The sequence below is a fragment of the Shewanella sp. A32 genome (assembly GCF_029167175.1).
In the GTDB taxonomy this organism is placed as follows: domain Bacteria; phylum Pseudomonadota; class Gammaproteobacteria; order Enterobacterales; family Shewanellaceae; genus Shewanella; species Shewanella yunxiaonensis.
Genome location: NZ_JARFTS010000007.1, coordinates 1 through 115,343 on the forward strand (window position 1 = coordinate 1; position 115,343 = coordinate 115,343).

93 protein-coding genes and 2 tRNA genes (1 of these 95 running past the window's edge) are annotated in these 115,343 nt (G+C 50.2%); 41 read left to right on the plus strand and 54 right to left on the minus strand.

Annotated features, from left to right (window positions below; genetic code table 11):
• Positions 1 to 2 precede the first annotated feature (2 nt).
• Positions 3 to 75, minus strand: a tRNA-Gly gene (locus tag PY479_RS07275).
• Positions 76 to 179: 104 nt separating this feature from the next.
• On the minus strand, positions 180 to 725 hold the full coding sequence (orn, locus tag PY479_RS07280; protein ID WP_212594426.1) for an oligoribonuclease: 546 nt from the start codon (positions 723 to 725) through the stop codon (positions 180 to 182).
• Positions 726 to 820: 95 nt separating this feature from the next.
• Here orn and rsgA point away from each other — a divergent pair, with 95 nt between their 5' ends.
• Genes rsgA through PY479_RS07295 form a run of 3 tightly spaced genes read left to right on the plus strand, consistent with a single transcriptional unit; the run spans position 821 to position 3,557 of the window.
• Entirely contained in the window at positions 821 to 1,882 is a 1,062-nt protein-coding gene (rsgA, locus tag PY479_RS07285; RefSeq protein WP_212594427.1) for a small ribosomal subunit biogenesis GTPase RsgA, read from the plus strand.
• Between the two features lie 25 nt (positions 1,883 to 1,907).
• Positions 1,908 to 2,783, plus strand: a complete 876-nt coding sequence (asd, locus tag PY479_RS07290; protein WP_212594428.1) for an archaetidylserine decarboxylase — start codon at positions 1,908 to 1,910, stop codon at positions 2,781 to 2,783.
• 51 nt (positions 2,784 to 2,834) lie between these two features.
• The gene (locus PY479_RS07295) at positions 2,835 to 3,557 is read left to right on the plus strand and encodes a glycerophosphodiester phosphodiesterase (protein ID WP_212594429.1); all 723 of its coding nucleotides are present in this window, start codon (positions 2,835 to 2,837) and stop codon (positions 3,555 to 3,557) included.
• A gap of 2 nt (positions 3,558 to 3,559) precedes the next feature.
• On the opposite strand, the gene PY479_RS07300 is transcribed toward PY479_RS07295, so the two are convergent.
• Entirely contained in the window at positions 3,560 to 3,892 is a 333-nt protein-coding gene (locus PY479_RS07300) for a DUF3392 domain-containing protein (protein ID WP_212594430.1), read from the minus strand.
• A gap of 50 nt (positions 3,893 to 3,942) precedes the next feature.
• On the opposite strand from PY479_RS07300, the gene PY479_RS07305 reads away from it, so the two are divergent.
• Positions 3,943 to 4,869 (plus strand): D-2-hydroxyacid dehydrogenase, encoded by a 927-nt coding sequence (locus PY479_RS07305; protein ID WP_275483359.1) that lies wholly within the window; start codon positions 3,943 to 3,945, stop codon positions 4,867 to 4,869.
• A 208-nt stretch (positions 4,870 to 5,077) separates the two neighbouring features.
• Positions 5,078 to 5,269 carry a bacterioferritin-associated ferredoxin gene (locus PY479_RS07310; protein WP_212594432.1) on the plus strand — a complete coding sequence of 64 codons (192 nt, stop codon included), beginning with the start codon at positions 5,078 to 5,080 and terminating at the stop codon, positions 5,267 to 5,269.
• 51 nt (positions 5,270 to 5,320) lie between these two features.
• Here the strand turns inward: PY479_RS07310 and parC are convergent, their stop codons facing one another.
• The 7 genes from parC to nudF are packed head-to-tail and all read right to left on the minus strand — an operon-like array spanning position 5,321 to position 13,268.
• Positions 5,321 to 7,621, minus strand: coding sequence for a DNA topoisomerase IV subunit A (parC, locus tag PY479_RS07315; RefSeq protein WP_212594433.1), 2,301 nt, complete (start codon positions 7,619 to 7,621; stop codon positions 5,321 to 5,323).
• A 29-nt stretch (positions 7,622 to 7,650) separates the two neighbouring features.
• The gene (locus tag PY479_RS07320; RefSeq protein WP_228730354.1) at positions 7,651 to 8,790 is read right to left on the minus strand and encodes a PQQ-dependent sugar dehydrogenase; all 1,140 of its coding nucleotides are present in this window, start codon (positions 8,788 to 8,790) and stop codon (positions 7,651 to 7,653) included.
• 38 nt (positions 8,791 to 8,828) lie between these two features.
• The gene (parE, locus tag PY479_RS07325) at positions 8,829 to 10,715 is read right to left on the minus strand and encodes a DNA topoisomerase IV subunit B (protein WP_275483360.1); all 1,887 of its coding nucleotides are present in this window, start codon (positions 10,713 to 10,715) and stop codon (positions 8,829 to 8,831) included.
• A gap of 52 nt (positions 10,716 to 10,767) precedes the next feature.
• The gene (locus tag PY479_RS07330; protein ID WP_212594435.1) at positions 10,768 to 11,343 is read right to left on the minus strand and encodes a YqiA/YcfP family alpha/beta fold hydrolase; all 576 of its coding nucleotides are present in this window, start codon (positions 11,341 to 11,343) and stop codon (positions 10,768 to 10,770) included.
• Between the two features lie 34 nt (positions 11,344 to 11,377).
• On the minus strand, positions 11,378 to 12,217 hold the full coding sequence (gene cpdA / locus PY479_RS07335) for a 3',5'-cyclic-AMP phosphodiesterase (RefSeq protein ID WP_212594436.1): 840 nt from the start codon (positions 12,215 to 12,217) through the stop codon (positions 11,378 to 11,380).
• A gap of 15 nt (positions 12,218 to 12,232) precedes the next feature.
• Positions 12,233 to 12,661, minus strand: coding sequence for a DUF1249 domain-containing protein (locus PY479_RS07340; RefSeq protein WP_275483361.1), 429 nt, complete (start codon positions 12,659 to 12,661; stop codon positions 12,233 to 12,235).
• Positions 12,642 to 13,268, minus strand: a complete 627-nt coding sequence (gene nudF / locus PY479_RS07345) for an ADP-ribose diphosphatase (protein ID WP_212594438.1) — start codon at positions 13,266 to 13,268, stop codon at positions 12,642 to 12,644. The genes PY479_RS07340 and nudF overlap by 20 nt, the downstream gene beginning before the upstream one ends.
• Before the next feature lie 250 nt (positions 13,269 to 13,518).
• Between nudF and tolC the strand changes: the two genes are divergently transcribed.
• Complete coding sequence (gene tolC, locus PY479_RS07350) at positions 13,519 to 14,841, plus strand: outer membrane channel protein TolC (protein WP_212594439.1); 1,323 nt, start codon at positions 13,519 to 13,521, stop codon at positions 14,839 to 14,841.
• Positions 14,842 to 14,902: 61 nt separating this feature from the next.
• Here tolC and PY479_RS07355 read toward each other — a convergent pair whose 3' ends face one another.
• Entirely contained in the window at positions 14,903 to 15,640 is a 738-nt protein-coding gene (locus PY479_RS07355; protein ID WP_275483362.1) for a TIGR04219 family outer membrane beta-barrel protein, read from the minus strand.
• A gap of 3 nt (positions 15,641 to 15,643) precedes the next feature.
• A complete protein-coding gene (locus PY479_RS07360; RefSeq protein ID WP_212594441.1) occupies positions 15,644 to 16,615 on the minus strand; it encodes a DUF2333 family protein in 972 nt (323 codons plus the stop codon).
• 171 nt (positions 16,616 to 16,786) lie between these two features.
• Between PY479_RS07360 and PY479_RS07365 the strand changes: the two genes are divergently transcribed.
• Positions 16,787 to 17,524: an enoyl-CoA hydratase gene (locus tag PY479_RS07365; RefSeq protein ID WP_212594442.1), complete on the plus strand. Its 738-nt coding sequence runs from the start codon at positions 16,787 to 16,789 to the stop codon at positions 17,522 to 17,524.
• A 47-nt stretch (positions 17,525 to 17,571) separates the two neighbouring features.
• Here the strand turns inward: PY479_RS07365 and PY479_RS07370 are convergent, their stop codons facing one another.
• The 4 genes from PY479_RS07370 to dusA form a co-directional block, all read right to left on the minus strand.
• Entirely contained in the window at positions 17,572 to 17,931 is a 360-nt protein-coding gene (locus PY479_RS07370; RefSeq protein ID WP_275483363.1) for a hypothetical protein, read from the minus strand.
• Positions 17,932 to 17,933: 2 nt separating this feature from the next.
• Complete coding sequence (locus PY479_RS07375; protein ID WP_212594444.1) at positions 17,934 to 18,125, minus strand: PspC domain-containing protein; 192 nt, start codon at positions 18,123 to 18,125, stop codon at positions 17,934 to 17,936.
• A gap of 31 nt (positions 18,126 to 18,156) precedes the next feature.
• Positions 18,157 to 18,465, minus strand: a complete 309-nt coding sequence (locus PY479_RS07380; RefSeq protein ID WP_275483364.1) for a hypothetical protein — start codon at positions 18,463 to 18,465, stop codon at positions 18,157 to 18,159.
• 211 nt (positions 18,466 to 18,676) lie between these two features.
• Positions 18,677 to 19,678 carry a tRNA dihydrouridine(20/20a) synthase DusA gene (gene dusA, locus PY479_RS07385; RefSeq protein ID WP_275483365.1) on the minus strand — a complete coding sequence of 334 codons (1,002 nt, stop codon included), beginning with the start codon at positions 19,676 to 19,678 and terminating at the stop codon, positions 18,677 to 18,679.
• A 218-nt stretch (positions 19,679 to 19,896) separates the two neighbouring features.
• Here dusA and PY479_RS07390 point away from each other — a divergent pair, with 218 nt between their 5' ends.
• Positions 19,897 to 20,616, plus strand: coding sequence for a hypothetical protein (locus PY479_RS07390; RefSeq protein ID WP_275483366.1), 720 nt, complete (start codon positions 19,897 to 19,899; stop codon positions 20,614 to 20,616).
• 425 nt (positions 20,617 to 21,041) lie between these two features.
• Here the strand turns inward: PY479_RS07390 and PY479_RS07395 are convergent, their stop codons facing one another.
• Complete coding sequence (locus tag PY479_RS07395) at positions 21,042 to 24,257, minus strand: TonB-dependent receptor (RefSeq protein WP_275483367.1); 3,216 nt, start codon at positions 24,255 to 24,257, stop codon at positions 21,042 to 21,044.
• Between the two features lie 313 nt (positions 24,258 to 24,570).
• Here PY479_RS07395 and PY479_RS07400 point away from each other — a divergent pair, with 313 nt between their 5' ends.
• Positions 24,571 to 25,713, plus strand: coding sequence for an endonuclease/exonuclease/phosphatase family protein (locus tag PY479_RS07400; RefSeq protein WP_275483368.1), 1,143 nt, complete (start codon positions 24,571 to 24,573; stop codon positions 25,711 to 25,713).
• Between the two features lie 69 nt (positions 25,714 to 25,782).
• Here the strand turns inward: PY479_RS07400 and PY479_RS07405 are convergent, their stop codons facing one another.
• Positions 25,783 to 26,583 (minus strand): 5'-nucleotidase, lipoprotein e(P4) family, encoded by an 801-nt coding sequence (locus PY479_RS07405; RefSeq protein ID WP_212594448.1) that lies wholly within the window; start codon positions 26,581 to 26,583, stop codon positions 25,783 to 25,785.
• A 32-nt stretch (positions 26,584 to 26,615) separates the two neighbouring features.
• Entirely contained in the window at positions 26,616 to 27,848 is a 1,233-nt protein-coding gene (locus tag PY479_RS07410) for an ectonucleotide pyrophosphatase/phosphodiesterase (RefSeq protein ID WP_275483369.1), read from the minus strand.
• A 283-nt stretch (positions 27,849 to 28,131) separates the two neighbouring features.
• Here PY479_RS07410 and PY479_RS07415 point away from each other — a divergent pair, with 283 nt between their 5' ends.
• Positions 28,132 to 28,566, plus strand: a complete 435-nt coding sequence (locus PY479_RS07415) for an HNH endonuclease (RefSeq protein ID WP_275483370.1) — start codon at positions 28,132 to 28,134, stop codon at positions 28,564 to 28,566.
• 155 nt (positions 28,567 to 28,721) lie between these two features.
• A complete protein-coding gene (locus PY479_RS07420) occupies positions 28,722 to 30,281 on the plus strand; it encodes an oligopeptide:H+ symporter (protein ID WP_275483371.1) in 1,560 nt (519 codons plus the stop codon).
• 69 nt (positions 30,282 to 30,350) lie between these two features.
• Here PY479_RS07420 and PY479_RS07425 read toward each other — a convergent pair whose 3' ends face one another.
• Complete coding sequence (locus tag PY479_RS07425; RefSeq protein WP_212594452.1) at positions 30,351 to 31,052, minus strand: amidotransferase; 702 nt, start codon at positions 31,050 to 31,052, stop codon at positions 30,351 to 30,353.
• A 16-nt stretch (positions 31,053 to 31,068) separates the two neighbouring features.
• A complete protein-coding gene (locus tag PY479_RS07430) occupies positions 31,069 to 31,860 on the minus strand; it encodes an SDR family oxidoreductase (protein ID WP_275483372.1) in 792 nt (263 codons plus the stop codon).
• 173 nt (positions 31,861 to 32,033) lie between these two features.
• On the opposite strand from PY479_RS07430, the gene ampC reads away from it, so the two are divergent.
• Positions 32,034 to 33,212, plus strand: a complete 1,179-nt coding sequence (ampC, locus tag PY479_RS07435; RefSeq protein WP_275483373.1) for a class C beta-lactamase — start codon at positions 32,034 to 32,036, stop codon at positions 33,210 to 33,212.
• 97 nt (positions 33,213 to 33,309) lie between these two features.
• Here the strand turns inward: ampC and oadA are convergent, their stop codons facing one another.
• Positions 33,310 to 35,115 (minus strand): sodium-extruding oxaloacetate decarboxylase subunit alpha, encoded by a 1,806-nt coding sequence (gene oadA, locus PY479_RS07440; RefSeq protein WP_275483374.1) that lies wholly within the window; start codon positions 35,113 to 35,115, stop codon positions 33,310 to 33,312.
• A gap of 46 nt (positions 35,116 to 35,161) precedes the next feature.
• Complete coding sequence (locus tag PY479_RS07445) at positions 35,162 to 36,577, minus strand: acetyl-CoA carboxylase biotin carboxylase subunit (RefSeq protein ID WP_212594456.1); 1,416 nt, start codon at positions 36,575 to 36,577, stop codon at positions 35,162 to 35,164.
• A 130-nt stretch (positions 36,578 to 36,707) separates the two neighbouring features.
• On the opposite strand from PY479_RS07445, the gene PY479_RS07450 reads away from it, so the two are divergent.
• Positions 36,708 to 37,655, plus strand: a complete 948-nt coding sequence (locus PY479_RS07450) for a LysR family transcriptional regulator (RefSeq protein WP_275483375.1) — start codon at positions 36,708 to 36,710, stop codon at positions 37,653 to 37,655.
• Positions 37,656 to 37,670: 15 nt separating this feature from the next.
• On the opposite strand, the gene PY479_RS07455 is transcribed toward PY479_RS07450, so the two are convergent.
• From PY479_RS07455 to PY479_RS07485, 7 genes are all read right to left on the minus strand, one after another.
• Complete coding sequence (locus tag PY479_RS07455) at positions 37,671 to 38,159, minus strand: GNAT family protein (RefSeq protein WP_275483376.1); 489 nt, start codon at positions 38,157 to 38,159, stop codon at positions 37,671 to 37,673.
• A 58-nt stretch (positions 38,160 to 38,217) separates the two neighbouring features.
• Entirely contained in the window at positions 38,218 to 39,621 is a 1,404-nt protein-coding gene (locus tag PY479_RS07460; protein WP_275483377.1) for an efflux transporter outer membrane subunit, read from the minus strand.
• Between the two features lie 4 nt (positions 39,622 to 39,625).
• Positions 39,626 to 42,754, minus strand: coding sequence for an efflux RND transporter permease subunit (locus tag PY479_RS07465; RefSeq protein WP_275483378.1), 3,129 nt, complete (start codon positions 42,752 to 42,754; stop codon positions 39,626 to 39,628).
• Positions 42,754 to 45,891, minus strand: coding sequence for a multidrug efflux RND transporter permease subunit (locus PY479_RS07470; RefSeq protein WP_275483379.1), 3,138 nt, complete (start codon positions 45,889 to 45,891; stop codon positions 42,754 to 42,756). The genes PY479_RS07465 and PY479_RS07470 overlap by 1 nt, the downstream gene beginning before the upstream one ends.
• Positions 45,888 to 47,114 (minus strand): MdtA/MuxA family multidrug efflux RND transporter periplasmic adaptor subunit, encoded by a 1,227-nt coding sequence (locus PY479_RS07475; protein WP_212594461.1) that lies wholly within the window; start codon positions 47,112 to 47,114, stop codon positions 45,888 to 45,890. The genes PY479_RS07470 and PY479_RS07475 overlap by 4 nt, the downstream gene beginning before the upstream one ends.
• A 580-nt stretch (positions 47,115 to 47,694) precedes the next feature.
• Positions 47,695 to 50,085: a DUF2309 domain-containing protein gene (locus PY479_RS07480; protein WP_275483380.1), complete on the minus strand. Its 2,391-nt coding sequence runs from the start codon at positions 50,083 to 50,085 to the stop codon at positions 47,695 to 47,697.
• An 11-nt stretch (positions 50,086 to 50,096) separates the two neighbouring features.
• Positions 50,097 to 51,467 (minus strand): NADH-quinone oxidoreductase subunit L, encoded by a 1,371-nt coding sequence (locus PY479_RS07485; RefSeq protein ID WP_212594463.1) that lies wholly within the window; start codon positions 51,465 to 51,467, stop codon positions 50,097 to 50,099.
• 108 nt (positions 51,468 to 51,575) lie between these two features.
• On the opposite strand from PY479_RS07485, the gene PY479_RS07490 reads away from it, so the two are divergent.
• Positions 51,576 to 52,451 carry a LysR family transcriptional regulator gene (locus PY479_RS07490; RefSeq protein WP_275483381.1) on the plus strand — a complete coding sequence of 292 codons (876 nt, stop codon included), beginning with the start codon at positions 51,576 to 51,578 and terminating at the stop codon, positions 52,449 to 52,451.
• Positions 52,452 to 52,597: 146 nt separating this feature from the next.
• Complete coding sequence (locus PY479_RS07495; protein WP_275483382.1) at positions 52,598 to 53,113, plus strand: hypothetical protein; 516 nt, start codon at positions 52,598 to 52,600, stop codon at positions 53,111 to 53,113.
• A gap of 194 nt (positions 53,114 to 53,307) precedes the next feature.
• Here PY479_RS07495 and PY479_RS07500 read toward each other — a convergent pair whose 3' ends face one another.
• Complete coding sequence (locus tag PY479_RS07500; RefSeq protein ID WP_275483383.1) at positions 53,308 to 54,771, minus strand: PLP-dependent aminotransferase family protein; 1,464 nt, start codon at positions 54,769 to 54,771, stop codon at positions 53,308 to 53,310.
• A gap of 197 nt (positions 54,772 to 54,968) precedes the next feature.
• Between PY479_RS07500 and PY479_RS07505 the strand changes: the two genes are divergently transcribed.
• From PY479_RS07505 to pcp, 6 genes are all read left to right on the plus strand, one after another.
• Entirely contained in the window at positions 54,969 to 57,353 is a 2,385-nt protein-coding gene (locus PY479_RS07505) for a TonB-dependent receptor (protein WP_212594467.1), read from the plus strand.
• 104 nt (positions 57,354 to 57,457) lie between these two features.
• Positions 57,458 to 59,212 (plus strand): ABC transporter ATP-binding protein/permease, encoded by a 1,755-nt coding sequence (locus tag PY479_RS07510; RefSeq protein ID WP_275483384.1) that lies wholly within the window; start codon positions 57,458 to 57,460, stop codon positions 59,210 to 59,212.
• Complete coding sequence (locus PY479_RS07515; protein ID WP_275483385.1) at positions 59,193 to 60,443, plus strand: thioredoxin domain-containing protein; 1,251 nt, start codon at positions 59,193 to 59,195, stop codon at positions 60,441 to 60,443. Before PY479_RS07510 ends, PY479_RS07515 begins: the two co-directional genes overlap by 20 nt.
• Positions 60,444 to 60,467: 24 nt before the next feature.
• Positions 60,468 to 61,805, plus strand: coding sequence for a metallopeptidase TldD-related protein (locus PY479_RS07520; protein ID WP_212594470.1), 1,338 nt, complete (start codon positions 60,468 to 60,470; stop codon positions 61,803 to 61,805).
• Between the two features lie 10 nt (positions 61,806 to 61,815).
• The gene (tldD, locus tag PY479_RS07525) at positions 61,816 to 63,264 is read left to right on the plus strand and encodes a metalloprotease TldD (RefSeq protein ID WP_275483386.1); all 1,449 of its coding nucleotides are present in this window, start codon (positions 61,816 to 61,818) and stop codon (positions 63,262 to 63,264) included.
• A 22-nt stretch (positions 63,265 to 63,286) separates the two neighbouring features.
• A complete protein-coding gene (gene pcp / locus PY479_RS07530) occupies positions 63,287 to 63,928 on the plus strand; it encodes a pyroglutamyl-peptidase I (RefSeq protein ID WP_275483387.1) in 642 nt (213 codons plus the stop codon).
• A gap of 226 nt (positions 63,929 to 64,154) precedes the next feature.
• On the opposite strand, the gene groL is transcribed toward pcp, so the two are convergent.
• Together groL and PY479_RS07540 are read right to left on the minus strand one after the other, a co-directional pair.
• On the minus strand, positions 64,155 to 65,795 hold the full coding sequence (gene groL / locus PY479_RS07535) for a chaperonin GroEL (protein WP_275483388.1): 1,641 nt from the start codon (positions 65,793 to 65,795) through the stop codon (positions 64,155 to 64,157).
• A gap of 55 nt (positions 65,796 to 65,850) precedes the next feature.
• Entirely contained in the window at positions 65,851 to 66,141 is a 291-nt protein-coding gene (locus tag PY479_RS07540; protein WP_133039343.1) for a co-chaperone GroES, read from the minus strand.
• Positions 66,142 to 66,405: 264 nt separating this feature from the next.
• Here PY479_RS07540 and PY479_RS07545 point away from each other — a divergent pair, with 264 nt between their 5' ends.
• Positions 66,406 to 67,788, plus strand: a complete 1,383-nt coding sequence (locus PY479_RS07545) for an MATE family efflux transporter (RefSeq protein WP_275483389.1) — start codon at positions 66,406 to 66,408, stop codon at positions 67,786 to 67,788.
• 69 nt (positions 67,789 to 67,857) lie between these two features.
• On the opposite strand, the gene PY479_RS07550 is transcribed toward PY479_RS07545, so the two are convergent.
• On the minus strand, positions 67,858 to 68,382 hold the full coding sequence (locus PY479_RS07550) for an FxsA family protein (protein WP_275483390.1): 525 nt from the start codon (positions 68,380 to 68,382) through the stop codon (positions 67,858 to 67,860).
• A gap of 190 nt (positions 68,383 to 68,572) precedes the next feature.
• Here PY479_RS07550 and cutA point away from each other — a divergent pair, with 190 nt between their 5' ends.
• The 6 genes from cutA to PY479_RS07580 all read left to right on the plus strand — a co-directional run bounded on the left by cutA (position 68,573) and on the right by PY479_RS07580 (position 75,219).
• Positions 68,573 to 68,905: a divalent-cation tolerance protein CutA gene (gene cutA / locus PY479_RS07555; protein WP_228730357.1), complete on the plus strand. Its 333-nt coding sequence runs from the start codon at positions 68,573 to 68,575 to the stop codon at positions 68,903 to 68,905.
• Complete coding sequence (locus PY479_RS07560) at positions 68,902 to 70,719, plus strand: protein-disulfide reductase DsbD (protein WP_275483391.1); 1,818 nt, start codon at positions 68,902 to 68,904, stop codon at positions 70,717 to 70,719. Before cutA ends, PY479_RS07560 begins: the two co-directional genes overlap by 4 nt.
• Before the next feature lie 115 nt (positions 70,720 to 70,834).
• Positions 70,835 to 72,457 (plus strand): cation:proton antiporter family protein, encoded by a 1,623-nt coding sequence (locus PY479_RS07565; RefSeq protein WP_212594477.1) that lies wholly within the window; start codon positions 70,835 to 70,837, stop codon positions 72,455 to 72,457.
• Between the two features lie 131 nt (positions 72,458 to 72,588).
• Positions 72,589 to 73,743 carry a galactokinase gene (galK, locus tag PY479_RS07570; protein WP_275483392.1) on the plus strand — a complete coding sequence of 385 codons (1,155 nt, stop codon included), beginning with the start codon at positions 72,589 to 72,591 and terminating at the stop codon, positions 73,741 to 73,743.
• A 49-nt stretch (positions 73,744 to 73,792) separates the two neighbouring features.
• A complete protein-coding gene (locus PY479_RS07575; RefSeq protein ID WP_212594479.1) occupies positions 73,793 to 74,821 on the plus strand; it encodes an aldose epimerase family protein in 1,029 nt (342 codons plus the stop codon).
• 2 nt (positions 74,822 to 74,823) lie between these two features.
• Positions 74,824 to 75,219, plus strand: coding sequence for a DUF2391 family protein (locus PY479_RS07580; RefSeq protein WP_275483393.1), 396 nt, complete (start codon positions 74,824 to 74,826; stop codon positions 75,217 to 75,219).
• A gap of 11 nt (positions 75,220 to 75,230) precedes the next feature.
• On the opposite strand, the gene PY479_RS07585 is transcribed toward PY479_RS07580, so the two are convergent.
• From PY479_RS07585 to fdhD, 3 genes are all read right to left on the minus strand, one after another.
• Complete coding sequence (locus tag PY479_RS07585) at positions 75,231 to 75,665, minus strand: hypothetical protein (protein ID WP_212594481.1); 435 nt, start codon at positions 75,663 to 75,665, stop codon at positions 75,231 to 75,233.
• A 332-nt stretch (positions 75,666 to 75,997) separates the two neighbouring features.
• Positions 75,998 to 76,975: an NAD(P)H-quinone oxidoreductase gene (locus PY479_RS07590; RefSeq protein WP_275483394.1), complete on the minus strand. Its 978-nt coding sequence runs from the start codon at positions 76,973 to 76,975 to the stop codon at positions 75,998 to 76,000.
• 205 nt (positions 76,976 to 77,180) lie between these two features.
• Complete coding sequence (gene fdhD, locus PY479_RS07595) at positions 77,181 to 78,017, minus strand: formate dehydrogenase accessory sulfurtransferase FdhD (protein ID WP_212594483.1); 837 nt, start codon at positions 78,015 to 78,017, stop codon at positions 77,181 to 77,183.
• Positions 78,018 to 78,155: 138 nt separating this feature from the next.
• On the opposite strand from fdhD, the gene PY479_RS07600 reads away from it, so the two are divergent.
• The 4 genes from PY479_RS07600 (at position 78,156) to PY479_RS07615 (ending at position 79,407) form a co-directional block, all read left to right on the plus strand.
• A tRNA-Sec gene (locus PY479_RS07600) sits at positions 78,156 to 78,250 on the plus strand.
• 162 nt (positions 78,251 to 78,412) lie between these two features.
• Positions 78,413 to 78,607, plus strand: a complete 195-nt coding sequence (locus PY479_RS07605; protein WP_275483395.1) for a hypothetical protein — start codon at positions 78,413 to 78,415, stop codon at positions 78,605 to 78,607.
• Positions 78,608 to 78,997: 390 nt separating this feature from the next.
• Positions 78,998 to 79,231, plus strand: a complete 234-nt coding sequence (locus tag PY479_RS07610; RefSeq protein ID WP_275483396.1) for a hypothetical protein — start codon at positions 78,998 to 79,000, stop codon at positions 79,229 to 79,231.
• Positions 79,232 to 79,233: 2 nt separating this feature from the next.
• Entirely contained in the window at positions 79,234 to 79,407 is a 174-nt protein-coding gene (locus PY479_RS07615; RefSeq protein WP_275483397.1) for a hypothetical protein, read from the plus strand.
• Positions 79,408 to 80,124: 717 nt separating this feature from the next.
• Here PY479_RS07615 and selA read toward each other — a convergent pair.
• From selA to PY479_RS07640, 5 genes are all read right to left on the minus strand, one after another.
• Entirely contained in the window at positions 80,125 to 81,546 is a 1,422-nt protein-coding gene (gene selA / locus PY479_RS07620) for an L-seryl-tRNA(Sec) selenium transferase (protein WP_275483398.1), read from the minus strand.
• Positions 81,547 to 81,890: 344 nt separating this feature from the next.
• The gene (locus PY479_RS07625) at positions 81,891 to 84,161 is read right to left on the minus strand and encodes a S9 family peptidase (protein ID WP_275483440.1); all 2,271 of its coding nucleotides are present in this window, start codon (positions 84,159 to 84,161) and stop codon (positions 81,891 to 81,893) included.
• 160 nt (positions 84,162 to 84,321) lie between these two features.
• Complete coding sequence (locus PY479_RS07630; protein WP_212594486.1) at positions 84,322 to 85,827, minus strand: DHA2 family efflux MFS transporter permease subunit; 1,506 nt, start codon at positions 85,825 to 85,827, stop codon at positions 84,322 to 84,324.
• Positions 85,828 to 85,830: 3 nt separating this feature from the next.
• On the minus strand, positions 85,831 to 87,048 hold the full coding sequence (locus PY479_RS07635) for an efflux RND transporter periplasmic adaptor subunit (protein ID WP_275483399.1): 1,218 nt from the start codon (positions 87,046 to 87,048) through the stop codon (positions 85,831 to 85,833).
• 33 nt (positions 87,049 to 87,081) lie between these two features.
• Positions 87,082 to 87,549 (minus strand): MarR family transcriptional regulator, encoded by a 468-nt coding sequence (locus tag PY479_RS07640; RefSeq protein WP_275483400.1) that lies wholly within the window; start codon positions 87,547 to 87,549, stop codon positions 87,082 to 87,084.
• A 198-nt stretch (positions 87,550 to 87,747) separates the two neighbouring features.
• On the opposite strand from PY479_RS07640, the gene yegD reads away from it, so the two are divergent.
• The gene (gene yegD, locus PY479_RS07645; protein ID WP_275483401.1) at positions 87,748 to 89,100 is read left to right on the plus strand and encodes a molecular chaperone; all 1,353 of its coding nucleotides are present in this window, start codon (positions 87,748 to 87,750) and stop codon (positions 89,098 to 89,100) included.
• On the opposite strand, the gene PY479_RS07650 is transcribed toward yegD, so the two are convergent.
• Positions 89,101 to 89,790, minus strand: a complete 690-nt coding sequence (locus PY479_RS07650; RefSeq protein ID WP_275483402.1) for a 2'-5' RNA ligase family protein — start codon at positions 89,788 to 89,790, stop codon at positions 89,101 to 89,103.
• 207 nt (positions 89,791 to 89,997) lie between these two features.
• Here PY479_RS07650 and PY479_RS07655 point away from each other — a divergent pair, with 207 nt between their 5' ends.
• Entirely contained in the window at positions 89,998 to 92,742 is a 2,745-nt protein-coding gene (locus tag PY479_RS07655) for a M14 family metallopeptidase (RefSeq protein WP_275483403.1), read from the plus strand.
• Between the two features lie 666 nt (positions 92,743 to 93,408).
• On the opposite strand, the gene PY479_RS07660 is transcribed toward PY479_RS07655, so the two are convergent.
• The 5 genes from PY479_RS07660 to PY479_RS07680 form a co-directional block, all read right to left on the minus strand.
• Positions 93,409 to 93,867, minus strand: a complete 459-nt coding sequence (locus PY479_RS07660) for a hypothetical protein (RefSeq protein WP_275483404.1) — start codon at positions 93,865 to 93,867, stop codon at positions 93,409 to 93,411.
• Positions 93,868 to 93,979: 112 nt separating this feature from the next.
• Entirely contained in the window at positions 93,980 to 94,216 is a 237-nt protein-coding gene (locus PY479_RS07665) for a hypothetical protein (RefSeq protein WP_275483405.1), read from the minus strand.
• Between the two features lie 487 nt (positions 94,217 to 94,703).
• Entirely contained in the window at positions 94,704 to 95,351 is a 648-nt protein-coding gene (gene ssb, locus PY479_RS07670) for a single-stranded DNA-binding protein (RefSeq protein ID WP_212594525.1), read from the minus strand.
• 36 nt (positions 95,352 to 95,387) lie between these two features.
• Positions 95,388 to 96,755 carry an MFS transporter gene (locus PY479_RS07675; RefSeq protein WP_212594526.1) on the minus strand — a complete coding sequence of 456 codons (1,368 nt, stop codon included), beginning with the start codon at positions 96,753 to 96,755 and terminating at the stop codon, positions 95,388 to 95,390.
• 261 nt (positions 96,756 to 97,016) lie between these two features.
• Positions 97,017 to 98,132, minus strand: coding sequence for an NADH:flavin oxidoreductase/NADH oxidase (locus PY479_RS07680; RefSeq protein ID WP_275483406.1), 1,116 nt, complete (start codon positions 98,130 to 98,132; stop codon positions 97,017 to 97,019).
• Positions 98,133 to 98,240: 108 nt separating this feature from the next.
• Between PY479_RS07680 and PY479_RS07685 the strand changes: the two genes are divergently transcribed.
• The 3 genes from PY479_RS07685 to PY479_RS07695 all read left to right on the plus strand — a co-directional run bounded on the left by PY479_RS07685 (position 98,241) and on the right by PY479_RS07695 (position 104,251).
• Complete coding sequence (locus PY479_RS07685; protein ID WP_275483407.1) at positions 98,241 to 99,137, plus strand: LysR family transcriptional regulator; 897 nt, start codon at positions 98,241 to 98,243, stop codon at positions 99,135 to 99,137.
• Positions 99,138 to 99,280: 143 nt separating this feature from the next.
• Positions 99,281 to 102,106, plus strand: a complete 2,826-nt coding sequence (uvrA, locus tag PY479_RS07690; protein WP_275483408.1) for an excinuclease ABC subunit UvrA — start codon at positions 99,281 to 99,283, stop codon at positions 102,104 to 102,106.
• Positions 102,107 to 102,406: 300 nt separating this feature from the next.
• Positions 102,407 to 104,251 carry a DEAD/DEAH box helicase gene (locus PY479_RS07695; RefSeq protein WP_275483409.1) on the plus strand — a complete coding sequence of 615 codons (1,845 nt, stop codon included), beginning with the start codon at positions 102,407 to 102,409 and terminating at the stop codon, positions 104,249 to 104,251.
• A gap of 66 nt (positions 104,252 to 104,317) precedes the next feature.
• Here the strand turns inward: PY479_RS07695 and PY479_RS07700 are convergent, their stop codons facing one another.
• Genes PY479_RS07700 through slyA form a run of 3 tightly spaced genes read right to left on the minus strand, consistent with a single transcriptional unit; the run spans position 104,318 to position 106,900 of the window.
• Positions 104,318 to 105,346, minus strand: coding sequence for a DUF2955 domain-containing protein (locus tag PY479_RS07700; RefSeq protein WP_212594531.1), 1,029 nt, complete (start codon positions 105,344 to 105,346; stop codon positions 104,318 to 104,320).
• Between the two features lie 8 nt (positions 105,347 to 105,354).
• Positions 105,355 to 106,413, minus strand: a complete 1,059-nt coding sequence (locus PY479_RS07705) for an HlyD family secretion protein (RefSeq protein WP_275483410.1) — start codon at positions 106,411 to 106,413, stop codon at positions 105,355 to 105,357.
• A 25-nt stretch (positions 106,414 to 106,438) separates the two neighbouring features.
• On the minus strand, positions 106,439 to 106,900 hold the full coding sequence (slyA, locus tag PY479_RS07710) for a transcriptional regulator SlyA (RefSeq protein ID WP_212596681.1): 462 nt from the start codon (positions 106,898 to 106,900) through the stop codon (positions 106,439 to 106,441).
• A 269-nt stretch (positions 106,901 to 107,169) separates the two neighbouring features.
• On the opposite strand from slyA, the gene PY479_RS07715 reads away from it, so the two are divergent.
• Complete coding sequence (locus PY479_RS07715; RefSeq protein WP_275483441.1) at positions 107,170 to 109,029, plus strand: methyl-accepting chemotaxis protein; 1,860 nt, start codon at positions 107,170 to 107,172, stop codon at positions 109,027 to 109,029.
• Between the two features lie 59 nt (positions 109,030 to 109,088).
• On the opposite strand, the gene metF is transcribed toward PY479_RS07715, so the two are convergent.
• Entirely contained in the window at positions 109,089 to 109,991 is a 903-nt protein-coding gene (gene metF / locus PY479_RS07720) for a methylenetetrahydrofolate reductase (protein ID WP_212594533.1), read from the minus strand.
• Positions 109,992 to 110,306: 315 nt separating this feature from the next.
• Between metF and PY479_RS07725 the strand changes: the two genes are divergently transcribed.
• The gene (locus PY479_RS07725) at positions 110,307 to 110,711 is read left to right on the plus strand and encodes a GNAT family N-acetyltransferase (protein ID WP_275483411.1); all 405 of its coding nucleotides are present in this window, start codon (positions 110,307 to 110,309) and stop codon (positions 110,709 to 110,711) included.
• A gap of 110 nt (positions 110,712 to 110,821) precedes the next feature.
• The gene (locus tag PY479_RS07730; protein WP_275483412.1) at positions 110,822 to 111,307 is read left to right on the plus strand and encodes an HAD family hydrolase; all 486 of its coding nucleotides are present in this window, start codon (positions 110,822 to 110,824) and stop codon (positions 111,305 to 111,307) included.
• A 116-nt stretch (positions 111,308 to 111,423) separates the two neighbouring features.
• On the opposite strand, the gene PY479_RS07735 is transcribed toward PY479_RS07730, so the two are convergent.
• Both PY479_RS07735 and metB read right to left on the minus strand, forming a co-directional pair.
• Positions 111,424 to 113,817, minus strand: coding sequence for a bifunctional aspartate kinase/homoserine dehydrogenase II (locus tag PY479_RS07735; RefSeq protein ID WP_212594536.1), 2,394 nt, complete (start codon positions 113,815 to 113,817; stop codon positions 111,424 to 111,426).
• Positions 113,818 to 113,835: 18 nt separating this feature from the next.
• Positions 113,836 to 114,996 carry a cystathionine gamma-synthase gene (gene metB / locus PY479_RS07740; RefSeq protein WP_275483413.1) on the minus strand — a complete coding sequence of 387 codons (1,161 nt, stop codon included), beginning with the start codon at positions 114,994 to 114,996 and terminating at the stop codon, positions 113,836 to 113,838.
• 215 nt (positions 114,997 to 115,211) lie between these two features.
• Between metB and metJ the strand changes: the two genes are divergently transcribed.
• On the plus strand, positions 115,212 to 115,343 hold the 5' end (the start) of the coding sequence (gene metJ, locus PY479_RS07745; RefSeq protein WP_212594538.1) for a met regulon transcriptional regulator MetJ. It continues 183 nt past the right edge of the window; the window shows 132 of its 315 coding nt (coding positions 1-132); it begins with the start codon at positions 115,212 to 115,214; its stop codon lies off the right edge, out of view.

A 115,343-nucleotide genomic window follows, 5' to 3' on the forward strand; every position in this document is an offset into this window, starting at 1 on the left:
GGAGCGACATACCGGGTTCGAACCGGTGACCTATACCTTGGCAAGGTATCGCTCTACCAACTGAGCTAATGTCGCACCGTATTCCTGCTAGCGTTATCAACCAGCGGGAAGGTGAGGCCGCATTATAGGCAAATTTCTAACCCCTGCAACCCCCCTGACAACAATTATCTGCCAAACGGTCAAATTTTAAATACCCGCTGCCGATAAAACTTCAGCTCGGCAATAGACTCCTGAATATCCTGCAATGCCTGATGCGTATTTTGCTTGTTAAAATCCTTCATGATTTCCGGTTGCCAGCGCCGCACTAATTCCTTGATTGTGCTCACATCTATGTTTCGATAATGGAAATACTCTTCCAGCTCTCGCATGTACTTGTTCAGAAACCGTCGGTCCTGGCCAATGCTATTACCGCACATAGGCGATGCCCCTTTCGGCACATAATTTTGTAAAAACGCAATGGTTTCTCGTATGGCATCCTGCTCACTGTATTGACTGGCTTTCACCCGCGCAATCAGACCGGACGCCCCATGATGCTGTTGATTCCAATCATCCATCGCAGCCAACACCGCATCAGTTTGATGGATAGCAATCACTGGCCCTTCACCAACAACATTCAACTCTTTATCTGTCACCAGTGTCGCAATTTCAATTATCCGGTCAGTTTCCGGTTCCAGACCGGTCATTTCCAAATCTATCCAAATCAGGTTTTCTGCATTGGCTGCCATAGTGCGCCCTTCTCCTAACCGCCATATTCAGGCTTTTTTATTCAAGACCGTGTATCATACTGCTTTTTAACAGTTCCCAACAAACCAAGGTATCCGTGAGCAAAAAGAAACTGACCCACGGCCAATTGCGCCGCATGAAAGCAAATCACGAAAAACGATTGCAACGCGGTAACAATACTGAAGAATCCGCCACTGAATTTCAGGACAGCCTGCTAGGGCCAGAACAGGAAGGCACTGTCATCTCCCGTTTTGGTCAACACGCTGATGTGGAAACAACTGGCGGAGAACTGATCCGCTGCAACTTGCGTCGAACCATCGGCAGCCTGGTTTGTGGCGATAAAGTAGTGATGCGACCGGCGACGGACCCAAGCCATACGATTGCCGGAGTCGTCGAAGCCGTACATCCTCGACGCTCGACACTTACCCGACCAGATCTCTATGATGGAGTGAAAGTCGTCGCCGCCAATATTGACCAGATCCTGATTGTATCATCCGTAGTGCCGGTATTTTCCACGCAGATTATTGATCGTTATCTGGTCGCCGCAGAAGACTGTGGGATTCCACCTGTTATTGTCCTGAACAAAATCGATCTGCTGACCGAAGAGATGGCCACCGAAATCGACCAAGCGTTAGTACGTTATCGGGCAATTGGCTATCAGGTCTATGAAGTCAGCAGTCGCACCGGTGCCGGGATTGAAGAGTTGCAGTCGTTGCTGGATGACAAAGTCAGTATTTTTACCGGCCAATCAGGGGTGGGCAAATCCTCGTTGATTAACTGTGTGCTGCCAGATGCCCAGTTGCTCATAGGTGATGTGTCGGATAATTCCGGTCTGGGACAACACACCACCACGGCCTCAAGGTTACTGCATCTGCCATCCGGGGGCGATTTAATTGATTCTCCTGGCGTCAGGGAATTTGCACTGTGGCATCTGACAGCTGAACGCGTGAGCTGGTGCTTTGTCGAATTTAGAGATCACTTGGGTGGCTGTAAATTTCGTGACTGCAAACATCTTGATGACCCAGGTTGCCGATTGCGAGAAGCGGTCGAGCAAGGCAAAATTGCCCGGGATCGCTTTAACAATTATCACCGAATTATTGCCAGTCTCAGTGAACAGCGCCATGCGCGCCAGTTCAGGGCCGGCGTCGATGATTTTTAAACTTCGTTAACAAGGAATTCAAATATTGGACAAGCTGAAGATTGCACTGCAATATCTGTTGCCCAAACACTTGCTCTCAAGAGCAGTCGGCAAACTGGCGGCAGCAGAAGCTGGCAAACTGACAACCGTGGCTATCCGTTGGTTTATCAAACACTATGGCATTAATATGGCAGAAGCTCAGCAGCCAGAAGCCGAAGACTACCGTAGTTTTAATGCCTTCTTTACGCGCGCATTGAAATCTGGCGTTCGTCCACTCTGCGAAGACCCACAGCAACTGGCGCATCCGGTTGATGGGACTGTCAGTCAGTGTGGCGCAATTGTTGATGGTCGAATTATTCAAGCCAAAGGACATGATTACAGTGCGTTAGCATTACTCGGTGGCAAGCAGGATGTCGCTGACCGTTTTTATGATGGTGACTTCGCCACGATATATCTTGCGCCCAAGGATTATCACCGGATCCACATGCCGTTTGATGGCGTATTGTCAAAAATGATTTATGTCCCGGGGGAGCTGTTTTCGGTAAATCCACTGACGGCGCGCAATGTCCCAGGATTGTTTGCACGCAATGAACGAGTAGTCGCCATTTTTGAAACGGCTATCGGACCAATGGCCATGGTGCTGGTAGGTGCCACGATTGTTGCCAGTATTGAGACTGTCTGGGCCGGAACCGTAACGCCACCTACGGGTAAAAAGGTGTTTGTCTGGGACTATGACGTTCAGGGTGATGAAGCGATAAAACTCGCCAAAGGCCAGGAAATGGGACGCTTTAAGCTTGGCAGTACTGTGGTATTGTTATTTGCTAAAGATGCACTCGCTGCATTTGCCGATGGTGTGGCACCCGAAGCAGTCACCCGAATGGGAGCACCTTTTGCAAACATTACGGATCTGACTGAAATCTAATCGGATTTATGGCTGAATCAATTTTGCCGCTGTTGTTGTGAGAAACTGATTATGTTGGTATTTGCGCATCGAGGTGCCAGCGGTTATGCGCCGGAAAACACGATAAAAGCCATGCTGCTGGCGCTGGAATTAGGCGCGGATGCAGTAGAGTTAGATGTTCACAGTGTGGAAGGTGAGTTGCTGGTATTTCATGACCGGCAACTGGCCCATAAAAGCAGTGGTAGTGGTCTGATCCACCGTAAGAGTTTACAGGAAGTTGCCGAATTACGGGTGGGCGGTGAGGTTATTCCCACACTGCGACAAGTGTTGCAGGCGCTTGATCATAGATTGCAGGTGAATATCGAACTGAAAGGCATTGGTTGTGTTGCGCCATTTCTCAAACAATATCCAAGCTATCTGAGTGAGTTGGGCTATCAACCTGAACAGCTACTGATCTCCTCCTTCAACCATCCCTATCTCAGACAAGTGAAGCAGCAGTTTGGGCAAGCGCATGTTGCCCCATTACTTGCCAGTATTCCGGAAGATTTAGCCGCCTGCGCCAGTACATTGGACGCAGTAGCCTTGCATCTGGACATCAACTTTATTAGTCATCAATTGCTGGCCGATGCCCATCAGCGTGGCTTAAAGGTTCATGTCTACACCGTCGACGATATTGATGATATCCGTGCGCTAAAACAGTTAGGTGTGGATGGCATTTTCAGTAATTTCCCGGATAAAGCGCGGCAGGTGCTGGCGGAGCCCTCCACCCGAGATTACAGCGATTGGTTTGAGTAAACTCAGCTTTGATTATTTCGCTGAGCCCAGCTGCCGACCAAAATGAAAGTGATCGTCACCAGTAAAAACATCCACATCGCCGGCATATGTGCTAATTGCCTAGCTAGCCACGGGCTGACGGTGACTATTAACATGCCATAACCAAAGGCATTGACGACGATAAAAATCAACGTCCGGACCACGAAATTGCGGGCGCCCAACTGACGTCGTAACCAACGGTTAACGTCGGCACCGAACACCAGTACAATGCAGGCAACCATGGCAGTGGCAATTTCACTGAGCCAAGGATGTAACATGCTGCCGAATTTGGTCAGATATTCAACAAGATAATGCATTTATTAACAGCGAGTTGTGGCAGATAACTGTCAGCATATAGGTATCGGATATGGTTCACAAGTTACTATTACTTACCCGGGAAAATCATCGTTATCTGCCGTTGCTAGAACAACTGGTACTCCCCGAGTTACAGCTTGTGGATGATTCGCCTGCGGCGATTGCAGAGGCAGATATCTGGCTGGCAGAACCCGCGCTAGCACTGCCATTATTGCCGCATGCCCATCAGTTACAGTGGCTGCAATCCACCTTTGCCGGCGTTGATAAATTGTTAGGGCCTAAGCGCCGTAGTGATTACCAACTCACAAACATTAAGGGAATTTTTGGCCCATTAATGAGTGAATATATCTTTGGCTATCTGTTGGCTCACTGCCGCCAGCAACAGCTTTATCGGCAGCAACAGCAGCAGCAATTGTGGCAACCAGGTAACTATCAGAGCCTGCAAGGGCAACAAATATTGCTGCTTGGCACCGGCTCTATCGGTAGCCATGTGGCGGCCACCGCCAAACATTTTGGCATGCATACTGTTGGCATGAACCTGAGCGGCAAGCAGCCAGCCGCATTTGATCGAATTATCACCAACCAACAACTCAATGATGCTTTGCCGCAAGCCGATGTAGTTGTCAACACCCTGCCTGCATCGCCAGCCAGTACTGACATTCTTGATGCTGAGCGACTGCGTTATCTCAAACAGGGGGCCATACTATTTAATGTCGGACGCGGCAGTGCAATCGATCTGGAAGCGCTGACACAACTACTTTCAGAACGCTCGGATATCACAGCGATACTGGACGTATTTCCTCAAGAACCGTTGCCACCACATCAGCGCTTATGGCAGATGTCCAACGCGATTATTACCCCACATATTTCCGCACCCAGTTTTCCGCAGCAAGTGGTAGAAATTTTCGCTGACAACTATTCACGCTGGCGTCAGCAGTCCCCCTTGCAGTATCAGATTGATTTCAAGCGTGGCTACTGACATCTGCTGATGTTTGTCAATCTTGCCAAAGGTGACATCCTTCAGTTAGCGCCTGAAATTAATTATATGATTTCATTAAAATTCAGGCTTACGAACAGCTACCAACTGTGATCCAGACTAAAAATTAGTCAATTATTATTGTTATTGAGAACTATTTTTATTTATAATAACTACAGTATTAATGCGTAGGTTCTGGAGTTCAGCAGTTATGTACGTTTGTCTGTGTCACGCAATTACGGATACCCAGATCAGACAGGCCGTCAGCCAAGGAGATACCAGTCTTAAAGAGGTTCGCCAGCGTCTAGGCGTGGGCGATCAGTGCGGTAAATGTACCCGCATGGCAATGCAGATCATTCAGCAACAGTTGGATGTGGAACCTAATTATTACGAAGTTGCTTAATTGCACTAGTGCCCATAAAAAGCCGCTGTGACAGCGGCTTTTTAATCTTAATTAAACGTCACTATCATCGGTGGTGACGTTACTCTCATCTGGTAACGAATCCTGGCTTACCTCGACGCTATCGACTCGTTGTAATCCTCGTGGCAACTTCGCACCACGACGACCGCGTTCACCACGATAATATTCCAGATCACTGCTCTTCAGTGTCAGCTTCCGCTTGCCAGCCCAAAGCGTCACACTGCTACCGCTGGGCACCAGATACAGGTGCGTCAGTAACTCCTCACGCAGTTTGGCACGCTCTGATGGAATGCCGATAATCTTGTTACCTTTGCCCTTAGACAATTGCGGTAACGCATCTACGGAAAACAGCAACATACGGCCTTCGTTGGTGATCGCCAAAATCGAATAATCTACGCCTTTGTCCAAGCGTTGTGGCGTTAAGACTTTCGCATTTGATGGCAAGCTCAATAGCGCTTTACCGGCTTTATTGCGCGATACCATCTCTTTGAATTCACAGATAAAGCCATAACCAGCATCACTCGCCAGCAGAAACTTGTTGTCATCATCACCTAACAACACATGTTCCATCGTCTCACCCGGCACCAGGTTAAAACGTGTAGTGATAGGTTCGCCCTGACTTCGCGCCGATGGCAGAGTATGGGTCTCCGTAGAAAATGCCCGGCCAGAGCCGTCAATGAACACACTGGGTTGATTGCTCCGTCCCATTGCGGCACATAAGAAGCTATCTCCTGCTTTATAAGACAAGCCCTCGGCATCAATATCATGACCTTTGGCACAGCGTACCCAGCCTTTTTCAGAAAGGACCACGGTTACCGGCTCGGTCGGTACCAGTTCCTGTTCTGACAGCGCTTTGGACTCTGCGCGCACCACCAATGGTGAACGGCGATCATCACCATAAGTGTCGGCATCAGCCTGTAACTCTTTTTTGATGAGCGTCTTCAAGCGCCGTTCTGAGCTCAGTAATAGCTGCAGTTGTTCGCGTTCTTTTTCCAGCTCGTCTTGTTCACCACGGATTTTCATCTCTTCCAGTTTGGCTAAATGACGCAGTTTCAATTCCAGGATCGCTTCTGCCTGCTTATCACTCAAACTGAAACGACGCATCAGTTCCGCTTTAGGCTCATCGTTGAAACGGATAATCTCAATCACTTCATCAATATTGAGGAAGGCAATCATCAATGCTTCAAGAATATGTAAGCGAGACAATACCTTGTCTAAGCGGAACTCAAGCCGACGACGTACGGTAGTGGTACGAAAACTCAGCCACTCGGTCAGTAATTGTTTAAGTCCCTTAACTTGTGGTCGCCCATCTAAGCCCAGTACGTTGAGGTTGACCCGATAACCTTTTTCCAAATCGGTGGTGGCAAACAGGTGCGCCATCAATTGAGCACAATCGACCCGGTTTGAGCGTGGGACAATGACCAGTCGTACCGGATTTTCATGGTCAGACTCATCGCGTAAATCTGTCACCATTGGCAACTTTTTCGCCTGCATCTGTGCCGCGATCTGTTCCAGAATTTTGCTGGAGCTGGACTGATGCGGCAGCGCAGTGACAACAATTTCGCCATCTTCCACGCTATAAACAGCACGAGCTTTGATAGTGCCGCGACCGGATTCATAGATTTTGCCAATTTCATCCGGCGGGGTAATGATTTCAGCTTCTGTTGGATAATCAGGTCCTGGCACAAACTCCATCAACCGTGGTAAATCCGCGCCAGGATTGTCCAGTAACTCAATACAGGCGTGAGCCAGCTCCCGCGCATTATGCGGTGGAATATCGGTTGCCATCCCCACCGCAATCCCCGTGATGCCATTGAGCAGGATATGCGGTAACCGCGCTGGCATTACCAGTGGTTCTTTTAAGGTGCCATCGAAGTTAGTGCCCCAGTCAACCGTTCCCTGCCCCAGTTCACTCAATAACACTTCGGAGAATCGTGACAAACGTGCTTCGGTATAACGCATGGCAGCGAATGACTTCGGATCATCTGGCGCCCCCCAGTTACCCTGTCCATCCACCAGTGGATAGCGATACGTAAATGGTTGTGCCATCAGTACCATCGCTTCATAACAAGCGCTGTCGCCATGCGGATGATATTTACCCAGCACGTCACCTACAGTACGCGCGGATTTTTTGTATTTAGCAGCAGCGGACAGTCCAAGTTCGCTCATCGCATAGATGATGCGCCGCTGTACCGGCTTCAGGCCATCGCCGATATGCGGCAATGCCCGGTCCATGATGACATACATGGAATAATTGAGATAAGCATCTTCGGTGAAACGCCGGAGTGGGATCTGTTCCACACCATCCATACTCAGGGCCAGAGGATCACTCATGATTGTCTTCCTGTGCCGGGTTATGATTGTTATTCATCAGCTTCATCTGCATCATTGCCTTTATAAAACAGGCGATAAATGTTGCCTTTCAAATCGTCAGAGATATATACGGAGCCATCCGGTGCCATCGCCAATGAGTAGGGACGCGCCATCGGAAATTCACCGTCAAGGAAACTCAATAGTGTTGAACGGCTGACGACTTTATCACCGTCCATTTTTAATAAAACGACCTGGTAGCCCACCTTGCTGGAGCGGTTCCACGAACCATTCTCAGCCACCAGCATCTGATTATGATATTCGGCTGGAAACTGGTTACCGATATAAAACAACAAGCCCATTGGTGCAACATGGGCAGGCAATTCAAACACTGGCGGCTCTACCGTTAGGTTTTTCGGCTTTTCGTAGGCGGGTTCTTTTATATCTTTGCCATGGATATAGGGAAAACCAAAGTGCTCTCCGGGTCTATCGATGCGGTTAATTTCATCTGGTGGGATGTTATCCCCCATCCAATCACGGCTACTATCGGCAAACCACAGCTTGCCATTCACTGGATTCCAGTCAAAACCGACCACCTGACGGATGCCCGTGGCAATTTGTTGTGACTCACCAGAGTCAAGATCGATCGCGATGATACTGCCAAACGGCGCAATAGGTTCGCAGACATTACACGGTGCACTTATCGAAACGTATAACCGACCATCGGGGCCGAATTTTATACCGCGGATACTTTTGTTACCCTTACCTGGTAGTCGGTCATAGACTTCCCTTGGGCGACTGGGCCGCTTTAGGCGTTGTTCGATGTTATTGAATACAACAATACGATCTTCCAGCGCAGCGTAGAGATCCCCATTATGAAATGCTAACGCTTCCGGATAATCCAGATCTTTAGCGACCAGATAACGTCGGTCGACTCGGCCATCATTATTGCTGTCAACCAATGCGGTAATGGTGCCACTCTTACGGGAGCCCACAAACAGCGTGCCCTGATCGCCAACCACGATCTGCTTTGCATCACCTAATTCGGTAGCATACAGAGATACGCCAAACCCCTTAGTTACCATAATCACAACAGACTGCGCTGCATTGGCAGTCCCGCAACTCAAGGCGGTTCCCAGCAGTAACAAACCTGCACCGGCGTTCCTGCCGATTCTGTTACAGAAATTCATCATAACCTTGCCTTTGCTCTTATTTTCAGGCATTTGCGACATCAAAACTCGGCCAGATCTCCCTTAGTTTCCAGCCAAGATTTGCGATCCCCGGCTCGCTTTTTGGATAACAGCATATCCATCAATGCCACAGTTTCATCGGCATCATCAATGGTCATCTGCACCAAGCGGCGGGTGTTAGGATCCATGGTGGTTTCCCTGAGCTGCAGAGGGTTCATCTCACCCAGCCCTTTAAATCGGGTCACTTGCACTTTGCCTTTTTTGTTATCTGCCGCAATGCGGCTGAGGATGCTTTGTTTTTCTTCTTCATCCAGTGCGTAATACACCTCTTTGCCAATATCTATACGGAAAAGCGGTGGCATCGCAATGTAGATATGTCCTTGTTCTACTAACACTTTAAAATGCTTTAGGAATAATGCGCAGAGCAGCGTAGCAATATGCAGTCCATCCGAGTCGGCATCCGCTAGCACGCAAATTTTGCCATAGCGCAACTCTGAAATGTCATCACTATCGGGATCACAACCGATAGCGACTGAAATATCGTGTACTTCCTGTGAACCTAGCACCTGAGAACCATCGACTTCCCATGTATTCAGGATCTTACCGCGCAGCGGCATAATGGCTTGAAACTCTTTATCACGCGCCTGCTTGGCACTACCGCCCGCAGAATCCCCTTCCACCAAAAACAGCTCAGTGCGGCCATTATCCTGACTGGTACAATCGGTCAATTTACCCGGGAGTGCTGGCCCAGCGGTCACTTTTTTACGGGCAATTTTCTTCGCCGACTTTAACCGTTTCTGTGCATTATTGATGCACATCTCGGCCAACAGTTCAGCTTGGTCAGTATGGCTGTTCAGCCATAGGCTGAACGCATCACGCACGATACCGGACACGAAAGCGGCACATTGCCGACTGGAGAGTTTCTCCTTGGTCTGTCCAGCAAACTGTGGGTCCTGCATTTTCACAGACAGCACGAATGAGGCTTTGTCCCAGATATCTTCCGGGCTCAATTTAATGCCACGCGGGATCAGATTGCGGAATTCACAAAACTCGCGCATGGATTCCAATAACCCTTGGCGAAACCCGTTAACGTGAGTTCCGCCCAGCGGCGTAGGGATCAGGTTAACGTAACTTTCGTTAAGGCACTCACCACCTTCGGGTAACCATGTAATGGCCCAGTCGGCGGCTTCAATTTTTGTACTGAGGCTGCCAACAAATGGCTCTTCCGGCAAGGTGACCGAATCTTTGATTGAATCCTTAATGTAATCGGTCAGACCGGCTTCGTAGAACCATTCCAGCTCTTCACCCGACTGTTTATTGACAAACCGAATGCGTAAGCCCGGACACAGCACTGCTTTAGCCCGTAGCAAATGGGTCAGCCTGCTGATGGAATAGTTAGCAGAATCAAAATATTGTGGTTCTGGCCAGAACTGTACACGTGTACCGGTATTACGACGCCCACAGCTGCCGGTAACATGTAACGCTTCAACACAATTGCCATGCTCAAAGGCAATATCATAGACCTGACCGTCACGGCGAACTGTCACTTCAACCCGTTTGGATAACGCATTGACCACCGAAATCCCAACACCGTGCAAGCCACCGGAAAATTGGTAGTTTTTATTCGAGAATTTACCACCGGCGTGCAGTTTGGTGAGGATCAGTTCAACCCCAGGAATGCCTTCTTCCGGGTGAATATCCACTGGCATTCCACGGCCATCATCTATGACTTCCAGCGAGTTATCGGGATACAAAATCACGTCAATTTTACTGGCAAAGCCAGCCAACGCTTCATCGACGCTGTTGTCGATCACTTCCTGTCCCAAATGGTTGGGACGGGTGGTATCCGTGTACATACCGGGACGGCGTTTTACCGGATCAAGTCCGTTGAGAACTTCAATGGCGTCGGAGGTATATTGATTTGTCATAGCGCGTACTTTTTATTTTTTGAGGCCATCGTGGGCCGCACATATCTGATTGTCAAGGTAAGCAAAGAAATCGGCTCACCGTATCCAGTTTATCGCCATAGCCCACAAAGCTGTGATTACCACCGGCCTCAAGCAGCATCTCACAACAATGGTATTTAGCCAATGCCTGACGATAATCCAGTACTTCATCGGCAGTTTGTAACAGTACCAAAAAACGATCAGGGTTGAGAATGACTGGCGTATCAAATTGCCGCAACTGTTGTTGGTGCTCGGGCAGTAATTCATAATGTTCCCCGGTGTAGGGGTTAACTTGTGGACCAAGATAATCTTCAAACAATTCATAGGGTTTTACTGCTGGATTTACCAGCACTGCCCGCCCACCATAATGTTGTACTAGCCAACTGGCGAAATAGCCTCCAAGTGACGAACCGATAAAACACAGTTTTTCGCCATCAGCCAACGCCTGTTCAGTAATCTGTTGCAGCAAGTCCATCGCGGCCTGTGGCGACGAAGGCAATTGCGGCACTATCATCTTGGTTTCTGGAAAATGCGTCTTGATATAGGCTTGGGTAACCGTGGCTTTATCGGAAAATGGAGAGCTGTTAAAACCATGAATGTAGAGCAGCATAGATCCTCGCAACAGCGGCTACTCTGGGGATAAATCAGTAACCACTCGCCTGAATGTCGGGAGCGAAACGTTCTCCCGGAATACGGTACACATTGGTCAGCATGCTACCATCCGGTCGCAGCTCCAGCAAACGATAGCCCGGTTGCACGGAATCCAGGGCGAAATAAGGGGATTGTGGCTTAAACTGAATGCAGGTTGATGGCGTGGCCATTAATGCAATATTGTGGTGTTCACCAGGATAGAGACTATCCAGTTGCTGATGCACATGTCCCCACAACATCCCTTTTACTTGTGGCAACTTTGCCATCTGCGCCAGAAATTGATCACCATTATCCATCCAATGCTGATCTAACCAGGCACAATTAACTTTTATCGGGTTATGGTGCATCACCAGCAATGCGTGACGTTCAGGCTCAGCGGCTATGGCGCTCTGAATAATGGCAAATTCTTCATCACTCAGGTGCCCCCCCGGACGACCGCGAACCGTCGAGTCCAGCATAATTATCTGCCAATTTCCCGCCAGCACCCGCCGTTGACCAAAGATTTGCTTTCCCTGCATATGCAGGCTCATGATCCGTGGGTCGTCGTGATTTCCCGGCAGGTAATGGCACGGGAGATTCAATGGCTCAATGGCTTTGACGAAGTTGTGATACGACTCACCGGAAAAATCCTGGCTGAGATCACCTGTGGCTAACAAAATATCGGCGGGATAACTGAGGGCTTCGATGGTATTGAGTACGGCTTCAAAACTGCTGGCCGTGTTGACTCCCAACAGATGCCCGTCAGGATCGGCAAACAGATGAGGATCGGTAATCTGCACTAAGCGTACGCAATGATCCTTTGGGATACGATAAGTGATAGCCTCTTTCAGCACATTGATTACCCAATACTATGACTGACAAACAAGGCGCGCACGACAGTCGATTTTCAACAACTCCTCCAGAAAGGCGTTAACCTGATATTTTTCATTCCGATGATGCATATGCAGGTTCGGATAATCATACACCGCCTGTAATCGGGAAATCTGTTGACTGCTTAACACTTCTGCTAATTTAGCATCATGATAGACTCTCACCGTCACACAAGGAACCGGCACTACGCCATCCTGCCCCATCGGACGGGCAATACTAACCACTTGAGTATAAGGCGTATTTTCAAGAATACTGACCTCCAGGCAACCGAAGCTGCCCTCGACTTGCCACTGCTCACCAGTGGCACAAGACTCCGGCAACCAGCGCACGATATGGGCATAATTCCGACCACATAATGCGAGAAATCGGCTGACATCAGGTTGGTATTTATCTTTTGCTTTCTGCATCCCTAGCCATCAATTGTTGGTAGTTAAGTTGTAACCATTGCAGACCCAAAGCGGTCGACACGTTGTCGATGCGGCCATCAGTTGTCATTTCATAGGCTTGTTGGCGTGGTAACACCACAACCCGGATATCTTCATGTTCGGCAGCAAGCCCGTGGATTCCGCCAGCGACACTGGCATCTACTGCCGCCCAATAAAAGTAAAATCGTTCCGTACTGCCGCCGGGACTCGACAGATAACTGCTGATGGCATGCAGACTGCGCGCGGTAAGACCGCTTTCTTCCATCAACTCTCGCCGCGCCACTTGCTCAGGTGTCTCATCACTGTCGATCATACCGGCCACAAGTTCCAGCAACCACGGAGAATCACTGGTCATTACTGCCGGAAAACGTAATTGCTCGATTAACACTACCTGATCCAAGACGGGATCATAGGGCAGTACCACAACGGCATGACCACGCTCGAAAATTTCGCGACGCACCTCACCACTCCAGCCACCAGCAAACAAACGATGACGGAAGCGGTATTCTTCCATAGAAAAGAAGCCAGAATAAAGTGTTCTTTTGCCTAAAATCTCAATATCGTTCTTGGAGAATTTTTCAGGTTTCATTTTCGTCCCATCTCTGCCATAACTGAGCTCCAGCTTACCGCGAGGTTTTCGTCACAATTAAGCGGCATCATTAATTAATAAAATCTGTTACACTTCGGAGTTGACTGGAAATCAGATGGTTTTTAGTATTTCGGCCAACAAGTTTTGCTGTATCGGGAAGCGTCGGGAAGCGCAAACCGCCTTTTTAAGGCATTAACAGTCTAACGAAGTTAAACCACCTTTACAGGGTGTTTGTCTATAAGGACAGCTAATGAAATTCAAGATCCGCACTTTATGCGCGGCGTTAACGCTCGCTGCTTCAGCTCATGCTGCTCACGCCGACGATTTGCTTCAGATTTACCAGCAAGCTCTCAAGAGTGACCCTGTCGTTCTGCAGGCCAAAGCACAACGTGATCAGCTTTATGAAGCGATTGAGGTCAATCGCGCCTCATTGCTGCCAACAATTAGTGGGCAGATTGGCTATAGCAAAGCCTGGAATAGCTATAGTGGCAACAGTCGCGGTCTTACTGGCACCTTGTCCCTCAGTCAGAGTATCTACGATCATTCTGTTTGGGTGGGATTGTCTCTGGCAGAGAAAACTGCCGCGCAGGCCGATGCTGACTATGCCGCTTCTTTGCAGAGTCTGATCATCCGCGTCACTTCCGCCTATTTTGACGTGTTGTCAGCCAAAGATACCTATGAGTATCAAATCGCTGAGCGCACCGCTATTGAACGCCAGTTAGAGCAGACCAAACAGCGTTTTGCCGTCGGCTTAACCGCAATTACCGATGTGCATGAAGCTCAGGCGCAGTACGATCTGGCCAATGCGGCGGTGATTACCGCTCAGAATAGCCTGACAAACAGCTATGAGGCATTACGCGAAATCACAGGGGTTGATCATACCGATCTTAAGGTACTGGATACTGACCGTTTCTCGGCCTCAATGCCGACGCCGGCGACTCCTCAGCAATGGCAAAATCTGGCAGAACAAAATAGTCTGTCGCTGTTGAGTTATCGTTTAGGTAAAGATATCGCCAAAGAAACCATTACCTACTATAAAGCCGGACATTACCCATCGTTAAGTTTGGATGCTGGATACACCAAGGCCTACGATGCCCAGACTTATGGAAATGATATTCCCGACTATGACAACAAAAGTGTCGGCATCACCATGAGTGTTCCTATCTTTGAAGGTTTCAAAGTAACCTCTCAGGTAAAACAGGCACAATATGCTTACGTTCAGGCCAATCAGTTACTGGAACAGAACTACCGTCTGGTTGTGAAAAATATTCGCAGCGACTTCAACAACGTCAACGCGTCTATTAGTTCTATCAAAGCCTATGAGCAGTCAGTTGTTTCTTCTGAAAGTGCACTGAAAGCCACTCAGGCAGGGTTTGAAGTGGGTACGCGTACCATTGTTGATGTGCTCAATAGCACCTACAACTTGTATAATTCCAAACGTCAGTTATCTGATGCGCGCTACAGCTATATCAACTCCATTCTGGCATTGAAACAAGCTGCCGGTACGCTGACCGAAGATGATGTGATGGCCATTAATAAGGGGCTGACGGCCGATAATCGTCAGCAGCCTTAAGCGCTCGCACACATAAAAAAACCGCCGTTTGGCGGTTTTTTTATGCCGTTTACCAATTAACTTAGAAAACTAATTCAACACCGGCGAACACGCCATCAAATTTCATATTGGCAGTCACACCATCAAAGTCATCCACATCAAATTTGAAGTTACGGTAACCGGCATGGATACGGGTGTCTAAAGCAACACCATCAAACTGCCAGCCCAGACCGACCTGATAATCATAAACACTCGACTCATCGATGCCGGCCAGAACATCTGCGTATGCAAACAGACCGGTTCCGGGCACGCCCAGTTCCGCATTGGCATACCCCATAAACACCCCTTTAGTTAACTCAATGGTGGTTGACTTACTGGCCTGATAAACCCGAAACGAACCATCAAACTTCTTATATGCAGCACCAACATCCAGAGACAAAATATCGTTATCTAGCAGTTCATAGTAACCAATGAAATCCGTATTACCGAGATCGATATTGGCATTGGTATCACCATTAAAAGTGAGCCCGGAAAACGACATACTGTCAGCAGACAAACTGCCATCTTCTTCCAGATGGTTTTCGCGGATCTTTAAATTCGGCAAAAACGGGATCGGATGCTCCAGATTCAACCACAAGCTATAACGCGATGAAGAATCGTAGCCAAATTCCTGTTGCGCCTGTCCCTTCTCAGCAAAGGTACCGCTGGCGTCAGCATTCCAGAAATCACCACCGACTTTAAACCCCAGAACTGTGGCTGCCTGCGCGGATACCGCTGTCATAGAGGACAGCACGATCATAGCCATTAATGTTTTTTTCATTCCTTAACCTTGTGATAGTAGATTGGTTAAATCAATTACCGCCGCATTTGCGCGGGATACGTAATTGGCCATTACCAGTGAATGATTGGCCACAAATCCGAAACCTGAGCCGTTGAGAATAATCGGGCTCCACACGGTTTGCTGAGTCGATTCCAACTCACGGATAATCTGTCTCAAGCTAACTTCAGCATTTTTCTTCTTCAACACATCAGCGAAGTCCACTTGAATGGCTTTCATAAAATTCAGTAGCGCCCAGGTAGAGCCACGGGCTTCGTAAAACACATCATCGATCTGCCACCAGCTGGTTTTAACCTCGATACTGGAGTGAGAGGGTGTTGATTGCCGAGCGGCACTATCACCTGCCAAATCAGTATTTAAACGCTCCTGACCGACGCTGGCTGACAATTGCTGTGACAAACTGCCCAGGCGCTTTTGCACCTCTTTCAACCATTCATTGAGGTTATCCGCCCGAGCATAAAACTGTGCGTCATTATTCTGCGGGTCCGCCATTCTAGCGCGATACAGTTTCAGCAGTTTAACCGCATCGCGGTATTCACTTTCAGCACTCGGCACTAACCAGCTGGTATGGTCGATATTGAGCTTAGAATGGGCTTCGAGCAGGTCTTTATCAGCGGTTGATTGGGATTGGGAACGGCTGAATTCTTTACGCATCACTAGCGCCAGATCGCGGATCTGTTCCAAAGCGCCGAATTCAAAGGCCGGCATATTATCCATCATGACCGATGGCGGCATCACATCGTTTGATAACCAGCCACCCGGTTTATCGAGTAAGGTATCAATGGTGTCGATCAGCGCGGTTGTGGTTGCATAACCAATCACTGGCTGCCCCTTACTGTCATTCAGCATCTGCGGTTCCAGCACATCTGGCTCAACGCTCCACCAGACACTTATCGCGTACAAGATGACGGCTACCAATGCCACCACGCCGGTGGCATATTTCCATTTTGCTTGCATCCTTTGCTTTCTCCTTTTGGTGGCACAAGGGTATTGCGGGATAACGCAATAATGGCCCCGGAATGTGCATGACCAGTCAACACCCTTATAATATAACTCAAACAACTGTTTGAATCTGGCATTGCTTGTCTTACACTGCCAATCAGACACACCAATATTGGGGCTGATAGCATGACCACAATTCAGGTTCACGACACGCAGGGAGTACGGGTACTTAAATTCAATCGCCCGGACAAACGTAACGCCATTGACCTCGCTATGTACCGGCAGCTCACAGAATACCTGATCCAAGGTGACGCCGACAACGGCATCCACGCATTCCTGTTATGTGGTAGCCATGATTGTTTCACTTCAGGTAACGATGTGGCGGAATTTCTGCAACATCCTGATCTTGGACCAGAACATCCAGCCGTTCGTTTCCTTTATTGTCTGACAGAACTAAAAAAACCGCTAGTTGCCGCGGTCAGCGGTGTAGCGGTCGGGATCGGTACGACTTTGCTGCTACATTGTGATTTGGTATACGCCGACGAAACCGCACGTTTTAAAATGCCTTTTGTCGATTTGGCACTGGTTCCTGAAGCTGGGGCCAGCCTGTTATTACCGCGCCTGGTCGGTTATCAAAAAGCCGCTGAACTGCTGTTGTTGGGCGAGACATTTGATGCCACCGTCGCAAGCCATTATGGGTTGGTGAATCGAGTCTGTAGTGCTACGGAACTGTATGAATTTGCACTTAATCAGACGTGCGCTATTGCAGCCAAATCGCCTCTGGCAGTGCAACAAACTAAAGCGCTAATGCGCGTCGGAAAGCAATCACTGCAACAACAGATGCAGCTGGAACTAAGTTACTTTGCCGATCGACTTCAGAGTCCGCAAGCACGGGAAATCTTCTTAAAATTCCTGCAGCGTTAGCTATCCACAGGACTGACTTGGCAATTCTTGGTAAAAAAACCGTCAAGTCAGTCCTGTAACTCATTTTGCAAAGTTTTACCGACACCCCAAATCACGAGGAATAGCAATAGCACCGGCCATAATAAGGAGAAGCCACTTAGCAGCATTACTATGGCCGCGCCACTACAGGCAACGACGACTAAAGCCATCATGCTGAATGCTGCCGTCACCCATAACAACATCATTAGCCCTGTCAGTCCGGCCAACAACAAACTCCATATCCCATCGTCGAGCCAGAAAAATTCTGAAGGATGAGCTAATAGCATGACACCACTGTGCCCCACGGTAATCGCAACAATGATCAGGAGTCCGACAAATGCCCATACCAGTATTTGCGGTCGCCGTCGATAACGTCGATATTTCAACATAATTACGCCCTTAATTTAGGATAAAACACGCTACCGACGACGTAGAGACCAACACCCCACAGTGGTGATAGTAAGGTCATCACCACCCAGCTAAGCCGCAGCCAGAATACAGACCATCCAAGATCACTGGCTAACTGCCCACAAAGACCACCCAACCACTTGCTGGGATTACGCATACGTTGTTCCAATTTCATTCGTTACTCCGAAAGCCGTCTCTGTTGATCATTACTTGCCGCTGTTAACCTCAGCGACCGCCACAGTGTTCACCGGAGTTTCAGCGATGGCATCAGTGGTTTCCTGCACCAGTTCACTGGATACTGCCGCAATGCTGGTACTCAAATCACGTTGCAAAGACGCCATGATTTCAGCCTTAGCACTGTGCAACATCTCCTGAGCCTGAACCGCCAACGTGGTGCTTACGGCAGTTAATACGGAATTACGATTCGGCAGCGTGTCATCTGCCATGGCGGTGCCACACAACAAGCTTCCTGCCAAGATAGCACTTACTGCAAATGTAGAAGTTAAGCGTTTCATGATTGTCATCCTTTTCCAGTTAAGCTGAATTGTTTCAGCGTTCGCAAAGGATAATTCAAGCTGTGTGCCAACTTGATAATTAACAGATAACAATATGTTTATTAACAGTTTTATTTTTAATATATAACTAAAAATAACAGCTGAAGATGAGGAAAAAGAAGAGAATGGCGAAAATTACCAGATTTGTAGCATTTTTCGCCAAATTTTGCCTTTAACGTTGATAAACACTATCTCTGGCAGCCAATAGGACTTCGATGCCAGCGTCAGGTTTATGTGCGTTTTCACTAAGATAGCGGCGCCAACTGCGTCCGCCCGCCACGCCCTGATAAAGTCCGGTGAGGTGTCGGGTGATATGGTTAAGGCGACCGCCAGACTGCAAATGCTGTGCAACATAAGGCAATATCGCATCCACAACTTCATCACGGCTCAACGGCGTTTTGTTACTCGCAAACAGTCGTTGATCAACTTCCGCTAACAGATAGGGATTCTGATAGGCTTCGCGTCCGACCATGACACCATCGAGATGCTGCAGATGTTCAGTCACATCGTCCCAGCTTTTTACACCGCCATTAATACTGATATTTAATGCTGGAAAATCGCACTTGAGCTGATACACACGCGGATAATCCAGCGGTGGAATTTCCCGGTTTTCTTTCGGACTCAGCCCCTGCAACCAGGCTTTGCGGGCATGGATGATAAAAGTATCACAGCCCGCGTCGCTGACCTGACCAATAAAATCGGTGAGAAATTGATAGGAATCCTGTTCATCGATCCCGATGCGGGTTTTCACCGTCACCGGAATGCTGACCTGTTGCCGCATCGCTTGCACACATTCAGCCACCAGCAATGGTTCGGCCATCAAACAGGCACCAAAACGACCATTCTGCACTCGGTCAGAGGGACAACCAACGTTGAGATTCACCTCATCATAGCCCCGTTCTTCGGCAATACGCGCGCATTGTGCCAGCGCTTGTGGATCGCTGCCACCTAACTGCAACGCCAACGGATGTTCGGCTTCGTTATATGCCAGGTAATCCCCCTTACCGAACAGGATGGCACCAGTGGTGACCATTTCGGTATACAACAGGGCTTGCGACGACATCAGCCGGGCAAAATATCGATAGTGCCGGTCAGTCCAATCCAGCATCGGGGCAACCGAAAAACGACGATGATTCGCCAATTCCGCTACTGTTTTAGCCGAGTAATCTGTCACTTATCAAAGTTCCTCAAATACCTGGTGTCATTACTACTTTCATTGTAAGGTGCCGTACACTGCTCTATAAAATGAATAGACTTTATAGGACATAGTCTCGGTTCAGCGATCGAACCGGTTCGTCAGGCAGGGGCGCGATTATACACAGGTAGCACAAAATAATCAGCCGTTGCCGATAGCAGCCGTAATGTGGCGCCAGCGCTAGCTCGGGAGTAAACATGCAGGATAAGCGAGCAATACAAGTTAGTATTATTGTGTTTATTACCATTGCAGTCGTATTGGTGCTGTACTTTACCTCGACACCAAGCAAGGACAATTTCCGCCCGGCAACGCCTAAAGCAACTAACAGCCAGCCAATACTGCCGGTTGCTCAACGGCCTCCCGCCACAGATTTAAATCGTAGCTGGCCAAGCCAAATCGCAGCCCTTGCCAGGCGTGCCATGTCTTATGAAGTATTAAGTTCAAAGCTTGATAGCAGCTCTGGTCGGCCACAGCTGCGGGTCGTGATCACCTCTGGTTACGCTAATAGCTATGAACAGTACCTGGGTACCGCAATTAAGGTGGCACGCACTATGGCGATCAACCGTAATGCAACTGTGGTACATGTAATTCTGGAACCCAACGGCAACCTGTCCGGTAAAGGCTACCAGCTGGCAGATGTGGTGTTATATACCGACGGTAAAGGCGACGATGGTAAAACCTTTAATGGGGTGTATTGGCAAGCATCTGCAGTGCAAGTCCCTTATTCACCGCAACAGTTGCAAGTTGCCAGTCTGTGGTTCCAGCATCAAAATGAATACTTAGCTGCAGATGGTAAAATTGATGAAACAGCGCTCACTCGCTATATCGCCGCACAGCTACATATTCCAGAGCTCGCCGTGCAATTACCTCAGCCTAAGCGAATTCCCCTGAAAGCCGATAATCAATTAGCCGATTGAGTTAACCGATCGGCAATGGCGGCATAAGTGGCGGGTTACCGAGGCTTCAGCAATACAACTTTCTTGATCCATAGCGATCGACAGGATCCGCGTTACGGCGAGTACCTGCACGCCAGCGAACTCGGCTTACCCTTTAGCGGAGAGGATTTTTGGCAAAGAAGACCCAATTCTGGTGCTGGATATTGCCAGCGGTAAGCTGGTACCGGTAGGCAAGTGCAATAAAGCACGGCTAGAAGTGAACGAGGTCCATTCCAATGAGGCTAAACGTCGTCTAGTGAAGTAGTGGCGATTCACAGTGACTCAGCGGCAAGACAGGGATTACCGACCAAAATCGAGCGAGTCACTTTATAATTTTCGAAAAACTTAACTCATAAAAAAAAGCCCGGCGAATAAATGCCGGGCTTTTTCAGATTCAAGCAACTGAATTAGAAGGTGTATTTAACACCGACTTTCAGGTACCAAACTGAGTCTTCTGTATGAAGCTGATAAGTACTTACAGGATCATCTTTCGAACCAATAATGGAACGAGAGTTTGGACTGTATACCAAGACGCCATTTGCATCCCAAGTCGCATTCGCAAATTCTTTATTGTAATTACTGGAGCCAGACAAATCATACTGATGTCCCCAATCTTTGTTCAACAAATTTGCCAAGTTTTGGATGGTAAAATACAAAACACCTTTGTGATCTTTCATAAATCCAGGAATTTCCTGTGAGAAAGACAAATCCAAAGTTGTTACCCACGGTTTAGTACTAGCGTTTTTAGGAACATAACTACCGGCATATTTTTCAAGACCAGCTGGTTTCACATATTGATCCATAAATGTTTGATAATCTAAACCACCGGCATATGTAACATTTGGATCATCTGCACCTGATGGGATGTATGGAGTATAGGCATTATAACCAGAGATGTAATACTCATCACCTAGGCTCTGATCATGATAGGTTCCCATTAACCAACCGTATGGTTGACCAGAACGACGTTCAAAGAACAGATCTACCCGGGTATCGTAACCCGCAACGAATTGATGGGTATAACCGAGGTTAACTTTAAAGCTATGCTTTATTTCATAGTTACCTGTTCCCATATAATCCACATTACGGTTAACAACCACATCATACTTATAATTAGATGCTGCCTGGGAACTAGTACCAGTGTTACCTTCATTAATATCTTGATGTGTATAGGACGCAGTTAAATTAACACCGCTATCCCATTTTTTGCTCAGGCTTGTCGTAATGATATTTGAATGTCCATCTTTATCAGCATTAGTCATCAAAATATCATAGTGATTAGGAAAGGTCTCATCCACTGGCTGATATATGATTCTGCCATCAGCAGTGTAGTTTCCACTAGGTTCACGATTCAAATCTCGCCAAGCTAAAGAGTCTTGTTTCTGAGTATGAATATACTGTGCAGACCAAGTCCAGGCATCACCAAAGTAAGGAATATCAAACTGATAATCATAACCAACACTGTAACGCCATTCTGATGGTAACTTGAAGTTAGGATCAATAGCATCAGTCTCACCATCTGGACTTTTTGCAGCGAGTTGATCTTTCATACTCTGCGGCACAGCAAGAGAGGTTGCATCAGTTATCGTTTGTGTCAGAGTATCGACATTAATACCATTATTACTAAAAGAGTTAGCTATCCATACATTAGGCTGTCCACCAGAGAACCGGCCAACACCAGCATGAACAGTCAGAGCATCTGTGGCATACCAAGTCAGCCCTGCACGTGGTAACCAAATATCTTTACCATCAAGATTTTCCTGGTTAGAGAAACCATAACGGTCATAAAATTTTTGGTTAAATTCAGGGGTATCATTAGCAAAAATACGCTCATAGCGCACACCATAATTTACATCAATAGTGTCAGTCAGCGCCCAGTTGTCTTGAATGTAAGTTGCATAAGTTCCCATAACGAGAGCAGCAGCACCATCATCAGGGTTATTAGTAATAGCGTTTTTATAGTAAAGACTACCGGTGCCAGCAGCAAACTCTTCAATACTATTAAAGGTCCATTTACCCAATGATGGGTTAACAAACAGGTTAAATACATCTAAGCGCTCATACTGAACACCAAAGCCTAATTTATGGTCAGCAAGCAGATATGATGCATCAAAATTCGCTCGCCAGGTTTTTGTTTTTAAATAGTTAGAGTGACGATATTCGTCAGGACCAAAAACAAGGTAATCACCATTTACAGGATTACCTTTAGCATTTAGCGATGGATCATTATCAATATTAATTTCACCGAAATCGCTGGCAACGGTACCCGATATCGACTCAACATCTTTATAAGACACAGCAAATTCAGTAGTAAAGTCTGAAGTCCAGTCTGAATAGAGATGAAATGCATACGACTTCATGTTTTGCTGATAATCATACCAATCACTGGTCAAATTTAGCGATGATGCACCTGTACTCATTGCATTAATAGAGTTACTTTCATCACTGCTGTAAGTAAAAGATGCGCGATGAATATCGTTAATATTCCAGTCTAACTTAACCAGAATCTTTTCGTCTTTTTCCTTGGGATTGCCCTGCCAATCACCAATATCATCGATACCATAACGGTCTTTAGCAATCTGCCTTACTTGTTCTAATTGAGCTTCTGTAAAACCCGTACTTTTAGCTGCTCCAGAACCGGCTGGACCGTACTCTGAAACTATCGGCTGATCAAATTTTTCATAGTTAGCAAAAAAGAACAGTTTGTCCTTGATCAAAGGGCCACCGACATGGACTCCCCATGTATCACTTTTTACACCTTGGACATCCTTGCTAACCGTACTATACGAACCATCATCATTTTTTTCATAGGCATCGTAGTCACCGGCCCAGCTATCAGATGTCTTTTCATAGAACAAACCGCCATGAAATTCATTGGTACCGGATTTAGTTACTGCATTAACACGAGCACCGCTAAAACCACCGTATTTAGCATCAAATGGATTAGCATCAATTGAAATTTGGTCGATTGCATCAAGAGATACAGGTGAGCGTTGGGTCGGATAGCCATTACCGTTAAGACCAAAGTCATCATTTAGACCTACGCCGTCAACGTTGATACCGTTAAAGCGAGGGTTAGCCCCTGCAACGGTAAATTCGTTATTTGCACCACCTAATGAAGTTGCCAAAGGATTCTGGCGCAAAATATCCTTCATATCACGGTTAAAGGAAGGAGAATTCTGGATAGCATCACTGCCAAAAGTGCTGCTACTGCCTGCATTAGATGAATACGCAACCTGGTTGCCAGTCACGGTAATGCGTTCTACATTCTGCGAAGCAGTCAGCTGTTCATTAAAACGGTAGGTCTGACCCAATTGCAGATAGATGTCTTCCTTAACAGCATCCTGGTAAACATCAGAATCCACAATCACTTCATAAGGGCCACCAACACGCAAACCTGAGGCACTGAATGTACCGGTTTCGTTAGTGGTGACTTCAGTCACTGTGCCAGAAGGTTGGTGAATAAGTGTGATTTTAGTGTTTGGCGCTGGTTTGCCATCTGGACCAGTGATAACACCACGCATAGAAGACGTAGTATCAGCAGCAAAGGCCATTGTAGACGCACCGAGAGCCAATGCCATGGCGAGGGCCAGACGGCTTTTGGTAAATCCCTGAATCATCATTTGATCCCCTGAGTTTTATTATTTGATGTTTGTTACATAAACCTTTAATTTCGTAATCAAACCGCTGACCAGTTTCAATGTCCTTAAATGTCCGTAAAACTTGGTCAGCGGATGCGTTTTATACCACAGACGCATTACACTTTTGTTTAACACACCCACAACAAACAAACAATTGTTTATTTTTTAGCCGGCAAATTAACGTTACGCCTATTTCTGCAACAAAATGCCTTTCGAGGAGCGCATGAATTGTCACCCCATTAATGTGTTCAAAAATATCTGTCTGTTTTATATGTTTTTTCAAGGAGGAATGGCGATGGCAGGCGATTTGAACACCCTTAAAGTTGCCACATTTAATGTCAGTATGGAGGGGGGCAATTATCTTGCTAAAGGGCAGAAAATACCGACGCCAGGCGCATTAAATACTTTGTTACAAATTAATGACAATGCGCAGATCTGCAACATCGCTGAGATCCTGCAGCGAGTGCGTCCAGATATCGTTTTACTCAATGAATTTGACTATATCCCCGACCCGAAGCAAGGCGTAGAAGCCTTTATCAAACGTTATCTGCATCAGCCACATCAAGGTGCGGCCGCCATTGACTACCCCTATTATTACCTGGCGCCGGTAAACACCGGTGAACCATCACCATTCGATCTGGATCATGATGGAGTAGCGTCCGGCAAAGGTGCCGATGCCTGGGGTTTCGGCTGGTATCCAGGCCAATATGGCATGGTATTACTGTCACGCTATCCAATAGATAGTGCCAACGTCAGGACCTTCCAGATGTTGAAATGGTCGGCCATGCCAGGCGCACAACGTCCAGTCGATCCGACAACGGGTCAATACTGGTATAACGAAGAACAATGGCGAGCATTACGTTTATCCTCCAAATCGCATTGGGACATACCGGTGAATGTAAATGGCCAGTGGCTGCACATCTTAGCCGCCCATCCAACGCCACCAGTTTTTGATGGTCCTGAAGATCGTAATGGCCATAGAAATCATGATGAAATCCGCTTATGGGCAGATTATCTGACCGGTGGCGAGACGGCGGATTATATCGTTGACGATCATGGTCATCAGCGCTCATTGCCTGATGATGTGCGGTTTGTGCTGTTAGGCGATATGAACTCGGCGCCATATAAAACGGCCGAACAAAGTGGTGCAGTGCGTCAGCTATTGGACCACCCGAGAGTTAATGGCAGCTTTGAGCCACAAAGTGACGGGGGGGCAGAATATGTCCCAGGAGTAACCGCCGCCAAATACTACACCGCATCTTGGAAGGAACGAGCCGACTACGTCTTACCCTCAAAACAGGGCTTTAAGGTGATTGATGGTGGTGTATTCTGGCCGACTAAAGTCGATCCGTTATTCCGTCTAGTAGCAAACCGCAGTGCATCATCAGATCACCGACTGGTTTGGCTCACATTGAAAATAACCCCCACCGCAAAGTGATTAGCACACTTTAAACAAAACCCCGGCGCTTTGCCGGGGTTTTGTTTGTACCTTACTTCAATGGTGAGCTTACTGCCCATTCCACGGTTTCAAACTGTCGTTACGCAATTGAGCTTTCTGCTGTTCGCTCAATTGATAATAGCCTTTACCCAAACCGGGCTCCCAATCACCATAGGAAGGATTTGGCAGCAAAATAAAGTGTCGGCCAAACTGTTGCTGATGGGCATCTACGGCGGCATTACGGTCAGCATTCAATTTGTGATAAGTATTTAATTCCGGGAAATCATTCAGATTATCCCCCAGAAACAGCACAACCTTATAACCATCCGCCTCAATCGATTGCATCCGTGGCGCTTTATCAGAAGTGTCCTTTTTCAGCCGCAGGGTGAAATCACTGACATTCGGAAAACCATCCTTGATCAGATTAGCTTTAGTGGCTGCAAAAGTGCGATCTGAGCGATTTGATACGTAAAACATGGTGCCACCATTGTCAGTCACATATTTGGCAAAAGCCACAGCGCCATGCAAAGCCGGGGTCTGTACAGCATTGACCCAGTTATCCCAACTGCTTGAAGCAAACGGTTGCTGGTGTTGGATCTGCCAAGCCGCATACGGAGAGTTGTCCAGCATGGTTTCATCCAGATCGACCATCACCGCCAATTTCCCTTTCTGGGTCGCTTTAGCCGCATCAAATGCCATCTGCGCTGTATTGTATGCCTGGTAACATAATGCTCGGTATTCCCCAGCATTCTGCATCCACAGGACAGACTGGGTATTCTGGGTAACTAACTCACTAGTTTCAGGTGTTGTCTTAGCAAAGGAGGTGGCCGCAACGAATACCAGCGGCAGTACGGAGATCAATGCTTTCATCAGTTCCTCATATCTCTATCTTTCAAAAATAGTTACTGGTTCAATGCCGGCAGTAACGGGGTAATAGTGCCATCGACAGGATGGGTAATCGGTAAACCTAAAATATGCGCCACCAGTGGATAGACACTGACATTATCAAAGGCAGGTAACATAACCCCCTGCTTAAATGCTGGCCCTTCAGCAACAAATAATGCGCCCATATCTTTGATGTAGCTGTAGCCATGATTACCACCGCCATGACGTTCAGCCAGTGGTTTGGCAGTGAAATAGCTAGGGGCATCAACTTCGAGAATAATGTCCGCCACGCGGGGACTATCGGTGTAATGGCGAGCTTGCAAATAGTCTTCGGTCAACACCCGATAATGACCATTAGCCACCTGCTTCAGCTGTTGCCTTAACGCACTGATATCCGGCTGAGTTACTGCTGGTTTAGCGTAAAGCAGTAACCGAGTCGAAGCATTGACAACCTGAAACTTTTGTTCGTCAATGGACAATTGCCGATAATCAAAGGCTTTTTGGTTATCAATAGCGGTCATGCCATGATCTGCCAGCACGATAAGATTTACCGGATAATCAAGCTGCTTAATACCAGCGCGCAAGCGGCCGATCAGTGTGTCAACTTTGGCAACGGCTTGTGCAACTTGTCCTGAGTCAGGACCAAAATCATGGCCCATCGTATCCACTAATGAGAAATATCCCGCGATAAAGTGAGGACGAGCGGCTGGCGGTAATTTGAGCCAGTCAATAATCTGGTCGATTCGCGCCTGATAGTCCGACTTTTGCGAATAGTGATAGTAATAAGAGGGTGTCATACCATTGATTCTGGCATCAGACTCTGGCCAAAAATAGGTGGCAGCTTTAACCCCATTTATCTCGGCTAAGTTCCACAAAGGGATCCCTGACAACCAGGTGGAATCCTCTTTTCCCATCCCCATCTTGTAGCACTGCTGACGCTCTTTATCACAAAAACGGTTATCAACAATGCCGTGATGCACCGGGTACAAGCCGGTGATCAAGGTCAGATGATTAGGAAAAGTCTTAGTTGGATATGCCGGACGCAACTGTTCGGCTCGGACACCATTGGCAGCAATCGCCGCCAGATTTGTCGCATGATATTTTTCAATGTAATCCCAGCGGAATCCATCGAGCGACATCATAACCACCGTGGGTTCTGCCATATTCGGAGTGGCCGCAGCAGCGGAAAAAGCCACGGATAGCAATGCTACCGATAAAAATCCCCACAGGGATATCACATGTTTTTTCATATTGATTAACTGATTATCAGAACGATAGGTCAATTTGAGCGAACAGTATAACGGCAAACGATGACAGAAATGAGCCTTTTAATTGTCATAAAACGTGTCATCGGAAGATGAGGCAATTTGTCATCATGCAGCCACAAGATCATTGTTGATTTCTGAAAGCAACCCAGAATCGGACACGCTGTAACAACGATAAATGCTTAGGCTGCTATGCTGATAGCGATTTCGCGCTAAGACGCAGCATGTTATGTTGATGTTCAGAGACGTTTATCAACAGGGAGTGTAAATGCAGCTTACCCTTCAGGTCACCTATCGTATCGGTGATAGTCACCGCAGCCGCCATTATCAAAGCGAAGAAAGCGCTAAACGTAGCATCTATAAATGGCTGCTGAAAAATCAGCAGCACGCAGATATCAGTGCCAGTTATTTCTCTGCGGCATCAGGCTATCAAGCGTTTCAGGATATAGAACAACTCAGCGACTACGCCCCCAAACCTTCAACCAACTTTTATCTGTCGCGAGCGTGGCAAGATTTACGTTACCAAGTATTGAATAGCCGCGAACACCGCTGTGCTTTGTGCCATCGCAGCGCTGCCGAACACGGCATTGCTGTGGAAGTGGATCATATTCTGCCACGCTCCCGTTATCCGGATCTGGCACTGGATATCAATAACCTGCAGATCCTTTGTTATGAATGTAATCGCGGTAAGCGAGATAAATAGCGCATTACCTTATGCTCAACCGTTTTCATTTAATTTTCAGAAACTCTGGTTATAAAAGCCGTTTGCATTGATGCCTCGGCCCATCGAGCAGATGAGCGATTCCGGGTGGACTGGGTATCACCTGTCTCTCACTAACTATAACGACAAGGATAACCATGGCATCGACTTCCACTGGAAGCTGGCCGCGCCAGATCCCGTTTATCATTGCCAGTGAAGCCTGTGAGCGCTTCAGTTTTTACGGCATGCGCAATATTCTCACCCCTTTTCTGATGACGGCCTTGCTGCTGTCAGTACCAGAAGAACTGCGCCAGGGGGAAGCCAAAAACGTATTTCACTCATTTGTTATTGGCGTGTATTTCTTCCCGTTGTTAGGCGGTTGGATCGCCGACCGTTTCTTTGGAAAATACCATACGATCCTGTGGCTGAGTATTGTTTATGTCATCGGTCACGCCTGCCTCGCCATTTTTGAAACCAGCAAAACCGGCTTTTATTCCGGGTTGTTTTTAATTGCCCTGGGCTCCGGCGGTATTAAACCCTTGGTGTCGTCATTCATGGGCGATCAATTTGATCAAAATAACAAGTCATTGGCACAAAAGGCCTTCGACATGTTTTATTTCACCATTAACTTTGGTTCGTTTTTCGCCTCGTTATCGATGCCATTGATCCTGAAATTCTGGGGACCATCAGTGGCGTTCGGCATCCCCGGGGTACTGATGTTTATTGCCACCGTGTTCTTCTGGTATGCGCGTAAGCGTTATGTCCATATTGAACCGGACGCCCATGATCCCCACGGCTTTTTGCCAGTGATCAAAAGCGCCATCCTGACGCCACAGCCGGGACAGACCAATAAAGGTCTGTGGTTGAGCATCATCGGCATACTGCTGGCATTATTCGCGTTAAGCCAATTTACCGTGCTCGGATTGGTTACCAGCTTGTGTCTGGCGCTGGTGCTGCTGATGGGATTTGTTGGCGTAGGGGCCTCAATGCAACTGCAACGGGCACGGCAACATCATCCCGCAGAATCGGTTGATGGTGTAAAAGCCGTATTTCGGATTCTGATCCTGTTTGCGCTAGTAACGCCCTTTTGGTCACTGTTTGATCAGAAGGCCTCGACCTGGATCTTACAGGCCAACAATATGGCGAAACCGGAGTGGTTCGAACCGGCGATGATGCAAGCGCTAAACCCGCTATTGGTAATGCTGTTTATCCCGTTTAACAATTTCGTACTGTATCCACTCCTGCACCGCGCCGGATTGCAATTAAACGCCCTGCGTAAAATGGGCGCCGGTATTGCGTTTTCTGGTGTATCTTGGATTGTCATCGGCACCATTCAATTAGCGATGGATGGTGGCAACGTGATGTCGATTACCTGGCAGGTACTGCCCTACGCGTTGCTCACCTTTGGAGAAGTTCTGGTATCAGCCACCGGACTGGAATTCGCTTACAGTCAGGCACCGAAATCGATGAAAGGCAGCATCATGAGTTTCTGGACACTGTCGGTAACCGTCGGCAACCTGTGGGTATTGCTTGCCAACGCCAGCGTCAAAAGCGATGCCGTCACTGCCAAGATTGCAGAAACCGGTATCAGTGTTACCGCCTTTCAGATGTTTTTCTTCGCCGGATTTGCGCTGCTGGCAGCACTGATTTTTGCCCTGTATGCCCGTTCTTATACCATGCAGGATCATTATCGTAGCGCCGAACTGCAGCAAGCCTGAACAGCAAAAACTAACCGACAACATCGACAAAATAGGTCAGCATCGTGCTGACCTTTTTGCTGTTAGCACTCAAGCAAGAATAAAATCTGCCATCACCGCAGCAATTGCCAGCCCATCATGTGGCTGCTGATAGCTGATCAGTGCCTGTGCAGTTTTTTGCTCACCAATATCGACCCGCCGTTTTTCCAACAGTGCTTTACCATACTCGGGTACAAATTCCGGATGCCCCTGAAAGGTGAGGACCAAATCGCCAATATTAAATGCCGCGATTGGGCAAAAATCGTTACTCGCCAGTAAGGTTGCGCCTTCAGGCAATTGCGTGACCTGATCGCGATGGCTGCAGATGAGTTTGAAATCATTGGTGTTTGCATGCAGCCATTGCGGCCGATGGCACCACTGATAGTCCATTACCCCGACACCCCAGCCATTTTCTGCTCGTTGAGCCTTGCCACCCAAGGCATGCGCCAGCAGTTGATGACCGAAACAGATCCCCAACAGCTTTTGTCCTGCGGCATAACGGCTTCGCAAATAGTCCGACAAGGTATTAATCCACGGCAATTCGCTATAGGCATCGGCTTTCGACCCCGTAACCAGCATGGCATCAAACACCTCTGGTTCTTGGGGGTAAATGCCCTCAATCACACTGAAAATTTCACTTTCGACGGCAATGCCAGCGCTGGCGAACATCTGCTGAAACATCGACCCATAACCATGATATTGTTGCAAAAATTCTGGATGTAGCACGTCTGTTTGCAATATTGCAAGTTTCACAATAAACCCCTAAAAATTACCACACTGTTTTTATCTTGCCGCCATCCACGGCCAAAGTGACCCCCGTGATATAACTGGCCGCTGGCGACAATAAAAATGCCGCAGCATTTGCAAATTCTTGCGGCTCTCCATAGCGACGCATCGGCAGTTCTGCTTCCTGTTGCTGCCTCACTTCGTCGGCTGAGATATTCAGGACTTGTGCGCGCTTTATATTGAGCCCGGTAAGGCGATCGGTATTGATAAGGCCCGGCATCATGTTGTTGAAGCGAATATTGTCCGCCGCGTACTGCTGTGACAGGCTTTTCAGCAGTGAGGTTACGCCGGAGCGCATCACGTTGGATAGCAACAGAATATCAATCGGTTCTTTCACCGAGGATGAAGTCACCGCCACCACCGAACCGCCCCCCAAAGATTTCATGGAGGGCAACACACCACGAATTAGCCGCACCGCACTCATTAGTGTCAGCTCGAAAGCTGCCCGCCAATCATCGTCACTAAACTGTTCAAATTGTCCAGGAGGTGGCCCGCCCGCATTCACTACCAATCCCGATACCGGCCCGAAATCTTCCAGCGTGGCGTGCACCCAGGCATCAATGCTTGCAACATCCTTGGCATCAAAACTGTAGCCTTTAACCCGCGCCCCCGTTTGCGCGGCAATCTGCTCTGCGGCAGCGGCGATCGCTACGGGATCACGACTGGCTATAGAGACGTTAGCCCCCTCCCGCGCACACTGCAGTGCAATGGCGTAGCCTATTCCCTTACTGGCCGCAGCGACCATCATGGTCTTGCCCTGTAATGCTAAATCCATCTATGAATCTCCTGTGTTTCAGGTTATTCGCAGACACTATCACGAACGCTGATGGTTGCGAAGCTGCGCTAACGCTCTACCGTTTAAATGCAACTTTGCGCTGACAACAGGAGTTTGTACTATGAGATTTCGACACTCACGGCCGCTTACCGCTTCTGACAAGGGAACTATCGATGAAACGCGCCACTTTGCTGTCAGCACTGATGCTCTCTCTGCTTTTCACCAGCGTCAGTATTTCTGCGGCTGCCACAACCCAGCCAATTGACGCGATTAAACCGGTGGTCGACGCACAAGCTGCATGGTTGATGAACCAATACCAAATCCCCGGAATGGCTTTTGGCTTGACGGTTAACGGGATGGTGCATTATTTCAGCTATGGTTTAGCCGACCAACAAAGTAACACACCGGTGACTGAAAATACCTTGTTTGAATTGGGTTCGGTGAGCAAGACCTTTGCCGCTACACTCGCCTGTTATGCCGAGCAACAGGGGCGGCTATGGTTCAACGATAAAGTGTCCCGTTATTTGCCAGAACTCAGTGGCAGTGTAATTGGCAATACTAAGCTCATCGACCTGGCGACGTATACTGCCGGTGGGCTACCACTGCAATTCCCCGACACCGTGACCAATCAGCAACAGATGCTGGCTTACTTCCATGACTGGCAACCCATATTCCCGGCAGCAACCCAAAGACAATATTCCAACCCTAGTATCGGACTTTTTGGTTATATCAGCGCCTTGAGTTTACACGCGGATTACCGACAGTTGGTTGCGCAGCATATTTTTAAAAACGTTGGCATGACAAACAGTTACATCGACGTTCCTAAAGATAAAATGGCGCAGTACGCCTATGGTTACAACGCCGAAGGTAAGGCAGTAAGAGTCAACCCAGGAGTGCTTGATGCTGAAGCGTATGGCATCAAATCTACCAGTGCGGATATGGTGCGTTATATTCAGGCCAACATGGGAGAACTCTCTCTGGCTCACGAAATCCAGACGGCACTCAATAACACTAAGACAGGTTACTACCGGGCCAGCTCGCTCATCCAGGGGCTAGCATGGGAGCTTTATCCCTATCCAGTGACATTGCAGACATTGCTGCAAGGAAATGCCGCAGAAACCATACTACAACCGCACCCAATAACCCCATTGTCGCCCTCTTTACAATCTCAGCAAGTGTGGGTGAATAAAACCGGTTCAACCGGCGGCTTTGGTGCTTATGTTGCGTTTATTCCCAGCCAACACGCCGGCATAGTGATCCTAGCCAACAAATACTACCCCAACACCGCGCGGGTTAATGCGGCATACCAAATCCTCACAGCCGCTATGCGACCGCTACCACAAGGCCAATAACAGAAAGGCACCATCTCGCTAAATAACGGGATAGTGCCTTCATAAAGCTGTTGTGACTCACAGACACTGACCCTATTGCTTGTCAGTGCCGTGCAAACTAGCCGACGATTTCGACCAGTACTTCACCAGGATTGATGCGATCGCCCTTCTTCACATAGATAGCTTTCACTTCACCGGCAACTGGCGCAGTCACTTCAGATTCCATCTTCATTGCTTCAGTGACCAGCAATGCCTGCCCGACAGTAACATGATCACCGACCTTCACCAGCACGTCCACAATGTTGCCTGGCATAGTGGTGGTGACATCACCCGGACCACTCGCCTGCTTACGCTTACCATTGTCAGCCACCAGCTCGTTTAATGGTTCAAAGACGACTTCTTCAGGGAATCCATCAATCGACATATAGAAATGACGCTTGCTGGCACTCTTAATGCCTACACCGGTGATATCGATATGGTAGGTTTCGCCATGCACATCGATAACAAATTCGGTCGGAATTCCTTCAGTCTGTGGTACAGCACCGGCAGCGGTGTTGGTAATCGGCAGTAATGGTTCGGGCTCCAATGTGCCTTCAGCACGTTCCAGCAGGAACTTACGGCCAATTTCCGGGAACATGGCAAAGGTCAGCACATCTTCCTCAGAGGTGGCCAACGAACCCACGTCCGCCCGCAGTCCTTCTAACTCGGGTTTCAACAGATCTGCAGGGCGAACATCGATGATCTCTTCCTTGCCAATGGCTCGCTGTTGCAGCTCTTTATTGATGGCACTCGGTGCTTTACCGTAACGCCCCTGCAGATACAGTTTCACTTCATTGGTGATGGTCTTGTAACGCTCACCAGCCAACACGTTAAATACCGCCTGGGTACCTACAATCTGTGAGGTTGGTGTCACCAGTGGAGGAAAGCCTAAGTCTTCACGGACTTTGGGGATCTCAGCAAACACTTCATTGATCCGATCCAATGCCCCCTGCTCTTTCAACTGGTTTGCCAAGTTAGACATCATGCCACCTGGGACCTGATTGACCTGCACGCGGGTATCAACGCCAGTGTATACGCTTTCAAACTGATGGTATTTCTTACGCACTTCATAGAAGTAGCTGCTGATTTCCTGCAACGCTACCAGATCCAAGCCTGTGTCGTATTCAGTGCCGCGCAATGCTGCCACCATCGATTCTGTGCCGGGATGACTGGTGCCCCACGCCATACTGCCGATAGCGGTATCAATATTATCAGCGCCGTTTTCAATCGCTTTCAGCTGACACATTGCTGCCACACCAGCAGTATCATGAGAGTGCACGAATACCGGCAGATCGAAATTGTCTTTCAGGGCTTTGACCAATTCGCCGGTCGCATATGGGGTCAACAAGCCCGCCATATCCTTCACCGCGATGGAATCGATACCCAATGCCACCATCTCACGCGCCTGTTGCACAAACTTCTCAGTGGTGTGCACTGGACTGGTGGTGTAACAGATAGTGCCCTGTGCATGTTTACCAGACAGCTTCACCGCTTCAATGGCGGTCTTCAGGTTACGCACGTCGTTCATGGCATCAAATACGCGGAAAACATCAATGCCGTTTTCAGCGGAGTGTTTGACGAACGCCGCCACTACGTCGTCACTGTAATGACGATAGCCCAGCAGGTTCTGACCTCGCAGTAACATCTGCAAACGGGTGTTAGGTAATGCTTTACGCAACTGACGAAGACGCTCCCACGGGTCTTCCTTCAAAAACCGCAAACATGCGTCAAAGGTTGCGCCACCCCAGACTTCCAGCGACCAGAAGCCCACCTTATCCAGTTTCGGGCAGATCGGCAGCATATCTTCGGTTCGCATCCGAGTCGCCAGCAGAGACTGGTGGGCATCACGCAGCGCGGTTTCGGTAACAGTGATTTTCTTGCTCATGTGTTCTTCTTCCTGAGCCGACAGCCTAACTGTCGGCAATCATCAGTTATAAGCCGGCATTCGCTGCAATCGCTGCCGCAATTGCTAACGCCAGTTGTTCCGGACGACGTTTTTCTGAGTAATCCATCAGTTCCGGATGCTCCTCCACAAAACTGGTATTAAATTGACCAGTGCGGAATTCCGGATTACGTAGGATCTGCGAATAGTAAGGCGCGGTGGTTTTCACCCCTTGCACCCGCATGTCATCCAGCGCCCGCAAGCTGCGGTCCAGTGCGTCTTCCCAGTTAAGCGCCCACACCACCAATTTCAGACACATAGAGTCGTAATACGGTGGAATGACATAACCGGTATAAATCGCAGTATCAGTGCGCACACCAGGGCCGCCCGGTGCGTAGTAACGGGTAATACGACCGAAGGATGGGAAAAAATTATTTTTGGGATCTTCCGCGTTAATACGGAACTGCAGCGCAAAGCCGCGATGGCGGATATCTTCCTGCTTCACTGACAGTGGCAAGCCAGACGCAATGCGGATCTGCTCGCGCACAATATCAATACCAGTGATCTGCTCAGTAATGGTGTGCTCCACCTGTACCCGAGTGTTCATCTCCATAAAGTAGATTTCATCACCGGACAGCAGAAATTCTACGGTACCTGCGTTCTCGTAGTTCACTGCCTGCGCCGCACGTACCGCCATTTTTCCGATATAAGCGCGTTGTTCCGGTGTCAGCTGAGTACTGGGCGCAATTTCGATCAACTTCTGGTTCCGGCGCTGAATTGAACAGTCACGCTCAAACAGGTGCACGGTATTGCCTAAGCTATCTGCCAGGATCTGCGCTTCAATATGCTTAGGGTTGATAATGCACTTTTCCAGAAATACTTCAGCGGAACCAAAGGCTTTAGTCGCTTCAGAAATCACGCGCGGAAACTGCTGCGTGAGTTCTTCACTACTGTTACAGCGGCGGATCCCACGTCCACCGCCACCAGAAGTGGCTTTTAACATCACCGGATACCCGATGCGTTCTGCTTCTTGCAAAGCTTCTGCGAGATCTTTCAGGTTACCTTCAGTACCAGGTGTGCAGGGGACACCCGCCGCCATCATGGTACGACGTGCCTCAGTTTTATCGCCCATACGCCGGATAATTTCTGCATCTGGACCGATAAACTTAACACCATGTTCAGCACACAACTCTGCCAGTTGCGGATTTTCAGACAGAAAACCATAACCGGGATGCAATGCGTCACAGCCCGCTTCCACTGCCAAACTCACCAGACGTTGCGGACTCAGATAACCTGCTAAAGGATCGTCGCCCAAACTATACGCTTCATCAGCACGCTTCACATGCAACGCATGACGATCAGCATCGGAATACACGGCCACCGAACGGATACCCATTTCTGCACAAGCCCGGATGATGCGCACGGCAATTTCACCCCGGTTGGCAATTAGGATTTTTTTAATCACAAATAGTGACCTCATTCATTATTAACTTGGATGATCCATGGACGATAAACCGTACTTCCATTTCTGAAATAATTAAAATTAATATTTATTTGGTTTACTATAAGGAATAAGTTATCTATTGAGAAAAATCGTGAGAAATTCCTACATGAGGATCACTTTGCGGCAGCTGCAAGTGTTCCGTACCGTCTGTGAACAACTTTCTTACAGCCGCACCGCAGACCTGCTGGGGCTCACGCAACCCGCGGTAAGTCAGCAAATACGCTTGCTGGAAGAACTCGTTGAAGAACCCTTGTTTGAGTATATTGGCAAAAAGTTATATCTCACTGATGCCGCAGAACATTTGTTTCGTACAACGAACGATATTTTTCAGCGATTGGACGAGCTGGATATGCAATTGTCGGAGTTACGCGGCACCTTGAAAGGCAATCTGCGGATTGCTGCCGAATCCAGCGCTAAATATTTATTGCCCCATATTCTCGCGAGCTTTCAGCAACGTCACCCGGATATCCACTCAACCTTGAATGTGTTCAACCGTTCACAGCTGTTGAAGCGGATGAATGAAAACCGCGATGATTTAGTGATCATGACTAACGTACCGGAAGAGTTATCGCTGGAATTTATGCCGTTCCTGAAAAACCCGATTATTGCGGTAGCCAATCCGCGTCACCCACTGGCGGAGCAACCGGGCCCCCTCTCGCTTGATGCGCTCCCCGCTTATACGCTGCTCAGCCGCGAAAATGGCTCCGGTACGCGCAAAGCATGTGAAGAGTTTTTCCAACAAAAACGCATTCATTTCAACCACATCATGGAATTTAATTCGCATGAAGCACAACGTGAAGGGGTTATTGCCGGTCTTGGCATTGCCTTTGTGCCAAGACACTGTGTGTACCGGGAATTGCAGGATGGCTCCATCATCGAACTGCCCATTAAAGCCATGCCATTGTTACGCAGCTGGTGTTTAGTGCATCCACGCGGCAAGAAACTGTCACCGGTAGCGCAGGCATTAGAGGATTTCATTCGTGAAGAACGACAAGTGATCCGCGCCATTGCCGAGAAATTTGGGGTTAACCGGCCATAACGGCAAATCCATCGGCTAACTGGCGGTTTTCTGAAAAGCCATCCGCGGCGTGCCATCGCGCACATAGATGATGCCGCAATACTGGTAGCCGTTTTTGTCAATCACCCGCCGCATCGGCGCGTTATTCTCATGGGTATCGATACGCATGTTGCCGGTCTGCGCAAAACACCACTCCAGGCAATAGGTGGCGATACCCTTTTTGTTACTACGCACCGCAATCCGATGCAGCACGCCATAGGGCAGATCGTTGAGCCATTCACCGCCATCAAGGTGCTGATAAGTAGGCTCCTGTTCCACCGCAAAATAAAAGGTGGCGACAGTTTCCCCATCATCCAGACACAGGTAACAGTGACCTTTTGTGATACCTGCAGCAATCAACTCTCGCTGCGGATAACCATCAGCCCACTGTCCACCGTTCCCTGTTACGACCATAAACGCTTTAGCGTGTTCATAAATCGCCATAATGGTATCGAGATCGGCCATGGTCGCTTTGGTTATCTGCACTGAAGCTCCTTACATTTTTACCACACTACAATTATCAGCAACGGCGGTATTTGTCCGCTTATTCTGTTGCTGGCAACTGTTGCACATCCCAACCGCCACCGAGGGCGGCGATCAGTTTTACGCTGGTGAGCAATTGAGTGCCAACCAGCGACAACAGATTCTGCTGTGAATTGAGACTGGTGGCCTCGGTGGTTGCCGCATTCAGATAGCTGATCATCCCGGCCTGATACTGATTCATGGTGACTTTAGCCGATTCCATGGCGGCATCCGTTGCCAGCTTTTGTGCGACCATCTGCTTCTGCAGCGCGGCGGTTTCCGCCAGATAATCTTCAACTTCGGCAAAAGCTGACAACACGGTCTGACGATAGCTCGCCACCGAGGCGTCATAAGCCGCGCGGGCGTTATCGACTTCAGCGCTGTTGCGACCAAAATCCAGTACGGAGCCGCTTAATTCTGGGCCAATAGACCAGACACGCGATGGCAAGCTGAAAAGATCCGACCACGTACTGCTTTGGTAACCACCTGTCGCCGATAACGTCAGATCTGGATAATACCCCGCGATCGCAACACCAATTGCCGCATTCGCTGAGGCGACACTGCGTTCCGCGGCAGCAATATCAGGACGTCGTTGTAATAACGCCGACGGGATGCTGCCAGGCACCTGTGGCAGATGATAGCTCAGTGGTGCCGGGTCAATTTTAAAGGTTGATGGCACTTTACCCACCAATACCGCAATGGCATGTTCATACTGCGCACGTTGCCAGGTGAGGTCGTATTCCGAAGCTTCGACACTGTGCAGCTGATTACGAGCCTGCGCCACATCCGCTTTGGATGACATCCCCGCTTTATACTGATTTTCGACAACGGTCAGATACTTACTGTAGATTTTGATGTTGGTATCGTACATCTCGATACGTGCATCCAAGATCCGTAACTGGAAGTAGTTCTGCGCTAACTCTGACTGCGCACTTAACAAGGCATTGGCTAAATCGGCGGCACTGGCTTGCGCCGATGCGGTTTGCTCTTCGCGAGTACGACGCAGTTTACCCCAGAGATCCAACTCCCAACTGGCACTGCCGCTCACCTTCATGCTATTGGCAACCGCCGCCGAACTGCCGGAACGGGTAACCGAAGTGCCCAGATCAAGCTGTGGATACAGATCCGCCCCCGCGGCCTTCGCCATCGCCTTAGCTTGCGCATATTGCGCTGCATATTGCGCAACATTCTGGTTATTGATAGCGACCTGTTGTAGCAAGGATGACAATTGCGGGTCCTGATACACCGCCCACCATTCACCCTTTTGCTGTTGATCCTGTGGCTGCGATTGGCTCCAGCCCTGGGCTTCTTTGTATTGCAGGCTAGTTGGCGCCTCTGGACGTTGATAATCAGGGCCGACAGCGCATCCTGACAGCAATAACAGTGCGGCGCTAACGCCAGTTAATGTGAATTTTTTTACTATCATCAACTTATTCACCTAAGTGCATGGGCTCACGGGTGCCGTTGTCACGGCGAATAATACGGTGCCACAAGCGGCGGGAGGCCTGACTCATGCGATCCATGTACAGATACACCACCGGGGTAGTGTACAGTGTCAGGATCTGGCTGATCACCAGACCGCCACAAATTGCAATCCCTAATGGACGCCGTAAATCGGCATCACCACCACTGTCCAGCGCCATCGGCAGGGCGCCGAAAAATGCCGCCAGAGAGGTCATTAAAATGGGGCGGAAGCGCTTGATACAGGCTTCAAAAATCGCCTCCTCAGCCGTCAAGCCTTTGGAGCGTTGGGCATCCAGGGCAAAGTCAATCATCATGATCGCGTTTTTCTTCACGATGCCGATCAACAATAAAATACCGATCAGCGCAACCACGGTTAATGGGGTACTGGTCAGCTGCATCAGGATCAGCGCCCCAATCCCCGCAGACGGCAAGGTCGACAGAATGGTCAGTGGCTGTACATAGCTCTCGTACAACATCCCAAGCACGATATACACCGCCACCAGTGCCGCCAGGATCAGCAACGGAATATTGCTGATGAAGCTCTGTGCCATCTGGGCATTACCGGCATAACTGGCAGCCACGGTTGTTGGCAGCGCAATTTTCTGCAGCGCCGTTTGAATGGCCTGTTGCGCCTGCGCCAGGGTATAGCCGTCATTGGTATTAAATGCGATGGTCACGGTAGCCGAATGTCCCTGGTGCGCCACCGCTAATGGTGCGTTACCGCTGACAACGTGGGTAAAAGCACTGATAGGGATGACATCACCGCTGCTATTCACGATGTGCATATTTTGCAGCACTTCAGAATCGCCGGTGTAATCCTTGGTAAGGCCCATCACCACATAATATTGATTCAGCGATTGGTATAAGGTGGCAACCTGACGTTGGCTAAAGGAGTTGTTCAGCAACATGTCGAGATCTCTCACCGAGATCCCTTGCTGTTTCGCAGCATCACGGTCAATCACTAACCGCACTTCCTGCCCACCCACTTTTAAGTCAGAATCGACCCCGCTTAATTCTGGCAAGGCCGACAGCGCATCCTGTACTTTGGGCGCCCAGATTTCCAGCAGATCCAGATCATCCGCCTGCAAGCTAAGCTGATAGCTGGCATCAGCGCTGCGGCCACCAAAACGCAAATCACTAGCTGCGCGCAGGAAAAGCCGTCCGTCAGCATATTGCAACGCCTTTTGATACAAGCGATTAGCCACTTCTGAGGCACTGGCGGTACGCTCTGAGTACGGTTTCAGTCTGATGAAGAAACGTGCTTCGTTACGTGAGCCATGACGGCCACTACCAATAGAGCCCATCACGCTGGCAACTGCTGGGTCGGACTGGATCATCTCGGAGTATTTTTTCAGCCGTGGTTTCATCATCGCAAAGGATGTGCTTTGATCGGAACGCAAGCTGCCAAAAATAATCCCGGTATCCTGGGTGGGAAAAAAGCCCTTCTGCACCACGGCATACAGGTAGAAGTTAAACATGATGGTAATTAACAAACTCAGCAACGTCAGCCGTCGATGTTTCAGGACAAAGTGCAGCGATGTCTGGTATCCCCGATGCATTGCGGCCAAAAATCTTTCAATGGCGCGATAGAGACGGTTGGGCGTCGAAGACAGGGTTTGCCGACGTAAAATGCGGGAACACAGCATCGGTGTCAGCGTCAGCGACACCAGCATGGAGATCAGCAATGACACGGTCAGTGTCACGGCAAACTCGCGGAACAAGCGACCGACGATGCCCCCCATCAGCAGCAGCGGAATAAACACCGCCACCAGCGACAAGGTCATCGACAACACGGTAAAACCGACCTCTTTAGAACCACGCAGCGCCGCACGCACCGGCCCATATCCCGCTTCAAGATGCCGGGAAACGTTCTCCAGCACAACAATAGCGTCATCGACTACAAAGCCGGTGGCCACAATCAGTGCCATCAGCGACAGGTTATCCAGGCTATAGCCCAGCAGATACATCACCGCAAAGGTACCGATAATCGAGATCGGCAATGCCAGTGCCGGGATCAACAAGGCGCGGCCGTTACGCAAAAAGACAAACACCACCGCAATCACCAGACACACGGCAATGATCAGCGTATTTTCCGTTTCATGCAGCGATGATCGAATGGTGGGCGAGCGATCCATCGACACCACCAGCTGAGTCTGTTCTGGCAATAACTTTTGAAACAACGGCAACTGCGCTTTGACGGTATCAATGGTTGCCAGCATATTAGCGCCGGAAGCTAACATCACCGCGATGTTAATGGCTGGCTTACCGTTGTAGTAACCGATGTTGTACTCGTCCTGCACACCGTTATACACATCGGCGACATCGCCAAGATGGATAGCCGCACCGTTCACATAAGTGATGACCAGTTTTTTATAGTCAGCAGCATCCTGCAATTGATCATTACTGTTGATAGCCCAGGCATAACGCTCAGTCTGGATAATGCCTTTCGGACCATGTGAGGTAGCGTTGGTGATCGCCTGACGCACCGTGTCGAGTGAAATGCCGTAATGAGTCAGTGCCTGTGGATGCAGATCAACCCGCACAGCCGGTAACGAACTCCCGAAGATAGACACAGAGCCGACCCCCTGCACCTGTGAAATGCGGGTTTCCAGATTACTGGCGGCAAAATCGTACAACTCAGCCGCGGTTTGTTTGTCAGAGGTCAGTGCCAACATCATGACCGGTGCCGAAGACGGATTCATCTTACGGTAAGTCGGTAAGTTGGGCATGGAACTCGGTAACAGACTGCGAGCCGCATTTATCGCCGCTTGCACATCGCGGGCAGCACCGTCAATGTCGCGATTCAGGTCAAACTGCAACACAATACTGGTAGTGCCCTGAGAGCTGGATGAGGTCATTTCATTGACCCCGGCGATTTGTCCCAGCGCTCTTTCCAATGGAGTGGCAACGGTTGCGGCCATGGTTTTCGGGCTGGCACCGGCAAGGCTAGCCGACACCACAATCACCGGAAATGACACCGATGGCAATGTGGATACGGGCAGCAATCTAAAGCCGAGCACCCCGGCCATGATCAGCGCCATGGTCAGCAGCCAGGTAGCCACCGGTCGAAAGATAAACAGCCGCGAGAAGTTCATTACGCGTCTCCATTCATCGGCACATGGCGGTGACGCGCAAAACGGTCAAACAGCAAATAGATGACAGGCGTAGAAAACAGCGTCAGCAACTGACTGCAGATAAGCCCGCCCACAATCACCAAGCCCATCGGCTGGCGCAATTCGGCCCCGGAGCCGTGTGCCAGCATCAAAGGCAAGGCCCCTAACAGCGCTGCCATGGTGGTCATCAATATCGGACGGAAACGCAATAAACAGGCTTGATGGATCGCGTTCCGCGGCGACAGGTGCTCCACTTGCTCTGCCTCCAGCGCAAAGTCGATCATCATAATGGCATTTTTCTTCACAATACCAATCAATAGGATCACCCCGATCAGCGCAATCAGGCTGAATTCGGTATTGTTGAACAGCAAGGCCAGAAATGCGCCGATAGCCGCGGTCGGGAGTGTGGACAAAATGGTCACCGGATGAATAAAACTCTCGTACAGAATCCCCAGAACAATGTACATGGTGACCACGGCTGCGAGGATTAGATACAGGGTATTGCTGGATGATTTGCTAAAGGCTTCCGCGGAGCCCTGATAGGTCAGAGTGATGCGTTCTGGCACCTGCAACGATTTCAATGTCTCGGCGATCGCTTGTTGAGCGTGCTCTAGGGCATAACCATCTGCCAGGTCAAAGGAGACTGTGACAGCTGGGATCTGTCCTAAACGCGCCTTCATCAGCGAGCCGGTTTTCTGGGTCACTGTAGCTACATCGGTCAAACGCACCATTGGCGTGGTACTGACACTGGAGGTGGAGGTAGAAGCCGTAGTTGTGCTGCTGGTACTAGTCCCCGCAATGTAGATGTCACTAAGATTCTCAGGACTTTTCTGAAATTGCGGTGCGACTTCCAATACCACCCGATACTGATTCGCCTGCGTGAAGATCGTCGAGATCAGCCGTTGACCATAAGCGTTATACAAGGCGGTATCGACATCTGAGGCAGTAATGCCATAGCGGGCGGCAACCTCGCGGTTGATTGTCACATAGCTTACCCGCCCCTGGTTATCCAGATTGCTGACCACGTTTTCAAAGCCTGGTTGCTGTTTTAATGCAGCGACCAGTTTTGGCGTCCAGGTTGCTAACTGGCTGCTGTCGGTATCATCTAGGGTAAATTGGTACTGGCTCGGCGTGAGTTGATCATCTACCGTCAGATCCTGCACTGGCTGCAAGTACAGCTCAATGCCGGGAATGTCAGCCACGGTTGCCGCTAAACGTTTAATGATTGCTGGCGCCCGGTCACTGCGGGACTCAAACCCCACTAGGCTGATCTGCAACGAGCCACGGTTGAGACTAATATTGTTATCGCCGTCCACCCCAATAGTGGAGCTGATGGTTTTCACATCCGGATCTTGCATCAGACGTTGCACCATCTGCTGCTGGCGTTTGGCCATCTCGCTATAAGACACATCGGCAGTGGCAATCGTGGTGCCGCGGATCATGCCGGTGTCCTGTGACGGAAAAAATCCGTGCGGGATCACCATATACAGCAATACCGTTAGCACCAAAATTCCTGCCACCGCAGTCAATGCCAGGCGCTGATGATCCAATACCACCGTCAACCAGCGGTCATAGCCGTTGAGCAAGCGATCGAACAGTTCTCCGCCTTTCTTATAAAAGCGGGTCTGCTCAGTTTCCGGGATATGGCGCAGCAAGTAGGCGCACAACATGGGCGTGAGCGTCAGCGATACCACCATCGACACCAAAATCGATACCGACAAGGTAATGGCGAATTCACGGAACAACCGCCCCACCACGTCGCCCATAAACAGCAACGGGATCAATACTGCAATCAAGGAAAACGTCAGCGAGATAATGGTGAAGCCAATCTCTTTGGAGCCTTTTAAGGCAGCTTCCATCGGGGATGCACCTTTCTCCAAATGACGGGAAATGTTTTCCACCACCACAATCGCATCGTCAATCACAAACCCGGTAGCAATAGTCAGCGCCATCAAGCTGAGGTTGTTGAGACTGAACCCCGCCAGATACATCACGCCAAAGGTGCCGATCAAGGATAACGGTACCGCGACACTGGGGATCAAGGTAGCGGCAATCGTTCTCAGGAACAGGAAGGTCACCATGATCACCAATGCCACTGACAGCATCAGTTCAAACTGGACATCATCAATCGAGGCACGGATGGTCTGAGTACGGTCTGATAAAATGGTGAGATGCACGCTGTCGGGCAGCAGTGTTTCCAGCTGCGGCAGGCTGGCTTTAATCCGATCCACCACACTGATCACGTTAGCGCCCGGCTGGCGTTTGATCTGCATGATAATGGCCGGTTTTCCGTTAGCAGTCGCTAACAGGTACTGGTTTTCGGTGCCATCCTCGACGCTGGCAATGTCCTTCAAGCGCAGCGGTGAGCCATTTTCGTATTTGAGGATCAGGTTGGCGTATTCATCGGCACTGCGCAGCTGATCATTGGCATCAATACTGATGGAGTGATATTTGCTGTCAAAACCGCCTTTGGAACCATTGACGTTGCTGTTATTGATCAGCGTGTAAATATCTTCCAGCGACAACTTATGTGCCGCCAGCGCCTGCGGGTCGGCTTTAATTCTCACCGCGGGCTTATGTCCTCCCGCTAACGATACCAATCCCACACCGGAGATCTGCGATAACTTCAGGGCAATGCGCGAGTTCAGCAGATCCTGCACTTTGGTCAGCGGCAACGTATCGGAAGTCGCGGCTATGGTCAGAACCGCACTGTCGGCCGGGTTCACCTTTTTATAAGTGGGCGGATTAGGCAGATCGCTAGGTAACAGACTATCGGCCGAGTTAATGGCCGCCTGCACCTCTTGTTCGGCCACGTCCAGCGATAACGACAACTCGAATTTCAGGGTGATAATCGACGCGCCGCCAGAACTGGTGGAATACATCTGACTCAACCCGGACATTTCGCCCAGCTCGCGCTCTAACGGTGCGGTGACTGACGTTGCCATCACATCTGGGCTGGCGCCGGGATACAAGGTGGTCACCTGAATGGTCGGATAATCCACTTCCGGCAATGCCGACACCGACAGTTGTTTATAGGCCACCAAGCCGGAAAGCAGCACTGCCACCATTAACAGAATGGTGGCAACCGGGCGTCGGATAAATAGCTGAGACGGATTCATGAACGATCCTGTTGCTGAGTGAGCACTTTCACTTGCGCACCATTGGACAGGTTATCCATGCCGGTAGTTACCACCTGTTCACCCACTTTAACGCCTTTGAGGATCACGATATTATCGTCATCGGCGTTCGGGCCTGCCGTTACCTGGCGTTTTTCAACCTTGGCATCCTGACCGACCACAAACACAAAATCGCCATTATCGCTAAGCTGTAACGCCGCTTTCGGGATCACGATGGCGTTTGCCAGCGTCTTCAGCTTCAGCTCAATATTGACAAATTGATTCGGATAAAGTTTTTCCGCTTTATTGTCGAAAGTGGCTTTCAGCTTAACCGTGCCGGTATTGGTATCGATCTGGTTACTGATGTACTTGAGTGTACCTTGAGCAATTTGGGCACTGCCGTTCTGATCGTAAGCATAAACAGGGAATGCCTCACCGGCGCGCAGCCCAGTGAGTACCGGTTGTAACTGTGCCTGCGGAATACTGAACGTAGCGGCAATCGGATCTGTCTGCGTAACGGTGACGATTTCGGTGCTATCGGCAGACACCAGATTTCCCGGATCGACCAAACGTAAGCCGACATAACCACTGACCGGCGCATGGATATTGGCGTAGTCGATATTCAGCTTTGCCGATGCCACTTGGGCTTCATCCGCTTTTACCGCGCCACGATACTGGCCGACGGTGGCAATCTGATCCTGCAGATCTTGCTGCGATAAGGAATCCTGCGCAAACAATCCCTGGTAGCGTTTCAGGGTGACTTCAGCGCTTTGCAGCAATGCCTGATTCTGTGCTAACGAGCCTTGATATTGCGCTAAGGTGGCCTGGTAACTGCGATCATCTATCTGCGCCAGACGCTGCCCCTTTTCCACATACTGGCCTTCTTCAAAGAACACCTGTTGCAGTTCACCGGTAACACGACTAGTGACCGTCACCGTACGATTGGCGATCACGGTGCCGAGGGCTTTCAAATAGACATCCACATTCTGCGTGGCAGCCGTGCCAACATATACGGCATTTGGCCCACGGCTGAACATGCCCGGCGGCCCCCGACGTGATGACGATGCCGCCGCAGATTGCTTTTGCGCCATCGGCGCAGTGCCAGCTTCGGTGCTGGCAGAATGGAAATGCTTCCAACCCAGCCACCCCAACACCAGCAAAACAATCAGGGTGATGATAAGCAGGGAACGACTTTTCGTGTTTTTGGCAACCGTGTTATTTGTCATTGCTGAACCGTATCCATCGGGCTTGTTTATATGAGTGACCCGCATGTCATCTCCGCAATAACATCGCGGTGAACCAGCGGACATCGCAATCTATCCGTATCACCAAATGCTCAGACAAAGGTCACTATCTAGTAGAATGGTTCTGTGACTTTATTGAGACCTTTAAGTTCAATAAACGAGCCCCCAACTCAGCCCGCTATTAAAAACGTCAGTATCTCGCTAAAGCCCAGCATGGCTGGATCTATACCATATTCTGAGCGGGCTTTCTTGTGGGGGATTGTTGCAGGATATTACGGTGCATACATTAATTGACTTTTCCATAATGGCACTGCATCAGCTGCGATGAAAATTCGATTAACACAGTGGAATGAGGTCATTTTTTAAAATTTCAGCAAAATACTTTGGATACACACTGTTACAACAATTTGCCGCGACGATCTCGCCACTATCGTCAGCCAACGCTCGGGCGTCATAGTAAAATGATGACGCTACGAGCCATGTTAAATTAACGCGTCAGCTTTACCATGGATAACGCAAGTTTGCGGATAACCGACGCCGTTGCTGTCAGTTATTGCAACCGCTACTGTTCAATCCATTGCTGTTGCTGGTAGTACCAAACGCGCTGCTGCTGATCCAGCTGATACAGGAATATCCAACCGTTATTGACCAAGGATGCCACATCTGCATGTTTTGCCATTATCGCTTCGATCGCCGCCTTAGGTGCTTGAATAAAGGCACTGAGTCTGACCGGTTGATGGCGATATTGCTTGCCATCATGTACTGATTGCCTTGACAGGCCGATGCGTAAATCGCCGCCATTGCCTTCAAATACCCCGATATGCCCGCCTACTACGTTATGCAGCAGTTTATTGCCGCTGCCATATTTTTCCGGAGCCGTCACCGAGGCGTAATATTGCAGATTAATCCAATTCATCACCAGCAACGGCGCCGTCATAATCTTTTCTAACTGCGTAAACTCTGGATCTTCACTGACGTGATATTCGTGCAGAAATGCCCGGCCGCCAAAGTTCAGTTTGCGGGTCAGACTCCGCGGCGCAATAAACACCCCGGCGTTATTACATAACCCCCATTCTGGCCGCATCTGTGCCCAACTGGTTGCACGCTGCTTAAAAAACCGCTTCGCTGCCGCATTGCTCTCAGTTGCCGGGGCCTCAAATTGGGTCATACGCGCCAATCTGGCTTGTTGCCCAGCGCCAATAATCCACCTGCGCCATGGCGCATCAGGGGCGTCGAACACAGTTATCTCATCAGTAGTCGTGTTATGCATGGCCGCGTAAAACTGGGTATCCACAGGAACCGTCACCCCAAAACTTGGCATTTGTGCCCGGACCTCAGCTTCGTTCAACAGATGAGCTAACACTTTGACGTTCACCTCACCAGTCTGGCCCCCACAGGCACCACAATCGAGGCTGGAAGCAGTATGGTTGTTACAGGTCTGGCTGCCATGGCCGGTAAGCAATACCACTTTCGCCAACCGCTGACTGATCCCCATCGCTTTTAGTATACCCGCGCCTAACTCAGCTTTTTCCGTGGCACTAAGCAGTTGTTGCTGTCGCACCAATTCCCATTGCTCGTTATGTCTCACATCGCGGTTGACCGGATTTTCAGTACCGTGCTGTAACACCACTCGCTTGAACAAACTGACTAACTTTAACAGGCCGCCAGCTTCCACCATTCCCAGATTGGAAGAAGGCTTTTCCAGACTGCTTTGCCACCCCAGTTTAGTCAGACGCAGGATACGTTCTGGTTGCTTATGGGTTTGTTTGGCAATTAACTGCGGTGCCAGCAACCCCGGCAGTTGTGGTCGTAAAATGCTGCCATCGTAGGTCTGATAGGCGATAGGGATACCAAAAAAGCCGGCGAAGCCGAGTGTCTCGAGGTCACTGGCTTGCGCTTCCAATGCCCGACGCATCGGTTCAGAACGCACGTCAATACAAAAGATGGCTTGCAGTTCCGGGCGCGCCAGTTCTGGTGTGGGAGTGACAGCTTTCACTTGCGCTATCCAAGGCGATTGCACACTAAGCTCCAACGCGCGCTGCCATAACCACAGCGGCGCCAATTGTTGCTGCGCCAGCTGATAAAACGCCTCCACATGACTTGCCTGATGATGCAGTGTCTGGCGGATTTTCGCTGCAGTTGATGCGTCATGCTGAATGAGCCATTGCATTAACACCGTATCCCACGCCAGCAGTATGGCGGTTAATCCCAAGGTGTGTGGCACATCGATCGGCTGCTTCGCCAGTCCGGCTTGCCAATCTAACCAGGATTGCCAACCGGCCCAGCCTGACAGTTGATGCAGTGATGCGCGCATGAAGGCATAGGCTCCGGAGTCACTTTCCCAGATCGATTGCCAGTTGGCACCAAGCTCATCAAACAGCGCGGAGACGCTCTCCGGTAAGGCGCGAAAATGGGCTAAGAGGTCAACACCTAACAAGGTGTTAATCCCCTTGTCACGGGCCACCACTTCTAACCAACTCTGATACAAATGCTCGCCGTTTTTACCATGGGCATCAAAGCGTTCAGGGTATTGATGGTAAAGCCCGATAAACTGGCTCACCTGCTGGACGATTTCCTGTGCCCAGCTATGCCCCTGTGCCGATGGAATGGTTTCATCCATCAACATCGCCAGCGTTTTCCAGCGTACCGAGACATCGGTATCGCCGTGCTGAATATCTTCCTGCAACTGCGCCAACGTTAGTGGCGAATGCTGTTCAGTAATCGCCTGCAGCAGATGTTGCGCGGTGATCTGCTGCCCCCAATGCTGACGGTAATAGCTTTTACACATCAACCCGGTCTCACCCGTGAGTACCGCTTGTTCGGCAAAGGTGCGCTCAATCTGTGCATGCCGCTGCGGCCACCAAGGGTTTACCGCAACCGACTGGTCCAAAGGGAATGCCGGGGCAATCGAGGCCGATACTAGCTTGGCAATATCCAGGGGTGAACATGCCATCTGTTGCTCAATCATTGTTTTGCCTCAGCGTTGATGTGCCACTGTGCGTGTTGCAATTGCAGTAGTGAAGTACTGGGCCACAATTTCAACGTTAACCGAGTTGCCCATTCATCGAGATAAGCTCCGGCATTCAACCAGATAAACAAGCGCTTCACCCAGTGCACATGTGGCCAGTATTGCAGGGCCACGGAAAGTGCAAACAGGCTGAAAAACAACAGGGCAACAAAACCATCAGCGTAAGGATTCAGTGGCGCATCCACGCCCATCAGCGCGGCCAAATGGTGTTTAGCGGTGGTATAAAGCGTTAGTAACGCCGAAGCAAACAGTAAGGTGATGATAATACGCGGCAGACTGCCGCTATCCCAACGTGTCACGCTCGGCACCAACAGCGCGCTTAATGCAAACCAGACCAACACGGTCGCGGCCATGCTAGTCATTACCGCAAACTGCCATTGCGCCACCAGCAGCAACAAGGCAGATAGTGTCAGCGCCAAACTCCAATGCCGTACTTTAGGTTTGATTTCGCCCGCCAGTTTAGCGGCCAAGTAATGGTTAACGGTGCTGCCGCTGTTGAGAAATGAGTAAGATTTATAAAAGGAGTGGGCAAACAGATGTAGCAGCGCCATTTCGTACAATCCAAGCGCAATCTCCACCAACATCAAGCCCATCTGAGAACTGGTGGACCAGGCCAGTTTTACCTTGACGCTGATACGCGTGGTACTGACCAGTCCGGCAATGGTGCTGCTGACGCCTGCGAGTACCACCAGCAACCAACTGGCAGTGGCACTGGCTGCCAACACTGGCGCGAAAAACAATAGTAAAATTCCGCCGAGATTGACGATACCGGCATGCAGTAGCGCTGAAACCGGGGTCGGCGCCTCCACCACCTGGATCAACCAGCCATGCATGGGCAACTGCGCACATTTAATCAGTGCCACCAACGCCAGTAACACCGCCGCGAGGGTCAGTTGCGGGCCGCCATGCGCTTGCGCCACCTGCAGCATTAAGTCATGGATATTTGCCGTGTGAAACTCGCTGTATAACGTGATAAAAGCTGCGGCTAATAACAGTTCGCTGAAACGTGCTAACAAGAATTTTTTGTGGGCAGCCAATTGCGCTCTTGGACGCAGCGGATAAAACAGGATCAATCGATGTAAGCAGAGGCTCACGCTTACCCAGGCAGTCCAAAACAGCAGCAACTGATTGCTGATGATCACCAACACCACAGCACTGATAGTCATCATCAATGCGCGTAAAAAGCGGCCGCGATCAGCTTCGCCAGCGAACGCCACCCAGCTATAACGCACAATCGTGATACCGATAATCGCCACTAAACCCAGTAACATGAGTTTGAGCGGTGTCACCAAAAACAGAGAAAACATGACGACTCTCATACATTTAACAGTGGCGGTATTTTGAATCGCTGGTTAAATTAAGTAAAATATATAATAAATTAGTAATCGTTCTGTTTTGTAGAACTATAAACACTCATGAGCCGACTGAATTACCATCATCTCTATTACTTCTGGCAGGTGGCACAGCAAGGCAACCTGACCCAAACTGCGCAAAAGCTGCACATCTCGCAGTCGGCACTGTCATATCAAATCAAACAGTTAGAGCAAGCGTTAAACGTCGAGTTGTTTACCCGTCAGGGGCGCAAGTTACAACTGACCGAAAGCGGCTATCACGCACTGAACTACGCCAATGAGATTTTTAAAAACGGCGAAGAGCTGGAACAACTGCTTACCAGCGGGACGACACTGCCCAGTGCGACCATCCGCATTGGTATGCTTTCCACCATTTCCCGTAACTTTATTGAGCAGTTTATTCAACCGCTGCTCACTCAAAACGACGGCCGTTTCTCGTTGCAGTCGATGAGCCAAACCGGCCTATTAAACGCCTTGGCCGAGTTACAACTGGATATGGCACTCACCAATATCCCGGTGCGCGGCTCCAACAACGATAACTGGCAAAGCCGGGTGTTAGCGCGCCAACCGGTAGCAATCATTGGCCCATCCGGTTTAGATTTAACCCCGGTATTTGACGAACGTTACCGCCATCGCCGCTGGGTGTTGCCCTATGGCGAAAACCCGTTGCGTTCGGCGTTCGATGCCTTTGCCGCCCAGTATCAACTGCAACCGGAAGTTGTGGCTGAATCCGATGACATGGCGATGCTGCGTCTGTTAACCCGAGATACCGGCGCGCTGGCGGTGATGCCGGAAGTGGTGGTCAAAGACGAAATTGATTCGGGGGAGTTAAAAAACTATATGTTGCTGCCCAACGTCTATGAAAACTTCTATGCCGTAACTGCCAAACGCCGGGTAGTCCATCCTAAATTGGGCATGTTGATCCGGCCACTTAACTGACCTCAGGGCCGCTAAACCGGGTAACTGTTTCCGGCTTTGGCTAAAAGTTGTTATTCAGGTCTTAGAAATCTAAACCAAAAATGTTGTTTACTTAGAGCGGTTTGAAAACCTCAATGATGTGATAAAAATACAGAGAGTCGGCCCACATGAAAAAATCAATACTGCTTTTATCATCCCTGTTGCTGTTCGTGGGATGTTCCCCAAAGTCCACAGATCAATCCAACCTGTTCAGTGTTAAGGTGCCTCAATCAATCAAGATCACTTCGATGGACGAAGCCAGAGAATTACTGGACTTCGGCGGTATGTACAGTTTCTGTGGTGCTTACAGTAAGTTGTCAAAAAATGCTGATGTACCGGGACATGCAGACGAATATTTGGGTATGGCTGACAATATTTTTGCGTTGGTGCGTAACGCTGACTACACCGGTGACGGATTTGACAAGGCGGATCACCAGGTCATCGATTTATGGAAAAAAATGAAGAATATAAATGACATAGTTAATACCCAATTAACGAAAAAGATGGCAGCGAATCCGAAGATGGAATTGAGCGACGTTTATGCCATTATCAATCAGAAAAAAGATGACCAACATAAGGTGAGCTACACTTGCAGCACTGTCGGTACGGCCTTGAAAAGTTTCCTAGAACATCCTCAAAGCTAATATTATTCACCTGACACAGGCATTCAGCGGGCGGCGAGACACTTCGCCGTGCTGCTGACACCTGGTAAACAATCATGCAGCTAACAGCATGTTGCGGCTGAAATTTGCACGCGAGCGCAACCCGCTGTTGGATTATCAAAGTGAGGCCATTAAGCACATTGCAGATGCGTAATGAATGCCTCAATAAAGAGGCACTAGCGGCTATCTTCCGTGGCAGCAGTCATGGCTTTTTGCAGTACCTTGAGGAATTTGGGGTCATAAGGCCGTGTCACATTAAAGCGCATATAGGCTTTGCCCTCCTCGCTACCAAAGAACAGTTTACCTGGCGCGGTCATATATCCCTGTTGGTATAACGCTTGCTGCAGCTGTTCACTATCAATATGTTCACCAAAGTAACACCAGAGAAAGAGCCCCTCTTCACCATCCCCCACCTTAAGACCGAGGCTTTGTAGTGCCGCGCGTGCATGTTGGCGCGCGTCTGCCAGACGATGGATGATGCGTTTACAGCTTTTGTCATACTCGCGAGAGGACAGCAATTGGTATACCGCGTATTCAGTAAACATTGATGAAGCCAGCACCTGCGAGGACTTAAACAGCAGTAAAATATCAATGATCTCTTTTTTCGCAGCCACATAACCGACACCTAGCTGCGGCGTTAATACTTTGGAAAAGCCGCCAATTTGTATCACTCTCTGGAATTGATCCATGGCGGCTAACTGCGACACCGGATGGTCCAAATAACGACTACTGAAGTCAGCGTAGTTGTGGTCATCAATGATTAAAAAATCATATTTTTCAGCCAGTTTAAGCAGATTAAATGTCTGTTGTGGCGACAGAGTGTCACCCATAGGATTTCCCATCACCGAACTACAGTAAATCGCGCTAACGGGTCGCGATTGGCACAACGCTTCAATCTTGTCGAAGACATCGGCTTGTTGCAGTGACGGTACTCTTTCAATCTGCATGCCACGCGACATCAACTGGGTACTTAACATAAAGCTCGATGGCGCTTCGATAATGACGCAACTACCAACATCAAACAGCGATGCGGTAACCAATCCCAACGCTTCATGAGCACCGGATGTCAGTAACATCTGCTCTCTGGTTAATGACAAATTGTTGCTTGAGAAGCGCTTACATAGGTATTCCAACAACGGTGGATAGCCTGCTGCTTCGGTAAAATTGCCCAACTCACGCAAGTTGTGTCGTAATGAGGCACGTAGCGCGGTTGATAACTGTTTTTCTGGCAGCCAAGATTGCGGTAAGCAACTGCTGCCATAGTTATTGCTTGCGGGGACATCCGCGAACAGGACCAATTTCCACGCTTCTTGTTGCTGAAATTGGATATCACTGCGTGGTGTTACCGGCTTTAGCATTCGCTCAGCAGCACAAACGAAGTATCCCATGCCCGGATGCGATTCAATCAAGCCGTAAGCGGTAAGACGATCATAGGTTCTGATGATAGTGTCACGACTAAGCGATAGTGATTGCGATAGTTTGCGGATGGACGCCAGCTTACTGCCGCTGGGATAAACCTTATTTACGATTTTACTGCGTAGCGCCTCAAATAGCTGATCGCAGAGGTTTTTTCCCTGTTTGCGATTAGCCTCAGCGTGCATCTGCTGTGGGTCAAGAGGATAAAGCAGATCGTCCTGCATCTCGATGATATCCAGCGTTAGTTAACTGTTATGATCAAACTAGCATAACGGTTTGACCAAAATAGTCACTAACTGTACCGACCACTAAGCAAATTTGTTGGGTATATTTTGCTCAGATTCACCATAAAACAAAAAATTAACATATATAAAAAATGACTAAATAAATAATATCTTAAAGGAATCAGAGGGAAGAACTTATGCAGGCAAAGACCCACAACTCACGCACAATGCGGCATAACTATTTAACCGTATGTGTGGTTGCAATTTTGGCGACAGGGGCTGGCGTTTCCAGCATGACTCACAGCGCCTATGCTAAAACACAAACAGCCCCGGCTAACAATATGGCACAGTATGCGTTTGATATTCCAAGTGGTACTTTGCCTAAGACGCTGCAGCAAATTAAGCACGTGTCCGGCGAAAACATTATTTATGACCAAGAGAAATTGTCAGATGTCAGTGTTCCTGCGCTACATGGTACTTATACCATACAGCAAGCGTTGGAAATCATCTGTGCCAAAAACAGTTTGGTAATCGTCAAGACTGACGCCGGTTGGTCCTTACAGTTACCACAAGATATGGAAAAGGTTACGGTTTATGGTAGCCAAAACGCTGCCGAAAAATCCTTCCAGGTTACCCGCTCCGAAACGGCCACCCGCTTTGGCGTCGATTTACAAGATCTGCCACAAAGTATCACGGTGATTACCTCTCAGGTGTTGGAAACGCAGCAGAACCAAACCGTACAGTCAGCCTTGATGACCAGCGGTGGCGTGTCCACCCAGCAAGGCTCACAGGGCAGTTCATCTTTCCGTATTCGTGGCTTTGGTACCTCAGGCATGATGTACAATGGCGTAGCTAACTCTAGTGCAACCGCCACTAACGTCAATGCCGTAGAACGTATCGAAATTCTCAAAGGGCCCCAGTCCATTTTAAGTGGAGCCTCATCGATGGGCGGTTCAGTCAACATTGTACCGAAAAAGCCGACTTCGACTCCCATCCGCAAAATCTCAGCAGTTTATGCGACCAACAATGATTTAGGTGGGTCCGTAGATCTATCACAACCACTGACTGATGACGGGAAATTAAGTACTCGTTTTATTGGTGCCAAGTCAAAAGCAACCGAGTCTTATGGTGACTTTGATAAAGGTCGTGAATCTAAATTCGCACAGTGGGGCTTGCGCTGGAACGATGATAAAACCGACTTTTATATCAATGGTTCCTATGACAAAAACTTTGCACCGCAGGCTCCTTTTACCGTCGCCCAAGACGGCAAAATCTTAGCTAAGCCCACCATGCGCGTTGGTACACCGGATGCCGGTGTTGGTCAAAAAGCCACGTCCTTTTTGTACAGTTTTGAATATGCACTGAATGACTGGGCAACCATCGTGAGTCGGGCACAGTATTCGAAAGCCGATACCGATCTCAACGTGTTTTTGACCTATGGTCAGCTAGCGCCAAACACTTATTTAACGACCAATACCAATAATGAATCGTCAATTACCACCTTTTCTGGCGATCATTATTTGCGCTTATCCGTTGATACCGGCCCAGTTGAACACCGCATTTCAACCGGTATCAACCACATGGAAACCAAAAACACCAGTGACTATTACGACTCCGCTTTTGAGCTGGTGGACCTCTATGCTACGGAACAATACGACTTCCAACCCACGCTGCGTAACGATGAAACCCACTCCAATATTGTCAAAATCAGTGCCAAGCAGGTTGGCGCGTTTTTCCAGGATTTAGTGGGATACAAGGATGTTTATCTGTCGTTAGGAGTGCGTCGTGACCGCTACCTGGACGGACCTTCAGATGTCATTAACCTGTTGTACCCCAACTACTCCTCTACCGTTGGCACCAAGAAGACCTACAAAACTACCCCAAGTGTGGGCTTGCTATACGCAATGAATGAAAACTTATCCTTCTATGGCACTTATTCAGAAGGCTATATACCGCAGAACACCTCTCGCCCCAACTGCGCGGATGGCACCTACGGTTTACCCGCCAAGGAAACCCGAAATAAAGAGGTAGGCGTCAAGCTGCAAACCAATGATGGTAAGTTCTCGGTAACGTCCAGCGCCTATCAGATCCAGGAAACCAATACGCTCAGTTATGACTCGCTTGAACAGTGCTACAACGTACAAGATGCGCGACAAGTGAAGGGGATGGAGTTGGAAGCTCAAGGCAGTCCACTTGATGGTCTGAATATGATCTTCTCCTACACCTATACTGATGTCACCGATGTCAATGACCCTGATTACTATGCAGCAGCAATCTCTGCGCACAAAGCCAGCTTATGGTCTAACTATCAGTTGCCGTTTAGCGAACTCAGTGATTTTGGCGTAGGTTTTGGTGTAACGGCTTACTCAAGTTCACGTATGGGATACACCGCAACGGCGGCTGAAGTCCCCGGTGGGGCACGCGTCGATGTCGGGGTGTACTACGATAAGAAACCATGGCAGGTACGCCTCAACGTCAACAACCTGTTTGATCGTACCCTGTATGGGGTGACAACCACCGAAGTGTTTGTTCCTATCGAACCACAGCGCAACATGTCACTGTCGGTGTCTTATAACTTCTAAGTGTTCTCTGAAGTGTGCGCTGTCATTCATTATGGTGGCGCACACTGCCTTATCTGCCGTTACCATTTATGGTGTAAGTAAGATTTTTGTAAGGTTAACAATTAATGACGAATTCATCAGCGTTCAACGCTGACATTGATGGCGCCAAGTTCTCAATGCGAAGTGCTGAGCGTCCGACGATATGGCAACTAATATCACCCTTTTGGCTATCATCGCAAAAGCATCTCGCTTGGCTGATTTTTGCGATTATGGCCGCAATGTCGTTCACCACCACCTATGCCTACGTCAAGCTCAATGAAGTCCAGGGCAAACTGACCGATGCACTGGTGGCAGTGGATTGGAACACATTGAAGTATCTGTTGCCACTGAGTTTAGGGGTAGGCTCAATCGCGGTGCTCCTGCCGTTGGTATCGACGCTCTTTCAAGGTTATCTCGATTTACGCTGGCGTACTTGGTGGACCCATTCCTATGTCAACAAGTGGACCCGTAACAACACCTTCTACAAGCTGGAGCGTGATGGCTTAATCAGTAACGCTGACCAACGTATCGCTGAAGATATCAAGCTGTTTACGGCACTCACACTGAATCTCAGCTTATCGCTGATTACCGTAGTGGTACAAACCGTCAGCTACAGCATTTTACTGTGGTCAATTTCCCAAACTCTCGATGTCACTGTGTTCGAGGTCAATGTTGCTATCAATGGATACATGGTGTACGCCGCTTACCTCTACTGTGCTTTACACATCGCATTATCACACTGGCTAGGTAAGGTACTGATCGGCCTCAATATGCATAAGCAAACGGTAGAAGCAGATTTCCGCCGTCAGGGAATGACCTTGCGCGAATATGCAGAACAGATCGCCTTTTATGGTGGTGGTGAGCGCGAATCCGCCACCCTGACACAACTGTTTCAACGGGTTTATGGCAATACGCTGCAGATTCTGATGCGCACCTTCAAATTAATGTTTGGTCAGCATGCATATGCCCAAATATTTGCCTTATTACCAACCTTGCTAGCCCTACCGTTACTGCTGTCCGGCAAAATCTCCTTTGGCGATATGGTACGGATTACGGGTGCCTATTCAATGTTGGTCAATACCATCGAATTTTTCCCGCAAGCTTATGCCAGCTTTACCAACTGGATGGCGTTAGCCAACCGATTGCGGGACTTTCTCTGGGCCGTCAATAAAGTTGAACAACAAACCTCAGAAATTGATTATCAAATTAATTCTCAGCCACAACTGTGTTGTGAACAATTGTCCGTCAAACGTCCTAATGGCGATGGTCTGATTGATGCGCTGAACTGGCAGGTAAATCAAGGCGAGCGCTGGTTGATCAAAGGCAGTTCTGGCACCGGTAAAAGCACATTACTCAGAGTCTGTGCCAACTTGTGGCCATACGGTGCTGGCAAGATTGCGGTGCCGGCGCTGACACAACTGTTTCTGCCGCAACGCAGTTACATTCCGGCCGGCAGCCTAAAAGAGGCGTTGTGTTATCCCCATAGTGACACCCAATTTACTGATGAGGCCTGTATTCGGGCGTTAAACGACAGCTGTTTAGGCGAGTTATCGGCGTCGCTATCGATACACGACAAGTGGCAGCAGGTGTTATCTGGTGGAGAACAACAACGGTTGGCGATCGCTCGCGTGTTATTGCAACAGCCACAGTTGGTATTTCTCGATGAAGCAACCAGCGCCCTCGATCCTGACACCGAAACACAACTTTACCGCAACTTAATGCAGCAGTTGCCAGACGCCACCATTATCAGCGTGGCTCACCGCGAAACCCTGCACCGTTTTCACGATCAAGTATTAGATCTCAATCATCATCGGAGCATTCATGCCCACAGCAATCATTAAAGTTACTCAAGCCACTGTTCGCGAAAATATTACCGATTCTACTGGCTATGTATTACTGGATCTTTGGGCGCCGTGGTGTGTGCCATGCCGGAATTTGGCACCGGTAATAGACTCCATTTCGAAACTGCCTGACAGTGAGCTGCAAGTCGCCAAACTGGATGTGGAAGCCCACCCTGAGGCAATGACGCAATTTGGCGTTCGCGGGATTCCGACGTTGATCCTCTTTCACAACGGTCAGGAAATTGGGCGTCAGGTTGGACAGAAATCGTTTCGTGAATTGAAAGCCTGGCTGGAAACACAACATGTTGACCTTGGCGAGGCGAAACCACTTACTGCCGCAGTGGGTGACTTTGCGTCCTTTTATGGTGATGAGGAGCTACGGCAATTTTTTATTAATCGGGTGATGCACCATGCCGCACAGCAGCAGATCATTGCGCGCAATTATCCATATTGGGATGAAAAATCAGGTTCAATCAGCGCCGCTTTCACTCACTGTGATTCATTTACTGTGTTTGAGCGGGTAACCGGTATTAATGCCACTTTTGCTGCACTGCTGGAGTTAATCGCCCCTACCGAAGTTCATGCCTTGCAACCCATTACCGACGCATTGACCGCAGGTAAGAATTACGCGCCGATGCCGATGCGTTTCATCCATGCGTTTTTCGCCGAACCCAGCTTTGCCTGGCCGACATTATTTGCTGACGTCAACGAGGCGGAGCAGTTAAGACTGGTGTTTGTCACATTACTAGAACGCTATCTGCGTGGTCGCGATATCGACGACGCACAGTGCCAGCAGTTGCAACGACAAGCGCAGGCGCTGTTACACCATCAGGACGTCAGCGTGGCACTGGTCGCCGCCATTATCGAACAACTGGCAACATTGCCAGCAGCCAGCGATTTCGACAGCTGGAACGAAGTGATCGGTCGATTGAAAACGCTCATCTATGATATCGGCAAACATCTTTCAGGTTGGTCTGCCTACGATCGCAATACCGAAAAACGCCGCTTCCAGTGGTTTATGAATAAAGAGCAGCAGAGCGCATCCGGCAAACTGCAAGGCACCGAACTGGAAGCCTATCGCCAACAGTGGCAGGAAGAAAACACCGAATATCAGCTTAAAGAAGCCGCTTTTTTTGCTGACAACTTTGCCAGCATGCAACCCATTTATCACCGACTGCATCAGCTGCTCACCGAAGCGTTACTGCATAGTCCTATCTATATCGCGGCCTAATCAACACCGGAGTTATGTTTCAACATGGCAGATTTACATTCCACTGGGCAGATGGCGTCAGCGGTCGACCATTTGCTGCAGCTAAACCAGCAATATCCGCAGCGCGACATTCAAGTCAACGCATTTGAGGCATCCGGACTCAATCTGGACCTACGCCAGGGCAAACTGGAATCGCGGGTGAATGAGCAGAAATTTGGTATCAATATCAAGGTGTACGAACAAGGGAAAAGTGGCAGTGCTAACGTCGCCAGCTATCATCCGCAGTCGCTGACCGAAGCATATCAGGCAGCATGCGCCATTGCGAAAGCCACCGATACGGATGCTGCTGCGGGAATTGCTGCACCAGAACAACTCTGCCGCCAACCCAAGGCGCTCGAACTTTATCACCCGTGGCCATTAGCGGAAACACAAACGATTGAACTGGCCAGACGCATTGAAACCGCGTTAGAGCAGTATTCCTCTCAAGTAAGCAGCCATGGCGTGCATGTGAGCCTCAGTGAAATTCGTACCCTGTTAGCGAACAATCATGGTTTTTACCAAAGTAGCGAGCAATCACTGTATGGCATGGGAGCCACGGCGCTGGCACGTAATGAGCAATACAACGAAATCGACTGGTGGCACACCATGTCTCGCCAGCCCGAGCATTTTGACGAGGTTGAGTCTATCGGCGTCAAAGCAGCACAGCGCGCTGAGCGTTACTTACACCAAAGCAAGCTCAGTAGTGGTAAATATCCGGTGTTATTCGATCCGATGAATGCCATGTCGTTGATCTCCCATATAGTGCAGGCCATCAGTGGCCCCGCGCTATATATGAACGCGAGCTTTTTACAGCACAAACTGGGGCAAGCAATTATGCCGGCCCACCTGAATCTGCACGAAGACCCATTTGTAGCCAATGGCTTAGCGAGTTTTGCATTTGATGGTGATGGCATAGCACCGAGCCAACGTGCATTGGTATCGGAAGGCTGTTTGGCTGGATTTTTACTGTCGTTGTATGCAGCTCGGCGTCTGGCATTGTCTGCCACCGGCAACGGTTTAGGGGCGGGGAATCTGACACTGAGCAGTTCGCAAACCACTGCAAATGATTCCTTTGCCGCGATGTTGAAAAAGCTTGATACCGGGCTACTGGTGACAGGCTTAGTCGGTGATGGCATTAACCTTATTAGTGGCGACTATTCCCGTAGCGCACGTGGTTACTGGGTGCAACATGGAATAATTCAACACGCCGTTACTGGCGTCACCCTGTCAGGAAATCTGCAGCAAATGCTCTCAGATATACAGGCAGTAGGTAACGATCTTTATACTCAGGGTCCCTTTACCACAGGTTCAGTATTGATTGGGGAGATGCAGGTTTCTGCATAAGGTGAGCATAATGAACAATTCAACCAACAACGCGATTACGCTCGCCAGTGAGCAACTGCTGGCGCCTAACGGGCTGGATATTCACAGTTTGCAGCAGGTGTTGCATGTTATCCATCAATACCAGGTCGACTTTTCCGATCTGTACTTCAAACAGCATCGGCAACAACGTTGGCTTTTGGAAAATGGCCAAGTGCGTTCAGGAAGTTTCGATGTTGATCAAGGTGTTGGTGTAAGAGCAGTTTGTGGCGATGAAACCGCCCTGGCCTACTCACAAACACTGGATAAAAACGCTCTGATGCTCGCAGCACAGTCGGTGCGTACGGTGGGGCATCATGGCAATGGCGTCATTGAAATCGTACCCAAAACCATGCCATTCGCCAGCTACTATCCCACGCAGGACAGTATCAGTCGTTACGCTGACATCGAAAAAATCGCCCTGTTACAGCGCATCGAGCAGATAGCACGCCAACTGGAATCGCGTGTTGAGCGCGTGATTGCCAGTCTGACACTATCGCATTCCACAGTATTGGTGATGCGACATGATGGCCGCTTGGGGGCCGATATTCGACCAATGGTAGAACTTCACGCCACGGTATTTGTAAAACATGGCGAACAACTCGAAAGAGCCAGTTGCAATCTTGGCGGGCGCACCGATTTAACACTGTTTACGGAAGACTATTTACAGGCAAAATTGCAACAGGTAGTCGACTGTGCATTAACCAAAATTGCGGCAGTGCCGGCTCCAGCGGGGCGCATGCCCGTAGTATTAGGCCCAGGTTGGCCTGGTATGTTATTGCATGAAGCGATGGGCCACGGCTTTGAAGCCGATGATATCCGTCTGGGCAGCTCGATTTATCGGGATAAGTTGGGTCAGCGGATTGCGCCGAAAGGGATCAATATTGTTGATGATGCCACGCTTGTGAACCGTCGCGGCTCCCTGCAGATGGACGACGAAGGCGAACAAGGTCAGTGCACCGCCCTAATCGAGGATGGCATTTTGTGTGGCTATATGAATGACGCCCTCAACGCCCGGTTGACCGGCATGACACCCACAGGCAATGGTCGGCGCGAATCCTATTCCGTACTGCCAATGCCGCGAATGACCAATACCTTTATGCTGCCGGGACAATATGAAGCAGCGGAAATTATTGCCTCGGTAAAACAAGGGATCTATCTCGCCGAACTCGGCGGTGGACGTGTTGATACGGTAAGTGGTCAATACTCTTTTGAAAGTGAACAGGCGTATTTGATTGAGGATGGCAAAATTACCCGTCCGGTCAAAGGGGCTACATTGGTGGGCAGCGGCCCGGAAACCCTGCGACAGATTTCCATGGTCGGTAATGATCTGGCCTTGGATAACGGTGGTGCTATCTGCGGTAAACGCGGCCAAAGTGTCGCGGTTGGCGTTGGGCAGCCCACGCTCAAAGTCGACAATTTATTGGTAGGAGGGACTGCATGATGCACCGAGGGTGCAACCGGTAATGAAAAAGGTATTACTGACGGGATTCGAACCTTTTGGTGGCCAAGTGCTCAATGCCTCATGGTGTGCCGCCCAAAGGTTGCATCATACCGTTATCGATAACGCAACGGTAATCGCGGCGCAGCTGAGTTGCAGCTTTCACAAGACTCACGGTGAACTTAAGCAACTCATCTCCCGCCATCAACCCGATGTTGTGCTGTGTCTTGGACAAGCCAGTAACAGCTCAGTAATTCAGGTGGAGAAAGTGGCATTGAACTACATCGATGCCCGTATCGCTGATAACGATGGTGTGCAACCTATTGAGCAACCAATTATTAACGATGGGCCCAATGCTTACTTTGCCAGCGTGCCAGTAAAGCGTTTAGTCACGGCAGTGCAAGCCCATCAGATCCCCGTGAGTTTGTCGTACTCAGCAGGCACATTTGTCTGTAATCAGTTGTTTTATTTACTGATGCATGAACTGACACTGCATCCGCAGATGATTGGCGGCTTTATTCATGTGCCCGCTTGTGAACAGCAAAGACAGTTGCATCAACACCCGTTTATGAGCACGGCACAAGTAGTGACCGCATTGAAGATTATGATCCAACGGTTACAGCAGCCACAAGATGAGGTAACCCAGTCACTGGGCACCCTGTATTGATGTGTTCATCTGCCAATCGAAGCCCCCCCTATCAATCACGTATAAGTGTTCAGCGTTATTCGGCCCGTTAGCCCGTTTACTGGCGGTTTGAATCAACAAAGTAAGCCATTAAATTCTCTAAAAACAAAACCCCCGAACTTTAGTTCGAGGGTTTTGTTTTAATGCTTGGACGAGAACTAAGGCAACTATGGTCTTAGTTCATCCACAGTGAGCGATGTAAACTAAATTACATCATCCCCCCCATGCCACCCATACCGCCCATGCCACCCATATCAGGAGCGGCTTCTTCCTTTGGCAGCTCACCGACCATAGCTTCGGTGGTGATCATCAGGCCAGCAACGGAAGCAGCGAACTGCAGTGCAGAACGGGTCACTTTGGTTGGGTCCAGAATACCCATTTCCAGCATATCGCCGTAAGTGTCGTTACCAGCGTTGTAACCGAAGTTACCGCTGCCGTCTTTCACTTTGTTGGCAACTACTGAGGCTTCTTCACCAGCGTTGGCAGCGATCTGACGCAGTGGAGCTTCCATTGCGCGCAGCGCGATAACCACACCGTGTTTCTGATCTTCGTTAGCTACTTCAACATCGTGGATTTTAGAAGCTGCGCGTACCAGAGCAACACCACCACCAGCAACCACACCTTCTTCAACTGCGGCGCGAGTAGCGTGCAGCGCGTCTTCCACGCGTGCTTTCTTCTCTTTCATTTCTACTTCAGTAGCAGCACCAACTTTGATCACTGCGACACCGCCGGCCAGTTTAGCCATGCGTTCTTGCAGTTTTTCTTTGTCGTAATCAGAAGTAGATTCTTCGATTTGCTGTTTGATCTGTACCACGCGTGCTTTGATCTGAGCTTCTTCACCGTTACCATCGATGATGGTGGTGTTGTCTTTGGTCAGCACAACGCGCTTAGCAGTACCCAGGTCTTCCAGAGTGGCTTTTTCCAGTTCCAGACCGATTTCTTCAGCGATAACAGTACCGCCAGTCAGGATAGCGATATCCTGTAGCATGGCTTTACGACGGTCACCGAAACCAGGAGCCTTCACAGCAGCCACTTTCACGATACCGCGCATGTTGTTTACAACCAGTGTCGCCAGAGCTTCGCCTTCAACATCTTCAGCCACAATCAGCAGTGGTTTACCTGACTTAGCCAAGCCTTCCAGCACTGGCAGCAGTTCACGGATGTTGGAGATTTTCTTGTCAACCAGCAGGATGTATGGGCTGTCCAGCTCTACGCTGCCAGTTTCTGGTTTGTTGATGAAGTATGGAGACAGGTAACCACGGTCAAACTGCATCCCTTCTACCACATCCAGTTCGTTTTCCAGTGCCTGACCTTCTTCAACGGTGATAACACCTTCTTTACCAACTTTTTCCATCGCAGTGGCGATGATCTGACCGATAGATTCGTCAGAGTTAGCAGAGATAGTACCTACCTGAGCGATAGACTTAGAGTCTGAGCATGACTGAGACAGGGCTTTCAGTTCTTCAACAGCGGCAACAACCGCTTTGTCGATACCACGTTTCAGGTCCATTGGGTTCATACCCGCAGCCACAGCTTTCAGACCTTCGTTAACAATAGCCTGAGCCAGTACAGTGGCAGTAGTGGTACCGTCACCCGCAGCATCGTTGGCTTTGGAAGCAACTTCCTTCACCATCTGAGCGCCCATGTTTTCGAACTTGTCTTCCAGTTCGATCTCTTTAGCCACTGACACACCGTCTTTGGTGATCAGCGGTGCGCCGAAGCTCTTATCCAGAACGACGTTACGACCTTTCGGGCCCAGTGTTACTTTGACTGCGTTAGCCAGAACGTTTACACCCGCCAGCATTTTTACGCGGGCATCATTGCCAAATTTAACTTCTTTAGCTGCCATGTTGATTATCCTTTGATTCTTTAGTGAGTTGGAATGACGTAATGGTAAGCGTGGCTTATTCCACAATGGCCATCAGATCAGATTCAGACAGGATCAGTACTTCTTCACCGTCGATCTTCTCTTTCTTAACGCCGTAGCCTTCGTTGAAGATCACGACATCACCAACTTTCACATCCAGTGGCCGCACTTCGCCATTTTCCAGGATCCGGCCATTGCCTACTGCCAGCACTTCGCCGCGGGTAGACTTTTCGGCCGCGCTGCCGGTCAGCACAATGCCGCCAGCGGAAGTAGATTCCACTTCCAGACGTTTAACGATTACGCGGTCATGTAATGGACGAATATTCATTTATGGATTCTCCTAATGACGTTTGCCCAATTTATTTAGGCGAGTTTACAGGTTGATTATATACAGCAGCGTTATCTGCCGCCGCTCGATGTACCTCTATATGGGGCTGATTTTCAGAGTTCCAAGTGCGATCGAATAAAATTTTTTAAAATTTTTCCGCGTTGATTCCGCCTTTACACAATCGGGTTTTGCCGCTTACGCGCTTCCTGCTAAAATCGCCGGCCAATGGCATTTTCAAATTCTTCACTCATGGGGTAGTAGACGATGAGGGACAGACACGGGCTGCTAAGCCAGCCAATCGGTCGTGTGCTGCTCAACATGAGCCTGCCCAATATGCTGGGTATCCTGACGGTACTCGGTTTCAATCTGGTAGATACTTTCTTTATCAGCCGTCTCGGTACAGAAGCATTGGCCGCAATCAGTTTTACCTTTCCGGTGACCTTGATTATTGTCAGTGTTGCAATTGGCATTGGTGCTGGCGTCTCCACCAATCTCGGGCGGCTGATTGGTGGCGGTCATGCCCCCCAAGCTAAAGTGTTTCTGCACGATGCTTTGTTGCTGACTTTTTTGTTGATCAGTACGCTGGCAACCGTCGGCAGTCTATGTAATGACTGGTTATTTACCCTGATGGGCGCGACCGATGGCATTCTGCCGCTAGTTCATCAATATATGCAGATCTGGTATCTCGGCGTGCCAGTGCTGGTATTGCAGATGGTGGGCAATCAAGGACTGAAAGCCACGGGGGACACCCGTTTACCGGCGCAGATCCTTGGACTGGCAGCACTGATTAATCTGTTACTCGACCCACTGCTGATTTTCGGTATTGGCCCATTTCCACGACTGGAACTGCAAGGGGCCGCGATTGCCACCGTAGTGTCATGGATAGTGGCACTGTGCTTCTCCAGTTACCTGCTGGTACTGAAACGTCAATTGCTGGTGGCAGCCCCCATCAGTATTAGTCGTTGGTGGGCCAACTGGAAACAACTGGCTCACATCGCCCAGCCCGCGGCGGTGATGAATCTGATGAACCCGCTGGCCAACGCCATGATTATGGCAATGCTGGCGCGCATTGATCATGCAGCGGTAGCCGCCTTTGGGGCGGGGACACGTTTAGAGTCGGTGTTGCTCATCGTAACCATGGCGCTGTCATCCAGTGTTGTGCCCTTTGTCGCCCAGAATCTTGGCGCCAGTCAGAAACTTAGGGCGCGGGCAGCGGTGCTGTTGTCATTGCGCTTTATTCTGGTATTTCAGACCTTGTTATATCTACCGTTGGCACTGTGGGCAGAACCGCTGGCGAGGCTGTTTACTGATGACGCGCGAGTGCTTGAATGGCTGACGTTTTATATTCGGGTGCTGCCGCTCGCTTATGGACCGCTGGGCGTTGTAATTATTGTGGCGACCGCCCTCAATGCGTATCACCGCCCGCTGGCCTCCCTGACTCTCAATCTGTGCCGCTTATTCCTGTTAATGCTGCCGCTGGCCGCTATTGGTGCCTGGTTTTATGGTGTGAAGGGGCTGTTACTAGCACTGCCGCTCAGCAATTTGTTGATGGGGATGGTGAGCTATCTTATTGCGCTGAGGATTAAGGAGCCAGCCAACATGCCGCCCCCTTGTCATTTTGAAAACGGCGACTGGACCGGCAAATAACTGTCATATTGACCGCACAAAAAAGCCCGGACACGATGTCGGGCAGAGGTTTGTCTTGAGTAGCGAGTGCTAGTTATCGCGTTTGTCGTCATCATCGTGATGCAGCTGATGACTGTCCGGTCGCTTATCGGATGGATCAGGTTTGTGCTCATACTCGCCGTCAATGACATCGTCTTTTTTCGGAGGCTGCTGCCGATTAAACGGCGCGCGCCCTTTGTAGGGTGACATGACCACTCGCATCTTCATGTGCTTATACATGAACTTGGCAATGACTTTACGGCAGATGGGGGTAAGAAAGATCACGCCGACAAAATCAGTAACGAACCCGGGAACCACCAGCAAAATGCCTGCCAGTCCCAGCAACATGCCTTCCACAATCTCTTCGCCCGGCGCTTCACCCTGTGCCAACTTGCGCTGTACCGCCATCAGCGTATTCAACCCCTGGCTCTTAACCAGCGAAATTCCCACCACCGCGGTGAGAATGACCAGCGCTACCGTGTTTAAAGTGCCTAACACGTCGCCAACCTGCATCAGCACCGACAGCTCTACCATAGGTAGAAATATCACTGCCACCAGCAAAATTAAAAAAGGCATGAAGATCTCTGTTTACTCATCTTTCGAACAAACTTAATGGGGCCATTACGGTCTGAATTCAAGACCGGCATAGCTGCCAAAGCTCACTGTTTTAGCAACTGCTTAATGCAAGTCTAGGACAAACCACGTAAAGTAAGCGCTCGGATTGTCCTGTCGACCCAGTCATCAGTTAATTAACAGAGTGACACAGATGAATAGTAAAATGCCAGAATTCCTGTTGGTGTTCTGCAGTTGTCCAGATCATGACACCGCACTGACACTTGCCAGAACGCTGGTAAAGGAAGGTCTGGTGGCGTGCGCGCAACTTTCATCGCCCATCACCTCGGTTTACCACTGGCAGGAACAACTGTGTGAAGACAGCGAAATCAGCCTCCAGCTTAAATGTCTGGCGGCGGTTTATCCGAAACTGCAGCAACGTGTGCTGCAACTACATCCTTATGAAGTGCCGGAGTTAATTGCTGTAGAGATCCAGCAGGGACTGCCGACGTATCTGGACTGGATAAAAGACAACACAAGATTATGAAACGACTCATCACCCTGCTGTTTGCCTCATTGTTATGGCTGCCATTGGCCCATGCCAGCGGTTTAAGCGATAAATTCCCTTTTCTTAAGAGCGAACCGGAGCTGATGCCGGTTGAGAAAGCCTTTGCCTTTGATGCCGAACAAAACGGCCAAGTGGTAAAGGTTAGTTTTGTGATTGCCGACGGCTACTATATGTACCGCGACAAATTGCAATTTGCCGTTGAAGGTGGTGAGCTGGGCGATGTCGCCAAACCAAGTGGTGAGAGCCACCATGACGATTATTTCGGTGATCAAGCGGTGTATCGCAGCTATGTGGAAATCCCTGTTGCCATTAAAAAGGCCGGGGATGCCGCGACACTGAAAGTCACCTACATGGGCTGCGCTGAAGGCAAATTGTGCTTTCCGCCAACCACCAGTACCTTGGTGCTGAAAGCTGTGGCTGAAAATGATGGCAAACTGGCGGCGAGCGCTAGTGCGCCCAATGAAAGCGCAGCGTCTGTGGCAACTCAGATTCAAACTGCCCGTCAGCCATTGACGGAGCAAGATTCACTGCTGAACAAGCTGATCCATAGCGATAGCAAGTTACTAACTCTATTCACCTTTTTTGTGCTGGGTATCGGTCTGGCGTTGACACCTTGTGTGTTTCCTATGTACCCCATTCTGTCCGGCATTATTGTCGGTCAAGGGCAAAAGGTGTCGACGGCACGCGCCTTCACCTTGTCGATGACATATGTGCAGGGGATGGCCATCACCTATTCCATTCTCGGTTTGGTAGTCGCAACCGCCGGCATGCAATACCAGGCAGCACTGCAGAGCCCACCGGTACTGATTGGCATCTCGATTCTATTTGTCATTCTGAGCTTATCAATGTTTGGGCTGTATGAGCTGCAATTACCCTCCGCCTGGCAACAGAAGATGAACTCGCTGTCCAACAAGCAGCAAGGTGGCAAACTCACTGGCGTCTTTATCATGGGCGCATTGTCCGGACTGGTGGCGTCACCTTGTACCACTGCACCGTTATCCGCCGTGCTGGTGTATGTGGCCCAAAGTGGCGATCTGCTGCAAGGCTTTATCACCCTCTACATTCTCAGCATGGGCATGGGTCTGCCGCTGCTGCTGATCGGGACTTCCGGCGGTAAATTGCTGCCGCGTGCTGGCGCCTGGATGGAGATCATCAAACACATTTTCGGCTTCCTGTTGATCATGGTAGCGATCATCATGTTGGGACGCATCTGGCCGGGATTGGTATCCGATCTGCTGTGGGCAGTATGGGGCATCTGCCTGGCGGGATATCTGATCCATGAAAATAAAACCACCGCATTCACCTGGAAACAAACAGTTCGTGGAGTGTTATTGCAGTTATTCCTGATTGGCAGCTTTGCCTATGGCACACAAGCGCTGCTGGCCTCCATGGGCTATGGTTTGGGACCCGCCAGCGTGAAAAGTGAGGCCGTCTCATTCAAACACATCAGTACCCTGGCAGAATTTAAAACCGAAATCGCCAATGCCCAGGCAGCAGGCAAACCGGTGATGCTGGACTTATATGCCGACTGGTGTGTGGCCTGTAAGGAATTTGCCAATATCACCTTCAAAGATCCTGACGTGCAGCAACGAATGTCACAGATGGTACTGCTGACTGCTGATGTCACCGCCATGAATAAAAATGACGAAGAGCTGCTGAATGCCTATAACGTTCTCGGTCTGCCTACCCTGTTATTTGTGGGCGCTGATGGCAACTTGCGCGATGACTTAAGGGTGACCGGCTTTATGGCACCCAGTGAGTTTGCGCCGCATTTAGATCATCTGCTGAACTGAGCAATGGTTTTTCCATAAGCGGAGTCTGCCACCGGCAACTCCGCTTTTTATTTATGCTATTGAATGTCTTATAGTAGATAACAAAATATTCGCTCGTGGATGATCATTCACTGCCATGGAACCCGCTATTCTTGTTATCACCCTTGCCTGTGGCTTGCTGGTCAGTCGTATTAACCTGCCACCGTTGATCGGCTATCTCGCTGCCGGGTTTGTGCTGTATGTGATGGGGTTTGACAGTCACAACCTGCCATTACTTAACTCATTAGCCAGCCTTGGGGTCACCCTGCTGCTATTTGCCATTGGTCTCAAACTCGATATTCGGAGCCTGTTTAAAGCCGAAGTCTGGGCGGGCTCCAGCTTACATCTGATACTGTCAGTGCTGCTGTTTGTGCCGTTGCTAAAATTGCTGGGGCTGATAGGGCTCAGCCAAATCACCCGTCTTGATGCCGCACAATTAACCCTATTGGCATTTGCCCTGAGCTTTTCCAGTACCGTATTTGCCGTCAAGGTGCTGGAAGATAAAGGCGATATGCAGACGCTGTACGGCCGGGTCGCTATCGGTATCCTGATCATGCAGGATATTTTCGCAGTGTTATTTCTCACCATTTCTAAAGGTAATTTTCCGTCTCCCTGGGCGCTGACCCTGTTACTGTTGCCGCTGGCAAAACCGCTGTTTTACCGGGCCTTTGACCGGGTCGGCCATGGCGAACTGCTGGTATTGTTCGGGCTAGTAATGGCACTGGTGGTGGGCGCCTGGCTGTTTGAAGCGGTCGGACTGAAGCCGGATCTGGGGGCGCTGGTTATCGGTATCCTGTTGGCGGGTCATGCCAAAGCCTCCGAGCTGGCGAAATCGCTGTTCTATTTTAAAGAACTGTTTCTGGTAGCCTTCTTCCTCACGATTGGTCTCAATGGCTTACCTAGCAGCAGTGATATTCTGTTAGCGTTGCTGCTGGTGTTACTGATCCCATTAAAAATTCTGTTGTTTGTATGGCTGTTAACCCGCTTCAAACTACGTTCGCGGACAGCGATGCTGGCAGCGTTTAATCTGGGTAATTTCAGTGAATTTGGGTTGATTGTCGCCGCTGTTGCCACCGCCAAAGGCTGGCTGCCATCGCATTGGCTGGTGATCATCGCCGTAGCTCTCAGTATCAGCTTTTTATTGGCCGCGCCGCTGAACGCGTTAGTGGGCAAACTGTATCAGCGTTTTCAGAAAAAGCTGGTGAAACTGGAGCGACGCCCACTGCACCCGGAAGACCGCCCGATTCCTATTGGCAATCCGCGCTTTTTGATCCTCGGTATGGGTCGCATTGGCAGTGGTGCTTATGATGAACTGAAAAACCGTTTTGGCGGTGAGATCCTCGGCATCGAACACAAACAGGAACTGGTGGATTTTCATCGCCAGCATGGTCGTAATGTGGTTAAGGGCGATGCCGCTGATACCGATTTCTGGGAGAAACTCGACCGGGCACCGAATCTGGAACTGGTGCTACTCGCGATGCCCTATCACGCCGGTAATCTGTTTGCGGTACAACAACTGAAAAAACTCGACTATCAGGGCAAGATCAGCGCCATCATCCAATACGGTGAAGACGCCCAATCACTGAAAGATCTCGGGGTCCACAGTGTCTATAACTTGTATGAAGCTGCGGGTGCCGGTTTTGTCGATCATGTGGTCACGGAGTTATTGCCACCAGAGCCAACGAACACTACGGAAACAGAAAAAACGTCTGCGGCCTGACCAGCGCAAATCCTTGGCAGATGGCACATTTCTCACTAACGTTTGGCCCGATAGTCGTGATATAACTGCAGGATAAATAAGTCTGTGCCAGACTTTGATAATTAAGTTGTTTTTGTGGAATAACCCGGAAAATGTCAAACCCTGCACCCAGTGCGACCAAACTCTTCGTCAAAACATTTGGTACGAAACCTGATGCGCTTTTCAGTGCGCCAGGACGCGTCAATATCATTGGTGAACACACCGATTACAACGACGGTTTTGTATTGCCCGCCGCCATCAACTTTCACACGGTCATTGCAGTAAAAGTTCGCAATGATGACCAGTTTCGCGCCGTTGCTGACGCGTTTCCCGATATCCGCCAATGGCGCTATGGCGCTGAAGGCCCCAAAGGAGAAGGTGACAGCTGGATCAACTATCTGAAAGGCTTTAGTGCCGCAGTGGCGCTCAGTGGTCTGCCCGCCAAAGGATTGGATCTGGCAGTTGTGGGCAATGTGCCGGAAGGGGCAGGACTGGCATCCTCGGCATCACTGGAAATTGCCTTTGGCACCGCCATTAACGACACCAGCCAGCTGCATCTGTCACCACTGGCGGTCGCCCAGCTGGCGCAGCGCGGTGAAAATCATTATGTGGGTCATGCCTGTGGCATCATGGATCACATCACCTGCGCAATGGCGGAGGAAGATAACGCATTACTGATCGATTGTATGGATCTGGAGTGCCAGCCGGTACCGATCCCGGAAACGTTAAGCCTGTTGATCATCAATTCTGGACTGCCATCAATACGTCATAGCGACGAGTTTAATGAGCGGCGGGAACAGTGTGAACAAGTTGCCGCGCATTTTGGATTAGATACTTTGCGACATCTGACCTTGGCACAACTCGAACAGCAGCAGCCGGAAATCGAGCCGGTGGCATACCGTCGCGCGCGGCATGTTGTCACCGAAAACAGCCGTACACAAAAAGCCGTACGGGCACTGACTAAAGGTGATATCAGCCGCATCTCTCAGTTAATGGCAGAATCGCACGATTCTATGCGGGATGATTTTGAAATTGTGCCCCCAGCAATTGATCAACTCGTGCAGATTATCAAGCAGCAGATCGGTGCGCATGGCGGTGTGCGCATGACCGGCAAAGGCTTCGGCGGCTGTGTTATTGCACTGGTGGAACATGATTACACCGATAAGGTGATTGCGGCGGTAGAGCAGGAATACCAACCCAGTACCGGGCTCGAAGCCAGTATCTATCTGTGCAGCCCGACCGCTGGCGCCGCCAGAGTAGCGAAATGATAAACTAATCAGCAAGGCAGAACGGATGAATCAAGGACAATGGAGCACAATGGTAAGGTTCAGTGTGTTGGAACCCTGGCAGGACCCACGTGGCGGAGAGATTGAACGCATACGTCTGGATAATGGGCTCCTCGCCCTTGAAGTGCTCAGTCTTGGTGGGATCATCCGTTCGTTATGGGTTCCGGATCGTGAGGGTAACCGCGGCAACGTGGTGCTTGGCACCGATTCGGCTGCCGACTATCTGACGCAAACTGCCCATCTCGGAGCGGTCGCGGGACGTTACAGCAATCGCATCGCCAACAGTCGCATCAGTTGGCAGGATCGCAGTTTTCAGCTCGATGATAATTTTCATGGTCACTGTTTGCATGGTGGGCAGCAAGGATTTAACCGTAAGCTGTGGAATATTGGCACCTTGCCGGATGGGTTGCGGCTGACGCTGGTGAGCCCCGATGGCGATATGGGCTTTCCCGGCAACTGTCAGGTGCAATTGGATTACCGGCTGGTGGGTAACAATCTGTATGTAGAATTCGTTGCTGCCAGCGACGCACCAACGCCGATAAGCCTGACCCAACACAGCTATTTTAATCTGGACGGTAGTGGTGATATCCGGCACCAGCAGATACAGTTGCTGGCAGATAAGGTGTTGGTTCCTGATGCCTTAGGTATCCCCCATGGCACCATGGCGGTGGCTAATTCCGTGTTTGATTTGCAACAAAGCGCTACTTTAGGTGAGCGTTTACAGCATCCGGAGCTAGCGGCAACTCACGGCTATGATCACTGTTATCTCATTGATAATCCTAATGCAGACCTTCGACAAGTCGCTACCGTCAAAAGTCCCCAAAGTGGCCGCCAACTGACCTTGCACACCAATCAGCCAGGGGTACAGTTCTATACCGCTAACTTCCTGGAAGGAACACCCGGTCGTCGCGGCAGCACCTTACAAAATTATCAGGGCTGGTGTCTGGAACCCCAGATGTTACCCGATGCGCCGAATCAGCCACAGTTGCCTTGTCAGCCTTGGCTTTTGCCGGGCGAAACCTACCACCATATCAGCCGCTATGAATTTGGCAGCTGTTAGCGATGAACTTTCATTTCAATAGTGAAGACCTCGGGCAGATCAGCATTGGGGCCTTTGCGTTGTCTGTGCCCATTGCTTTTTCACAAGAAGCCTGGGATTTAGCTGCAGCACTGCCACTGGGGAATATGATCTTAGTGGTGTTACTCAGCTTAGGATTTATTGCGTTATTTGCTTATCAGAGCGTGTTCCAAGCACGGATCCGCACCCGTATCGCCGTCTTTTTATTGCGGATTGTGTTGGCCTACACCTTGACGCTTATCATCGTCAGCATCGTATTGCTGGCATTAGATAAATGGCCATTAATGAGCGAGCCCTATCTGGCGCTGAAGCGGACATTGCTGATTGCCATGCCCGCCTCAATGGGCGCCATCATAGTCGATAGTTTTGATAAGGAATAACTGACTGACGATTACTCTTCGTAATCGTCTTCATCATCCCAGCTATCATCGCTGTCATCTTCGAAATCATCGCCGACAACATCACTACCACTCTCTTCATCGTCATCAAGCTGCGGTTCCGGCTTAGCTTTGCGAGCAGGCGCGGTATCCTTGATGTTCGCCAGATTGATACGCGCAGAATGTTTCTGCATGAATTCGTTTCTGGCTGATTTCCATGCACCACCAAATTCACTTTCAGCGGCTTTCAGCTGTTCGTCACTCAGTTCGTGAAGGTTAGGCTTCACCATATCTTCCACATACTCCACAATGGCTTTACGCTGAGTGTTGTACAGGTAGATACGGCCCGCAGAGGCCTCGGGTAACTGATTGTCATGGATGACGATGGCGTTTCCTCGCGCGGTTCTGAGCTCGCCATACCAAACTTGTTTTTTAGCAGTGTTATACATATATGCCAATACCCTTAAATCAACACATATACCAAATTAATAAATCAAAAATGCGCACGTTAACCGAGGTTTTCCGTCCACAGGAATGCGCCCACAACCACCGGGGTCAGCCAGTGCGTATTTTTGCAGAATCTTTTACAGAATCAATGGCGAAAATGGTGATTTAACAACCAAAAATGACAGTATTCACACCGTATTTTTCGGCCATCTGGCGTCAAAAGGGAATTTAGCCTAAAAAGCCGCTAACGCAAATGAATTTGTGCGAGAAATAACTATTAATTGCTATCGGCGGCGAATTTTACGCTATTGGTGAACAAAAATTGAATTTTAGCTTAGAGCGCTAACATCACTTTGCCAACATGCGAGCCCGCTTCCATCAAACTGTGCGCTTCTGCCACTTGCTCCAATGGATAGACTTTATGGATCGTGGGTTTTAACATGCCGCGTTCCAATAATGGCCAGACCTGGTGCCGCAATTGTGCGGCAATTTGCGCTTTCGCCGCCACGGTTTGTGGTCGCAACGCTGAACCGGTCCAGACAATCCGTTTAAACATCAATAGTGCGACATCAACCTCTGCCATACGGCCACTACGGGTGGCAATAGACAACATGCGGCCATCCATCGCCAACACTTTCAGATTGGCATTGATGGTCTTGCCCGCTGAAATGTCCAGCACCACGTCAACCCCGCGGCCCTCAGTAAATGCCAAGGTGGGCTCAACAAACGCATCGTCGTGATAATCGAAAGCAGCATCCGCCCCCATCGCCAGACAGTAATTGCGTTTCTCTTCCGTACCGCTGGTTGCAATTACCCGACACCCAGATGCCTTAGCCAGCATAATGGCGGCAGTGCCAATACCACCGGAACCACCATGCAGCAACACGGTTTCACTGCGCTTTAAGGCTCCGCGCATAAACAGATTGCCCCACACAGTAAAAAAGGTTTCCGGTAGTGCTGCAGCCTCGGTCATACTCCAACCCTGAGGTACTGGCAGACAATGCCCGGCCCAGGTAAGTACGTACTCACTGTAGCCACCTCCCGGCACCAAGGCACACACCCGATCGCCTACCTGCCAGCGGGTTTCGCCCTCAGCAATGGCGGCAATCTCGCCAGCCACCTCCAGCCCGAGCACCGGCGAGGCATCTGGTGGTGTTGGATAATTTCCCTGGCGTTGAAACAGATCAGGACCGTTAACGCCAGCAGCAACTACTTTGATCAGTACCTGACCAGTCATCGGTTCAGGCACAGGCACATCTGCCACATATAACACACTAGGCTCACCAGGGGTGTCGAACGCTACCTGTCGCATCTTACTTCCTTTTTTATGCTGTCACTGTTAACGCTACTGTAGCAGTGAAGCAGGAAAAACGTCAGGTCCCGGCAGAAAAAAGCATTGGCAAGATAGTCACCTGCAAAGAATTGTCAGGTTGCCATCGGCAAGTATTGCCGCTAACGGCCGAAGGGAAATTATGCGGACAGCAGGACTGTCCGCAGCGTGTGGGGTCTAACGCAAGTTATATTGCAGCAGCTTCTTGCAACCGGGCACCATGTTGCAAACGATGCGGATGACTATAGATATTGGCACGGCTGTTACGGCAAAAGCCGACAAGGGTGATATTACTTTTTTCCGCTAACTCTGCGGCGAGTGCAGTGACAGCCGACATCGCGAATAAAATGCCGATATCGGCACTCGCCGCCTTTTGCACCATCTCAAAACTGGCACGGCTTGTTAACAAAACTGCCGCAGGCTTTTCTGCATTCCGTCGGGAAAACGCCCCAATCAGTTTATCCAGCGCAATATGTCTACCAATATCTTCATAAACATATATCACTTCACCTTGATTATTTAATCCGAGCGCGGCGTGAGTTGCCCCAGTTAATTCAAAATTGGTTTGTTTAGCTTTTGCCTGTTCTAAAATACCTGGCAAATAATCCATATTAAAAACTGCATCTGAATCAACAATTTTAATTGGCTTCACCGCGTCGTCCAATTGAGCCACCCCACACAATCCACAACCAGTACGCCCAGCCATACTGCGCCGATGTTCCTTTAAATCCATGAAGCAACGCTGGGTAATTTCGATGTGAATAATGATGCCATTTTCCACATGTTCGATATCCACACCTTTGATTTCATTAACATTTGAAACAATTCGTTCAGATAATGTAAAGCCGATAGCAAACTCTTCCAGATCACGCGGACTGGCTAACATTACCGTGTGTGAAATACCGTTATAGACCAAAGCAACTCGCACTTCATTCGCGAGTTTATCGGTTAATTCGGAACACTTATTGCGCTCAATAAGGGTGATATTTTTTTCAACTACAACATTTTGATTATTATCGTACATAAGCACCCCATGAACTACCATTTATTAAAAACAAGTGTGCAAAAAATAAATTCTTATCTTGATCACAAAGGACAGATGAAAATAAAAGTTTCATTGAATTATCGTCCTTCATTAATTACTATCCGGTTGTCCTCTTGAGGAAGAACGTCGTCTCCGGTGAGGCGTCCGGACTTCAAATCCGGGTGGGGCTGCCAGCAGTCCTGGGTAGGTTCGACTCCTATGTTCTTCCGCCACTCCCCGTGGTCCCGAAACAACTCACCATCGCGAATATCCCGACTGTTAGAACGGTACTTGCGGCGGGTAAAGCCACTGCGGTCAAAAAATTCCAGTAACTGAATCGCCACCTTACGACCGAGTCCCACCATGTCCTTAAATTCCGCGGTTTCGAGTGCATCATGGTAACGAAAATGCTCGCGGATGGTATCGGCGATCTCACACAATCGAAAATTGAGCATGTAACGATCTTTAAGGATGGCGCAGATGTAGCCCTGCTGGACCAGTTGAATACACAGTGGACGGATATTATCAGCGTCTGCCGCCAGCGCTTCGGCCATGTCCGTCACCCATACTGGCCCGGATTGCTGGATTAACCAAGGCAACAACTGTTGCCAGAAGGTCAGTGCCGCCGCCGAGAGTTGCTGTTTGTGCTGCGGCAAGTGCAGCATAGTGCCACGATTCAGCAACCGCCCCTGTTGCATCAGTTGCTCCATCACTGCCTTGGCCACTGCTTCAGGCAATGAGCAATGGCACATACGTAGCAGCCGGCTCAGCCCCACCCCTAATTGATCAGGGGCTTGCTGATGATATTCCGCCAACACTTCGATAAAACGCTCGGCTTCCCGGTCCAGTAATGCCGGCGCCACCAACCAATGTGCAATTATTTGCAGTCCTGCTTGCGCTAACAGTTGCTGCAATCCCGGCTCACTCAACTGCCAGCGCCAGATGACTTCGCTCACCGGTAATGCGGCAGTGGTTGCCAGTTGCTGCAATGCGATAACAGCATCGTCGGCTTGTGCCAACGCCCACAGCGACTCCAATCGTTGCGGCGTGCGTTTACGGCGATTCGGCACGCTGAGTGCCAGTACCCGACCCGCGCCCAACGTCTGCTTGCCATTGGCATGGCGCAAGATAATCCTGTCGTCTTGGCACAGCTGCAATGGTTGCGCCAGGACCAGTTCTGCCAATTGCTGGCCTTGGGGACCCGGCTCACCTAATAATGACAAATGTGCCAATGTGTGATCAGCACCATGATGACAGTGCACACTTTGCCAGTGTCCCACCGGTTGACTGGCAGCGACCACCACTACTGGACGGTCACTGGGCTCCGGCAGCGCGATGCTACTCAGCCAGTCGCCGCGTTGCGGCGGACGATTATTATCAGTACCGGTGAGATTCAATGCCACGCGGTTACCCGCCGCCGCTGACGGTGTCTCCTGCCCTTGTGCATGAATGGCGCGGACCCTTAAGCCACCTTTTTGCGCAGAGCTATATAAGGTATCGCCAATCTTCACTTCGCCACTGATCAGGGTACCAGTGACCACACATCCCGCACCTTTCACCGTAAACGAGCGATCCAACGCCATGCGGAATAACTGTTGCGGTGAAGGCTCATCAGCCGAGAGCGTGTAAATATGTTGCCGCAGCGCATCAATGCCATCGCCGGATACCGATGACACCGGAAATACGCCTTCTGCCATAAGTCCGTAAGACTGAAGCAACTGCGTAGTTTCACGGATAACGTCGGCCTGACGTGCAGCGTCTACCAAATCGGTCTTGGTCAGCACCAAGGTGAGACTTTGTAGTGGCAATAATGCCAGAATGTCCAGATGGTCACGGGTCTGTGGCATCACCCCGTCATCACAAGCGACAATCAGCAATGCATGACGGGCATGACTGACGCCCACCAGCATATTATTGATAAATTTTTCGTGCCCCGGCACATCGATAAATGCCAGCCGACTACCATCCGGTAACGGCAAAAACGCATAGCCGAGATCGATGGTCATGCCGCGGCGTTTCTCTTCCGGCAGACGGTCAGCGTCCATCCCGGTGAGCGCCTGGATCACCGAGGTTTTGCCATGATCGACATGGCCGGCGGTGACAATAATCATAACGCTGCCCCCGAGGCTTGCAGGTCAGCGAGTAACGCATCAAAATCATCGGCACCGCGCAGATCCAGCAACAGCTGCTCATTGGCAATCCGGCCAATGACTGGGCGGGTGGCGGTTTTGAAATGCCGCTCCAGCGTCAAAATGGAGGCACCATTTACGGCACTAAATGCCAGCGCCACCGACGGCAGGAAAGTATCTGGCTGTGAACCACTGCCCACTTGAGTGTTGCAATCGATGATCTGTAACGAGTAAGCCGGCGCATATACCTTGGCAAGCGCAGTTTGCAGTCGCTGGGCTTGCAACTGTAACTCGCCCTGAGTGCGCGCGAACTTCTTCATGATCGGCAGTTCACGATCCAACGTTTCTGGCTTGAGATAGTGGCGCAAGGTGGCTTCCAGTGCCGCCAGGATCAGTTTGTCGCAGCGCAATGCCCGTTTCAGCGGATGCCGTTGAATATCATTAATCAATGACTGTCGCCCGACAATCAATCCGGACTGTGGGCCACCCAATAATTTATCGCCGGAAAAACTCACCAAATCCACACCGTCCGCCAGCATCGCCTGCGGGGTCGGTTCCTGTTTCAGCCCAAAGCGGCGCATATCCGTCAGCGCACCACTGCCGAGATCTGACAGCAATGGGATAGCTCTTTCCCGGCAGAGTTTGCCCAATAACGCTTCATCCACGGCGGCGGTAAACCCACTGATATGGTAGTTGCTGGTATGCACCTTCATAATGGCACCAGTATTTTCGGTAATGGCCGCTTCGTAATCGCGCAAATGGGTGCGGTTAGTGGTGCCAACTTCCACCAGCTTACAACCGGCCTGACGCATAATGTCAGGAATACGAAACGCGCCACCAATCTCTACCAGTTCACCGCGGGAAACGATCACCTCTTTACCGGCAGACACGGCCGATAGCATCAAAAGCACCGCCGCCGCATTGTTATTCACCACGCAGCAGGCATCCGCTCCAGTGAGACGATGCATTAGCTCGCTGATGGTATTGTCACGATGGCCGCGCTTACCGGCTTCCAGCTCAAATTCCAGCGGCGTCGGATAACGCATCACCGAGGTTACCGCCTCGATAGCCGCTTCTGACTGTTGAGAACGTCCAAGATTGGTATGCAAAATGGTGCCGGTCAGATTCCATACCGGTTGCAGGCTATGGCGATGACTCGCCTGCAGTTGATCAGCTAAATACTCGAAAATACTCGTCACAGAATCGAGCCACTGTGGCAGTTGCTGACGGCTGGCAATTTCACTACGTGCAGCAGCCAGCATCTGGTTTAACGCCAGTTTGAATTCAGCCTTACCGTAGCTCTGCAACAAGGGCTGTAACGCATCCTGGCTGAGCAAAGCATCCATGGAGGGAAGTGCACGATAGAGCTTTTCCTGGGTATCAAGTACTTGGGTCATCATCTGTCACAACTAGCAAAGGATAAAGGAGAGAGCCAACGGCCCATCCCGGTATATTCCAGGCGATCATGCCTAAGATTCTGACGCCGACAGCAGAGCGTAACGCTACCTCAGTTTGGCATCACCACAGTTAGTACACCGTGTAGCGCCATAATGCCACTGTGTTCAGCTCAAACTGCAATGCAGGTAACGCTATCCGGATTATTGATTTCTATATTTCGGCCAAATTGGACAAAGTGTCGCGGCAGATTTGCCATCTGCCATGATACAGCCGCAGCTCACGCCTTCACCGACATAAAAAAGCAGCGCCACTAAGCGCTGCTTTTTACTGTTAACCCAGAGCCAATTTATTGGGCGGGTTTGAGCAGATATTTCTCGAAGAAGTCGGTCTTCAGCGTCTGTCGATGCAACGTCGTCCCCTCGCCTTCTTTGAGCGCGTGGGTGCGGTTGGGGTACGACATAAACTCAAACTGCTTATTGTATTTCACCAGTTCGTTGATCAGCTCTTCCGTGCCCTGATAATGCACGTTGTCATCACCGGTGCCATGCACCAGCAGCAACTTGCCTGTAAGGTTTTTGGCAAAGGTGATCGGTGAGCTCTGGGTGTAACTATCCGGATCAGTTTTCGGATTGCCAGAGTAACGCTCCTGATAAATGGAGTCATACAGACGAATATCCGCAACCGGCGCAAATGCCGCGCCGACCTTGAACTTGTCACCATGGCGGAACAGCAAATTCAGGGTCGAGCTGCCTCCACCTGAATGGCCCCAGACACCCACGCGTGCGCTATCTACCTGGGGCCAGCGTTTGGCGATGGCATCCAACGCATCTACCTGATCCCGTACCGTAATGATGCCGATTTTCTTATAGATAGATTTACGCCATTCGCGACCTTTGGGGGCGCGGGTACCGCGGTTATCGACTGACACCATGATAAAACCATGCTGTGCCATCATGCTGGACCACAGATAGTTATCGCCGCTCCAGACATCCTGCACGGTTGAACCCCAGGGTTCGCCGTAGACGTAAAAAATAATCGGGTACTTTTTGGATTTATCCATATGCGGCGGAAACATCACCCACCCATCCAGCGCTACACCGTCACGCGCCTTCACCTGGAAAAACTGATGCTGCGGCAGATCCAGTTTGGCCAGTTTGGCTTTCAGTTCGGCGTTATCAGTCAGCGCTTTAATGGTGTTATGGCCGTCGACTTTGATGATTTCGCTGGAAGGCGGCACATCAAAGCGGCTATAAGTGTGCATTGCCAGACTGCCATCTTTGGAGATGTAGTAACGGTTATTGCCACTGAAATTTTCCGGGGTTATGCGAGTAACCTTACCGCTACCATCAAGACTGGCCTTAAACAGATAGCGTGCCTCCGGATGGTTCGGTGAGGCAGTAAAATAAAGGCTGTTGGTAGCTTTATTCAGTGTCAGCAGGTCGACTACATCGTAGTCCCCTGGTGTCAGGTCCACCACACTTTTGCCATCACGGGAAACCCGGTACAGATGACGCCAACCGTCGCGTTCACTGTGCCAGATAAAATGACGGCCATCTTTTTCCCACTCGGCCGGATAGTACCACTCCAGGAACGCATCATCATGCTCGGTCATGATGGTGGTCAGCTGTTGTTTCTGCCAATCGAACAAACGCAAAACGTTGGTATTCTGCGGCCGATTCACATCCTGGATCAGCACTGCTTCACTGGTCCCCGCCCAACTGATACGTGGCACGTAACGGTCACGATTGTCACCAGGTAATGGTGCCCAGCGGGTTTTTCCGTCTTGCACATTCACCACCCCGATGCGCACGGCAGAATTCTGTTCACCGGCTTTCGGATAGGGGAACTGGGTGATGGTTGGATACAGCCCCGCGGTGTTATTGATCATGGTGAATAACTTCACACCACTGCTATCAAGCTGCCAATAGGCGATATTCTGACTGTCGGGGCTCCAAAGAAAACCATCCTTGATGGTGAATTCCTCTTCATAGACCCAGTCAAAATGGCCATTGATTAAGGTATCGCTACCATCATGAGTGAGCTGCGTTACTTTGCTGCTGCCCAGCGATTCCAGGTAGATATTGTTATCCTGAACATAGGCGACACGTTTACTGTCAGGCGAGAACTTAGCAAACATCAGCTTCTTGGCGGCAGGTTGTGCGCCCCCGAGCTGGTACAGTTTGTTGCTCTTGAGATTCAGCACCCAGAAATCGCCGCGAGTGCGGCTGCGCCACACCTTCTGCCCATTAGTGAAAACTAACAACCATTGGCCATCATCTGACCATTGGTAATCTTCAATGGTAAGCGCTTCTTTGGCACCTTGGGGGGTTAACTGCTCCAGCGACACCAGCACTTGGCGACCGCTACCATCAGCTTTATAAAACACAATATCACTGCCTTTGACACCATGTTCCTCTTCACCTGCTTTTGGCTTGGTTTCGGCTTGTTTGTCACGCGGTTCCAGCACGGTATAACCGCTGCCGTCATCCAGCCAGCGGAAATAAGGCGCACGTTGCGGTTCGAATTCCTTGTCCTGGTAAATACGTTTGAGGGTGAGTTTAACGCTGGTATCCTCAGGCGCTACCGAAGAGGCACAGCCACACAGACTCAATAGCATAGGCGCCACACATAGTAGAGATTTATAGATATTCATCGGCTTTATTATTGAATTTATTATTGAAACAACAAGCTATTCATTAACACAAAGCCGATATTGTATACAGCCTCTGGTGCCCGAAACTTCGTTAGCAGATGTGTACCGTCCCTGGTGCACACGCTTAATGACTGCGAAAGAATGGGGGTTTGGCGAACCAGATAATCACCATCAGCCCAGCAAACATCCAGCCGAGCAAGGTGAAATAGTCGATGGTGGACATCATTATCGCCTGTTGCTGTAGCAACTGTTCAATCTGCGCCAGATTACTTTGGGTAACGCCGCCCATCTGTTGCAAATAATGTTGTGCCTTGTCGTTCAACAGACTGATGTTTTCGCTCAGTTGCGCCCGGTGGAAAATCTCTCGGCGATCCCACAGCCAGATACTCAGCGAAGAGGCAAAGCTGCCCCCCAGCACCCGCAGAAAGGTAGCGAGTCCGGAACCATCGGCAATCTCGTGGTGTTCCAGATTTGACAGCAAAATAGTGGTCAGCGGCATAAAGAACAGCACCACCCCGATGCCCATAAACAGCTGTACCAAGGCTACCGAAGCAAAATCTACTTGCAGATTGAACCCGGCACGCATGAAACACGATGCGCCGATCACGATAAACGAGCCTGTCACCAGCAATCGCAGATCAAACTTGTGGGCATATTTACCGATAAGCGGCGAAGTCAGCAGCGGAATAATACCCATCGGCGCCGCCGCCAGACCCGCCCAGATCGCGGTATAGCCCATGTTGATCTGTAACCACTGAGGCAAAATCAGCGCAATGGCAAAAAACGCTGCATAACCAAACACTAACGCTATGGTACCAGTGGTAAAGTTGCGATCGCGGAACAGCGACAGATTGACGATCGGATGATCGCTGGTGAGTTCCCAAATCACAAACGCCACCAGCGATACCAGCGATATCAGCCCCAAGGACACGATAAAGCTGGATGAAAACCAATCGAGATCATTGCCTTTATCCAGCATGATCTGTAACGCGCCGACCCCGATCACCAGCAGCGACAACCCGCCAAAGTCGATGGGATTACGCACAGTGTCTTCCGGGCGTTCCCGCAGCTGTAAAAACACCACCAGGGCGGCAAAGATGCCGATAGGCACGTTGATGTAAAAGATCCAGCGCCAGGAGTAATTGTCAGTGATCCAGCCGCCAGTGATCGGCCCCACAATCGGGGCCACCACCGTGACCATCCCAATCAAAGCCAATGCCAACCCCCGTTTGTCGCGCGGGAATATCGCCATCATCAAAGTTTGCGACATCGGAAACAGTGGCCCGGAGAAGAAACCCTGCAATGCCCGGAACAGGATCAATTCATTCATCGAATGCGCCATACCACAAAGAAAAGAGGTGATGGCAAACATGATCACAGAACCTAGGAACAGCTTGGTTTCGCCAATGGTACGCGACACCCAGCCGGTCAGCGGCAACGCAATCGCATTACACACCGCAAAGGAAGTGATCACCCAAGTACTTTGGTCGGAGGACACCCCAAGGTTACCGGCAATTGTCGGCAACGCCACGTTGGCAATGGTGGTATCCAGCACCTGCATGAAGGTCGCCAGCGACAACCCGAGTGTCGCCAGCGCCAGATTCTGCGGCCGGAACTGATAGTTATTCATCCGTTAGTTGCCTTTGGTCTCAGCGACGACTGCACTATCCGTGGTGATACCATTTTCCTTAAGGATCTGCTTCACCAGCTGGTGTGCCTGCTGTAACTGATCGTCATAGATATCAGTGCTAAACCGGGGTTTGCTGACTGGGGTTTGCGCCAGCAACGGCCCATTTTCATCTTGCAGATGTACCGTGACCATGGTTGACAACCCAATCCTCAGCGGGTGTTGTTTTAGCTGCTGCGCATCATCCAGCACCACTCGTACCGGCAACCGCCGTACGATTTTGATCCAGTTCCCTGTGGCGTTTTGTTCTGGCAGCAGCGCAAATGCACTACCGGTGCCGATCCCCAAACTGGCGATATGCCCTTTAAAATGCACGTCATCACCATACAGATCGGCCACAATGTCCACTGGCTGACAGATACGCATTGCCGCCATCTGACTTTCTTTGAAGTTAGCGTCAACCCACACTTGTTCCAGCGGCACCACCACCATCAATGCGGTACCGACCGACAGTTGTTGCCCGACTTGGACCGCACGTTTAGCGATGTAACCGGACTCCGGGGCTTTGATTTTGGTGTATTGCAGATTGAGATAGGCGTTTTGTAGCTGTGCAATGGCGCTCTTGATGGCCGGATGATTGGCAATAGTGACCCCTTCAGTCAATGCCAGTTTTGCATTAAGTGACTGTTTTACTGCATTTAACTGATTCTCGGCTGCTTTCAGACTGTCCCGATAATGGGTCACTTCCTCTTCGGAGATCAGATCCCGTTTTGCCAGTTTTACCCGCCGTTGATAGTCCGCCAGCGCCTGCTGATAAGTGACTTGCTGCACCTGTACCTGCGCTTGGTAGTTGTCGACATCGTTATACAGACCGCGGGTCTGGCGCACCACATTGGCCAGATTCGCTTCGGCACTGTCCAGCGCAATTCTGGCGTCACTTGGGTCAAGAGTCACCAGGGTCTGGCCTTTCTCGACATAATCGCCTTCATCGGCAAACACCTGAGTCACACTGCCGGCAATCTTCGGCGCAATTGAGATCAGATTGCCCTGCACATAGGCATCATCAGTCTCTTCATAAAAACGGCCATATTCCTCTTGATAAACGTAAGCGCCCAAACCTGCACCCACGATCACCAACAGCAATCCCAACAGATATTTTTTGCGTTTGCTGGGTTTTGCTGATGATGCTGCGGCCGACTGTTTTTCTGTTGTTTGCTCAACCATAAAAGTCTCGTTCGATATTCAGATAAAAAGGAGTTATTCCGGTTGCGGCGCCAGCACGCCACCGGCAGATAAAAGTTTGCGCAGCAGCGACTCTAGCTGTGCGATGTCCTGGTCATCCAATCCCAGGGTGAATTCATTCAATACTTGTGCAATCAATTCCGGCATCTGTCGACACAAAGCCTGGCCGCTTTCAGTGAGTTGCAAGGCTATCTTGCGCCGGTCGTTATCATCTCGAACCCGCTGCAATAGCTGTTTCTGTTCCAGCCGATCTAACATGCGAGTGGTGGCACCCGCGTCGATGGATAACCGCTGACTGAGCACGCTGCAACTCTCAACATGATCACGGTGGACCAGCATCAATACCTTGAATTGTTGTGCCGTAATATCCAGCGGCAGCAGATGCCTTGTCAGTACCCGATCTTTATGTTGGTTCACTAAGTGCAACAGGTGCCCCAGTGAAAACGGATTTTGTTCAATTTTGCTAGCGGTAAAATATGCCATGTCAATATTTGCCTAGGCAATTAAATAAAAATGAATATACGCCGCGGCGATACATGATGCAACCGCCATAACTCTGCATCGGCCAAATGACCGGGAATAATCGCTAGGTTATCGATGAATGCGCAGCGGTAACCGTGGCATTTGGCAAGGATTTGCGTTAGCTTATGCGGCTTTCTTTGCCGCGCTAATGGTGCATTCATGTTTATCGGGTTTGATTACGGCACATCTAACTGCTCAGTCGCGCATATGGTGAATGGCGAGCCGCAGCTGCTACCACTGGAAAATGCCAGCCACTATTTGCCATCAACACTGGCAGCGCCGACCCGCGAATCCGTTTCCGAATACCTGTTTCGTCATTATCAGATCCAGCCGTTAGATGCAGTTGGTCAGCAGTTGCTGCGCCGTTCTGTCGCAACGAACCGCGAAGAAGGCATCAACCTGCACGCGGAAGATTTGCTGTTTGGTCAGGCGGCACTGGAGCTGTATCTGGCGCATCCGCAAGACCTGTATTACGTCAAATCACCGAAGTCATTTCTGGGTGCGATGGGTTTGCATGAGGTGCAACTGAGCTTTTTTGAAGATCTGGTGTGCGCCATGATGGCTAACATCAAGCGGCGAGCAGAACAGATCAGCCAGCAAACGATTGACGATACAGTGATTGGTCGGCCGATTAACTTCCAGGGCAGCGGCGGCGAAGCATCCAACCATCAGGCAGAAAACATCTTGCGCCGCGCCGCCACCCGTGCCGGATTCCGGCAGATTGAATTTCAATTCGAACCGGTCGCTGCCGGGCTGGAATATGAAGCCGGGCTGACACAGGAACAAACCGTATTAGTAGTCGACATCGGTGGCGGGACAACTGACTGTTCACTGCTACAGATGGGCCCCAACTGGCGCAAGAAAAAAGACCGCAATGACAGTCTGTTGGCACACAGCGGCCAGCGCGTTGGTGGTAACGATCTGGATATTCATCTGGCATTTCGTCAGTTAATGCCACACTTCGGCTTGGGCAGTTTGCTGGAATCCGGGCTGGAGATGCCGATGAAACAGCTGTGGAATCCAGTGGCAATAAACGATCTGTCCGCACAAAATGATTTTTATGGGCAGCGCAATCTGGCAGAGCTCAAACTACTGCATAAGGAAGCGCAACAACCGCAAAAACTGGCCCACCTGTTACAGGTGTATCACGACACGCTCGGCTACAGTTTGGTTCGCCGTGCCGAAGAAGCCAAAATCGCCCTGTCACAACAGCCGGAATTTCACAGCACACTGACATTAGCAACGGAAGCGCTGCCGGTGACCATCCATTACGATGAGATGTTGCAAGCGTTGGATGGCCCCAAGCTGCAGATCACTAAGCTGGTACGGGAAGCCTTAACTCAAGGAGGCTGTGCGCCGGACGTGATCTTTATGACCGGCGGTTCGGCGCGTTCCCCCGTCTTGCGGCAGGCGGTCGCAGAAGTATTACCACAGGTGCCTTTAGTCAGCGGTAACGACTTCGGCTCAGTCACCGCCGGGTTGGCGCGTTGGGCCGAGGTGTGTTTCGGCTGATTACTTAAATAAGTACTCCGCTAACACCTGACGCTGCTGTCCCCACTCATCAGTGACCCCAATCCCCAAGCCGATAATCTCACCTTCAGCACTGGGGAGGTGTTGCTGCATCAATTGCTCGAATGTCGCCAGTTGCGGATTTTTCTCCGCCGCTAACAGCGTCAAATGCGGCTCAAAATTCTGAAAAACATTGGGGCTACCATAACGCTCAAATGCTGCCAGTTTATCCGGGTAGGCTTTCACCCACGCAGGCAGCACTGGATTCGGATCGCGCAGCGGTGCTAGCGCTAAAGTCACTGCATCTGCCAAGCGTTGCAATGCAGGACTACGCTCCACATCAATAAAGGCCCAGTTACCTTTAGTCACCGTAAAGCCTTTGGCAACCAGTGGCAGCGGCTGGTTCTGCTGACTCAGTTGCTGTACCGCCTGTTTGATAGCGGCATCGCTACCGTCAGGAAAAGCGGTCAGATACAAAGTGATATGTACCGGACGCCCTTGCTGATAAAAACTTTGCATACCATAAGTGGCTAACTGCTGGCTGGTGTCACTCACCAACTGCACTATCGGTTTGGAAGGAATGGCATAAACATCCAGCATTTGTGCCGCCTGACTGCTGCTAGCGCCAAGTGACACGGCGACTAGCCAAGCGTAGGTGAATAAACGAGTTTTTAGGGACTGCAATCCGTTCACTGTGACTCCAAAATAGCGGTGATTAACGTGGCGATTATAACGGCTTGTGCAGCAGATTGTGCAATCCGGCAACTGTCAGTAAGCATTTCAGCCACTCACCAAAGATAAATTCACCAATAGTAACAACCCCTGACAATATAGCGTTTGTCGCCCCGGTAATTTATCGCTAGCATGATGGCTACATAAATATACTTCTATTTAACAATCATGAAGATACAGAAATTCTTACCAGTGCTATCGCTGGTAAGCGCCATCAATTTTGCCGTTGATGCAGCACCGGTTACCCCACTGACTTCGCCAGTTACAACCTTTGCCATGTGGCCAGGGGCACAATACGCCAGCAATATTCCTACCGTAAAACAAGTGCTTGGTTATGATCTTGGCGAGCGCATCACCAATGATGATGACATGCTGCGTTACTTTGAGGCACTGGCAAAAGCGGCTCCAGAGCGGATCAAAATCTTCAATTACGGCCAGAGCTGGGAAGGCCGCCAATTAATTTATGCGGTGATTGGCAAACCGGAAACCATCGCGCATTTAGATCAATATGCCGCAGAGATGCAGGCATTGGCCGATCCCCGCAAAACCAGCGAAAAGCAGGCGCAAGCGCTAATCGACAAACTGCCCTCTTCCGTGTGGCTGGAACACAGCGTACACGGTAATGAAATCAGCAGCACCGACGCCGCCATGATGACCGCGTATCACCTGCTGGCATCACAAAACGATGCCGTGGTAGACAAGATTTTCGCCAACACGCTGGTGTTTATTGACCCGCTGCAAAACCCCGATGGTCGCAACCGTTTCGTGAACTATTACTACCAGACGGTGGGGATGGTACCGAGCAGCGATCGCTTAAGTGTCGAACATAATGAACCCTGGCCCCAGGGCCGCAGCAACCACTACCTGTTTGATATGAACCGCGACTGGCTGGCCATCACCCAGCCCGAAACCGCTGGCCGCATCAAAGCGATGCTGCATTATCATCCCAACATCGTGATCGATCTGCATGAAATGGAAGGCGATTCCAGTTACTTCTTTGTGCCTGCCGCCAACCCATTTAACCCGCATATGAGCAAAGCGCAGATTGCCAACAACACCCTGGTCGGCAAAAACAACGCAAAATATTTCGATCGCTTCGGCTTTGATTACTTTACCCATGAAGTGTTTGACGCTTTCTATCCGGGCTATGGCGATAGCTGGCCGACCTTCCTCGGCGCGTCTGCCGCAACCTATGAAGTAGCCTCCGCGCGCGGCGACTGGTTCCGCACCGCTACTGGCAAAACCATCACCTTCCCGCAAACAGTGCAGAAACACTTTGTCGCCTCGATTTCCACCGCTGAAATGGCCGCCGACAACCGTAAGAAACTGCTGACTGATTTTTATCAGTATCAGCAGCACGCCATAGACGCCGGTAAAGATGATAGCAAAGAGCGTACCTTTATCATTCCGGCGGTACGGGATGCTGCCGGCAGTTATAAGCTGGCGAACTTGATGGCGCGCCACGGCGTAGAGGTCAAACAGGCCGACAAGCCATTCAGCGCCTGTGGTAAAGATTATCCAGCGGGCGCCTACTTTATTGATACCGCCCAACCACGAGGCCGTTTTGTGAAAACCACCTTCACTAAGCAGGTGGATATGGACCAGGATTTTCTGAAAGAGCAGGAACGCCGTCGCGCCCGTAAACTCAACGATGAAATCTATGATGTGACTGCATGGTCATTGCCGCTGATGTTTAATATCGATACCGATGCCTGCGGCAAAACTGTGGATGTTGCCAGCCATCAATTAACGGCCGACGCACCTTTGGTGGGCAAAGTCACTCATGCCGATGCCAAAGTCGCTTATCTGGTGCCGTGGGGAGATATGGCGGCGGGACGTTTCCTGACTGCAGCGCTGCAAGCAGGTTTAACCATTAAAAGTGCCGATAAAGCCTTTGTCACTGGCGACAACACTCACTATCCAGCGGGCTCGCTGATTGTGGAAGTGAAAGCCAACCCAGACAATGTGGCCGACCTCGTCAGCAAAATTGCCCATGACACAGGTGCGCAGGTGACCGGTGTTGACAGCAGTTGGGTCAGCGAAGGGCCAAGCTTTGGTAGTGAAAACACCGTCACCATGACCGCACCCAACGTCGCCATGGCTTGGGATGAACCGGTCAGTTCATTGAGCGCCGGGAGTGCCCGCTTTGTGGTAGAACAGGAATTCCACTGGCCAGTCACCGCTATCCGCTCTGACAAATTGGCGAGTGCTAACCTGAGCCATTATCAGGTGTTGATCCTGCCATCTGGCGATTACACCGCGGCACTCGGTAAAAATGGGGCGGCCAACCTGAAAGCCTGGGTCGCACAGGGCGGCGTATTGATCACGCTGGCCGATGCCACTCGCTTTGCCACCCAGCCGGATATCAGCTTGCTGGACGTGAAACAGGAACTGGCCTACAAAGCTCCGAAAGAAGGCGAAGACAAGGCAGCATCTGAGGCAGAAGCCAAGGATGACAAAGACAATCAGGATAACCGCGTACCAGGACAACTGATCAAATCAAAAGCCGAGCTGATTACCTCCATCGAAAATGACAAGGAAACACCGGATAACGTCGCTGGCGTGCTGGCCAATGTCGAAGTAGATCAGGAGCATTGGTTAACCGCCGGGGTTAATCCACAAGTTGTCTCTATGGTCACCGGCCATGATATCTACACCCCGATCAAACTGGCTTCCGGTAAAAACGTCGCCTGGTTTGCCGATGAAAAACATCTGCTCGCCAGTGGTTATCTGTGGCAGGAAAATCTGAAACAGCTCGCCTACAAACCATTTTTGATTTATCAGCCAACCGGTAAAGGCATGGTCATTGGCTACACCGAAGACCCCACCAGCCGCGCCTATCTCGATGGTCTCAACGTCATGCTGATGAACACCATCTTCCGCGCCGCCGCCCACGCCACACCGCTACGGTAATTAAGCATTCAAATGCAAAAATGGGCCTTCATGGCCCATTTTTTATTCTAAGTTCTGGTTAACGCGAATTTGGACATTTTCGAGTTAAAGTCTTAACTCTAACTTGTCAGTTTCGGATAAAAATTTCGATGGATTAACGCTTTGCTAATGGCTGCCGCAGCGTAGCGTAGGCAGTCCAGTGGAGGCCACGCTGTTTGTGGCCGGAACGCAATTAAGCAACTTGTTATGTGAACACAACTCAACACTTATTGGCTTCTATTTTGTGCCCACATTTACAACAATAGAAGTACTGATAAGCCAACTCATTAGGTATCAGCCAAGAGCTTAATCTACTTCTATTTGATTCAATTTTTCTAACTACAACCCCACTGTGCACCAAGGCTCTCCCGTTGCATTGTGGACACTTGTATATCATGGCAATGATAATTGCAGACCAGCCTAATAAGGTGACAATGACTAGATAAGGAACAAAGATCTCATTAGCCACAAATATCACCGGCAATAGCAGCAAAAACAGCAATCTAGTTGTGGTAAATGCAAACCAGTAGTAGTTGAAAAACGGTTTTGACATTGAGGTCTGCCTAGTTCACAAACGCCGCCAACAGCGGCCGAGCATAGCGAGGTCCCAGCGCATGGAGTGCGGCGCTGCTTGGCATTGTTACAAGGCTACTCAATGAAAACTGTTGAATTGACATTGAAATAGTAAACCTCAAATGATCCACCTAAATCTAACAAACGAATAGTGATCTGAGCATCACCATTTTCATAGTGTGCTAATACAGTGTATGTGACTATCGTATTGGCACCTTCTTGAATGGTCGCGCCTGCCTGCACCTGATTGAATACTGGTTCGTCCATTGATTTTAAACTACCTAGTTTCGAGAAAAACCGAAATAGTTTTTCAAAATCATCCTGCGATACATTGTCGAAGGTAGAAGGAACAAAGAATTGTTTTGCCTTCTCTGTATCCCACTCCGAAATCGCTGGAATAACCTCTTTAATGTAAGGAACCGCAGTTTCTTTATACCCAGATTGCTTATAACCGGTATACACAGCCACGAGAATGAACAGTAGGATTATTCCTAACAGGATTACCCCGAACCACTTAAGTATCTTCTTAAACATCAGACTTCCTTATCCTTGTAACATCCGCTAAACAGTGAGCGTTAGTGAGTCTGGTGGAGGCCACGCTTTTTGGGGGGGCGCAACGAATTTGAGTGGCTTGTTAGAAGTGGACTTACGCACGGGACACCAGTTCTATTTTTTCGTTTTCTAAAGAGATTTGTTCGTAATGAACTAGGCCACCAATATCGGTATCAATCATTACCCCCGTCTGAAGGCAACCCCATTGCTCTCTTGGATAATCAGCGGAATATCTATCTCCATCAATATCCGCTACAACTAGTCCCTTGTACATCCCACTAATCAGGACGTTGTCACCGACTTCTATCTGCTTTCCATCCATGTATTTCATAGTAACTTCTAACGCCATTACTAATGGGCGCATAAACGCTTGGCTGAATCGCCACAGTTAATCTAACCACTTTGCTGCATTACTAAAATTTGGTCAATGCCCTGATGCTAGAGTTGTACAAACGTCAGGCCGATAAAACGTTTTGGGGCAAAAACGTGTTATCCCGAAAATACACACAATGCAATTTTCCCCTTCGGCGCTACCGAGGATGTTGGTAAACAATGGCTAGCTGAGACAGAGATAGCCGCACTGGGACTGCTTTCATGGCTAGAAAAGCCGTGAATCCTGAGAGTCGCCATTTTCACCATAAAGCTGGGGAGCTTTCAGCGCCGTGGGGGGTTCCAAGGGGGCGAAAGATGAGCATTGCCCCTTGACCGCAGTGTGAGCGCGAAAGCTCACGACTTTCTAATTTTGTTTAACCCAACAAAAAAGTCACTGCATTGCAGTGACTTTCCCATCAACCCTGAAAGGTGACAAACCCCATACCTCAGAACGGGATATCATCATCCCAGCCATCATCCAGATCTGGAGTGTAGTTCTGTTGTGGCTGCTGCGGTTGCTGTTGTGGTTTCTGCTGCGGCTGCGGCGCTGGGCGCTGCTGTGACTGCGGCTTATTAGGCGCATAACCACTATTTTGCTGTGGCTGATAAGCTGGCGCAGCCTGCTGCGGTGCATATTGCTGCTGTGGTTGCTGTTGTGGTGCAGCGTACTGGTTGCCACCCTGAGGTGCACCAAAATTACCACCGCCCATGTTGCCACCCTGCATTGGTGCGCCACCCTGATTCTGTGGGCGACCACCGAGCATCTGCATGCTGCCTTGCATATCGACCACGATCTCAGTGGTGTAACGCTCCTGACCACTCTGATCTTTCCACTTACGGGTCTGCAAACGGCCTTCCAGATAAACCTGAGAACCTTTGCGCAGATATTCACCTGCCACTTCAGCCAGCTTGCCGAAAATTACCACACGGTGCCACTCGGTGCGTTCCTGCTGTTGTCCCTGCTGATCCTTCCAGGTATCACTGGTCGCGACGGTGATATTTGCCACAGCATTGCCGTTTGGCATATAGCGCACCTCTGGGTCCTGCCCCAGATTGCCCACCAGAATTACCTTATTAACACCACGACTGGCCATGAAAATCTCCTGCGATTCTTAATCTTTACGTTGCGCTTAATTGGAAGAGCCTAGCACAGCTCGCGCCGCCGTTAAATCGAATTGATCGTTCACTTTGAGGTAGGCAACCTTTTCCTCAAGCACGACAATGGCTTCGGCTACACCTTCCAATTGTGACAGCTTGGCGGCCATCTGTTGTGCCTGTTCACGGCCCTGTACCGCGGCTTCCAACGTGTAACTCTTGAGGATTTTTGGATTTTTCATGCCAAAGGTAAGGCCAAGCCACACCAACATCAGCACCACGGCGACGATAAATACGCCAGTAGATCCCAACAGCTGATAAGCCCCGCCGCCGAACAAACCACCACAGAAAGCCCCTAAGAACTGGCTGGTAGAATAGACGCCCATGGCCGAGCCTTTAGCGCCCATTGGGCAGAACTTGGAGATCAAGCTTGGTAACGACGCTTCCAGATAGTTGAAACCGGTAAAGAAACCAATAATGGCAATACTCAAGGCGACCAGACTGTGCGGCAGTGAAGCCATCAGGCACAAGGCTATGACCATGATCACCAAGGCAATCTGGAACATCTGTTTGGTATTTTGCCGTTTCACGCCAACGATGATCATCGGCACCATTAACATAAAGGAACCGACAAATGCCGGGAAATACAGCATCCAGTGTTTCTCTTTCACCAGTCCGGCATCAACCAGATCCAGTGGCAGCGCCACAAACACGGCGGTCAGCACTAGGTGCAACAAGAAGATACCGGCATCAAGACGGAACAACTGCGGATCTTTAAGCATTTGCAGCAGCTTGCCGGTTTGCGCCAGCGTGTCTCCGGCAGGCGCATGCCGCACCGGATTGGGCACTAACAGCTGCATGATCACCATGCCGACAATCGCCAGCACGCCAGTAAGCGCGAATAAACCGCTGAGTCCCAGATGTTGTGCCACTACCGGCCCCACCAACAAGGCCACAGCAAAGGAACCACCGATACACATGCCGATGATTGCCATGACTTTGGTGCGCTGTTCGTCGCGAGTCAGATCAGCAGCCAGTGCCAGCACCGCGGCGGCAATCGCGCCCATGCCTTGTATCGCACGACCAGCGACAACGCCATAGATGCTGGTAGACATTGCCGCCACCACGCTACCGATAGCGAATAATACCAGGCCACCGAGGATCACCGGCTTGCGGCCGATTTTATCGGACAGAATCCCCATTGGGATCTGCAACAGTGCCTGGGTCAGACCGTAGGCCCCAATGGCGATACCTACCCATAGTGGAGAAAATCCTTGCAGATGTTGTCCGTATAACGCGAACACCGGCATGATCATAAATAAGCCCAGCATGCGTAATCCAAATACGCCGGCTAGGGAGAAGGCGACTCTTTTCTCAGTTCCGGAAAGTCCAGCATTGGCCATGTAGTTGTTGCCCTGAGTTCAGTTTTATTTAAGGAAACGCAGTTTAACACGAAGCTTTTTTTTCACCCAAAGGGAAATCCCCCTGCTTGGGATCATCATTCAAAGACTGAAGATAAATTAGCGACATATCAAAAACATAGTGGGATTAAATTGCGTTAATGTTGCCAATGACAGCAAAGTCGCTGCACTAGGCTGATTTTATGAGCAAAAGCGCTGGGTTATAAACAAAACACCCGCTAAGTAGCGGGTGTTGGTGACAACTTATTGTGCCGAACCTGTGCCTGGACCACGGTAACGTGACAACCAGTAAGCGTATTGATCCGGCAATACTGACGCTGGTTTTTCGATCCCCAAGGCTTGGGCAATCTGCATCGGATAATGCGGATTGGCAAGATGGGCACGCCCGATCATCGCCAGTTCAATCTGCTTATCAGCGATCGCTTTTTCAGCGGTGCGCGGATCATCAATACACCAGCTAGTGGCGACCGGCAGTTCGGCTTCACGTCCGACCTGGGCAGCAATCGGGACCATAAAACCCGACGCCCAAGGGACTTTGGCATTCTGAGTTGAGAAGCCCATGCTGACGTTCAGCATATCCAAACCCGCATGTTTGAACTGACGCACCAACTCAATGGATTCCGCCAAGGTTTCTTCGTCATGACCATCAAACTCGATCACGCCAAAACGCGCCGTCAACGGCAGATGCTCAGGCCAGACTTGGCGCACCGCTTGTAGAGTTTCCAGCAGGAAGCGACTACGACCAGCAAAATTCCCCCCGTAGGCATCGGTGCGTTGGTTGGCTGCACGGGAGAAAAAGCTTTGTGCCAGATAGCCGTGGGCAAAATGCAGTTCCAGCCATTCAAAACCGGCCGCTAATGCTCGCTGGGCCGCGGCGACAAAGTCCGCTTGTACCCGTTGAATATCGGCAACAGTCATCGCCTTAGGCACCTTGGGCAAGCCGCCGCCAAAAGCGATGGCTGACGGGGCAATGGTATCCCAGCCGTTGGGCTGATCAGATGGGATATGGTCATCACCTTCCCATGGACGATTGGCGCTGGCTTTACGACCAGCATGACCTATCTGAATACCGGGCACGGCACCGGCGGCTTTAATGGCCTTGGCAACACGCGCCATGCCCTGGATCTGGCCATCTTCCCATAAACCAGTACAGGCTGGGGTAATGCGGCCTTCAGGCGACACGCCGGTGGCTTCAACAATGACCAGTCCAGCGCCACCTCGGGCAATCGATGCGTAATGTGCTTCGTGCCAGTCAGTGGTGTAACCGTTGACAGCGCTGTACTGACACATAGGCGGCACAGCAATGCGATTGCGCAGTGTCACCCCTTTAAGGCTATAAGGCGTAAAAATTGCGGTCATAACTACCTCATCAACTCGTGCAATATGAAAAATATGATTGCCACAGTCTAAGAAGTTGCAACTATAATTTGAACTAACATGTAATTATGGTTTTGATAATTTTTACTTATGATTAATCCACAGTGGCTGCAAACTTTTACGGTACTAAGTGAAATGAAAAACTTCACCCGCACCGCCGAACGGCTCGGAATTACGCAGGCAGCGGTCAGCCAGCAAATGCGACAGTTAGAACAGCAATTCGGCCACTTACTGGCACGCCGTGGCCGCGAGATGGCGCTGACCCCAGCTGGGGTGGCACTGCTGCAATATCAACGAGAAGTAGAGAACGCTGAAAACCGTCTGCAAATGCGTTTAACCGAAGCGGAAGCCACCTGCGGCGACGTTGGCATTGTCTCCCCCGGCAGCATCGGTCTGCGTTTGTATCCGTTACTGTTAGAGTTACAACAGCAACATGCCGGACTGGTGCTCCGTCACCGCTTTGCGCCCGATCCTGAAGTACTGGAAGTGGTGCTCAGTAATAAATACGAGCTGGGTTTAACCAGTACCAAACCGGATGATCCGCGCCTCAGCGCCAGCCGTTTTACCGAAGAACCATTGGAACTGGTTATCCCTGCCGACAAAACGGTGGATAGCTGGCAGGATTTAATGCAGCTGGGTTTTATCGACCATCCTGATGGCAGGGCAATGGCGACTCGGCTGTTAAGTCGCTGCTTTCCGGGCAATCCTGGTATTAGCAGTTTACCCATCACCGGCTTCAGCAATCAGGTCAGCCTGCTGCTAGAACCGGTGGCCAGAGGCTTGGGATTCACTGTGTTACCGCACTTCGCGCGAATATCATTTGCCAAACAACAGGCCATCAAGGTAGTAGAAACGCCGGTAGCTGTGGTTGATACCCTGTGGCTAATCCACCGCCAGGAATGGCCGTTGTCGAGCCGTGCCGAAAAAGTCGTGTCATACCTGCGACAAGCGCTTTGCGGTTCCGTTAACACTACGGAACCAACCTAGAAAACCCCTAATTCATCAGGGTTTTATTGCCATCGCACGGTGCTTTACACGCAGGTTAAAAAGCTGACAATCACTAGGAGTCGACGGTAATTTATGCGATACTGATCGTCTTTTTCTTCGGTCAGCAATCAGCAATTTCAGAGATGGATAAGATAGAAATCCGCGGTGCTCGCACCCATAACCTGAAAAATATCAATCTCACGATTCCCCGGGATAAATTGATTGTTATCACTGGGTTATCTGGCTCCGGTAAGTCCTCGCTGGCGTTTGATACGCTCTATGCAGAAGGCCAACGCCGTTATGTGGAATCCCTGTCAGCGTACGCGCGCCAGTTCCTGAGCCTGATGGAAAAACCCGAGGTGGATCATATCGAAGGGCTGAGCCCGGCGATCTCCATTGAGCAGAAATCTACCTCACATAACCCGCGCTCTACCGTCGGTACAATTACCGAAGTGTACGATTACCTGCGCTTGCTTTATGCGCGTGTTGGCGAACCACGGTGTCCTACCCATGGCGAACCACTGGCGGCACAGACGGTGAGTCAGATGGTGGATCAGGTGCTGGCGTTGCCCGAAGGCGAACGCATGATGCTGCTGGCGCCGGTGGTGCAAGCTCGTAAAGGTGAGCACGTCAAACTGCTGCAGAATCTGGCGGCCCAAGGCTATATCCGCGCCCGTATTGATGGTGAAGTCTGTGACCTTTCCGATCCACCAGAGCTGGAACTGCAAATAAAACACACCATCGAAGTGGTAGTAGACCGCTTTAAAGTGCGCGCCGATCTGCAACAGCGGCTGGCCGAGTCCTTTGAAACCGCGCTGGAACTCTCGGGCGGCATTGCCACAGTTGTCAGCATGGATAACACCGATGCGGCGCCGCTGCTGTTCTCGGCTAACTTCGCCTGTAGCCAGTGTGGTTACTCCATGGCGGAGCTGGAACCGCGACTGTTCTCTTTCAACAATCCCGCCGGTGCCTGTCCGACCTGTGATGGTCTGGGCGTACAGCAATTTTTTGATCCGGACCGGGTCGTCACTAACGATGAACTGTCGCTGGCCGGCGGCGCTATCCGTGGCTGGGATCGACGGAACTTTTATTACTTCCAGATGCTGACTTCTCTGGCAGAGCACTATCATTTCAAAGTGGAAACCCCATTTTGCGAGTTGACCGACAAAGTCCGCGATATTGTGCTTTATGGCTCCGGAGACGAGAAAATTGCCTTCCGCTATATCAATGATCGCGGCGATGTGGTGATACGCAACCATCCATTTGAAGGCATTCTCAACAACATGGACCGCCGCTACCGCGAGACCGAGTCCAATGCGGTGCGTGAAGAGTTGGCCAAATACATCAGTAACCGTCCGTGTAAAACCTGTGGCGGCTCGCGTTTGCGTGAAGAAGCACGCAATGTGTTTATTGGTGATGTCAGCCTGCCGCAACTGACCGACTGGTCTATCGGCCATGCAAGCCGTTACTTTGCCGAACTGAAATTTGATGGTCAGAAAGCCCAAATCGCCGAAAAAGTGCTGAAAGAGATCCATGACCGCTTGGGCTTTCTGGTGAATGTCGGTCTGAACTATCTGTCACTGTCACGCTCCGCGGACACGCTTTCGGGCGGTGAAGCGCAGCGTATTCGACTGGCCAGTCAGATTGGTGCCGGTCTGGTAGGTGTAATGTACGTGCTGGATGAACCGTCTATTGGCTTACATCAGCGCGATAACGAGCGACTGCTGAGCACCCTGACCCATTTGCGCGATCTCGGTAACACCGTGATTGTGGTAGAACACGATGAAGATGCTATCCGCTGCGCCGATTACATTGTGGACATCGGTCCCGGTGCCGGCGTACATGGTGGCGAAGTGATCTGCGCTGGTGACCTCGACACTATCATGCAATGTGAGCAGTCACTTACTGGACAATACCTTTCAGGCAAGCAGACTATTACGGTACCCGGGCCGCGCACCGTGTGTGACCCGAATAAAATGATCAAGCTGTATGGTGCCCGTGGCAATAACCTCAAAAATGTTAATCTGGAGATCCCGATTGGCTTGCTGACCTGCATCACTGGGGTGTCTGGTTCTGGGAAATCGACGCTGATCAACGATACTTTTTTCCGTATCGCCCATAAGATGCTCAACGGTGCCACGGTCAACGAACCGGCACCTTATGATCGCGTCGAAGGCATGGAACTCTGCGACAAAGTCGTGGATATCGACCAGAGCCCGATTGGCCGGACACCGCGTTCTAATCCGGCGACTTACACTGGCATTTTCACTCCCATCCGCGAGCTGTTTTCCGGCACGCAGGAAGCCCGTACCCGCGGTTATCAGCCGGGTCGTTTCTCCTTTAACGTGAAGGGCGGTCGCTGTGAAGCCTGTCAGGGTGACGGCTTAATTAAGGTGGAGATGCACTTTCTGCCAGATGTTTATGTGCCCTGTGACGTCTGTAAAGGCAAACGTTACAACCGCGAAACGCTGGAAGTGAAATACAAGGGCAAAAGCATTCACGAAGTGCTGAATATGACGGTAGAGGAAGCCCGTACTTTCTTTGATGCCGTGCCAGCCATTGCCCGTAAACTGCAAACGCTGATGGACGTCGGATTGTCTTATGTGCAGCTTGGACAAAGCGCCACCACCTTGTCGGGCGGTGAAGCGCAGCGGGTGAAGTTAGCCAAAGAGTTGTCAAAACGCGACACCGGCCAGACCCTGTACATTCTGGACGAACCCACCACCGGCCTGCATTTTGCGGATATTCAGATGCTACTGGACGTACTGCATAAGCTGAAAGCCCAGGGCAATACCATTGTGGTGATTGAGCACAATCTGGACGTGATTAAAACAGCTGACTGGATTGTGGACTTAGGGCCAGAAGGCGGCTCAGGCGGCGGCACCATTCTGGTAGCCGGCACCCCGGAACAGGTGGCCGAGCATGAGGAATCACATACCGCGCGCTTCCTCAAACCACTGTTGAAATAGTTCGCAAGAAGACCACAAAGGGCCCAAGTTTAGGGCCTTTTGTTTTGATCACAAGGCGTTCATGAGTCCCGCGATTATCAGCATTGCGGCATCGAGATTGCAAAGTGTTAACGTGGAACAAGTATTATTTTTCTACAGACTTGTGACGAAATTACACTATACTTTTCGAACAGCGCTGGATATTTGTTGCGCATAGCGTTATAATCCGCCGCTTTTAAAATGGGAAGTCAACGCGGGGTTGATTTTCCTGCTGTAAAATTCTTTTTTGCGTTTTCAACGCACCCACAAGGCTACAATTCAATGTCATCCAGTGAACTGACTTTCCGTGAACTCGGGCTTTCCGAGGAGTTGCTGCGCGCCCTGAACGAACTGGGCTACGAGCATCCAACCCCTATCCAGGCCGCCAGTATCGTGCCGCTGATGGAGGGTAAAGATATTCTGGGCCAGGCTCAGACAGGGACCGGTAAAACCGGCGCTTTTGCTTTACCGTTACTTAACGCCATTGACCATAAATTCAATGCCCCGCAAATTCTGGTATTGGCGCCAACCCGGGAACTGGCCGTACAGGTCGCAGAAGCGTTCACCAGCTATGCCAAATACCTCAAAGGGTTCCATGTACTGCCTATTTATGGCGGTCAGAGCATGCATCAGCAGTTGCAAGCACTGCGCCGTGGGCCACAGGTAATAGTCGGTACACCGGGTCGTGTGATGGACCATATGCGCCGTGGTACGTTGAAACTGGACACCATCAAGGCGCTGGTGCTGGATGAAGCCGATGAAATGCTGAAAATGGGCTTCATCGATGACATCGAATGGATCTTGGATCAGACTCCAGATGACCGCCAATTAGCCCTGTTCTCAGCGACCATGCCAGAACAGATCAAGCGCGTTGCCAACAAGCATCTGGCAAGCCCAATCAATATCAGTATCGCCGCTAGTCATGCGACGGTTGACTCTATTGAACAGCGCTTTATTCAGGTGTCACAGCACAATAAGCTGGAAGCGCTAGTGCGGGTGCTGGAAGTGGAAAACACCGAAGGCATTATTATCTTCGTGCGTACCCGTAACTCCTGTGTTGAGCTGGCTGAAAAGCTGGATGCGCGTGGTTATGCCTGTTCGCCGCTGCATGGTGATATGAACCAGCAGGCGCGTGAACGTGCGGTTGACCAGTTGAAGAATGGCAAGCTGGATATTCTGATCGCCACTGACGTCGCCGCTCGCGGTCTTGACGTAGAACGTATCGGCCATGTGATCAACTACGATATTCCTTACGATACTGAAGCCTATGTACACCGTATTGGTCGTACTGGTCGTGCCGGCCGCAGCGGTATGGCAATCCTGTTTGTGACCAGTCGTGAAATGCGCATGCTGCGTATGATTGAAAAGGCCACTAACAGCCGTATTTCGCCAATGAAAGTGCCAAGCCCAGAAACTGTGGCAGAACGTCGTCTGTCGCGTTTAGGTGATCAAGTTGCCGAAGTCATCAGTAGCCAACAGTTAGACTTCATGAAAGGTGCAGTAGCACAGCTGTGTCAGCAACTGGAAGTCGATACGGATATTCTCGCCGCCGCACTGTTGTATCAGGTACAGCAAGAACGTCCGCTGCAACTGCCAGCCATGCAGGAGCGTCAGCGCGATGTGCAGGACAGCAAATTCCAGAGCGGTGATGACCGCAGCAGCCGTCGCCGTCAAAGCAGCCGAGCCACCCCTGGCGATCTTGGCAGCGCCGAAGAACTGAAAGACAATCCAGATATCAAGATGTGCCGCTATATGCTGGAAGTTGGCCGTGATCACGGTGTAGGTGTGGGTAACATCGTGGGCGCCATTGCTAACGAAGCAAATATTGACAGCCGTTATATTGGTCAGATCCAGCTGCTGGATCAGATCAGTACGATAGATCTGCCTGCGGGGATGCCAAAAGATATTCTGATGCATCTGAAAAAAGTGCGCGTCTGTGGTCGTCCAATCAATATCAAAGAAGTTGGCACACAGCTCGATAGTGGCAAAGAGCAGAGCAAACCGCGTCGTAGCCGCAAGCAGGAAGATGAAGGTCATGCGGATCGTGAACGCAGTCCACGTACCGAACGTAGCAAGCCACGCTTTGAAGGCGAACGTCGTCCGAAACGTCGTGAACGCAAAGAGTAATTACCGCTACTACTGATAAAAAAGGAGCCGCAAGGCTCCTTTTTTATGCTTCATTGGCGAGTTGTGTTAAGACCCAAAACGGGTGGACTCAAAGCTATTCAGTAATCGGTGGATCATATAACAGATGCATAAGGTACCGACGATAGCCCCCATAATGCTGCTAACACGATAAAGTGCGCTGAAAACCAGGTCATTGCCGGGGGCGAGATACTGCCCGAATAAAATGCCCAAGGTGGTCATCGCACCAAAACCGACTCCGGAGCCAGAGGCCTCTTTTACATGTGCCTGGGCAAACAGCATAGTGCCAAGCCACAATAATGGCGCCACCAGCAGCAATAATCCGGACCAATCGTACAGCAGTAACTGCACTGACAAACCGTAGAACACCCCAAGAATGGTGCCCATCGCCCGCTTTTTCGCATAACCGAGCGCACCGTTCCAATGCATCGGAAATAGCAGCAGCAAAGTCGTCGCCTGGGCGGATAATGAGTCCTTCAAATCAAACAGCTGAAACACCAGAAATGAAATAGTCGCCATACTGGCACCTAGCAGCGCTTCATGACGCATTCGATGTGGCTGTTTCGGTTCTGCCACATGACTGGCTCGCGGCTCGACATCTGGGAAAACTGCCTTCATCAGATAAGCAATTAATACCGATAAGGCACAGGCAATCAGGTTACTGCAGATTAAATCATTGAGGTCAGTAGCGGGATAACTGGCAAAATGCAGCATAATGCTGAGGTTGATGACGCCATTGGCGCCAAACAGAAACAAACTGCCTTTCGACATACAGGCAAAGCGATACAAAAACAGCAAAAAGACCAATGGTGTCATCAGTCCAATATGACCGCCAAACAGACCACCGATAATGCCGACTTCCAGGCCACATAGCACGCCGGCCGCCAACAATTGCCGGGCGGCATGACCGTTCATGGTCGGCACTAACCCTAGCAGCAGCATCGGAGTGACGACATAGAACACCCCGTAATTCCAATTCATCGCTTTACAGATCAGAAAACCGATAGTGGCCCCGGTCGCAACCCGCAAACACTGACGCAAGTCATTGGTGGTCAATGGCTTATTACGCAACAACATCGTCAGCCTCAGTAGATGTAATGCAGCAAGCTGATGAATTTGATCTGCAGATGCGCCAGAAATCGCAGCACCCCGTGCTCCGGCAACAGCTGTACCGTGGCTCGCGCACCTGCCGCCAGGCGCAGTTTATCGTTGTGGCTCAAGTCCAGATGTAAGCGTAAACGCTGGGCGTCGCGGACCCAACGATCTGACTCGGTAGGGGTGGCTAGCGAGCCGTCAGCAACAAACTGACCAGCGCTGACCCCCGCGTCAATGCTGCTGACAGTAGCGTTGTATAATTGACCGGGTTCGCCATCAAATGCCACCCAGGCTTCACTGCCAGGGCGAATATCTTTGAGGGTCTTTTCGCGAAAATCGGCAATGATATCGGTCTGTTGAGACACCAGCGCCAACACTGGGTTGGCATTACTGACCACACTGCCCTGCTGCAATTGCAGGTTGGTCACCACGCCATCTTCTGCGGCAGTGACTCGTGTGTAGGCCAGATTCAATGTCGCCGTCGCCAGTTGGTTCTGTGCCTGACGTAATTTCAGATTCTGCTCACCGGGCAACCCACGCGAGACCTTAAGTTTGGACAACTGAGCATTCGCTGATGCCAGTGTTGCCATCTCAGTACGTACTGTGGTTTCAGCCTGCTCCAGACTCTGGCGCGAAACGCTATGATCGTTAAACAGCGAGGCCAAACGTTTGGCTTCACGCTGTGCCTGGGCTAACGCTACGTCACTGGCAGTCACACTCGCAGTTGCCGCGGCTATCGAGGCATCCAGTTCAGCGTTGTCTTGTTTGGCCTGCTCGACGGCCAGTTGCGCTTGTTCCAGCGCCAATTGATAGGGTTGCGGATCAATCACAAACAACAGGTCGCCTTTTTTTACCTGCTGGTTATTCGTCACCGCCACCTGAACCACTTTACCCCCGACCTGCGGTGCTACTTTGGTCACCAAATGCGTCGCCATGGCCTGTGGCGTCAGTGGAATTTTCAAATCCGCCAGCATGAAATAGGCGAAAGTAAGGCCAAACCCGAACATGGAAAATTTAATCATGCGGGCAAACTGTTGGTCCGGCGTCATAAAACTGGAAACTCTCCTGAATCTGTTATTTTTTAGCAGCTAATTTTCGCTGGGCATTAGCGGTGATGCGTTGCAAGGTCTGTTCAAATTGCGCCAGTTCGGCTTCGCTGATGCCATCGAGCAAATCCAGCCGGACTTGCACAATCAGCGTTTCCATTTGGCTCAATATTTGTCGCCCACTGTCGGTCAGCCAGACGATGCGCGCGCGTTTATCCTGATTGCAACAGTAGCGGCAGATCAGTTGCTGCTGCTCCAGTTGTGCCAAGGTTCGCATCAAGGATGGCAGTTCAATCTCCAGCGCCTCCGCCAGCGCTTTTTGACTCACACCATCGCCCATACGCCGTAACTTCCACAAGGCGGTCCAGCGAGGATGAGTCAGCCCCAGCGGCACCAGTTCGGTGTCAGCCACCATGCGCCATAACCGGTGGCTACGGCCAAGATGCTCTGCCAGTGACAGTTCGCGCAGCTGATCGAGCTTTTTATCCATCATGCATCTCTAATTAATTAGCAGGCGAAGCATTATATTTATTTAGCAGGCTAAGTAAATCCCTGTCACGAAATAATCCGAAAGAGTGATCCACCGCTTAAATTCAACAATGGTTAATATGTTCATCTTAAAAACTTTTCGTTTCACACACTTGCGCAAACTTGCGGCAACTATAATTGGCGCTTATCTGACAAAGGATTGGTTTTCGGAGGTTAGCTGTGTTTTCCAAACTTAAAGTGGGAACCCGCATTATTCTCGGGGTATGCGTGATGTTGGTGGTGGTAATGACGTTTATCATGCCAATGGTGTTGTCCCAATTTACAGCACAGGTCGCGCAATCAGAGCAACGTGAATTGCAGAAGTTGTATCAAACAGCCGTGGCAGAAATTCAGGGGTCGGGCAAATTGGCAGAAGCGCTTGCCACTGTGGTTGCCCATACGCCGGAAATGCAGGCGGAATTTGCTGCGGGCCTACGACAACAACTCAACGAACGTAGTCAGTTGATATTCAAACCATTAAAGCAGAACTTTGCCGTACAGCAGTTTCAATTTCACACCCCACCTGCAATTTCGTTTTTACGCGTGCACAAACCAGAAAAGTTCGGCGATGATCTGTCTTCTTTTCGTGAAACTGTAGTGCAAACCAATAATACCCAGCAGCCGCTCATGGGGCTGGAAAAAGGTGTTGCCGGCCTCGGCATCCGTGGCTTAGCCCCTGTCAGTTATCAGGGTAAGCACATTGGCTCAGTCGAATTTGGCATGTCATTCGGCCAGCCATTTTTCGAGGAATTTAAACAGAACTATCAGGCCGAAGTCGCGTTGCTGATCCCGACGGATCAAGGCTTCAAACGTTTTGGCGGCACCTTCGAGTTACCGCAGTTCCAGAATAGTGCGCTACTCACCCGAGTGATGCAGGGACAAGCACAAAATTTCAAGGAAGCCAGTAACGGCATCAGCCATGCCATCTATCTGCATCAGATACAGGACTTTTCCGGTAAAGCCATTGGGGTACTGGCGATCGGGATGGATCGCAGTGATACCGAACAGGCATTATGGAATATCAATCTTAAGTTGGCGGGCATTGGGCTGCTCGCATTAGTGATTGGCACGCTGATAGCGGTACTTATCGCACGCAGTATTACCGGCCCCATTGGCGAAGCGACCCGAGCCATGAACAATATCGCCGAAGGTGAAGGCGACCTGACCCAACGGATCAAAGTCCACAGCAAAGATGAAATTGCCGAACTGGCACAGGCGTTTAACCGCTTTGCCAGCAAAATTCACGGGACTATGCAAAGCGTGGCACAGGTGACTGAATCACTGGCAACCTCGGCAGAAGAGATGTCTGGCATTACCGGCAATAGCCGCCGCAGTGCCGACCAGCAGCAGCGAGAAACCGAACAGGTCGCGACTGCCATGAATGAAATGGCCGCAACCGTACAGGAAGTGGCACATAATGCCACCGATGCCGCCACTGCCGCCGAACAGGCAGACAGCGCCAGTGATGCCGGTAAACAGGTCGTGCAGCAGGTGGTGCAACAGATTGATGGTCTGGCAAAGGAAATCAATAACGCTGTTGATACTATCGATAAATTGGCACAAAACAGTCAGACCATCGATACCGTGCTGGAAGTGATCCGTAACATTGCTGAACAGACTAATCTGTTGGCACTGAATGCAGCCATTGAGGCCGCGCGTGCCGGCGAACAGGGTCGAGGCTTTGCAGTAGTGGCCGATGAAGTACGGTCACTGGCGAGCCGCACCCAGGCATCTACGGCGGAAATTCAACACATCATCGAGCAGTTGCAACAAGGAGCTCGCTCTGCCGTCAGCGTGATGGAAAAGAGCAATCAAACCACCGCACATTGTGTACAGGAAGCCAATAACGCCGGGAAAGCATTGGAACAGATCCGCTCCGCCGTTTCGACCATTACTCAAATGAACATCCAGATCGCCAGTGCAGCCAATCAACAGGTGGCCGTCTCGGCGGAAATTAACCGCAATGTCAGCAATATCAATGATGCCGTCGCCCACAACAGCGACAGCTCAGCTCAGATTGCTGAAGCCAGTGGGGAATTGGCCACCCTATCTGGTCGTTTGCAACAATTGTTGGGGCAATTCCGCCTGTAGCTGATGTCAATAACAGCAAAAAGCCTGCATCAGCAGGCTTTTTTGTAGCACATTATCAACTATTCAGCGGCGCTGGCTTTTGGCCGCACGCCCAGAATATGACAGATGGCGTAGGTTAATTCAGCCCGGTTCAGCGTGTAGAAATGGAAGTCCTTGACACCTTCTCGAGACAACACTTTTACCATATCAATAGCAACGCTGGCACCGACTAACGAACGAGTAGAAGGATCTTCATCCAACCCTTCAAACTGCTGATGCAACCATCCCGGCAGATTAACGTTGGTCATACCGGCAAAACGCTTCAATTGCTTGAAGTTGGTGACAGGTAAAATCCCGGGCACGATTTCGACATCAATACCGGCCGCCACGCAGCGGTCACGAAAACGCAGATACGCTTCTATATCAAAGAAAAACTGAGTGATAGCGCGGTTGGCACCGGCGTCAATCTTACGCTTGAGGTTGACCAGATCGGCTTGAGCATTAGCCGCTTCTGGGTGTACTTCCGGATAAGCAGCAACCGAGATATCAAAGTCTGCCACGCTACGCAGCAACCGCACCAGATCGGCAGCAAATCGTGTTGGCTTGGGGCTGCCTTCAGGCAAGTCACCACGCAACGCCACTATATTGCGAATGCCGCTATTCCAGTAGTGCTTTGCTAATTGCAGTAATTCTTCATCACTGGCATCCACCAATGTCAGATGGGGCGCGGCCACCAGATCGGTTTCTTTCTGGATACGTTCGATGACCCCATGGGTGCGATCGCGTACCCCAGAGTTTGCACCGTAGGTGACCGATACAAACTTAGGCTGTAACGGTTGCAGGCGCTGAATGGAGTTCCACAACAAAGTTTCCATTTCCGGCGTGGCAGGCGGGAAAAATTCAAAGGAAACATTAATATCGCCATTAAGCTCGGCAAGGCTCTGATTCAAGGAGCTGGCGTACTGCGCGTGGTGAAAAGCCATCGAAAATCTTCCTCAAGTTTATCTATCTGGACGTTTGGACGTCTATATGGCTGTATACTAGAGATTCTGTGTTCGAAGTCAAGCCTAAAGATCGTCGCAACTGACAGAAAAGCCATCAGCATTGTGGATCCTATAATTTTAGTTTGGGCTTTACTGCCAATTGAAAAATTCCGCAAGTTAAGTGCCCCGATGCCGAGATGCAGGAAAAAATGCTGAACGCGTGTTATTGATGGTCGCTATCGCTAGAATATATTTCACAAACCGATGAGCTGCTGTGGTACCGATCAGCCCTAACATCACCTGAAGGAACGGCAATTGAGCTACCCAGTAGTAACCGAAATACCTGCGGCAGAAGAGTATTGTCGGTTGCGGTTGGATGTTGGCTTATCAGCAAAATCGACTGCTGCGGCAAGGATTGGCTTAAGTCATGCGCCTTATACCATTTGTGTTCGTGATAACGGCCCATTAATCAGTATGGGTCGAGTGATTGGCGATGGTGGCGGCTTCTTTCACATTGTCGATATCGCCGTAGCCCCGAAATATCAGCGACAAGGTTTAGGCAAGCTCATCATGGATAAGATTGAACAGTATCTGGATACCGTGGCACAGGATGGCTCTTATGTATCGTTGATTGCCGATAAACCGGATTTTTATGCTAAGCGTGGGTATTTACCCACAGCCCCGGCAGGCCATGGTATGTATAAAAAGTTTCAGCGGTAAGCCCGGCACAGCGTGATGTTGACGTTAGTGACTTAGCCTCTGATGTTGTTATCAATAGCAGTACGACTTACGTACCGATAATGTGCTGATCTTCTATGGGAAACCGTACTTTGACAAAGATATTTCTGTTTGACTGGGGTAACACACTGATGATCGATGATCCCCATCAGACGGGTAAAATGTGTCACTGGGAACATGTCGAGGCTGTCGCGCAGGCGCATGAAACGCTGCAGGTTCTGGCGCAATTCCACCACCTCTATGTGGCAACCAATGCTGCGGATTCTGCCGCTGATGATGTGCGCCAAGCATTGGAACGCGTTGGACTGGCGCAATATATTACTGGCTACTTCTGCAAAGACAGTCTGGGACTGAGCAAAGATAATCCTGAGTTTTACCGCACCATCATCCGCATACTTGGCGTCGCTGCCGACAACCTGATCATGGTGGGAGATTCGCTTGATAATGACATCATACCCGCAGCCACCGCAGGGCTGAATGTTGTGTGGTTCAATCCAACAGCCGTAAATGACATGTCCGAAGCGGGATACCGCCAAATCCGCCAGTTATCAGAGTTATGCTCCAGATATCAGTGCTAGCGATTGGCTACATCCACGGCCACAGATGCTCTGCTTCAGCCACCGGAGTTGATGGCTAATTCACCATCGCAAACAGCAACAAAAAGGCCTCAATGCTGAGGCCTTTTCGTCATCCATCAGTCTTCCAGCAAATCTCGACAGATTTGCACTAAGTCAGATTGTACTGCCGCCGCCGTGACTTCTCGCCCGGCCCCCGGGCCACGAATAATCAGCGGATTGCCCTGATAGAACGCACTGCGGATCACAAACACATTGTCACCTGGCGTCAAATTCGCGTACGCGTGATTACGCTCAACCCACTGCAATGCCACTTCAGCAGTGGCCCCTTGCTCACCACGTTCCAACGCTGCCACGTAGCGTAATACCTTACCTTGCTCGTTAGCAGCGGCAAACTGCTGTGACAGTTCCGTGTCCAGTTCAGGTAATCGTTGCAGAAACTCTTCTAGCGGGATCTGCGCTAGATGTGCCGGAACCAAAGAACTCAGGCGAATATCCTCAAGTTCCAGTTCCAACCCGATTTCTCTGGCGAGAATCAACAGTTTACGCTGCATGTCTCGGCCGGAGAGATCATCGCGGGGATCGGGTTCGGTAATGCCTAGCGCTTTAGCTTCCAGTACCAGTTCCGAGAACGGACGTACCCCATCATATTTTTCAAACAACCAACACAGGGTCCCGGAGAAAATACCACCGACCGCTTGTACCTGATCGCCACTGTTATGCAGGTCGTTCAGCGCATGTTGTACCGGTAACCCGGCGCCACAACTGGCGTTATATCGCCAAAATAGGCGACGATTACCCAGCATTTGTTTCAATTCACGGTAAAACGCCAAAGGTCCAGAACCCGCGAGTTTGTTAGCGCTCACCATGTGAATACCGTGGGCAAAAAACTCCGGATATTGCAGTGTCAGACTGGCGCTGGCACTGATATCCAAGGCGACCAATTCGTCACAGGATAAATCATCGGCCTGCTCAAACAGGTGCTCATACTGCCACGGAGTCGCTTCAGCTTCGAAACGTGTCTGCCACTCAGCAACGGCAATACCTTCATTACAAAACAATGCCTTACTTGAACTGGCCAAGCCGACCAGCACCACTTCGGCTTCGAGTTGCCGATTCAGTTGTGCCGCTGATTTGCCAAACAAGGTCACCCAGGCTTCGCCGATATTGCCCACCCCTAACAGAATGATGCCAATACGTTTACGGGGGCCAGCACAGCGACGATGTACTTTCTGCGTCAATAACGCTACCTGCTGCTGCGGAACTAACGTCACCAGACTCAGACCATCCTGATACAGCGGTCTGGCTTCACGGCTAAGCAATCGGGCGAAGCTACGGCGATAGAGATTGGCGGCGGCGCTGACCAGTGCCACCAACCCAAAGCCAGTATGGGTTTCGACATTACTGATCCCCAACTCATCGGTAAACTGCAGCAATAGCGCCGCCAATTGTTTCCGCGATTCTAAGGTATACGCCAACTCATGTTTTTGTTTACCCAGCGACCAGTGCGCTAAAGGTTGTAACCCTGCGTGTTCCAGTGTATCCAATAAGGCTTCCCACGGTGCCTGCAACTGCAACGTGACGGTAAAGACTTCATCGAGACTCGTCACCACCGGGGCACTGGCAATATCACTTTGTGGAGCCACCAGCGTAAAGTCAGTCTGCGGCGCATAACTGGAACGCACCGCCAAGCTCACCTGCGTGTTATACAGCGGTTGCAGCGTACGAGAATGTAAGACAGGAGACCCCAAACGCGCTAAGCGGTCAGCTTCAGCCAGTGACATCGTTTGCAGCAGTTTGGCATCCTGAATTTTGTTGGGGTCGGCATTAAATACCCCTTCCACGTCAGTCCAGATGGTGACGCGGTCAATATCCGCCAGGCTGGCAATTAATGTTGCGCTGAAATCGGAACCATTGCGCCCCAGTAACAGCATCTCCCCGTGAGGATTGGCGCAGATAAAACCCGTGATCACCAACCGTTCATCTGGATGCGCCTGCAGCATTTTCTGTACCTGAGCCCGAGACTCTTCCATGCGAATTTTCGGCACGGCGGCTTCATCGGCGATCAATAAGCCGCGGGCGTCGATGTTAGAGGCTGCCACCCCAGATTCTCGCAGCAGCGCCGCCATCAATCGGGCAGACCAGCGTTCACCAAAACCAACCACCTGATTGCATTGATATTCGCTACGAATATCCAGCGATAACAAACTCATCAAGGTGGCCCGATCATTCGCCAGCCGTTCCCGCAGCTGACGCGCTTGGGAATTACTCAATAACTGTTCAATCAGGTTTTGCTGGTAACTCATCAAAACCTGTAGTTCTTCCTGCCACAACTTGCCCTGTTCGCGCAGCGATAATAGTTTGTAGAGAAAATTAGTGGTTTTGCCAGCTGCGGATACCACGATCAGGTCATCGGGACGACCATGAGTCAGTAAAATATGCGCCACACGCCGATAACAATCCGGATCCGCGAGACTGCTACCCCCAAACTTATGTAAGTGACTACGCGCCATCAATCAATGCTCCCCAACTCAACAAGCGGCGACCGCTGCCAAACCAGCAGCGATATCGTCCAGCAGATCCTGTGGATCTTCGATCCCCACGGATAAACGAATAAGTGTATCTTTGATGCCGGCTTCAGCACGGGCTGCCGGTTCCATTGCCCGATGTGTCATAGTAGCAGGAACCGCTACCAGACTTTCCACGCCCCCCAAACTTTCTGCAACAGAGAAATAGCGCAAAGCGCCAAGAAAAGCTTCCACTTCGGCATCACTGCCTTTCAGTTCGAAACTGACCATAGCACCAAAGCCAAGTTGCTGTTTCGCCGCAATTTCATGACCCGGATGCGTTTTCAGCCCAGGGTAATACACCTTCTGTACTTGCGCGCTACTTTGCAGCAGATCCACAATTTTAGCGGCATTATTTTGGTGCTGCTGAATACGCAGTGCCAGTGTGCGCAGGCCGCGTAATGTCAGATAACTGTCGAATGCACCGCCGGTCAGCCCCAAGGTGTTAGACCACCAGTGTAGCTGTTCTGCCAGCGCCGCATCTTTTGCAATCACCGCACCACCGACAACGTCACTGTGACCGTTGATATATTTGGTGGTGGAATGCACTACGATATCGGCGCCCAGCAATAACGGTTGCTGTAATGCGGGAGACAGGAAGGTGTTATCCGCCACCAACAGTGCTCCCACGGCATTACAGGCCGCGGCAACACTGGCGATATCGATTACCCGCAGCAAGGGGTTGGAAGGCGTTTCAATCCATACCATCTTTGGCTTACGCGCCAGGGCTTGTTGTAATGCCGCCGCATCGGTCTGGTCGATAATCGCCAGCTTAAACTGGCCTTTTTTAGCTAAATGGGTAAATAACCGATAACAACCGCCATAACAATCATGGGGTACAACCAGCAGATCATCGGGGCTCAATAGACTGGTCACCAGCGTAACCGCCGCCATACCACTAGCGGTAATAACTGCTGGACACCCTTGTTCCAGTTCACCAATCGCATTTCCGAGAATACTGCGAGTTGGGTTACCAGAGCGACTGTAGTCAAACTGCCGCGGAGTTTTATGCCCATCAAAGGCATAATTGGTCGAAAGATAGATGGGCGGAACCACTGCACCATGCTGATTATCGGTTTCAATTCCCTGACGGACGGCGATGGTGGCCATTTTCCGCTCTGTCATTTTCGACTCCTTAAATTCTTTTCAAGAAACACCATAAAGATGTCTGGACGGCTAAATTCTACCAAGTCGCTTGTTGGCGTCAATAGGCATCGAGACGTTTAGACGTCCAAATGTATAGAATTCCATTTTTGTGATACAGTATTATGGCCCGACATTTGACTGTCGGATGTAAGAGTTTAAAATCGGCAGCGAATTAGTGACATAGCAGGTGCAACATGACTGAATGGAACGGCGAATATATCAGCCCTTACGCTGAGCACGGGAAGAAAAACGAACAAGTAAAAAAAATCACTGTGTCTATTCCGCTAAAAGTGCTCAAAGTACTGACGGATGAACGCACCCGGCGT

Coding starts and splice junctions, on each gene's coding strand:
- orn (WP_212594426.1), bottom strand. CDS start 725: ATGGCAGCCAATGCAGAAAACCTGATTTGGATAGATTTGGAAATGACC.
- PY479_RS07295 (WP_212594429.1), top strand. CDS start 2,835: ATGTTGGTATTTGCGCATCGAGGTGCCAGCGGTTATGCGCCGGAAAAC.
- PY479_RS07300 (WP_212594430.1), bottom strand. CDS start 3,892: ATGCATTATCTTGTTGAATATCTGACCAAATTCGGCAGCATGTTACAT.
- PY479_RS07305 (WP_275483359.1), top strand. CDS start 3,943: ATGGTTCACAAGTTACTATTACTTACCCGGGAAAATCATCGTTATCTG.
- PY479_RS07310 (WP_212594432.1), top strand. CDS start 5,078: ATGTACGTTTGTCTGTGTCACGCAATTACGGATACCCAGATCAGACAG.
- parC (WP_212594433.1), bottom strand. CDS start 7,621: ATGAGTGATCCTCTGGCCCTGAGTATGGATGGTGTGGAACAGATCCCA.
- PY479_RS07320 (WP_228730354.1), bottom strand. CDS start 8,790: ATGATGAATTTCTGTAACAGAATCGGCAGGAACGCCGGTGCAGGTTTG.
- parE (WP_275483360.1), bottom strand. CDS start 10,715: ATGACAAATCAATATACCTCCGACGCCATTGAAGTTCTCAACGGACTT.
- PY479_RS07330 (WP_212594435.1), bottom strand. CDS start 11,343: ATGCTGCTCTACATTCATGGTTTTAACAGCTCTCCATTTTCCGATAAA.
- PY479_RS07340 (WP_275483361.1), bottom strand. CDS start 12,661: ATGCAGAAAGCAAAAGATAAATACCAACCTGATGTCAGCCGATTTCTC.
- nudF (WP_212594438.1), bottom strand. CDS start 13,268: ATGAAACCTGAAAAATTCTCCAAGAACGATATTGAGATTTTAGGCAAA.
- tolC (WP_212594439.1), top strand. CDS start 13,519: ATGAAATTCAAGATCCGCACTTTATGCGCGGCGTTAACGCTCGCTGCT.
- PY479_RS07355 (WP_275483362.1), bottom strand. CDS start 15,640: ATGAAAAAAACATTAATGGCTATGATCGTGCTGTCCTCTATGACAGCG.
- PY479_RS07360 (WP_212594441.1), bottom strand. CDS start 16,615: ATGCAAGCAAAATGGAAATATGCCACCGGCGTGGTGGCATTGGTAGCC.
- PY479_RS07365 (WP_212594442.1), top strand. CDS start 16,787: ATGACCACAATTCAGGTTCACGACACGCAGGGAGTACGGGTACTTAAA.
- PY479_RS07370 (WP_275483363.1), bottom strand. CDS start 17,931: ATGTTGAAATATCGACGTTATCGACGGCGACCGCAAATACTGGTATGG.
- PY479_RS07375 (WP_212594444.1), bottom strand. CDS start 18,125: ATGAAATTGGAACAACGTATGCGTAATCCCAGCAAGTGGTTGGGTGGT.
- PY479_RS07380 (WP_275483364.1), bottom strand. CDS start 18,465: ATGAAACGCTTAACTTCTACATTTGCAGTAAGTGCTATCTTGGCAGGA.
- PY479_RS07390 (WP_275483366.1), top strand. CDS start 19,897: ATGCAGGATAAGCGAGCAATACAAGTTAGTATTATTGTGTTTATTACC.
- PY479_RS07395 (WP_275483367.1), bottom strand. CDS start 24,257: ATGATGATTCAGGGATTTACCAAAAGCCGTCTGGCCCTCGCCATGGCA.
- PY479_RS07400 (WP_275483368.1), top strand. CDS start 24,571: ATGGCAGGCGATTTGAACACCCTTAAAGTTGCCACATTTAATGTCAGT.
- PY479_RS07405 (WP_212594448.1), bottom strand. CDS start 26,583: ATGAAAGCATTGATCTCCGTACTGCCGCTGGTATTCGTTGCGGCCACC.
- PY479_RS07410 (WP_275483369.1), bottom strand. CDS start 27,848: ATGAAAAAACATGTGATATCCCTGTGGGGATTTTTATCGGTAGCATTG.
- PY479_RS07415 (WP_275483370.1), top strand. CDS start 28,132: ATGCAGCTTACCCTTCAGGTCACCTATCGTATCGGTGATAGTCACCGC.
- PY479_RS07420 (WP_275483371.1), top strand. CDS start 28,722: ATGGCATCGACTTCCACTGGAAGCTGGCCGCGCCAGATCCCGTTTATC.
- PY479_RS07430 (WP_275483372.1), bottom strand. CDS start 31,860: ATGGATTTAGCATTACAGGGCAAGACCATGATGGTCGCTGCGGCCAGT.
- ampC (WP_275483373.1), top strand. CDS start 32,034: ATGAAACGCGCCACTTTGCTGTCAGCACTGATGCTCTCTCTGCTTTTC.
- oadA (WP_275483374.1), bottom strand. CDS start 35,115: ATGAGCAAGAAAATCACTGTTACCGAAACCGCGCTGCGTGATGCCCAC.
- PY479_RS07460 (WP_275483377.1), bottom strand. CDS start 39,621: ATGATAGTAAAAAAATTCACATTAACTGGCGTTAGCGCCGCACTGTTA.
- PY479_RS07465 (WP_275483378.1), bottom strand. CDS start 42,754: ATGAACTTCTCGCGGCTGTTTATCTTTCGACCGGTGGCTACCTGGCTG.
- PY479_RS07470 (WP_275483379.1), bottom strand. CDS start 45,891: ATGAATCCGTCTCAGCTATTTATCCGACGCCCGGTTGCCACCATTCTG.
- PY479_RS07475 (WP_212594461.1), bottom strand. CDS start 47,114: ATGACAAATAACACGGTTGCCAAAAACACGAAAAGTCGTTCCCTGCTT.
- PY479_RS07480 (WP_275483380.1), bottom strand. CDS start 50,085: ATGGCATGTTCACCCCTGGATATTGCCAAGCTAGTATCGGCCTCGATT.
- PY479_RS07485 (WP_212594463.1), bottom strand. CDS start 51,467: ATGTTTTCTCTGTTTTTGGTGACACCGCTCAAACTCATGTTACTGGGT.
- PY479_RS07490 (WP_275483381.1), top strand. CDS start 51,576: ATGAGCCGACTGAATTACCATCATCTCTATTACTTCTGGCAGGTGGCA.
- PY479_RS07495 (WP_275483382.1), top strand. CDS start 52,598: ATGAAAAAATCAATACTGCTTTTATCATCCCTGTTGCTGTTCGTGGGA.
- PY479_RS07500 (WP_275483383.1), bottom strand. CDS start 54,771: ATGCAGGACGATCTGCTTTATCCTCTTGACCCACAGCAGATGCACGCT.
- PY479_RS07505 (WP_212594467.1), top strand. CDS start 54,969: ATGCAGGCAAAGACCCACAACTCACGCACAATGCGGCATAACTATTTA.
- PY479_RS07510 (WP_275483384.1), top strand. CDS start 57,458: ATGACGAATTCATCAGCGTTCAACGCTGACATTGATGGCGCCAAGTTC.
- PY479_RS07515 (WP_275483385.1), top strand. CDS start 59,193: ATGCCCACAGCAATCATTAAAGTTACTCAAGCCACTGTTCGCGAAAAT.
- PY479_RS07520 (WP_212594470.1), top strand. CDS start 60,468: ATGGCAGATTTACATTCCACTGGGCAGATGGCGTCAGCGGTCGACCAT.
- tldD (WP_275483386.1), top strand. CDS start 61,816: ATGAACAATTCAACCAACAACGCGATTACGCTCGCCAGTGAGCAACTG.
- pcp (WP_275483387.1), top strand. CDS start 63,287: ATGAAAAAGGTATTACTGACGGGATTCGAACCTTTTGGTGGCCAAGTG.
- groL (WP_275483388.1), bottom strand. CDS start 65,795: ATGGCAGCTAAAGAAGTTAAATTTGGCAATGATGCCCGCGTAAAAATG.
- PY479_RS07540 (WP_133039343.1), bottom strand. CDS start 66,141: ATGAATATTCGTCCATTACATGACCGCGTAATCGTTAAACGTCTGGAA.
- PY479_RS07545 (WP_275483389.1), top strand. CDS start 66,406: ATGAGGGACAGACACGGGCTGCTAAGCCAGCCAATCGGTCGTGTGCTG.
- PY479_RS07550 (WP_275483390.1), bottom strand. CDS start 68,382: ATGCCTTTTTTAATTTTGCTGGTGGCAGTGATATTTCTACCTATGGTA.
- cutA (WP_228730357.1), top strand. CDS start 68,573: ATGAATAGTAAAATGCCAGAATTCCTGTTGGTGTTCTGCAGTTGTCCA.
- PY479_RS07560 (WP_275483391.1), top strand. CDS start 68,902: ATGAAACGACTCATCACCCTGCTGTTTGCCTCATTGTTATGGCTGCCA.
- PY479_RS07565 (WP_212594477.1), top strand. CDS start 70,835: ATGGAACCCGCTATTCTTGTTATCACCCTTGCCTGTGGCTTGCTGGTC.
- galK (WP_275483392.1), top strand. CDS start 72,589: ATGTCAAACCCTGCACCCAGTGCGACCAAACTCTTCGTCAAAACATTT.
- PY479_RS07575 (WP_212594479.1), top strand. CDS start 73,793: ATGGTAAGGTTCAGTGTGTTGGAACCCTGGCAGGACCCACGTGGCGGA.
- PY479_RS07580 (WP_275483393.1), top strand. CDS start 74,824: ATGAACTTTCATTTCAATAGTGAAGACCTCGGGCAGATCAGCATTGGG.
- PY479_RS07585 (WP_212594481.1), bottom strand. CDS start 75,665: ATGTATAACACTGCTAAAAAACAAGTTTGGTATGGCGAGCTCAGAACC.
- PY479_RS07590 (WP_275483394.1), bottom strand. CDS start 76,975: ATGCGACAGGTAGCGTTCGACACCCCTGGTGAGCCTAGTGTGTTATAT.
- fdhD (WP_212594483.1), bottom strand. CDS start 78,017: ATGTACGATAATAATCAAAATGTTGTAGTTGAAAAAAATATCACCCTT.
- PY479_RS07605 (WP_275483395.1), top strand. CDS start 78,413: ATGGTAACGAAAATGCTCGCGGATGGTATCGGCGATCTCACACAATCG.
- PY479_RS07615 (WP_275483397.1), top strand. CDS start 79,234: ATGACAAATGTGCCAATGTGTGATCAGCACCATGATGACAGTGCACAC.
- selA (WP_275483398.1), bottom strand. CDS start 81,546: ATGATGACCCAAGTACTTGATACCCAGGAAAAGCTCTATCGTGCACTT.
- PY479_RS07625 (WP_275483440.1), bottom strand. CDS start 84,161: ATGCTATTGAGTCTGTGTGGCTGTGCCTCTTCGGTAGCGCCTGAGGAT.
- PY479_RS07630 (WP_212594486.1), bottom strand. CDS start 85,827: ATGAATAACTATCAGTTCCGGCCGCAGAATCTGGCGCTGGCGACACTC.
- PY479_RS07635 (WP_275483399.1), bottom strand. CDS start 87,048: ATGGTTGAGCAAACAACAGAAAAACAGTCGGCCGCAGCATCATCAGCA.
- PY479_RS07640 (WP_275483400.1), bottom strand. CDS start 87,549: ATGGCATATTTTACCGCTAGCAAAATTGAACAAAATCCGTTTTCACTG.
- yegD (WP_275483401.1), top strand. CDS start 87,748: ATGTTTATCGGGTTTGATTACGGCACATCTAACTGCTCAGTCGCGCAT.
- PY479_RS07655 (WP_275483403.1), top strand. CDS start 89,998: ATGAAGATACAGAAATTCTTACCAGTGCTATCGCTGGTAAGCGCCATC.
- PY479_RS07660 (WP_275483404.1), bottom strand. CDS start 93,867: ATGTTTAAGAAGATACTTAAGTGGTTCGGGGTAATCCTGTTAGGAATA.
- PY479_RS07665 (WP_275483405.1), bottom strand. CDS start 94,216: ATGAAATACATGGATGGAAAGCAGATAGAAGTCGGTGACAACGTCCTG.
- ssb (WP_212594525.1), bottom strand. CDS start 95,351: ATGGCCAGTCGTGGTGTTAATAAGGTAATTCTGGTGGGCAATCTGGGG.
- PY479_RS07675 (WP_212594526.1), bottom strand. CDS start 96,755: ATGGCCAATGCTGGACTTTCCGGAACTGAGAAAAGAGTCGCCTTCTCC.
- PY479_RS07680 (WP_275483406.1), bottom strand. CDS start 98,132: ATGACCGCAATTTTTACGCCTTATAGCCTTAAAGGGGTGACACTGCGC.
- PY479_RS07685 (WP_275483407.1), top strand. CDS start 98,241: ATGATTAATCCACAGTGGCTGCAAACTTTTACGGTACTAAGTGAAATG.
- uvrA (WP_275483408.1), top strand. CDS start 99,281: ATGGATAAGATAGAAATCCGCGGTGCTCGCACCCATAACCTGAAAAAT.
- PY479_RS07695 (WP_275483409.1), top strand. CDS start 102,407: ATGTCATCCAGTGAACTGACTTTCCGTGAACTCGGGCTTTCCGAGGAG.
- PY479_RS07700 (WP_212594531.1), bottom strand. CDS start 105,346: ATGTTGTTGCGTAATAAGCCATTGACCACCAATGACTTGCGTCAGTGT.
- PY479_RS07705 (WP_275483410.1), bottom strand. CDS start 106,413: ATGACGCCGGACCAACAGTTTGCCCGCATGATTAAATTTTCCATGTTC.
- slyA (WP_212596681.1), bottom strand. CDS start 106,900: ATGGATAAAAAGCTCGATCAGCTGCGCGAACTGTCACTGGCAGAGCAT.
- PY479_RS07715 (WP_275483441.1), top strand. CDS start 107,170: ATGTTGGTGGTGGTAATGACGTTTATCATGCCAATGGTGTTGTCCCAA.
- metF (WP_212594533.1), bottom strand. CDS start 109,991: ATGGCTTTTCACCACGCGCAGTACGCCAGCTCCTTGAATCAGAGCCTT.
- PY479_RS07735 (WP_212594536.1), bottom strand. CDS start 113,817: ATGGCGCGTAGTCACTTACATAAGTTTGGGGGTAGCAGTCTCGCGGAT.
- metB (WP_275483413.1), bottom strand. CDS start 114,996: ATGACAGAGCGGAAAATGGCCACCATCGCCGTCCGTCAGGGAATTGAA.